The 114,164-nt window shown below is 71.1% G+C and carries 104 protein-coding genes, 6 tRNA genes and 1 other RNA gene (2 of these 111 cut by a window edge); 72 read left to right on the top strand and 39 right to left on the bottom strand.

Annotated elements, in window-relative coordinates; all coding sequences use genetic code 11:
• The 6 genes from ASD90_RS17950 to ASD90_RS17925 all read left to right on the top strand — a co-directional run.
• A protein-coding gene (locus ASD90_RS17950; protein WP_056759519.1) for a hypothetical protein crosses the window boundary here: on the top strand, window positions 1–13 show its final stretch. The gene continues 479 nt to the left of window position 1, outside the view; 13 of the gene's 492 nt are visible here — the last part of the coding sequence; its start codon lies off the left edge, out of view; its stop codon occupies window positions 11–13.
• Window positions 14–196: 183 nt separating this feature from the next.
• Entirely contained in the window at window positions 197–1,087 is an 891-nt protein-coding gene (gene ftsE / locus ASD90_RS17945) for a cell division ATP-binding protein FtsE (protein WP_056759517.1), read from the top strand.
• A 24-nt stretch (window positions 1,088–1,111) separates the two neighbouring features.
• Window positions 1,112–2,017 (top strand): permease-like cell division protein FtsX, encoded by a 906-nt coding sequence (ftsX, locus tag ASD90_RS17940; RefSeq protein ID WP_056759516.1) that lies wholly within the window; start codon window positions 1,112–1,114, stop codon window positions 2,015–2,017.
• A gap of 147 nt (window positions 2,018–2,164) precedes the next feature.
• Window positions 2,165–3,667: a peptidoglycan DD-metalloendopeptidase family protein gene (locus tag ASD90_RS17935; protein ID WP_235506763.1), complete on the top strand. Its 1,503-nt coding sequence runs from the start codon at window positions 2,165–2,167 to the stop codon at window positions 3,665–3,667.
• A 96-nt stretch (window positions 3,668–3,763) separates the two neighbouring features.
• Window positions 3,764–4,237, top strand: a complete 474-nt coding sequence (gene smpB, locus ASD90_RS17930) for an SsrA-binding protein SmpB (RefSeq protein WP_056759512.1) — start codon at window positions 3,764–3,766, stop codon at window positions 4,235–4,237.
• Between the two features lie 78 nt (window positions 4,238–4,315).
• The gene (locus ASD90_RS17925) at window positions 4,316–6,295 is read left to right on the top strand and encodes a DUF2207 domain-containing protein (RefSeq protein ID WP_056759510.1); all 1,980 of its coding nucleotides are present in this window, start codon (window positions 4,316–4,318) and stop codon (window positions 6,293–6,295) included.
• Here the strand turns inward: ASD90_RS17925 and ASD90_RS17920 are convergent.
• On the bottom strand, window positions 6,198–7,442 hold the full coding sequence (locus tag ASD90_RS17920) for an MFS transporter (RefSeq protein ID WP_235506762.1): 1,245 nt from the start codon (window positions 7,440–7,442) through the stop codon (window positions 6,198–6,200). The genes ASD90_RS17925 and ASD90_RS17920 overlap by 98 nt on opposite strands.
• A gap of 53 nt (window positions 7,443–7,495) precedes the next feature.
• Here ASD90_RS17920 and ASD90_RS17915 point away from each other — a divergent pair, with 53 nt between their 5' ends.
• The gene (locus ASD90_RS17915; RefSeq protein WP_082588826.1) at window positions 7,496–8,401 is read left to right on the top strand and encodes a winged helix-turn-helix transcriptional regulator; all 906 of its coding nucleotides are present in this window, start codon (window positions 7,496–7,498) and stop codon (window positions 8,399–8,401) included.
• On the opposite strand, the gene ASD90_RS17910 is transcribed toward ASD90_RS17915, so the two are convergent.
• On the bottom strand, window positions 8,350–8,958 hold the full coding sequence (locus ASD90_RS17910) for a hypothetical protein (protein ID WP_056759509.1): 609 nt from the start codon (window positions 8,956–8,958) through the stop codon (window positions 8,350–8,352). The two genes, ASD90_RS17915 and ASD90_RS17910, sit on opposite strands and share 52 nt — an antisense overlap.
• Before the next feature lie 59 nt (window positions 8,959–9,017).
• Window positions 9,018–12,392, bottom strand: coding sequence for a pyruvate carboxylase (locus ASD90_RS17905; protein ID WP_056759507.1), 3,375 nt, complete (start codon window positions 12,390–12,392; stop codon window positions 9,018–9,020).
• 211 nt (window positions 12,393–12,603) lie between these two features.
• Between ASD90_RS17905 and ssrA the strand changes: the two genes are divergently transcribed.
• Window positions 12,604–12,970: a transfer-messenger RNA gene (gene ssrA, locus ASD90_RS23085) on the top strand.
• 106 nt (window positions 12,971–13,076) lie between these two features.
• Here the strand turns inward: ssrA and ASD90_RS17900 are convergent.
• The 3 genes from ASD90_RS17900 to ASD90_RS17890 are packed head-to-tail and all read right to left on the bottom strand — an operon-like array spanning window position 13,077 to window position 14,604.
• Complete coding sequence (locus tag ASD90_RS17900; RefSeq protein WP_082588825.1) at window positions 13,077–13,538, bottom strand: YccF domain-containing protein; 462 nt, start codon at window positions 13,536–13,538, stop codon at window positions 13,077–13,079.
• 4 nt (window positions 13,539–13,542) lie between these two features.
• Entirely contained in the window at window positions 13,543–13,944 is a 402-nt protein-coding gene (trxA, locus tag ASD90_RS17895; RefSeq protein WP_056759505.1) for a thioredoxin, read from the bottom strand.
• A 39-nt stretch (window positions 13,945–13,983) separates the two neighbouring features.
• Complete coding sequence (locus tag ASD90_RS17890) at window positions 13,984–14,604, bottom strand: SIMPL domain-containing protein (protein WP_056759503.1); 621 nt, start codon at window positions 14,602–14,604, stop codon at window positions 13,984–13,986.
• Window positions 14,605–14,673: 69 nt separating this feature from the next.
• Between ASD90_RS17890 and ASD90_RS17885 the strand changes: the two genes are divergently transcribed.
• The 9 genes from ASD90_RS17885 to ASD90_RS17845 all read left to right on the top strand — a co-directional run bounded on the left by ASD90_RS17885 (window position 14,674) and on the right by ASD90_RS17845 (window position 24,259).
• Entirely contained in the window at window positions 14,674–15,042 is a 369-nt protein-coding gene (locus ASD90_RS17885; protein ID WP_056759501.1) for a VanZ family protein, read from the top strand.
• Between the two features lie 236 nt (window positions 15,043–15,278).
• Entirely contained in the window at window positions 15,279–15,905 is a 627-nt protein-coding gene (locus tag ASD90_RS24410; protein WP_235506760.1) for a hypothetical protein, read from the top strand.
• Between the two features lie 97 nt (window positions 15,906–16,002).
• A complete protein-coding gene (locus ASD90_RS17875; RefSeq protein WP_235506758.1) occupies window positions 16,003–17,517 on the top strand; it encodes a DEAD/DEAH box helicase in 1,515 nt (504 codons plus the stop codon).
• 28 nt (window positions 17,518–17,545) lie between these two features.
• Entirely contained in the window at window positions 17,546–18,106 is a 561-nt protein-coding gene (locus ASD90_RS17870) for a YqgE/AlgH family protein (RefSeq protein ID WP_056759654.1), read from the top strand.
• A gap of 49 nt (window positions 18,107–18,155) precedes the next feature.
• Complete coding sequence (locus ASD90_RS17865) at window positions 18,156–18,959, top strand: glutamate racemase (RefSeq protein ID WP_056759652.1); 804 nt, start codon at window positions 18,156–18,158, stop codon at window positions 18,957–18,959.
• Entirely contained in the window at window positions 18,956–19,276 is a 321-nt protein-coding gene (locus tag ASD90_RS17860; RefSeq protein ID WP_056759497.1) for a DUF3039 domain-containing protein, read from the top strand. The genes ASD90_RS17865 and ASD90_RS17860 overlap by 4 nt, the downstream gene beginning before the upstream one ends.
• 142 nt (window positions 19,277–19,418) lie before the next feature.
• Window positions 19,419–20,384, top strand: coding sequence for a zinc metalloprotease (locus ASD90_RS17855; RefSeq protein ID WP_056759495.1), 966 nt, complete (start codon window positions 19,419–19,421; stop codon window positions 20,382–20,384).
• A gap of 126 nt (window positions 20,385–20,510) precedes the next feature.
• Entirely contained in the window at window positions 20,511–22,271 is a 1,761-nt protein-coding gene (locus ASD90_RS17850; protein ID WP_056759494.1) for a DEAD/DEAH box helicase, read from the top strand.
• A gap of 137 nt (window positions 22,272–22,408) precedes the next feature.
• A complete protein-coding gene (locus ASD90_RS17845) occupies window positions 22,409–24,259 on the top strand; it encodes a bifunctional UDP-sugar hydrolase/5'-nucleotidase (RefSeq protein WP_056759650.1) in 1,851 nt (616 codons plus the stop codon).
• Window positions 24,260–24,628: 369 nt separating this feature from the next.
• Here the strand turns inward: ASD90_RS17845 and ASD90_RS17840 are convergent, their stop codons facing one another.
• Window positions 24,629–25,939, bottom strand: a complete 1,311-nt coding sequence (locus ASD90_RS17840) for an alpha-amylase family glycosyl hydrolase (RefSeq protein WP_056759492.1) — start codon at window positions 25,937–25,939, stop codon at window positions 24,629–24,631.
• Window positions 25,940–26,024: 85 nt separating this feature from the next.
• Window positions 26,025–26,534, bottom strand: a complete 510-nt coding sequence (locus ASD90_RS17835) for an Lrp/AsnC family transcriptional regulator (protein WP_056759490.1) — start codon at window positions 26,532–26,534, stop codon at window positions 26,025–26,027.
• 107 nt (window positions 26,535–26,641) lie between these two features.
• Here ASD90_RS17835 and hppD point away from each other — a divergent pair, with 107 nt between their 5' ends.
• The 3 genes from hppD (at window position 26,642) to ASD90_RS17820 (ending at window position 30,571) form a co-directional block, all read left to right on the top strand.
• Window positions 26,642–27,874, top strand: coding sequence for a 4-hydroxyphenylpyruvate dioxygenase (gene hppD, locus ASD90_RS17830; RefSeq protein WP_082588824.1), 1,233 nt, complete (start codon window positions 26,642–26,644; stop codon window positions 27,872–27,874).
• Window positions 27,875–27,997: 123 nt separating this feature from the next.
• Window positions 27,998–28,831 (top strand): RDD family protein, encoded by an 834-nt coding sequence (locus ASD90_RS17825; protein ID WP_056759486.1) that lies wholly within the window; start codon window positions 27,998–28,000, stop codon window positions 28,829–28,831.
• A gap of 177 nt (window positions 28,832–29,008) precedes the next feature.
• Window positions 29,009–30,571: a DHA2 family efflux MFS transporter permease subunit gene (locus ASD90_RS17820; RefSeq protein WP_056759484.1), complete on the top strand. Its 1,563-nt coding sequence runs from the start codon at window positions 29,009–29,011 to the stop codon at window positions 30,569–30,571.
• 36 nt (window positions 30,572–30,607) lie between these two features.
• On the opposite strand, the gene fahA is transcribed toward ASD90_RS17820, so the two are convergent.
• Entirely contained in the window at window positions 30,608–31,864 is a 1,257-nt protein-coding gene (fahA, locus tag ASD90_RS17815; RefSeq protein WP_056759482.1) for a fumarylacetoacetase, read from the bottom strand.
• Complete coding sequence (locus ASD90_RS17810) at window positions 31,861–32,715, bottom strand: hypothetical protein (protein WP_056759480.1); 855 nt, start codon at window positions 32,713–32,715, stop codon at window positions 31,861–31,863. The genes fahA and ASD90_RS17810 overlap by 4 nt, the downstream gene beginning before the upstream one ends.
• An 82-nt stretch (window positions 32,716–32,797) precedes the next feature.
• On the opposite strand from ASD90_RS17810, the gene ASD90_RS17805 reads away from it, so the two are divergent.
• Both ASD90_RS17805 and ASD90_RS17800 read left to right on the top strand, forming a co-directional pair.
• Window positions 32,798–34,072: a homogentisate 1,2-dioxygenase gene (locus ASD90_RS17805; RefSeq protein ID WP_056759478.1), complete on the top strand. Its 1,275-nt coding sequence runs from the start codon at window positions 32,798–32,800 to the stop codon at window positions 34,070–34,072.
• Between the two features lie 4 nt (window positions 34,073–34,076).
• Window positions 34,077–34,748 carry an IclR family transcriptional regulator gene (locus ASD90_RS17800; protein WP_056759476.1) on the top strand — a complete coding sequence of 224 codons (672 nt, stop codon included), beginning with the start codon at window positions 34,077–34,079 and terminating at the stop codon, window positions 34,746–34,748.
• A gap of 66 nt (window positions 34,749–34,814) precedes the next feature.
• On the opposite strand, the gene ASD90_RS17795 is transcribed toward ASD90_RS17800, so the two are convergent.
• Window positions 34,815–35,429, bottom strand: coding sequence for an isochorismatase family protein (locus ASD90_RS17795; RefSeq protein WP_056759474.1), 615 nt, complete (start codon window positions 35,427–35,429; stop codon window positions 34,815–34,817).
• 3 nt (window positions 35,430–35,432) lie between these two features.
• Window positions 35,433–36,746 (bottom strand): nicotinate phosphoribosyltransferase, encoded by a 1,314-nt coding sequence (locus ASD90_RS17790; protein ID WP_056759472.1) that lies wholly within the window; start codon window positions 36,744–36,746, stop codon window positions 35,433–35,435.
• Between the two features lie 72 nt (window positions 36,747–36,818).
• Here ASD90_RS17790 and clpS point away from each other — a divergent pair, with 72 nt between their 5' ends.
• From clpS to ASD90_RS17755, 7 genes are all read left to right on the top strand, one after another.
• The gene (gene clpS / locus ASD90_RS17785) at window positions 36,819–37,124 is read left to right on the top strand and encodes an ATP-dependent Clp protease adapter ClpS (RefSeq protein ID WP_056759470.1); all 306 of its coding nucleotides are present in this window, start codon (window positions 36,819–36,821) and stop codon (window positions 37,122–37,124) included.
• Window positions 37,124–37,855: a DUF2017 domain-containing protein gene (locus ASD90_RS17780; RefSeq protein WP_056759468.1), complete on the top strand. Its 732-nt coding sequence runs from the start codon at window positions 37,124–37,126 to the stop codon at window positions 37,853–37,855. The genes clpS and ASD90_RS17780 overlap by 1 nt, the downstream gene beginning before the upstream one ends.
• Before the next feature lie 56 nt (window positions 37,856–37,911).
• A complete protein-coding gene (locus ASD90_RS17775; RefSeq protein WP_056759466.1) occupies window positions 37,912–38,679 on the top strand; it encodes an MBL fold metallo-hydrolase in 768 nt (255 codons plus the stop codon).
• A 121-nt stretch (window positions 38,680–38,800) separates the two neighbouring features.
• Window positions 38,801–39,670, top strand: a complete 870-nt coding sequence (locus ASD90_RS17770) for an aldo/keto reductase (protein WP_200958651.1) — start codon at window positions 38,801–38,803, stop codon at window positions 39,668–39,670.
• A 115-nt stretch (window positions 39,671–39,785) separates the two neighbouring features.
• Window positions 39,786–40,526, top strand: a complete 741-nt coding sequence (gene rph / locus ASD90_RS17765; RefSeq protein ID WP_056759647.1) for a ribonuclease PH — start codon at window positions 39,786–39,788, stop codon at window positions 40,524–40,526.
• On the top strand, window positions 40,523–41,143 hold the full coding sequence (gene rdgB, locus ASD90_RS17760; protein WP_056759464.1) for an RdgB/HAM1 family non-canonical purine NTP pyrophosphatase: 621 nt from the start codon (window positions 40,523–40,525) through the stop codon (window positions 41,141–41,143). Before rph ends, rdgB begins: the two co-directional genes overlap by 4 nt.
• The gene (locus tag ASD90_RS17755; RefSeq protein ID WP_056759462.1) at window positions 41,140–42,705 is read left to right on the top strand and encodes a molybdopterin-dependent oxidoreductase; all 1,566 of its coding nucleotides are present in this window, start codon (window positions 41,140–41,142) and stop codon (window positions 42,703–42,705) included. Before rdgB ends, ASD90_RS17755 begins: the two co-directional genes overlap by 4 nt.
• Here the strand turns inward: ASD90_RS17755 and ASD90_RS17750 are convergent.
• The gene (locus ASD90_RS17750) at window positions 42,692–43,117 is read right to left on the bottom strand and encodes a RidA family protein (protein WP_056759460.1); all 426 of its coding nucleotides are present in this window, start codon (window positions 43,115–43,117) and stop codon (window positions 42,692–42,694) included. The two genes, ASD90_RS17755 and ASD90_RS17750, sit on opposite strands and share 14 nt — an antisense overlap.
• Window positions 43,114–43,338 (bottom strand): hypothetical protein, encoded by a 225-nt coding sequence (locus ASD90_RS17745; protein WP_056759458.1) that lies wholly within the window; start codon window positions 43,336–43,338, stop codon window positions 43,114–43,116. The genes ASD90_RS17750 and ASD90_RS17745 overlap by 4 nt, the downstream gene beginning before the upstream one ends.
• Before the next feature lie 98 nt (window positions 43,339–43,436).
• Between ASD90_RS17745 and ASD90_RS17740 the strand changes: the two genes are divergently transcribed.
• The 4 genes from ASD90_RS17740 (at window position 43,437) to ASD90_RS17725 (ending at window position 44,708) form a co-directional block, all read left to right on the top strand.
• Window positions 43,437–43,520: transfer RNA gene (locus tag ASD90_RS17740), tRNA-Leu, on the top strand.
• Window positions 43,521–43,564: 44 nt separating this feature from the next.
• Complete coding sequence (gene bcp / locus ASD90_RS17735) at window positions 43,565–44,059, top strand: thioredoxin-dependent thiol peroxidase (RefSeq protein WP_369793624.1); 495 nt, start codon at window positions 43,565–43,567, stop codon at window positions 44,057–44,059.
• 29 nt (window positions 44,060–44,088) lie between these two features.
• Complete coding sequence (locus ASD90_RS17730; RefSeq protein ID WP_056759456.1) at window positions 44,089–44,340, top strand: DUF3618 domain-containing protein; 252 nt, start codon at window positions 44,089–44,091, stop codon at window positions 44,338–44,340.
• A gap of 74 nt (window positions 44,341–44,414) precedes the next feature.
• Window positions 44,415–44,708: a co-chaperone GroES gene (locus ASD90_RS17725; protein WP_056759644.1), complete on the top strand. Its 294-nt coding sequence runs from the start codon at window positions 44,415–44,417 to the stop codon at window positions 44,706–44,708.
• Window positions 44,709–44,724: 16 nt separating this feature from the next.
• Here the strand turns inward: ASD90_RS17725 and ASD90_RS17720 are convergent, their stop codons facing one another.
• Complete coding sequence (locus ASD90_RS17720) at window positions 44,725–45,528, bottom strand: hypothetical protein (protein ID WP_056759454.1); 804 nt, start codon at window positions 45,526–45,528, stop codon at window positions 44,725–44,727.
• Window positions 45,529–46,120: 592 nt separating this feature from the next.
• Between ASD90_RS17720 and ASD90_RS17715 the strand changes: the two genes are divergently transcribed.
• Window positions 46,121–46,660, top strand: a complete 540-nt coding sequence (locus tag ASD90_RS17715) for a gluconokinase (RefSeq protein ID WP_056759452.1) — start codon at window positions 46,121–46,123, stop codon at window positions 46,658–46,660.
• The gene (locus ASD90_RS17710; RefSeq protein WP_235506755.1) at window positions 46,660–48,267 is read left to right on the top strand and encodes a GntP family permease; all 1,608 of its coding nucleotides are present in this window, start codon (window positions 46,660–46,662) and stop codon (window positions 48,265–48,267) included. The genes ASD90_RS17715 and ASD90_RS17710 overlap by 1 nt, the downstream gene beginning before the upstream one ends.
• 1,564 nt (window positions 48,268–49,831) lie before the next feature.
• On the opposite strand, the gene ASD90_RS23080 is transcribed toward ASD90_RS17710, so the two are convergent.
• Window positions 49,832–50,095, bottom strand: a complete 264-nt coding sequence (locus ASD90_RS23080; protein WP_200958650.1) for a DUF6582 domain-containing protein — start codon at window positions 50,093–50,095, stop codon at window positions 49,832–49,834.
• 450 nt (window positions 50,096–50,545) lie between these two features.
• Here ASD90_RS23080 and ASD90_RS17695 point away from each other — a divergent pair, with 450 nt between their 5' ends.
• The 4 genes from ASD90_RS17695 (at window position 50,546) to ASD90_RS17680 (ending at window position 55,422) form a co-directional block, all read left to right on the top strand.
• Window positions 50,546–51,358: a hypothetical protein gene (locus tag ASD90_RS17695; RefSeq protein WP_056759446.1), complete on the top strand. Its 813-nt coding sequence runs from the start codon at window positions 50,546–50,548 to the stop codon at window positions 51,356–51,358.
• Window positions 51,358–51,831: a phage holin family protein gene (locus ASD90_RS17690; RefSeq protein WP_056759445.1), complete on the top strand. Its 474-nt coding sequence runs from the start codon at window positions 51,358–51,360 to the stop codon at window positions 51,829–51,831. Before ASD90_RS17695 ends, ASD90_RS17690 begins: the two co-directional genes overlap by 1 nt.
• Window positions 51,832–51,848: 17 nt before the next feature.
• Entirely contained in the window at window positions 51,849–52,466 is a 618-nt protein-coding gene (locus ASD90_RS17685; protein WP_235506753.1) for a DUF3618 domain-containing protein, read from the top strand.
• Window positions 52,467–53,796: 1,330 nt separating this feature from the next.
• Window positions 53,797–55,422: a sialidase family protein gene (locus tag ASD90_RS17680; protein WP_056759441.1), complete on the top strand. Its 1,626-nt coding sequence runs from the start codon at window positions 53,797–53,799 to the stop codon at window positions 55,420–55,422.
• A gap of 447 nt (window positions 55,423–55,869) precedes the next feature.
• Here the strand turns inward: ASD90_RS17680 and ASD90_RS17675 are convergent.
• Window positions 55,870–55,945: transfer RNA gene (locus tag ASD90_RS17675), tRNA-Lys, on the bottom strand.
• A gap of 440 nt (window positions 55,946–56,385) precedes the next feature.
• On the opposite strand from ASD90_RS17675, the gene ASD90_RS17670 reads away from it, so the two are divergent.
• Window positions 56,386–56,805 (top strand): DUF5994 family protein, encoded by a 420-nt coding sequence (locus tag ASD90_RS17670; protein ID WP_056759439.1) that lies wholly within the window; start codon window positions 56,386–56,388, stop codon window positions 56,803–56,805.
• A gap of 34 nt (window positions 56,806–56,839) precedes the next feature.
• Here ASD90_RS17670 and ASD90_RS17665 read toward each other — a convergent pair whose 3' ends face one another.
• The 4 genes from ASD90_RS17665 to orn all read right to left on the bottom strand — a co-directional run bounded on the left by ASD90_RS17665 (window position 56,840) and on the right by orn (window position 59,736).
• Window positions 56,840–58,012 carry a glutamate--cysteine ligase gene (locus ASD90_RS17665; protein WP_056759437.1) on the bottom strand — a complete coding sequence of 391 codons (1,173 nt, stop codon included), beginning with the start codon at window positions 58,010–58,012 and terminating at the stop codon, window positions 56,840–56,842.
• A gap of 499 nt (window positions 58,013–58,511) precedes the next feature.
• Window positions 58,512–58,727: a three-helix bundle dimerization domain-containing protein gene (locus ASD90_RS17660; protein WP_056759435.1), complete on the bottom strand. Its 216-nt coding sequence runs from the start codon at window positions 58,725–58,727 to the stop codon at window positions 58,512–58,514.
• Window positions 58,728–58,901: 174 nt separating this feature from the next.
• A tRNA-His gene (locus tag ASD90_RS17655) sits at window positions 58,902–58,977 on the bottom strand.
• Between the two features lie 135 nt (window positions 58,978–59,112).
• Window positions 59,113–59,736: an oligoribonuclease gene (orn, locus tag ASD90_RS17650; protein WP_200958649.1), complete on the bottom strand. Its 624-nt coding sequence runs from the start codon at window positions 59,734–59,736 to the stop codon at window positions 59,113–59,115.
• A gap of 69 nt (window positions 59,737–59,805) precedes the next feature.
• Between orn and ASD90_RS17645 the strand changes: the two genes are divergently transcribed.
• The 7 genes from ASD90_RS17645 to ettA all read left to right on the top strand — a co-directional run bounded on the left by ASD90_RS17645 (window position 59,806) and on the right by ettA (window position 69,160).
• Entirely contained in the window at window positions 59,806–60,996 is a 1,191-nt protein-coding gene (locus tag ASD90_RS17645; protein ID WP_235506750.1) for a PrsW family intramembrane metalloprotease, read from the top strand.
• A gap of 56 nt (window positions 60,997–61,052) precedes the next feature.
• Window positions 61,053–61,125 (top strand) — tRNA-Arg (locus ASD90_RS17640).
• 184 nt (window positions 61,126–61,309) lie between these two features.
• Window positions 61,310–63,019, top strand: coding sequence for a SulP family inorganic anion transporter (locus tag ASD90_RS17635; protein WP_056759430.1), 1,710 nt, complete (start codon window positions 61,310–61,312; stop codon window positions 63,017–63,019).
• 236 nt (window positions 63,020–63,255) lie between these two features.
• Window positions 63,256–64,947: a dynamin family protein gene (locus tag ASD90_RS17630; protein WP_056759428.1), complete on the top strand. Its 1,692-nt coding sequence runs from the start codon at window positions 63,256–63,258 to the stop codon at window positions 64,945–64,947.
• Entirely contained in the window at window positions 64,944–66,650 is a 1,707-nt protein-coding gene (locus ASD90_RS17625) for a GTPase (RefSeq protein ID WP_056759427.1), read from the top strand. The genes ASD90_RS17630 and ASD90_RS17625 overlap by 4 nt, the downstream gene beginning before the upstream one ends.
• Before the next feature lie 149 nt (window positions 66,651–66,799).
• Complete coding sequence (locus tag ASD90_RS17620; RefSeq protein WP_056759425.1) at window positions 66,800–67,408, top strand: single-stranded DNA-binding protein; 609 nt, start codon at window positions 66,800–66,802, stop codon at window positions 67,406–67,408.
• Between the two features lie 69 nt (window positions 67,409–67,477).
• Window positions 67,478–69,160: an energy-dependent translational throttle protein EttA gene (gene ettA / locus ASD90_RS17615; protein ID WP_056759423.1), complete on the top strand. Its 1,683-nt coding sequence runs from the start codon at window positions 67,478–67,480 to the stop codon at window positions 69,158–69,160.
• A gap of 61 nt (window positions 69,161–69,221) precedes the next feature.
• On the opposite strand, the gene ASD90_RS17610 is transcribed toward ettA, so the two are convergent.
• Window positions 69,222–70,265 carry a magnesium transporter CorA family protein gene (locus ASD90_RS17610; RefSeq protein ID WP_056759422.1) on the bottom strand — a complete coding sequence of 348 codons (1,044 nt, stop codon included), beginning with the start codon at window positions 70,263–70,265 and terminating at the stop codon, window positions 69,222–69,224.
• A 35-nt stretch (window positions 70,266–70,300) separates the two neighbouring features.
• Complete coding sequence (locus ASD90_RS17605) at window positions 70,301–71,746, bottom strand: PLP-dependent aminotransferase family protein (protein WP_056759420.1); 1,446 nt, start codon at window positions 71,744–71,746, stop codon at window positions 70,301–70,303.
• A 61-nt stretch (window positions 71,747–71,807) separates the two neighbouring features.
• Here ASD90_RS17605 and ASD90_RS17600 point away from each other — a divergent pair, with 61 nt between their 5' ends.
• On the top strand, window positions 71,808–72,539 hold the full coding sequence (locus tag ASD90_RS17600) for a YitT family protein (RefSeq protein ID WP_056759640.1): 732 nt from the start codon (window positions 71,808–71,810) through the stop codon (window positions 72,537–72,539).
• Window positions 72,540–72,542: 3 nt separating this feature from the next.
• Here the strand turns inward: ASD90_RS17600 and ASD90_RS17595 are convergent, their stop codons facing one another.
• A complete protein-coding gene (locus ASD90_RS17595; RefSeq protein ID WP_235506748.1) occupies window positions 72,543–73,055 on the bottom strand; it encodes a 2'-5' RNA ligase family protein in 513 nt (170 codons plus the stop codon).
• Between the two features lie 50 nt (window positions 73,056–73,105).
• Entirely contained in the window at window positions 73,106–73,732 is a 627-nt protein-coding gene (locus tag ASD90_RS17590) for a TetR/AcrR family transcriptional regulator (protein WP_056759418.1), read from the bottom strand.
• A gap of 98 nt (window positions 73,733–73,830) precedes the next feature.
• Here ASD90_RS17590 and ASD90_RS17585 point away from each other — a divergent pair, with 98 nt between their 5' ends.
• The 10 genes from ASD90_RS17585 to treZ all read left to right on the top strand — a co-directional run bounded on the left by ASD90_RS17585 (window position 73,831) and on the right by treZ (window position 87,717).
• The gene (locus tag ASD90_RS17585; protein ID WP_056759416.1) at window positions 73,831–74,976 is read left to right on the top strand and encodes an acyl-CoA dehydrogenase family protein; all 1,146 of its coding nucleotides are present in this window, start codon (window positions 73,831–73,833) and stop codon (window positions 74,974–74,976) included.
• Complete coding sequence (locus tag ASD90_RS17580) at window positions 74,976–75,752, top strand: SDR family oxidoreductase (protein WP_056759414.1); 777 nt, start codon at window positions 74,976–74,978, stop codon at window positions 75,750–75,752. Before ASD90_RS17585 ends, ASD90_RS17580 begins: the two co-directional genes overlap by 1 nt.
• 203 nt (window positions 75,753–75,955) lie before the next feature.
• Window positions 75,956–77,020 (top strand): iron-siderophore ABC transporter substrate-binding protein, encoded by a 1,065-nt coding sequence (locus ASD90_RS17575; RefSeq protein WP_082588846.1) that lies wholly within the window; start codon window positions 75,956–75,958, stop codon window positions 77,018–77,020.
• Entirely contained in the window at window positions 77,020–78,144 is a 1,125-nt protein-coding gene (locus tag ASD90_RS17570) for an iron ABC transporter permease (protein ID WP_235506746.1), read from the top strand. The genes ASD90_RS17575 and ASD90_RS17570 overlap by 1 nt, the downstream gene beginning before the upstream one ends.
• A complete protein-coding gene (locus ASD90_RS17565; RefSeq protein ID WP_056759410.1) occupies window positions 78,141–79,235 on the top strand; it encodes an iron chelate uptake ABC transporter family permease subunit in 1,095 nt (364 codons plus the stop codon). Before ASD90_RS17570 ends, ASD90_RS17565 begins: the two co-directional genes overlap by 4 nt.
• A gap of 1 nt (window position 79,236) precedes the next feature.
• The gene (locus ASD90_RS17560) at window positions 79,237–80,091 is read left to right on the top strand and encodes an ABC transporter ATP-binding protein (protein ID WP_056759408.1); all 855 of its coding nucleotides are present in this window, start codon (window positions 79,237–79,239) and stop codon (window positions 80,089–80,091) included.
• Window positions 80,088–81,119 (top strand): siderophore-interacting protein, encoded by a 1,032-nt coding sequence (locus ASD90_RS17555; RefSeq protein WP_056759406.1) that lies wholly within the window; start codon window positions 80,088–80,090, stop codon window positions 81,117–81,119. The genes ASD90_RS17560 and ASD90_RS17555 overlap by 4 nt, the downstream gene beginning before the upstream one ends.
• Window positions 81,120–81,299: 180 nt before the next feature.
• Complete coding sequence (glgX, locus tag ASD90_RS17550; RefSeq protein WP_056759405.1) at window positions 81,300–83,471, top strand: glycogen debranching protein GlgX; 2,172 nt, start codon at window positions 81,300–81,302, stop codon at window positions 83,469–83,471.
• A complete protein-coding gene (gene treY, locus ASD90_RS17545; protein WP_056759403.1) occupies window positions 83,468–85,897 on the top strand; it encodes a malto-oligosyltrehalose synthase in 2,430 nt (809 codons plus the stop codon). Before glgX ends, treY begins: the two co-directional genes overlap by 4 nt.
• Window positions 85,894–87,717 carry a malto-oligosyltrehalose trehalohydrolase gene (gene treZ / locus ASD90_RS17540; RefSeq protein WP_056759401.1) on the top strand — a complete coding sequence of 608 codons (1,824 nt, stop codon included), beginning with the start codon at window positions 85,894–85,896 and terminating at the stop codon, window positions 87,715–87,717. Before treY ends, treZ begins: the two co-directional genes overlap by 4 nt.
• Window positions 87,718–87,797: 80 nt before the next feature.
• Here treZ and ASD90_RS17535 read toward each other — a convergent pair whose 3' ends face one another.
• Both ASD90_RS17535 and ASD90_RS17530 read right to left on the bottom strand, forming a co-directional pair.
• Window positions 87,798–88,766: an acyl-CoA thioesterase II gene (locus ASD90_RS17535; protein ID WP_082588823.1), complete on the bottom strand. Its 969-nt coding sequence runs from the start codon at window positions 88,764–88,766 to the stop codon at window positions 87,798–87,800.
• A 52-nt stretch (window positions 88,767–88,818) separates the two neighbouring features.
• Window positions 88,819–90,972 carry a RecQ family ATP-dependent DNA helicase gene (locus ASD90_RS17530; RefSeq protein ID WP_200958648.1) on the bottom strand — a complete coding sequence of 718 codons (2,154 nt, stop codon included), beginning with the start codon at window positions 90,970–90,972 and terminating at the stop codon, window positions 88,819–88,821.
• Window positions 90,973–91,095: 123 nt separating this feature from the next.
• On the opposite strand from ASD90_RS17530, the gene ASD90_RS17525 reads away from it, so the two are divergent.
• A complete protein-coding gene (locus tag ASD90_RS17525) occupies window positions 91,096–91,611 on the top strand; it encodes a thioesterase family protein (RefSeq protein ID WP_056759395.1) in 516 nt (171 codons plus the stop codon).
• Entirely contained in the window at window positions 91,608–92,246 is a 639-nt protein-coding gene (locus ASD90_RS17520; RefSeq protein ID WP_056759393.1) for a hypothetical protein, read from the top strand. Before ASD90_RS17525 ends, ASD90_RS17520 begins: the two co-directional genes overlap by 4 nt.
• 66 nt (window positions 92,247–92,312) lie before the next feature.
• Here the strand turns inward: ASD90_RS17520 and ASD90_RS17515 are convergent, their stop codons facing one another.
• The 5 genes from ASD90_RS17515 to ASD90_RS17495 all read right to left on the bottom strand — a co-directional run bounded on the left by ASD90_RS17515 (window position 92,313) and on the right by ASD90_RS17495 (window position 98,844).
• Window positions 92,313–93,104 (bottom strand): glycerophosphodiester phosphodiesterase, encoded by a 792-nt coding sequence (locus ASD90_RS17515; protein WP_056759391.1) that lies wholly within the window; start codon window positions 93,102–93,104, stop codon window positions 92,313–92,315.
• Between the two features lie 133 nt (window positions 93,105–93,237).
• Complete coding sequence (locus tag ASD90_RS17510) at window positions 93,238–93,756, bottom strand: DUF2247 family protein (RefSeq protein ID WP_056759390.1); 519 nt, start codon at window positions 93,754–93,756, stop codon at window positions 93,238–93,240.
• Window positions 93,753–96,503, bottom strand: coding sequence for a hypothetical protein (locus tag ASD90_RS17505; RefSeq protein WP_162260218.1), 2,751 nt, complete (start codon window positions 96,501–96,503; stop codon window positions 93,753–93,755). The genes ASD90_RS17510 and ASD90_RS17505 overlap by 4 nt, the downstream gene beginning before the upstream one ends.
• A gap of 47 nt (window positions 96,504–96,550) precedes the next feature.
• A complete protein-coding gene (locus ASD90_RS17500) occupies window positions 96,551–96,904 on the bottom strand; it encodes a hypothetical protein (protein WP_056759386.1) in 354 nt (117 codons plus the stop codon).
• 131 nt (window positions 96,905–97,035) lie between these two features.
• Entirely contained in the window at window positions 97,036–98,844 is a 1,809-nt protein-coding gene (locus ASD90_RS17495; RefSeq protein WP_082588822.1) for an alpha-amylase family glycosyl hydrolase, read from the bottom strand.
• 120 nt (window positions 98,845–98,964) lie between these two features.
• Between ASD90_RS17495 and ASD90_RS17490 the strand changes: the two genes are divergently transcribed.
• The gene (locus ASD90_RS17490) at window positions 98,965–99,819 is read left to right on the top strand and encodes an LLM class flavin-dependent oxidoreductase (RefSeq protein WP_056759385.1); all 855 of its coding nucleotides are present in this window, start codon (window positions 98,965–98,967) and stop codon (window positions 99,817–99,819) included.
• A 57-nt stretch (window positions 99,820–99,876) separates the two neighbouring features.
• Here the strand turns inward: ASD90_RS17490 and ASD90_RS17485 are convergent, their stop codons facing one another.
• Window positions 99,877–100,374, bottom strand: coding sequence for a MarR family winged helix-turn-helix transcriptional regulator (locus ASD90_RS17485; protein WP_056759383.1), 498 nt, complete (start codon window positions 100,372–100,374; stop codon window positions 99,877–99,879).
• Between the two features lie 55 nt (window positions 100,375–100,429).
• Between ASD90_RS17485 and ASD90_RS17480 the strand changes: the two genes are divergently transcribed.
• On the top strand, window positions 100,430–101,641 hold the full coding sequence (locus ASD90_RS17480; RefSeq protein ID WP_056759380.1) for an NAD(P)/FAD-dependent oxidoreductase: 1,212 nt from the start codon (window positions 100,430–100,432) through the stop codon (window positions 101,639–101,641).
• Window positions 101,638–102,045, top strand: coding sequence for an NUDIX domain-containing protein (locus ASD90_RS17475; protein WP_056759378.1), 408 nt, complete (start codon window positions 101,638–101,640; stop codon window positions 102,043–102,045). Before ASD90_RS17480 ends, ASD90_RS17475 begins: the two co-directional genes overlap by 4 nt.
• A 55-nt stretch (window positions 102,046–102,100) precedes the next feature.
• Here ASD90_RS17475 and ASD90_RS17470 read toward each other — a convergent pair whose 3' ends face one another.
• The 4 genes from ASD90_RS17470 to pepN all read right to left on the bottom strand — a co-directional run bounded on the left by ASD90_RS17470 (window position 102,101) and on the right by pepN (window position 107,015).
• The gene (locus ASD90_RS17470) at window positions 102,101–102,721 is read right to left on the bottom strand and encodes a hypothetical protein (RefSeq protein ID WP_056759376.1); all 621 of its coding nucleotides are present in this window, start codon (window positions 102,719–102,721) and stop codon (window positions 102,101–102,103) included.
• A 138-nt stretch (window positions 102,722–102,859) separates the two neighbouring features.
• Window positions 102,860–103,246: a globin gene (locus ASD90_RS17465; RefSeq protein ID WP_056759374.1), complete on the bottom strand. Its 387-nt coding sequence runs from the start codon at window positions 103,244–103,246 to the stop codon at window positions 102,860–102,862.
• 58 nt (window positions 103,247–103,304) lie between these two features.
• Window positions 103,305–104,228, bottom strand: coding sequence for a mechanosensitive ion channel family protein (locus ASD90_RS17460; RefSeq protein WP_235506744.1), 924 nt, complete (start codon window positions 104,226–104,228; stop codon window positions 103,305–103,307).
• Between the two features lie 213 nt (window positions 104,229–104,441).
• Window positions 104,442–107,015 (bottom strand): aminopeptidase N, encoded by a 2,574-nt coding sequence (pepN, locus tag ASD90_RS17455; RefSeq protein WP_056759632.1) that lies wholly within the window; start codon window positions 107,013–107,015, stop codon window positions 104,442–104,444.
• A 138-nt stretch (window positions 107,016–107,153) separates the two neighbouring features.
• Here pepN and ASD90_RS17450 point away from each other — a divergent pair, with 138 nt between their 5' ends.
• The 4 genes from ASD90_RS17450 (at window position 107,154) to trmB (ending at window position 110,264) form a co-directional block, all read left to right on the top strand.
• Window positions 107,154–107,789, top strand: coding sequence for a DsbA family protein (locus ASD90_RS17450; protein WP_056759631.1), 636 nt, complete (start codon window positions 107,154–107,156; stop codon window positions 107,787–107,789).
• Between the two features lie 32 nt (window positions 107,790–107,821).
• A complete protein-coding gene (locus ASD90_RS17445) occupies window positions 107,822–108,304 on the top strand; it encodes a ribose-5-phosphate isomerase (protein WP_056759372.1) in 483 nt (160 codons plus the stop codon).
• Between the two features lie 99 nt (window positions 108,305–108,403).
• Window positions 108,404–109,465, top strand: a complete 1,062-nt coding sequence (locus ASD90_RS17440) for a PP2C family protein-serine/threonine phosphatase (RefSeq protein ID WP_235506741.1) — start codon at window positions 108,404–108,406, stop codon at window positions 109,463–109,465.
• A 58-nt stretch (window positions 109,466–109,523) separates the two neighbouring features.
• Entirely contained in the window at window positions 109,524–110,264 is a 741-nt protein-coding gene (trmB, locus tag ASD90_RS17435; protein WP_082588820.1) for a tRNA (guanosine(46)-N7)-methyltransferase TrmB, read from the top strand.
• A gap of 92 nt (window positions 110,265–110,356) precedes the next feature.
• Here trmB and ASD90_RS17430 read toward each other — a convergent pair.
• Window positions 110,357–110,430: transfer RNA gene (locus ASD90_RS17430), tRNA-Pro, on the bottom strand.
• A 134-nt stretch (window positions 110,431–110,564) separates the two neighbouring features.
• On the opposite strand from ASD90_RS17430, the gene ASD90_RS17425 reads away from it, so the two are divergent.
• Window positions 110,565–110,638: transfer RNA gene (locus ASD90_RS17425), tRNA-Gly, on the top strand.
• A 44-nt stretch (window positions 110,639–110,682) separates the two neighbouring features.
• The gene (locus tag ASD90_RS17420) at window positions 110,683–110,979 is read left to right on the top strand and encodes a DUF2087 domain-containing protein (RefSeq protein WP_056759367.1); all 297 of its coding nucleotides are present in this window, start codon (window positions 110,683–110,685) and stop codon (window positions 110,977–110,979) included.
• A 68-nt stretch (window positions 110,980–111,047) separates the two neighbouring features.
• On the opposite strand, the gene ASD90_RS17415 is transcribed toward ASD90_RS17420, so the two are convergent.
• Entirely contained in the window at window positions 111,048–111,563 is a 516-nt protein-coding gene (locus ASD90_RS17415; protein ID WP_056759365.1) for a hypothetical protein, read from the bottom strand.
• Between the two features lie 140 nt (window positions 111,564–111,703).
• Between ASD90_RS17415 and tig the strand changes: the two genes are divergently transcribed.
• From tig to ASD90_RS17400, 3 genes are all read left to right on the top strand, one after another.
• Window positions 111,704–113,038, top strand: coding sequence for a trigger factor (gene tig, locus ASD90_RS17410; RefSeq protein WP_056759629.1), 1,335 nt, complete (start codon window positions 111,704–111,706; stop codon window positions 113,036–113,038).
• A 151-nt stretch (window positions 113,039–113,189) separates the two neighbouring features.
• Complete coding sequence (locus tag ASD90_RS17405; protein WP_056759363.1) at window positions 113,190–113,531, top strand: hypothetical protein; 342 nt, start codon at window positions 113,190–113,192, stop codon at window positions 113,529–113,531.
• 267 nt (window positions 113,532–113,798) lie between these two features.
• Window positions 113,799–114,164 carry the 5' portion of an ATP-dependent Clp protease proteolytic subunit gene (locus tag ASD90_RS17400; RefSeq protein WP_056759627.1) on the top strand. Its footprint extends 237 nt past the window's final position, so the window shows 366 of its 603 coding nt (coding positions 1–366); the start codon lies at window positions 113,799–113,801; its stop codon lies beyond the right edge, outside the window.

The raw sequence follows: 114,164 nt of genomic DNA, 5'->3' as shown, positions 1-114,164 counted from the left end.
GCTCGCCTGCTGAGGCGCCCGACCGACCCGGCGGCCCGCCACGCCGGGCCCGGCCGTTTTCCGGGGGTTTCGCCCGTCGGCCCGTAGCCTCGGATGCGGCCCGGTGCACGCTGGCGTATGCCGTCACGCACCACCCGGCCCAGCCGCTGTCCCGCTGATGCCCAGCTGATGTCCAGTACGAGTCGAGGCCCGACGCATGATCCTCTTCGAGAACGTCACGAAGACCTACCCGCGCACGACTCGTCCGGCGCTCGACGACGTCAGCCTCGAGATCCCGCGCGGTGAGTTCGCCTTCGTCGTCGGCACGTCCGGATCGGGCAAGTCGACGATGATGCAGCTCGTCATGAAGGAGCAGGACGTCACCCGCGGGCGCGTCCTCGTCGCGGGACGCGACCTCGACCGCCTGCCGGAGCGCAAGGTCCCGGCCCTGCGGCGCGAGATCGGCTGCGTCTTCCAGGACTTCCGCCTGCTGCCCAACAAGACGGTCTTCCAGAACGTCGCCTACGCCCTCCAGGTGCTCGGCAGCAGCCGGGCCCGCATCCGCCAGACCGTGCCCGAGACGCTCGAGCTCGTCGGCCTCGCCGGCATGGAGAAGCGCCTGCCGCACCAGCTCTCCGGCGGGGAGCAGCAGCGCGTCGCCATCGCCCGCGCCTTCGTCAACCGCCCGCCGATCCTGCTCGCCGACGAGCCCACCGGCAACCTCGACCCCGACACGAGCCTGGGCATCGTCCAGCTGCTCGACCGCATCAACCGCACCGGCACGACCGTCGTCATGGCCACCCACGACACGGTCACCGTCGACGCGATGCGCAAGCGCGTCATCCGCCTCGACCGGGGCGTCCTCGTCAGCGACATGGAGGCGGGCGACTACACGACCGGTTCGATCCCGCGCATCCGGCTCGAGGAGGAGGCCGAGGCCCCGCGCCGCGCGGACGAGCCCGAGGCGTCCGACGGCTACGACGACGGGGACCCCACGGCATACGACGAGCCCGATGGGCTCCCGCCCATCGGGCGCGACGCCGACGAGCCACGCAGCAGGGGCGGGATCTTTCGCCGGCACAAGGCCGTCCAGACGAGCGACCGCTGAGCGCGAGACGGAGCGAGACACGACATGCGATTCCAGTTCCTCCTCGGCGAGATCGGCAACGGCCTCCGGCGCAACCTCTCGATGGCCGTCTCGGTCGTCATCGTCACGATGATCTCGATGTACCTCCTCGGCCTCGGCCTCATGGGCCAGCGGCAGGTCGACACCATGAAGGACTACTGGTACGACCGCGTCCAGGTCACGGTCATGCTCTGCGCCGAGAAGACGCGGTTCACCAACTGCGCGGGTGAGGCGACGACCGACGCACAGCGGACCGCGATCAAGGCCGAGCTCGAGGCCCTCAAGCCGACGGTCAAGGAGGTCTACTACGAGTCGCGCGACGAGGCGTACGACCGGTTCAAGCAGACGTACAAGAACTCGCCGCTCGCCCGGGCGGGGGAGTCCTACTTCGCCGACTCCTACCGGGTGAACCTCAACGACGCCGGCAAGTTCGACGTCGTCGCGAGCTCGATCAAGGGCATGCCCGGTGTCGCCGACGTCCAGGACCAGAAGAAGCTGCTCGAGAAGTTCTTCACCTTCATGAACACCGTGTCGTGGGCGGCGATCGCCCTGTCCTCGCTCATGGTGCTCGCGGCCGTCATGCTCATCTCGACGACGATCCGCCAGACCGCCTTCAGCCGTCGGCGCGAGACCGGCATCATGCGTCTGGTCGGCGCCTCGAACTTCACGATCAGATTCCCGTTCGTCATGGAGACCGTCCTGTCGAGCGTGCTCGGGGCGGTGCTGGCGATGGGCATGCTGTGGGCCACGGTCCGCTACGGCGTCGTCGGCTTCCTCAGCCAGACCCTGACCGACACCGCCTTCATCGGGGTCGCGGACGTCTACTACGTCGCGCCCTTCGTCATCGTCGGCGTCATCGTGCTCTCGAGCCTCACGTCCTGGGTGACGCTCCGCCGCTACCTGCGCGTCTGACGCCCGCCGCTGCTCCACGATCTCCCGGATCCGCACCCGGGGGAGGGGTCGGTGCCGCATGCTGTCCCAGGCGGGCATACACCCCTGATCGTGACGAAGTCTCCCCATCGCGAGTGACCTGTGGTACCAATGGAACATATGTGGCTCATGAGGCGTTCTGAGAGGAGCGGGCCCGCGGCCAGGCTGACGGCCGCCGGGCTCGTCGTCGTGTGCTCCGTCTCCGTGGGATCGGCGCTCGTCGCCCGCGCCGACTCGGTCTCCGACCAGAAGAAACGCAACGACCGGAAGATCGCCGCGCTCGGCCAGCAGCTCGAGGGCACCAACGCCTCGCTCGCCCGCGCCTACGTCAACCTCCAGCGCACCAACGCCGCGCTCCCGATCGCCCAGCAGCGCGTCGCCTCCGCCCAGACGGCCCAGGTGCGAGCCCAGGCCGCGCAGGTGGCGGCCGAGGCCACCGAGGCCCGGGCCATCGCCGCCGAGGCCAAGGCCCGCGCGCACAACGAGGCCGTCGCCCAGAAGCTCGCCGTGGCCCAGGCCAACGAGCAGCGCGCCAAGGAGCAGCTGGCCAAGAGCTCCACCGACCTCGTCACCAGCCAGGACGCCCTCGACTCGTACGCCGCCGAGGTCTTCCAGGGCTCCGGCCAGGAGTCCCAGCTCGGCATGGTCTTCGGCTCGACGTCGCCCGAGGACTTCGCCAACCGGCTCGTCATGGCCGACACCGCGAGCGCCGTCGCCAGCGACACCATCGACAAGCTCGCCGCGATGACGGCCGACAACACCTCGACCCGCTCCTACCTCACGTCGGTGCGGGGCGAGATCGCCGAGCTGAAGCGTCAGGCCGAGGCCGCGCTGCGGGGCGCGGAGGCGGCCGCCGCGGCCGCCACCCAGGCCAAGAACCAGGCGATCATCGCCAAGAACAACGCCATCACGGCCACCCAGAACGCCGCGGCGGCCAAGACGCAGCTCGACCAGCTGAAGTCCAAGCAGTCGTCCTTCGCCGCCGACCTCGCGGTCCAGAAGAAGAGCGAGGCCTCTGACCTCGCCGCGGCGCGCGCCGAGTCGGCCCGCCTGCAGGCCGTCCTCGTCGAGCGTGCCCGGCAGGCCCGCATCGCCGAGCAGAAGCGCCTCGCCAAGCTGCGCGCCGAGCGCGCCGCCAAGATCCGTGCCGAGCGGGCCAAGGCAGCCGCGGCCAAGAAGCGCGGCCAGGTCTACGTCCCCAAGACCCCGCCGCCCGTGCAGGGCGACTCGACCCCGTCCAACTACCTCAGCTACCCCGCCGTCGGCCCGACGACGTCCGGCTTCGGCATGCGGTGGCACCCGGTGCTCCAGAAGTGGATGCTCCACGACGGTCTCGACTGGGGCATCCCGTGCGGCACGCCCGTGTATGCCGCGGCGCCGGGTGACGTCATCCGCGCCGGCTGGCGCGCGAGCGGGTGGGGCAACCAGATCCTCATCGACCACGGCATCCACCGGGGCGTCGACCTCGTCACGAGCTACAACCACCTGTCGAGCATCGTGAAGTTCGGCGGCAGCGTGAGGCGAGGCCAGCTCATCGGCTACTCGGGCACGACGGGCTACTCGACGGGCTGCCACCTGCACTTCGGCACCTACGAGGACGGCACGCCCGTCAACCCCCGCAAGTGGCTCTGACCGACGCCCGCCGACAAAACCGACTCTGAGTCGAGTCTGCCTTCGGGGTAGCGTTGGTGCGCTGACCACACACCACGAAGGCGGAAGGACGGCCCGGTGCCCAAGGAGAAGGGGCGGTCGCTCATCGCGAGCAACCGCAAGGCCCGACACGACTACCTCATCGACGACACCTTCGAGGCGGGCATCGTCCTCTCCGGCACCGAGGTGAAGGCGCTACGGATGGGGCGCGCGTCCCTCGTCGACGGCTTCGCCATGTTCACCGGCGACGAGCTCTACCTCGAGAACGTCCACATCCCCGAGTACCTCAACGGCACGTGGAACAACCACGCCCCGCGTCGCAAGCGCAAGCTGCTCCTGCACCGTGCCGAGCTCGCGAAGATCGCGCACAAGACCCGCGAGAGCGGGCGCACCATCGTGCCGCTGTCCCTCTACTTCAAGGACGGCCGCGCCAAGGTCGAGATCGCGATCGCGACCGGCAAGAAGGAGTACGACAAGCGCCACGCCCTGCGCGAGCGCCAGGACAACCGTGAGGCCGATCGCGCCATGAGCGCGGCCAACCGTCGCCGCTGACCCTCCAGCCGGAACCGCGGGCGTCGATGCCGCGTCCGGTGTCAGGATGCAAGGGACCAACGACGTGGAGGGATCCCGATGGCTGGATCGACCGGACCGACCCGATCGAGCGTGACGCGCGCCCGGCGACTCGCCGTGCTGGGGCTGCTCCTCGCGGCCGCCCTGCTCCTGCTCACCCCGGCGGGGAGCGCGCAGGCCGCCGGTGACGAGGGCATGGACTCCTTCGTCGCGGTCTACGACCTGCAGCCCGACGGCAGCATGAAGGTCACCGAGACGATCACGTGGCGCTTCCCGAGCGGTGAGCAGCGGCACGGCATCTTCCGCAACATCGTCGTGCGGATGGGCTGGAACGACGAGGAGAACCGCTACCGCTACTTCGACCTCACAGACGTCGCCGTGTCGAGCCCGACCGGTGCGCCGGACGAGTTCCGCGTCAGCGACAACGGTGCGTCCGAGGAGATCCGGATCGGCTCGGCGGACCAGCTCACGAGCGGGACGCAGGTCTACACGGTCAGCTACACGCTGCACGACGTGCTCAACCCGATCACGGCCGACGGCAAGCCGGCCCCGGACTCGAGCCAGGCCGCCACCGTCGAGCTCTACTACAACGTCTTCGGGACCAACGAGACGACGGCGCGTGACCGGGTGTCAATCACCGTCAACGCCCCGACGGGTTCGACCCAGGTCGCCTGCTACCAGGGCGTCAGCCGGTCCGACACGCCGTGCCAGGCCACCTCGGGCGACCCGGCCCGTTTCTCGGCCGCCGGCCTGACGTCGGGCGACGCCATGTCGGTGCTCGCCTCCTACCCTGCCTCGGCCTTCGGCGACGTGCGCGCCGACGTCCGTGAGGGCGACTCCGGTGCGTCGATCGGCTCCGACGCCGCGCCGGCCGCAAACGCGGCGGCCTGGGCCGGCGCCGTCGGCGCCCCGGTGCTGGCCCTGGCCGTCATGGGTGCGCTCGTCTGGACGCGTGGTCGCGACGAGCGCTACGCCGACCTCACTCCGGGCCTCTCACCGGCGTACGGCACCGGCGCCACGGGCGACGGCACCCCGGCCGCCGCCACCGTGCGTGGCGGGTCGTCGACCGTCGCCGTCCAGTTCCAGCCGCCGAAGGGCGTGCAGCCGGGGATGGTCGGGACGATCATCGACGAGACCGCGAACCCGATCGACGTCTCGGCCACGGTCATCGACCTCGCGGTGCGCGGCTTCATCCGCATCGAGGAGAGCGACGGCGGGGGCGGCGTGTTCAGCCGCACCGACTGGACGCTCACCCGGCTCGCGCCGCCGGCCGACGAGCGGCTGCTGCCCTACGAGCGCCAGCTGCTCGACGGGATCTTCTCCAGCCGGGGTGACGCCGTGCGCCTCTCGGAGCTGAAGAACACCTTCGCGAGCACCCTCAAGCGCATCCAGAGCGGGATGTACGAGGAGGTCGTGACGCGTGGGTGGTTCCGCTCCTCGCCCCAGACCCAGCGCGGCGCCTGGCAGGGGCTCGGCCTCGTCATCGCCGTGCTCGGCGGCCTCATGCTCTTCTACGGCCGGCCGGCGATCAGCGCGATCCTCGGTGGCAGCTTCGGCGGCGGGGTCGCCCTGGGTGTCGGGCTCGTCGTGGCCGGCATCATCGTCTGGGTCCTCGGCGGGCGGATGGCCGCCAAGACCGCCGAGGGCTCCGCGGTGCTCGCCCAGTCGCTCGGCTTCAAGGAGTACCTCACGACCGCCGAGGCCGGGCAGATCGAGTTCGACGAGGCCTCCAACATCTTCAGCCGCTACCTGCCGTATGCCGTGGTCTTCGGTGTCGCGGACCGGTGGGCCCGCACCTTCGCCGACGTCGCGAAGGCGGCCGAGGCCGCGAACCGGCCGCTCGTGATGCCGACGTGGTACGTCTGGAGCGGCAACGCCTTCCCTGACTTCACGAGCATCGCGGACGGCGTCGACTCCTTCTCGACGACGTCGACGGGCACGTTCACCTCGACACCCGGCTCGTCGGGATCGTCCGGGTTCTCCGGCGGGGGTGGCTTCTCCGGTGGCGGTGGCGGCGGGTCCTCGTCCGGCTCCTGGTAGACGGAGCCGGACGCGCCGACGCGAGGGCGAGCAGGGCGCCCACGCCGGCCACGACGCCACAGAGCGGCCACAGCAGGCCGGGGGCTGCGGCATACACGATCCCGCCCAGCGGCGCCGACAGCATGGCCCCGCTCGTCGCGGCGCCCGTGTAGAGGCCTTGGTACTGACCGACGAGATGGGAGGGCGCGGCGTCGAGGACGTGGGCGGTGGCCGTCGTCTTGTAGAGGACCTCGCCGGCGGTGAGCACCACCATCGCGACGACGGCCGCGACCGCGACGCCCAGCCAGGTCAGTCCGAAGATGACGAACCCCACTGCCACGAGGGCGTATCCGGTCGCGATGATGGGAATCGCGGGGCGGTCCCGGAGCCGGATCGCCACGGGGATCTCGAGGGCGAGGATGAGCGCCGACCCGATCGCCACCAGGAGCGTGTAGAGCGCGAGCGGCTGGCCGTGTTCGCGCAGGTACAGGGGGAGGGTCGAGTAGAGCTGTCGGTAGACGAGGTCGACGAGCACGACACCGGGCAGGAGCAGCAGGAGCGACCGGTCGGCCCGGACGGCCCGCCAGAGCCCGGCCGGTGCGTCGGGCTCGCGGGCGACCGGGGCCTCGTCGGGCAGGAAGCGCGACGTGACGTGGCGCAGCACGAGGGTGAGGCCGCCGTCCACCACGAAGAGCGTGTCGTAGCCGTGCGTGGCGAGCAGGGCGCCGACGGGAGGCCCGATGACGAAGCCGGCGTTCGAGGCGGCTCGGCTGACGGCGACGGACGACCGGCGCGACCCGGCCGGGACGGCGAGCGCCGCGAGGGCGCCCTGCCCGAGGGATGCGACGGCGCCGAGGTAATCGGTCACGGGCATCGTCACGGCGAGCAGCCAGACGGGCTGCCACGGGATGAGGGCGGTGAGGACGCCGACGACGCTCGCCGCGAGGAGCAGGACGCGGCGGTGTCCGTAGCGGTCACCGAACCGTCCTCCTGTGAGGTTGCCGAGCAGTGCGCCCACGCCGTTCGAGCCGGCGACGACACCCGCCGGCACGACGCCCAACCCGCGGGGGCCGGTGAGGAAGAGCATGAGGAAGGCGCTGGCGGAGCTGACGAGCCGCCCGGCGGCCAGCACCCAGACGACGCGGGGGAGGTCTCTCAGGTCGCGCACCCCGACATCAGACCATAGTCAGTCTCTTTTGGGAACGCGGTTAGGATGACGACATGACGAGGCGACACGCGAGCCCTGCAGACCTGTGCGGCATCGCCCATGCCGTCGGCGTGCTGGGTGACCCGTGGAGCCTTCTCGTCCTGCGCGACGTCGCGGGTGGTCGCACCCGCTTCGAGCAGCTCGTCGCCGAGACGGGCATCTCGCGGAAGGTCCTCACCCAACGCCTCGAGGCCCTCGTCGCCGACGGCGTGCTCGAGCGGCGTGCCTACTCCGAGCGACCTCCCCGGCACGAGTACGTCCTCACGGACCTCGGCCGCGGTGCGCTCCCGGTGCTCGGCGCCCTGCAGGAGTTCGGCGACACGTGGTTGCTCGGTGACGGGCAGCCTGACGCCGGCGCTCCGGCGGACTCCAACGAGGCGGCCCGCGTCGGCGCCCTGGTCGGAGAGAAGGTCCCGCGACTGCACGCGCTCGACCCCGTCTCCGACGAGCCGCTCACCGTCGTCTACTGCTACCCGGGCAACGCCTTCCCGGGTGCAGCGGAGATCCCCGGCGGCATCGGCTGCACGCTGGAGTCCTGCACCTACCGCGACCGGCTCGCAGAGTTCGCCGACCTCGGCGCCTCCGTCGTCGGGGTCTCGACACAGCGCCCCGGCGAGCAGGCCGCGTTCGCGGCGGCGAACGGCATACGCTTCCCGCTGCTCTCCGACGCCGACCTCGAGCTGACGACGGCGCTGCGCCTGCCGACCTTCCGGGCCGGTGGCACGACGAGGCTCAAACGGCAGACGCTCGTCGTCGACCGCGACCGCACGGTGCGCGCCACGCTCTTCCCGATCCCCGACGTCACGGGCTCGGTCGAGGAGGCGCTGCGGCTCGTCCGCGAGATCGCCGGGCGGCCCGACGGGTTCGGTCAGGACGACTGGCCCACCCGACGCAACGTGCCGCTCCTGCCGCCGTCGTAGCCCGTGCGGTACGCGAGGACGTCGTCCCCGAGGATGAAGTAGTCACCGCCGTGGCGCAGCTCGCAGGACGGTGAGCTGTCAGGCGAGTAGGAGCCCGTCGCGAAGTCGAACTGCGGACCGTCGCTGATGCCGACGAGCGTGATGTCGGCGACGCAGGGGAGCAGGTCGGTCGTCAGGGTGCCGCAGCGACGCCCCTCGGCACAGTCGGCGGTGACGACGAGGGTCATCGTCAGCTGCTGGGAGCCGTACCGGGCGGGCCCGGACCAGGTGCCCGTGAGCCGGTCGATCAGCGCCGACCTCGGTGCCGGGACCGGCGAGGGTGCCGGCGTGACCAGCGCGCCCTGTCCTGACGCGGACGGCGACCCGAGGACCGACGACGCACCGACTGCGGCCTGGGGCGTCGACGGTGGGAGGAAGTGGGTCACGAGCGTCGCGGCCGCCGTGATGCCTGCGGCCCCGAGCGCCGTGACGGCCGCCCAGCCGGTGGGGCTGAGACCGCGACGACCCCCGCCGCCGGGAACACCCGGCGGCTCGGTCAGCCCTGTCTCACCACTCATGCCGCACCAGCTCTGACGGCCCCGAGACCTCCAGCCTAGCGGCGGGTGGCCCCCGGCCGTCAGCCGATGACGACGAGCAGGTCGCCACCCTCGACCTGCTGGTGGGCGCCGATGGCCACCCGCGAGACGGTGCCACCGGCGGGGCTCGTGATGTTGGCCTCCATCTTCATGGCCTCGATCGTCGCGACGACCCCGCCGGCCTCGACGGTGTCGCCCTCGGCCACGGCGAGGGTGACGACGCCGGCGAAGGGGGCCGCGACCTGGCCCTTGGCTCCGGGGTCGGCCTTCTCGGCGGACTTGACGTCGGCCTCGACCGAGCGGTCGCGCACGGTGATCGGGCGGAACTGGCCGTTGAGGGTGCACATGACGGTGCGCATGCCCTTGGAGTCGGCCTCACCGATGGACTGGACGCCGAGGATGAGGCGCTTGCCCGGCTCGATCTCGACCTCGTACTCCTCACCCGCCTCGAGACCGTGGAGGAACTCGACCGTCCCCAGCACCGACAGGTCGCCGTAGGACTCGCGCGAGGTCTCGAACTCCTTCGTCGGCCCCGGGAAGAGCAGCTGGTTGAGGGTGCGTCGGGGGGCCGTGCCGAGATCGGACTCCTGCTCGGCCGTCAGCTCGGTCAGCCGCGGCTTCGACTGGCGGCCGGCCAGTGCCTTCGTGCGGAACGGCTCGGGCCACCCGCCGGGCGGGTCGCCGAGCTCACCGTTGAGGAAGCCGATGACCGAGTCGGGGATGTCGTAGCGCTGCGGGTCGTCCTCGAAGTCCTTCGGGTCGGCGCCGGCACCGACGAGCGCCAGGGCGAGGTCTCCGACGACCTTGGAGCTCGGCGTCACCTTGACGACGTTGCCGAGGATCCGGTTCGCCGCGGCATACATGTCCTCGATGGCCTCGAAGCGGTCGCCGAGACCGAGAGCGATCGCCTGCTGGCGCAGGTTGCTCAGCTGCCCACCGGGGATCTCGTGGAAGTAGACCCGACCCGTGGGGGAGTCGAGGCCCGACTCGAAGGGGCGGTAGAGGTGGCGCACGGCCTCCCAGTAGGGCTCGAGGGCGAAGACGTTCTCGATGTCGAGGCCGGTGGGCCGGTCGGTGTCGTCGGTCGCAGCGACGAGGGCCGAGAGGGAGGGCTGGCTCGTCGTGCCCGCCATCGTCGCGGTCGCCGCGTCGACGGCGTCGACCCCGGCGTCGATGGCCGCGAGCAGCGTGCCGATCTGTCCGCCTGCCGTGTCGTGGGTGTGCAGGTGCACCGGGAGGTCGAAGCGCTCCCGCAGGGCCCGGACGAGCCGCGACGCGGCGGGGGCCCGCAGCAGCCCCGCCATGTCCTTGATGGCGAGGACGTGGGCACCCGTGTCGACGATCTGCTCGGCGAGGCGGAGGTAGTAGTCGAGGGTGTAGAGCCTCTCGCCCGGCGACATGAGGTTGCCCGTGTAGCAGAGCGCCACCTCGGCGACCGCGGTCCCGGTCTCGAGCACGGCCTCGACGGCAGGGCGCATCTGCGACACGTCGTTGAGCGAGTCGAAGATGCGGAAGACGTCGAGCCCCGTCGACGCGGCCTCGCGCACGAAGGCGTCGGTGACCGCGGTCGGATAGGGGGTGTAGCCGACGGTGTTGCGGCCGCGCAGCAGCATCTGGAGCGGGATGTTGGGCATCGCCTCGCGCAGCGCGGCCAGGCGCTCCCACGGGTCCTCGGCGAGGAAGCGGAGGGCGACGTCGTAGGTCGCGCCGCCCCAGGCCTCCATCGAGAGCAGCTGCGGCGTCAGGTGCGAGACGTGCTTCGCGACATGGAGCAGGTCGCGGGTGCGCATGCGGGTCGCGAGGAGCGACTGGTGCGCGTCGCGGAAGGTCGTGTCGGTGACGGCGACGTCGTTCGCCTCGCGCAGCGCTCTCGCGAAGGCGGCCGGACCGTCGGCGACGAGACGGTCTCGGGCACCTGGCGGCAGGGGCGCATCCGGGAGCGGGGGGAGCTTGGTGCGTGGGCGGATCCGCGTGGTCACCGGCCCGTTGGGCTGGTTGACGGTGACGTCGGCGAGGTAGCTGAGCAGCTTCGTCGCGCGGTCGGCGCTGATGCGCGCCGAGAGCAGCTCGGGTCGCTCGTCGATGAACGAGGTCGTCGCGAGGCCCTCCTGGAAGACCGGGTCGCCGAGCACCGCCTCGAGGAAGGGGATGTTGGTCGAGACGCCGCGGATGCGGAACTCCGCGAGCGCGCGCTGGGCCCGACGGACGGCGATCGGGAAGGTCATGCCGCGGCACGTGAGCTTGACGAGCATCGAGTCGAAGTGAGCGCTGATCTCGGCGCCGACGAAGACGGTGCCACCGTCGAGCCGCACGCCGCTGCCGCCGGCCGAGCGGTAGACCGTGATGGTGCCGGCATCGGGACGGAACCCGTTGGCGGGGTCCTCGGTCGTGATCCGGCACTGCATCGCGAAGCCCTTGGTCCGGATGTCGTCCTGGCGCAGGCCCATCGACGCGAAGGTGTCGCCTGCCGCGATCTGCATCTGCATGACGACGAGGTCGATGTCCGTGACCTCCTCGGTCACGGTGTGCTCGACCTGGATGCGCGGGTTCATCTCGATGAAGACGTAGCGGCCGTCCTCACCGAGGAGGAACTCGACGGTGCCGGCGTTGACGTAGCCGATCGAGCGGGCGAACTCGACGGCGTCGGCGCACATGCTCTCGCGGGTGGCCGCGTCGAGGTTGGGCGCCGGGGCGATCTCGACGACTTTCTGGTGGCGTCGCTGGAGCGAGCAGTCGCGCTCGTAGAGGTGGACGACCTCACCCGTGCTGTCGGCGAGCACCTGGACCTCGATGTGCCGCGGGTTGACCACGGCCTCCTCGAGGTAGAGGGTCGGGTCGCCGAACGCCGACTCGGCCTCGCGCTGGGCGGCCTCGAGCGCGTCCCGCAGGCCCTCGCGCGCCTCGACGCGGCGCATGCCACGGCCACCGCCACCGCTCACCGCCTTGACGAAGACCGGGAAGCCGATGTCCTCGGCCGCGGACGCGAGGGTGTCGAGGTCGGTGCCGGGCTCGGAGCCGCGCAGCGTCGGCAGGCCGGCGTCGCGCGCGGCCGCGATGGCGCGGGCCTTGTTGCCGGTGAGGTGGAGCACCGAGGCGGGTGGGCCGATGAAGGTGATGCCGGCCGCGTCGCACGCCTCGGCGAGGAGGGGGTTCTCGGAGAGGAAGCCGTAGCCGGGGTAGATCGCGTCGGCACCGGCCTCGACGGCCTGGGCCACGATGGCCTCGTGGTCGAGGTAGGCCCGGACCGGGTGGCCCTCCTCGCCGATCTGGTAGGCCTCGTCGGCCTTGAGCCGGTGCTCGCTCTTGCGGTCCTCGTAGGGGAAGACGGCGACCGTGCGGGCGCCGAGCTCGGTCGCGGCCCGGAAGGCTCGGACGGCGATCTCGCCTCGGTTGGCGACGAGAACCTTGCGGAACATCGGACCTCCAGGGTGCGGGGGCGACTCGTGTGGTCCGCGTCGACCACGTCGGCAGCCTAGTGGCGGGCTCGTCACGCCAGAGCGGGGTGTTCCCATCCGAGACGGGAATGGCTTGGACCGCCAGAACGTTCCTCCTGCATACTGTGGACTCCACCTCGGTGGAGAGCAGGGCAGCTTGACAAGTCAACAGCGTGACGTGGACACCCCTCATGGGGGTGATCGGTTTCGACGGTGGTCGACATATCAGGGGAAGCGGGTCGAGGATGCAGGGTTATCTCGTAAACGCTCCTTGCAAAACAATAGGTGCCAATTCCAAGCGCACCGACTTCGCCCTCGCCGCCTGAGCGAGCCTCGAAGTCTGTCAGCCTGAGCTAGTTTCCGACTCAGTGCCTGGCATCAGCTAGGAAACTTGCTGCGCAGTCATGTTGGGGGGCTGCGCGGGACTCTTACTCAACTGGGCCTGTCAGGGGACGTGTGCGTGCGAGCCCTGGGGCCGAGAAAAGCCATAGCGCACTGCACCCGGAGAAGCCCTGGTTTCTCGTCATCGGACGCGGGTTCAATTCCCGCCACCTCCACCACTCACGTGGTGGCCACGTCACGCTGTCGCTGTCAGCACGAAGAGGGCGCCCCGTTCGCGGGGCGCCCTCTTCGCGTATGCCGTGTGCGGTGCAGTCCCGCGGTCCGTCAGCGCAGGCGCAGGTCCTCGTTGCCGGGGGCACCGCCGGTGCGTCCCGGACCGATGAGGTCGGGCCCGAACGCGGAGTACGACCCGCCCTCGACGGGGACGATCCGCTTGCCGAGCGGGAAGAGCGAGACCGGGATCAGCTTGAGGTTGCCGAGGGCCAGCGGGATCCCGACGATCGTCACCGCCTGGGCGATGGCCGTCGTTACGTGCCCGAGCGCGAGCCACCAGCCGAAGAAGATGACCCAGAGGACGTTGCCCAGCGTCGAGGCGGCCCCGGCGGCCGGGTGGTCCACGACGGTGCGGCCGAACGGCCACAGCGCGAACCACCCGATGCGGAACGCGGCCAGCCCCAACGGGATGCCGATGATCGTCACGCACGCGACGACCCCGGCCAGCAGGTACAGCAGCCAGAGCCAGAAGCCGCCGAAGACGACCCAGACGACGTTGAGGAGAAGCCGCAAGGACTCAGGCCTGCCCGGACGCGTCGGTCGCGGCGGCGCCGGCAGCCTCGGCCGCCATCTGCTCCTTGATCGGGGCCATGTCGAGGTTCTTGACCTGCTCGATGACGTCCTGGAGCGCCGACTGCGGCAGTGCGCCGGGCTGGGCGAAGACGAGCACGCCCTCCTTGAAGGCCATCAGGGTCGGGATCGAGGTGATGTTGGCCGCCGACGCCAGCGACTGCTCGGCCTCCGTGTCGACCTTGCCGAACACGATGCCCTCGTTGTCACCGGCCTGTGAGGCGGCGTCGTAGACCGGGGCGAACTGTCGACACGGGCCGCACCAGGACGCCCAGAAGTCGACCAGGACGATGTCGTTGTCGAGAACGGTCTTCTCGAAGGACTGCGCGGTCAGGTCAGTGGTAGCCATGTCTCTCCCAACGGATCGTGTGCGGCAGGTATTCCGCCCTCAGCGCAGTTCCCAGGTGACCGTGACGGAGGCCCCGAGGTCGAGGTCACCGCCCTCGACGGGCATCCCTCCGGCGTCCATCGACGCGGCCATGAGCTTCATCTCGCGGCGCTGGACCGGAATCGCACCCGCCTCGGCCACGCCGAGGACCGCACCGAGCTGCGCGCCGGAGAGGACGGCATACTGCTCCGCCTTGTCGCGGGCGTCGGCGAACGCGGCGTCGCGAGCCCGGCGCAGCCCGTCGCTGCGGTCGGACACGTCGAGGCGCACCTGGTCGACGAGCAGCGCGTTGCCGACGGCGGACGCCGCGGCCTCGAGGATCTCGCCCACCGACTCGAGGCGGCGGACCGTCACGGCCAGGCGCTGCTGCGCCTGGAACCCGACCGCCGTGCCGGTGTTGTCCCAGCGCTGGTTGACCCCCGCGTCGAGCGTGCGGATGTCGGCATCGGCGACGCCGTGGTCGCGCACGACGGCCCCGACCTTCGTGATGCCCTCGGCCGCGCCGGCAAGGGCCGCCGCGACGTCACCGGCGTCGTGCCCGACGCGCAGGTCGAGCCGCACGACGTCGGGGGAGACCGAGGCCCGACCGCTGCCGTTGACGGTGACCGTGCGCTTGCCCATGGGCGTCCTCTCGTCGCGGCCCGGGGAGGGGTTCTGGGCCCTCTCGCAACCTACCTAGACTGCCGTCCCATGACGAGCCTCCCGCGACGGTCCGCCCCTGCCTCGCGCCACGTCGTGGGTCTGGCCGTCGCCGCGGTCGTGGTGCAGCTGCTCGTCCTCTACTGGCCGGTCGTCACCGTCGAGGGGCCCGTGAGCTGGACCGACAAGGTCGTCCACCTGCTCGTCTTCGCCGTGCCGACGTATGCCGTGGGGCGGGCTCTCGGGTCGGTGCGCACCGCCGTCGTGGTCTTCGCGATCCACGCCCCGCTGAGCGAGCTCGTCCAGCACTTCCTGCTCCCGGGACGCTCGGGCGACGCGTGGGACGCGGTGGTCGACCTCGTCGGCGTCGCGGTCGGGGCGACCGTGCTCGTGGTCCGGGGCCGGCTGCGTCGCTGGTAGACTCAGGAAATCCGACTCCGAGGTCTCCTCGGATCACGACGGAAGAGATGGCGCCGGGGATGCCCGGCGGGCAGGCTCGTCCGACGGGGTGACACCCCTACCGGAAGACCGCGCAGACGGCGCGGCCCGGCACCGACGCGGAGCGGATCCGAAAACCGGACGGCACAGATGCCGGGCACCGGTACACATGGGGCGCAGACAATGCTGCGCCTGAGGCTCGTCTGCATGGTCGTGGTGTGACTCACGGCTCGAGGCGAAGTCTGCATCGAGTCAAGAGAGTTGAATACGCAATGCCCAAGCACACCTCCTCCGGCGCGCCCAAGAAGGCCCGCTGGTCCACCGAGAAGAAGTCCGGCGCGACCAAGAAGCCACACCGCGGACAGGGTGGACCGAAGTCGTCCTCCTTCTCCGGTCCCAAGACCTCCCGCCCGGCCTCGTCGGGCTCCTCGCACGTCGGCGGCCGCGAGTGGCGCGCCCCGCGGACCGCCGTGACGACCGTGGCGGCGACCGTGGTGGCTACCAGCGTCGTGACGACCGCGGCGACCGTGGTTTCCAGCGTCGTGAGGACCGTCCGTCCTTCGACCGTCGCGATGACCGTGGCGGCGACCGTGGYGGSTACCAGCGTCGTGACGAGCGTCCGTCCTTCGACCGCCGTGACGACCGTGGTGGCTACCAGCGTCGTGACGACCGCGGCGACCGTGGTTTCCAGAGTCGTGAGGACCGTCCGTCCTTCGACCGCCGTGACGACCGTGGCGGCGACCGTGGTTTCCAGCGTCGTGACGAGCGTCCCTCCTTCGACCGCCGTGACGACCGTGGCGGCGACACGACCGTGGCGGCGACCGTGGTGGCTACCAGCGTCGTGACGACCGCGGCGACCGTGGTTTCCAGCGTCGTGAGGACCGTCCGTCCTTCGACCGCCGCGACAACCGGGGCGGCGACCGCTTCGCCGACCGCGCTCCCGTGAGCTTCGAGGACGCCGAGGCCGAGCGCATGGACGCCGACAGCTGGACCAAGTCGACGCGCGCCGACGTGTCCGACGGTCCCGTCGACGTCGCCGCCGACAACGGTTTCGCAGCCCTCGGCCTGCCCGAGCGGATCGTCGAGCGCCTGGCCCGCGAGGGCATCACCTCGCCGTTCCCCATCCAGACCGCGACGATCCCAGACGCGCTGGCCGGCAAGGACGTCCTCGGCCGTGGCCAGACCGGCTCGGGCAAGACGCTCGCCTTCGGCCTGCCCCTCATCGCCCGGCTCGTCGAGGCGGACCTGCCTCGTCGCCCGCGCAAGCCGCACGCCCTGATCCTCACGCCGACCCGCGAGCTCGCGATGCAGATCTCCGACGCGCTCGAGCCGCTCGTGCACGTCGCCGGCCTGCGCCACAAGCTCGTGGCCGGTGGCCTCAGCTACACGACGCAGATCAACGCCCTCAACAAGGGCGTCGACATCCTCATCGCGACGCCGGGCCGCCTCAACGACCTGCTCGAGCGGGGTGCCATCGAGATGGACGACATCGCGATCACCGTCCTCGACGAGGCCGACCACATGGCCGAGATGGGCTTCATGGCCGAGATCACGACGAGCCTCGACAAGATCCCGTCCGACGGCCAGCGCCTCCTCTTCTCGGCGACGCTCGACCGCGGCATCGACACCCTCGTCGAGAAGTACCTCACCGACCCGGTGACGCACTCGACGAACGACGCGACCGCGTCCGTCGAGGGCATGGACCACCACGTCCTGCTCATCGACCCGCAGCACAAGAAGGTCATCACGGCCGAGGTCGCCAACCGCGAGGGCCGCACCGTCGTGTTCTGCCGCACCAAGCTCGGCGCCGACCGCATCGCGCTCCAGCTGCGTGAGCAGGGCGTCATGGCGGCCGCGCTCCACGGCGGCCTCAACCAGGGCCAGCGCAACCGCGTGCTCGGCGCGTTCCGTGACGGCACCCTCCCGGTGCTCGTCGCCACCGACGTCGCCGCCCGTGGCATCCACGTCGACGACGTCTCGGTCGTCCTGCAGGTCGACCCGCCGGCCGACCACAAGGACTACCTCCACCGCTCCGGCCGCACGGCCCGCGCCGGCGACAAGGGCACCGTCGTGACCCTCGCGCTGCCGCACCAGCGCCGCACCATGGAGCGACAGCTCAAGGACGCCGGCCTCGAGATCTCGCCCGTCCGGGCCACGCCCGGCGACGCGATCATCGCGGCGACCGGTGCGACGACCCCCAGCGGCGTCGCGATCGCCGAGGACGACTTCCAGCGCCTCATCGCCGGTCCGAAGCAGCACCGTCGTGGGCCTGCCGGCCCGCGCGGTCCGCGTCAGGGCCAGCGCGGCGGCTTCCGCCCGCAGCACGGTGGCGGTCGTGACGACCGTCGTGACGACCGCCGTGACGACCGCCGTGGCCGTCGCAACGACCGTGGCGACGGTCTCGTCTCCCGCTGGGGCGACGACGAGCGCGGCGGTCACCGGGGCGCCCGCTTCTGAGCAGTCGCCGGTGTGGAAGGCTGGGCCCGTGAGCTCGACCTTCCACACCGGCCGCCTCCTCGTGGCGACGCCGTCCGTCGGGGGTGACGTGTTCCATCGGTCCGTCATCCTCATGCTGCACCACGACGACGGCGGCGCCCAGGGCGTCGTGCTCAACAAGCCGCTGTCGGCCGAGGTGGACTCGGTGCTGCCGGGCTGGCAGCGCGTCGTGACGGCCCCGCACGTGCTCTTCCAGGGCGGGCCGGTGTCGACGTCGTCGGCGCTCGGACTCGTCACGGTGCCGGGCGACGAGCCCGAGCCGCTCGGGGTCAAGCGCCTCTTCGGCTCGATCGGGCTGGTCGACCTCGACGTGCCGACGCCCGTCGTGGCGGCCGAGCTGGCGGGCCTGCGCATCTTCGCCGGCTACTCCGGCTGGGAGTCCGGCCAGCTCGAGAACGAGGTGCTGCGCGGCGACTGGTACGTCGTCGACGCAGAGGTGCGTGACGCGTTCACGCCCCGGCCGGACGGGCTGTGGCGCGAGGTGCTGCGGCGTCAGCGCGACACCCTCGCGTACGTCGCGAACTTCCCCGACGACCCGTCGATGAACTGACGTGGCCGTGACGGAGCCCGTGCGGCCCGAGACCGAGGACCATCCCGAGATGCCGAGGTCGACCAGGCGAGTTGCCTTCGTCGACAGCGGGCTCGGGCTCCTCGGGTATGCCGACGCGCTCCACGCGTTGCGCCCCGACCTCGGCCTCGTGCTGTCGCTCGACCCCGACAACATGCCGTACGGCCCGCGCACGCCCGAGGAGGTCCAGCGCCTGATCCTCGCGTCGGCGCGGGCCACCCTGCCGCACGAGCCCGACGCGATCGTCGTCGCGTGCAACACCGCCTCGGTGCACGGGCTCGGCGCCCTCCGGGCCGAGCTCGAGCCGGCCGTCCCCGTCATCGGCACGGTCCCGGCGATCCGGCCGGCGGCCGCTGCCGGCGGCCCCGTCGCCGTGTGGGCCACCGCGGCCACGACGTCGAGCGACTATCTCCGCGGACTCGTCGACGCCTTCGCCGCCGACGTCGAGACGTATGCGGTCGCGGCGCTCGGTCTCGCGGAGGCCATCGAGTCCGGCGACCCCCTGGCCGTCGACGAGTGCATCGCGTATGCCGCGTCCCAGACCCCCGCGGGCGTGCGCTCGCTCGTGCTCGGCTGCACGCACTACGGCCTCGTCGCCGACCGGATCGTCGCGGCCCTCGGCCAGGGCGTGACCATCCACGACTCACCGGTCGCCGTCGCCCGTCAGACGTTGCGCCGCATCGGTCTCGAGCCGGCGGCCGACGCGACCGAGGCGGGTGTCGAGGCGGTGCTCCTCAGCGGCCGACCCGGCGCGCTGCCGGCGTCGTGGGGGGCCTACCCGGCGGGGGAGCGGCTCCTTCGGGGTGCGGCAGGGCGGCATACACTCTCGTCATGAGCACGATGCCTCCCGACCCGTTCGAGCCCGAGCCGCTGCGGGGCACCAGCACGGCCACGATCGAGCGCGAGGAGGTCCGCGAGGAGCTCCAGGAGCCGGGCGACCACGAGCGCTTCTCGCACTACGTGCGCAAGGAGAAGATCCTCGAGAGCGCACTGTCGGGCGAGCCCGTCGTGGCCCTCTGCGGCAAGATCTGGGTCCCGGGCCGTGACCCGCAGAAGTTCCCGGTGTGCCCGGTGTGCAAGGAGATCTACGAAGGACTGCGAGACCCCCAGGACGGCGGCGACGGCGACCAGGGCGGCGGCGGACAGTCCTGACCGGCTCGTCCGGAGGTGCCTGACCTCGGGCTTTCCTTACGGGTTCTTTACTCGCCCCGGCGGCGCCACTGACTGTCGCGTACCTACAGTCGCTGGGATCGACGCCCGATCGGGCGTCGGGCCGGACGAGAAAGGTCACCTCATGAAGCTTCGCTCCCTGATGCTCGCGGCACCGCTCGCGCTCGCCGCGGCATCTCTCGTCGCGCCGGCGCACGCCGCGCCCGTGATCGACGGCCACGGCAGCGCCGCGTGCCTCGACCCCGAGACCGTCGGCGCGGTCGGAGCCCGTGGCAGCCACGGCACGGCGAAGGACCCGCACGAGCTGTCCGACGCCCAGGTGCGCGCCAACGAGGCGGCCCTCACGAAGGCCCTCGCGGCCAAGGGGCTGACCCGCGACTCGTCGGGCAAGGTCGTCCAGCAGGGGCAGAAGGGCAATCCCGGCACGGGCATGTTCGCGGCGACGAACGTGAAGGTCTACTGGCACACGATCACCAACGGCACCCAGGGCTCCGTGAGCGCCAGCGCGATCAACAGTCAGATCAGCGTCCTCAACAGCGCCTACTCCGGCACTGGTCTCAGCTTCACCCTCGCCGGCTCCGACTCGACGAGCAACGCGTCCTGGTACACCGTGACGCCGGGCTCCACGGCCGAGCGCAACATGAAGAGCGCTCTGCGCAAGGGCACGATGGCCGACCTCAACCTCTACTCGGCCAACATCGGCCAGGGCCTGCTCGGCTGGGCGACCTTCCCCAGGAGCAGCTACGACGTCATGGACGGCGTCGTCGTCCTCACGGCCTCACTGCCCGGCGGCAGCGCCACCAACTACAACAAGGGCGACACCGCCACCCACGAGGTGGGGCACTGGGTCGGGCTCTACCACACCTTCCAGGGCGGCTGTAAGGGCAACGGCGACTACGTGGCCGACACGCCCGCCGAGGCCAGTCCCGCCTACCAGTGCCCGACCGGCCGCGACACGTGCACGAGCCCCGGTCTCGACCCGATCAAGAACTTCATGGACTACACGTACGACGCCTGCATGAACACCTTCACGACCGGCCAGGTCTCGCGCATGCAGGCGCAGTGGACGGCCTACCGCGCCGGCAGCTGACCGCACCCGCCCTGGGCGCGCTCGGACGCGAAAGCGACTGAGCGGCATACCATCCAGACCGAGGCCCCGCCGGCAAGGCGGGGCCTCGGCATGTCGTCCCCGGGGATTCGTTACGGTGGCCTCTCTATGAGTTCAGGGGCCGCCTTCCACCTCCCACCCGCCTTTCCCGAGCGGGCTGCGTGGGGTACCGCCAGCAAGCTGCGCGCGTGGCAGCAGGAGGCGCTCGACCTCTACCTCGAGAAGGCGCCGCGCGACTTCCTCGCGGTCGCGACGCCGGGTGCCGGCAAGACGACGTACGCCCTGCGCGTGGCCACCGAGCTGCTGAGCGCGGGCATCGTGCACCGGGTCACCGTCGTGGCCCCCACGGAGCACCTCAAGACCCAGTGGGCCGACGCCGCAGCCCGGGTCGGCATCAGCCTCGACCCCAGGTTCAGCAACAGCATCGGCCGGCACAGCGACGACTACCACGGGGTCGCCGTGACCTACGCACAGGTCGCGTCCCGCCCGTCGCTGCACCGCGAGCTGACGACGTCGCGGTCGACCCTCGTCATCCTCGACGAGGTGCACCACGGTGGTGACGCGAAGAGCTGGGGCGACGGCATCCGCGAGGCGTTCGAGCCCGCGACCCGCCGGCTGTCGCTGACCGGCACGCCCTTCCGCTCCGACACCTCGCCGATCCCGTTCGTCACCTACGAGCTCGACGCCGAGGGCACGCTCGTCAGCTCGAGCGACTACACGTACGGTTACGCCGAGGCGCTGCGCGACGGCGTCGTGCGCCCCGTCCTCTTCATGGCCTACGGCGGCAGCATGCGCTGGCGCACCAAGGCCGGCGACGAGCTCGAGGCCCGCCTCGGCGAGCCCATGACGAAGGACTTCGTCGCGCACGCGTGGCGCACGGCCCTCGACCCCAAGGGCGAGTGGATCCCCGCCGTCCTCGCCGCCGCCGACCGCCGCCTCACCGAGGTTCGTCGTCACGTCGAGGATGCCGGTGGTCTCGTCATCGCCTCCAGCCAGACCCAGGCGAGGGCGTATGCCGCCATCCTCCGCTCGCTGACCGGCGAGGCCCCGACGGTCGTCCTCTCCGACGACCTCGGCGCCAGCAAGCGCATCGAGGACTTCGGCGCGAGCGACGAACGCTGGATGGTGGCCGTCCGCATGGTGTCCGAGGGCGTCGACGTGCCGCGCCTCGCGGTCGGCGTCTACGCCACGTCGACCTCGACGCCGCTCTTCTTCGCCCAGGCCGTCGGCCGCTTCGTGCGTGCCCGCAGGCGCGGCGAGACCGCATCGGTGTTCCTGCCGTCGGTGCCGGTCGTCCTCGACCACGCGTCGCGCCTCGAGGAGCAGCGCGACCACGCGCTCGACCGCAAGCCCGACCCCGACGACATCGGCCAGATGTGGGCCGAGGAGCAGAGCCTGCTCGACGAGGCCAACCGCGCGGACAAGGCGAGCGGGGCCCTCGACGAGGGCGCCTTCGAGGCGCTGGAGTCCGACGCGCACTTCGACCACGTGCTCTTCGACAAGCAGCAGTGGGGCATGCACGCCCAGGTCGGGTCGGAGGACGAGGAGGAGTACCTCGGCCTGCCCGGCCTGCTCGAGCCCGACCAGGTCTCGGCACTGCTCCGTGAGCGACAGAGCCGGCAGGTCAAGAAGGCGCCGCAGGGGGCCTCGGCCCCGATGCCGGTGGCCGCGCACCGGGCCCTCGCGGCGCAGCGCAAGGAGCTCAACAAGCTCGTCGCGACCTACGCCCGCCAGAAGGGGCTACCCCACGCCAACGTCCACATGGACCTGCGCCGGGTGTGCGGCGGTCCCGATCTCGCCGCCGCCTCCTCCGATCAGGTGTCCGAGCGCATCGACAAGATCCGGCTCTGGCTCGTCGGCCGACGCTGAGGGTTCACGAAACCGACCACCGCTGTCGGCCGCTGGGTGGATGGTGTCCGGCTATGGTCGTGCCCTGCGCCTCGGGGGCGAGCCGCGCACCGTGCACCGGGACTGCTCCGATCGAGCACCTGACAGCGAAGGACGACATGAGCACCGACCACACCCCTGACCTTCTCGGACCCTCGACCACCCGTCGCCAGCTGCTGGCCCTCGCCGCCGTCGGTGGTGCCGGCCTGGCCGCCATGGGCTCGGCCGAGCCCGCCACCGCCGCTCCGGCAGCGCCCGGTCCGGGCACCGACGGCGAGGTCGTCCGACTGACCGTCCTCGGCACGACCGACCTGCACGGCAACGTCTACAACTGGGACTACTTCAAGAACGTCGAGTACACCGACGGCAAGGCCAACGACATCGGCGTCGCCAAGGCGTCGTCGATCATCAAGGCGATCCGTGCCGAGGTCGGCGCCGAGCGCACGCTGACGATCGACGCGGGCGACACGATCCAGGGCACACCGCTCGCGTACTACTACGCCAAGATCGACCCGATCACGGGCGGCTCGACCCACCCGATGGCGGCCGCGATGAACCAGGTCGGCTACGACGCCGCCGCGCTCGGCAACCACGAGTACAACTATGGCCTCGAGACCCTGCGGGCCTTCGAGAAGCAGCTCGACTTCCCGCTGCTCTCGGCCAACTCGGTCGACTGGAACACCGGCGCTCCCGTCTTCAAGCCGTGGGTCATCAAGACCGTCAAGCTGCCCGACACGAAGGCGATCAAGATCGGCATCCTCGGCCTCGTCACGCCCGGCGTCGCGATCTGGGACAAGGCCAACGTCGAGGGCAAGGTGAGGTTCCCCGGCATCATCGAGCAGGCAAAGGTCATGGTGCCCCGGCTGAAGGCCGCCGGCGCCGACGTCGTCATCGTCGCCTGCCACTCCGGCGACAACGGCAAGTCCTCGTGGGGCGACGCGCTGCCCTACGTCGAGAACGCCAGCGCGCTCCTCGCCGAGCAGGTCCCCGGCATCGACGCGGTCCTCGTGGGCCACGCCCACCTCGAGATCCCGCAGCGCTACGTCACCAACGCGCAGACCGGCAAGCAGGTGCTGCTGTCCGAGCCGTACTACTGGGGCATGCGTGTGACCCGGATGTCGATCGACGTGCAGAAGGTGCGCGGCCAGTGGCAGGTCGTCCACTCCGAGGCGACGCTCTACAACTCCAACGTCGCCCCCGAGGACCCGGCCGTCACGGGGGCCGTGGCCGCCGCGCACCAGAAGGTGCTCACCTACGTCAACGGCGTCATCGGCACGTGCACGCAGGCCATGTCGGCCGCGACCTCGCGCTACGAGGACACCGCCGCGATCGACTTCATCAACTACGTCCAGGCCGACGCGGTCAAGAAGGCGCTCGTCGGCACGCCCGAGGCATCGCTCCCGGTCCTGTCGATCGCCGCACCGTTCAACAAGCTCGCCGCGATCCCGGCGGGCAACGTGACGATCCGCGACGTCGCCGGTCTCTACATCTACGACAACACGCTCCTCGGCATCGTCCTCTCCGGCGCGCAGGTCAAGGCGTACCTCGAGAAGAGCGCCGAGTACTTCAAGCCGTGCACGACGACCGGCCCGGTCGCGGCCGACACGATCACGAACGCCAACGCGACGCCCGACTACAACTACGACGTCATGGGCGGGCTCGACGCCGACCTCACGTACGACATCGACCTCGCCAAGGCGGTGGGCTCGCGCATCGTGGACCTCGCGTACGCCGGCAGCCCGGTCGCGTCGGACGCGCGCTTCGTCGTGGCGATCAACAACTACCGCCAGTCCGGCGGTGGCAACTTCCCGGGCGTCGTGACGGCCCCGGTCGTCTACAACCGGCAGATCGAGATCCGCCAGCTGCTCATCGACTGGGCCACCGCCAACAAGGTCATCGACCCGACGGCCTTCGCGAGCATCGACTGGAGGCTCGTCAGCAACGGCAGCCCGATCGCCGTCACGCCCTGACGGCTCCGGCGCCAGGACGTGCCTCTCGACCACGGTCGGGGGGCACGTCCGCGTCTGCGCACCGGGGGCGCCCCGCCGCTGGGAGGGCAGCGGGACGGCCCCGCCCCGGCCGACCGGTTGGTGGGACGTCGGCAGAGAGAGGCGTACCCGCCGGGACAGGGGAGCACCGACGGGTACGCACCTCCATCCTCGCGGATCGAGGGCCACTTCGTGAACGGTTTCGACGCGATCGCGTCATGATCTGCGACCTCGACCGTCTACCAGGTGACGGGACACGACCCCTGTGCCGTCTGGGGGCCTCGGGTTGCTCGTGGAGGGGTGCCCGGGGCCCCGCCCGTCGGCCGCGTCAGCGCCGCGCCCGCCGCCGCGTCAGGCGCCGACGAGCACCTGGTAGCCCCACGCCGGCAGGGTGTACGGCTGGCCCTTCTCGAGCTCGAGCGTCTCGCCGGTGAAGGCGTCCCGCCAGGCGCCGACCTGGGGGCCGTCCCCGAGGGTCACGGTGCGGTCCTCGTCGCTGAAGTTGAAGGCGCCGAAGACCCGGTCGTCGCCAGCCGCCCGCACGAAGCTCAGGACCGACGCCTCGGCGGAGTTCGGCACCCGGACCATGCGCCCGCCCGCGGCGCCGTTCCACAGGGCGGGGTGCGCCTTCTTCAGGGCGAAGAGCTGCCGGTAGAGCTCGCCCTGCTCGTCCTCGCGCCACTCGATCTCGTCCTTGTCGAAGAAGACGAGACGCTTGTCGCTGCCTGCCTCCTGACCGTTGTAGACGAGGGGCATGCCCTCGCTGACGACGGACAGCACGATCGAGGGCAGGAGCGCCTCGCCGAACTGCTCGTACTCGGTGCCCTCCCACGCGTTCTTGTCGTGGTTGCTGACGAAGAGCATCCGGTAGGCGTCGCGCTGGTAGAAGCGGTCGTTCCACGCGTAGTAGACCTTGAGCGCCTCGACGTCGGCCTTGCCGTGCGCGATCTTGTGGAGCGTCTCGTTCCAGCTCCAGCCGTACGTCATGTCGAAGGCACGCACGTGCAGGTCGCGTGACTCCCACTCGGCGAGCATGAAGACCGGCTTGATCTCGTCGAGCTCGCGGCGCACGTTGTCCCAGAAGTCCACCGGAACGAATCCCGCCACGTCGCAACGGAACCCGTCGACGTCGACGTCGCGCACCCAGAACTTCATGGCGTCGGTCATGTAGCGGCGCAGCTCGGGGTTGTCGTAGTCGAGGTCGATGATGTCGTCCCAGTCCCACCACGGCGTCGGCCGGAAGTCACCCTTCCAGTCGCGCGCGTACCAGTCGGGGTGCTCCTCCACGAGGGGGTTGTCCCAGGCGGTGTGGTTGGCGACCCAGTCGAGGATGACGCGCAGGCCGAGGCCGTGGGCGGTGTCGACGAAGTGGCGCAGGTCCTCGAGCGTGCCGAACTCCGGGTTGACGCCGAGGTAGTCCTTGACGGCGTACGGGCTGCCGAGCACGCCCTTGCGGTTCTGCTCGCCGATCGGGTGGACCGGCATGAGCCACACGATGTCGATGCCCAGGTCACGGATCCGTGGCAGGTGCGCCTCTGCCGCCCGGAAGGTGCCCTCGGGCGTGAAGTGGCGCTGGTTGATCTGGTAGATCGTGGCGCTGCGGCTCCACTCGGGGTGGGTGAGCTCGACGTCGGGCCGGGGGGCGTACGAGTTGGCGGTCACGAGTGGCTCCTGCTCCGGGTGGGTGAGATGCGGTGTGCTGCGAGGGCCGTGCGGGGAACGTGCGGGGTCGTGCGAGGGTCGCACGTCAGGACGACTCGTCGAGCAGGTGCTCGACGAGCGGGACCGTGCGGTGGTCGAGGCGGGTGGCGAGCGAGATGACGGTCGAGGCCCGCGTGACGTGGGCGTCGTCGACGACGCGGTCGATGACCCGTTGCAGGTCGGCGTTGTCGCGCCCGACGATCCGGATGAGCACGTCACCCGAGCCGGTGATGGTGTGCGCCTCGAGCACCTCCGGGATCGCGGCGAGGTGCTCGACGACGGGGGAGTGCCCACCGCGGCCCTGGCGGATCTCGAGGGTGCAGAAGGCGGTCACGGGGTAGCCGAGCGCGGCCGGGTCGACGTCGGGGGCCATGGAGCGGAGGACGCCGGTGCGCTGGAGCCGGTCGAGCCGGGCCTGTACCGTGCCGCGCGCGACGCCGAGCCGGCGGGACGCGCCGAGCACCCCGACACCCGGCTCGGTGAGCAGCAGGAGCAGGATGCGGCAGTCGAGCGCGTCGACCGCAGCGCGCGCCGACGGATCGGCAGGAGAGGTCATGGACAGAGTGTCCAGCACCACACGGCATACGGGCAACACTTTGTGCATGCTGCCTAGCCGTGATGGGCCCTGTTGCACACCGAGGCGCGCTCGGTCACTCTCGCTCCATGACCGACACGATGCCCTCCGCGGCCGCCGACCTCACCGACCAGGAGCGCGAGGCCGACCTCGACCTCGAGCAGCTCAAGCAGCTCGTCGGTCTCGTCGAGTACGACGAGAACACCGACGTCTTCCCCGTCACCGGATGGGACGCGATCGTCTTCGTCGCGGGCAACGCGACCCAGAGCGCGCACTACTACCAGAGCGCCTGGGGCATGGAGCTCGTCGCCTACTCGGGGCCCGAGAACGGCAACCGCGACCACAAGGCCTTCGTCCTCAAGAGCGGCTCCATCCGCTTCGTCATCAAGGGTGCCGTCGACCCCGACAGCCCGCTCGCCGACCACCACCGCCGTCACGGCGACGGTGTCGTCGACATCGCCCTCGAGGTGCCTGACGTCGACAAGTGCGTCGCCCAGGCCGTCAAGGCCGGCGCGACCGTCCTCGAGCAGCCCACGTACCACACCGACGAGCACGGCACGGTGCGCACGGCCGCCATCGCGACCTATGGCGAGACCCGCCACACCCTCGTGCAGCGCCAGGTGAGCGGCCAGACGTATTCCGGCCCGTACCTTCCCGGCTACGTCCCGACCGCGTCGTCGATCGTCCGGCGCGAGGGCCAGCCGAAGCGCCTCTTCCAGGCCCTGGACCACATCGTCGGCAACGTCGAGCTCGGGCACATGGACGAGTGGGTCGCCTTCTACAACCGCGTCATGGGCTTCGTGAACATGGCCGAGTTCATCGGCGACGACATCGCCACCGACTACTCGGCCCTGATGAGCAAGGTCGTCGCCAACGGCAACCACCGCGTGAAGTTCCCGCTCAACGAGCCGGCCATCGCCAAGAAGAAGAGCCAGATCGACGAGTACCTCGAGTTCTACCGCGGCGCCGGTGCCCAGCACCTCGCCGTCGCGACCAACGACATCCTCGCCTCGGTCGACGCCCTGCGCGCCAACGGGGTCGAGTTCCTCGACACCCCCGACAGCTACTACGAGGACGCCGAGCTGCGCGAGCGCATCGGCAACGTCCGCGTGCCCATCGAGGAGCTGCAGAAGCGCAAGATCCTCGTCGACCGCGACGAGGACGGCTACCTCCTCCAGATCTTCACCAAGCCGCTCGGCGACCGCCCGACGGTCTTCTTCGAGCTCATCGAGCGGCACGGCTCGCTCGGCTTCGGCAAGGGCAACTTCAAGGCGCTCTTCGAGGCCATCGAGCGCGAGCAGGACAAGCGCGGCAACCTCTGAGGTGACCCTCGGCCCCGGCCTCGTCCCCGCCGTCAGGCGGGAACGGGCCGGGGCCGAGGCGCGTGTGGCACCAGTCGGGGCGGCGCCGGTCTGGGAACGCGGATCCCGTGGCACAGTTGGGGCATGAGCCAGCAGCCTTCCGGGTGGTACGACGACCCCAGCAACACCGACATGCTCCGCTACTGGGACGGCGTGTCGTGGACCAACCACACCGCTCCGAAGAAGTCGCCGACCATCGGTCAGAGCACCATCGGCCTGCCGCACCAGAGCCCGCAGGGCCAGCAGGGGAAGGTCCCCGACCGCACCGGCGCGCCGACGCCGACGACGCCGATGCCGCAGGGCAGCGGGTGGCAGACCCAGTCCCAGGCGCCGCAGCAGCAGGCCCCGCAGGGCTACTACCAGCAGGCGCCGGCCAACACGCAGTGGATGCACAACATCCGCACCACGGCTGACGGGGTGCCGCTGGCCCCCTGGGGCAAGCGCTTCGCGGCGTGGGTCATCGACGGTCTCATCCTCGCGGTCGTCGGCGGGATCATCGCGTGGGCCGCGACACCGCGCCTGTCGGAGCTGTTCTCCGAAATGATGACGGCGGCCCAGGCCGGCAACCAGGCGCGCCTCGTCGAGATCCAGAACGAGCTCACGGGACCGGCGGTGCAGTTCTCGCTCTTCCTGTGGCTCATGGCGACGGCATACTGCCTCGTCTTCTGGACCACGATCGCCCAGACGCCGGGCAAGATGGCGCTCGGCATCAGCGTCCGTCGGGCCGCCGAGCCGGGGCCGCTGCCGCTCGGCACCGCCGTGCTGCGACGTCTCGTCCCGCTGGCCGGGCAGTTCGTGCCGTTCCTCTCCCTGCTCGACGGGCTCTGGCCGCTGTGGGACGACAAGCGGCAGGCGCTGCACGACAAGGTCGCGAGCACGCAGGTGGTCGAGGGCAAGCAGCCGCGCAAGCAGGGCTGACCCGGGCTGGCCCGGGCTGGCCCGGTCCGGACGGACGCGGGGCGTCGGCCCGGCCGGCGGCGTAACTCCCTTGCGCCGCTGTCGGTGGTCGGCGCGACAATGGACGCTGTGCGCGGGCCGGCCCCGCACCCTCGGCGCCGACGCCGCCGACGCACCCTCGTCCGAACCGGAGTCATCGTGTCTGCTCCCAGCGCCACCACCCAGCCCAGCTACCCCGACAAGATCGACGGGCCGGTCCTCAAGATCGCCGGCGTGGTCGTGCTCGGTGCGATCATGTCGATCCTCGACATCACCGTCGTCAACATCGCGCTACCGACGTTCCAGGTTGTCTTCGCCGAGAGCCCTGAGAACCCCCTGCCGTACTCCACGGTCGCGTGGACGGTGACGGCCTACACTCTTGCGCTCGCGACGGTCATCCCGCTCACGGGCTGGGCCGCCGACCGCTTCGGCACGAAGCGGCTCTACGTCCTCGCCGTCGTGCTGTTCACGGCCGGTTCGGCCCTGTGTGCCACGGCCGGGTCGATCGAGTTCCTCATCGGCTTCCGGGTGCTCCAGGGCCTCGGCGGCGGGATGCTCATGCCGCTCGGCATGACGATCATGACCCGTGCCGCCGGACCGGCGCGGATGGGTCGCCTCATGGCGATCCTGGGCGTGCCGATGCTGCTCGGCCCGATCTTCGGTCCCATCCTCGGCGGCTGGCTCATCGAGGTCGCGAGCTGGCACTGGATCTTCCTCATCAACGTCCCGATCGGCATCGTGGCCGTGCTGTACGCCCTGTGGGCGCTGCCGTCCGACGCCCCCGAGCCCTCCGAGTCCTTCGACCTCGTCGGCATGCTGCTCATGTCGCCCGGGCTCGCCCTCTTCCTCTACGGCATCAGCTCGATCCCGGGTGAGGGGACCTTCATCTCGAAGAAGGTCCTCGTCCCGCTCTGCATCGGGCTGTCCATGCTCGTCGCCTTCGTCTTCTACAGCTTCCGGCCCCAGCACCCGCTGCTCGACCTGCGGCTCTTCCGCAACCGCCGCCTCAGCGTCGCGACGATCACGATGTTCCTCTTCGCGGCGGCCTTCTTCGGTGGCCTGCTCCTCGTGCCGACCTACCTGCAGCAGGTCCGCGGTCTCGACACCCTGCACGCCGCCTTCCTCATGGTCCCGCAGGGTGTCGGCGCGATGGTGACGATGCCGATCGCGGGTGCCCTGTCCGACCGCATCCCGGTGGGCCGCATCGTGCCGTTCGGGCTGCTGGCGATCACTGCCGGCATGTTCGCCCTGACACAGGTGGGCACCGACACGCCCTACTGGGGCTTCATGGTCCCGGTGCTCTTCGTCATGGGCCTGGGCATGGGCGGCACGATGATGCCGCTCATGACCTCCGCGCTCAAGACGCTGCAGAGCCACCAGGTGGCGCGCGGCTCGACGCTGCTCAACATCACCCAGCAGATCGCGAGCTCGGTCGGTGTCGCCGTCATCTCGGTGGTGTTCACCAACTACCTCAGCGCCTCGGCGCTGGCCGGGCCGGCCATCGCGGCCCTCCACGACCCGACCCTCGTCGACGACGTCGGCGGACCGGCCGCCGTCCAGCAGGGCCTGGCCGAGGCCGCCGACGCCTTCGGGGCCACCTTCCTCGTCGCCGCAGTCCTCCTGGCCCTGACGCTGATCCCGGCCTCGTTCCTGCCGCGCAAGCACGAGGAGTCGCACTTCCTCGACGACCAGCCCGAGGCGGCGCCGGTCATCATGCACTGAACCCGGGCACGCGACGGCGTCGGCCGTCGCGGCTCCTCAGCGTGCGGGACGGATGGTGCCGGTGACCTCGCCGAGACCGATGCGCGCACCATCGGGGCCCGGGGCCCATGCCGTCATGGTGACGGTGTCGCCGTCCTCGAGGAAGCCGCGCGTCGAGCCGTCGGCGAGCGTCAGCGGTTCGGTGCCGTTCCAGGTCAGCTCGAGCAGGCTGCCGCGGGTGTCGCGGTCGGGGCCGCTGATCGTCCCCGAGCCGAAGAGGTCGCCGTCCCGGATCGAGGCGCCGTTGACGGTGAGGTGCGCGAGCATCTGGGCCGGCGACCAGTACATCCCGGCGTGCTCGGGGCGCGAGACGACCGTGCCGTTGAGGCTCACCTCCACGTGCACGTCGAGACCGAAAGCATCGCCGCGCAGGTACGGCAGCACCTCCGGATCCGACTGTCCCGGAAGGGGAACGCGGGCTGCACCAAGAGCGTCGAGCGGCGTGACCCAGGCCGAGACCGATGTGGCGAAGGACTTCCCGAGGAACGGGCCCAGGGGGACGTACTCCCAGGCCTGGAGGTCGCGGGCGCTCCAGTCGTTGAGGATGACGACGCCGAAGAGATGGTCGGGTGCCTCGTCGACCGAGACGCGTGACCCGAGCGCGGTGCCGCCGCCGACGACGTAGCCGAGCTCGGCCTCGATGTCGAGGCGGATGCTCGGGCCGAAGACGGGGACCGGGTCGTTCGGGCCCTTGCGCTGGCCCGTGGGCCGGACGACGTCGGTCCCCGACACGACGACGGTGCCCGAGCGTCCGTGGTAGCCGATGGGTAGGTGCTTCCAGTTGGGCGGGAGGGCGGCGTTGTCGGGTCGGAAGATCTGGCCCACGTTGCTCGCGTGGTCCTCGCTCGCATAGAAGTCGACGTAGTCGGCGACCTCGATCGGCAGGTGCAGGGCGACGTCGCCGAGGGCGTGGAGGTGTGGTGAGACGCCGTCGCGGTGCACGTCGTCACGCAGGATCTCGGTGAGCCACTCGCGAGCAGCGGTCCACGCCGGGCGACCGAGTGCCAGGAAGGCGTTGAGGCTCGGGGTCTGCCACGCGGCCGCGAGATCGGGTCCGTCACCGACGAGTCCGGCGTCGCGTCCGATCGCCGCGACGGCGCCGGCGTCGAGCACGAGGTCACCGATGCGCACGCCGACGCGCCGTACGGGGTCGTCGGCCGTGCTGAAGACGCCGTAGGGGAGGGTGTCGATGCCGAAGGGGTGGTCGGCGGGGACGTCGAGCCAGGTGCTCGGCTGGGTGGGCGTCACGGTCATGACTCCTTCACGTGGACGAGTCCGAGCGCGCGGAGCTCGGTCAGGGGGTCGAGCACGCCGCAGCAGCCGAAGGCGGTGAAGCTCTCGCGGACGCGCTCGGCGTCGTCGGTGGGCAGGCTCGAGAGCGCGGTGACGACCACCTCGGTGTCCTGGCGGGCTAGCTCCCCGGCCAGCTCGTGGGCCTCGGCGCCGTTCAGGGCTTCGTGCGTCGCGAGGAGCACGTTGAGCAGCCCGTGCATCGGCTCGCCGCCGTGGGTGCCGCGGACCGCGTGGTGCAGCCCGCCGGTCAGCTTGAACGGGAGGCCGTGCAGCACGACGGCGTCGAGGAAGCCACCGAGCGCCCGCTCGTCGGGCCAGGGCCAGGTCGGTGTCGCCCCGGTGCGGAACTTCGCCGTCACGTCGTGCTCCTCGTCGACGGCCGCCGCGATGTCGTCGAGCCCGCGAGCCTGCTCCTCGCCGAGGCCGAGCTCGACGACGACCGGGACCTCGGCGACGAGGAGCTGTCGCCAGTCCGGCGACCAGCCGAGCTCGGCCGCCGTGACGAGCACTCTGTCGTCGTCCCGCAGCGACGCGAGGGCGTCGACGAGAGGCTGCACGGGGCTGCCGGGACGCACGACGAGGCTGACCTCGAGCGGTTGACCGGCCGTGCGGGGGTCTGCCGCCGCGAGGGTCGCGAGATCGCCCGCCGACGCTGCCGGCACGAGGAGCGGCCCGATGTGGGCGGCATACGGCCCGGTGCGTCGGTCGAGGTGCTCGCGGACGGCCACGTCCAGCGGCGCGAGTCCGGGCGGGAAGACCGCGGCGTCGTCGACGAGGCGGTCGAAGAGCGGCGCGAACGGCGTCCTTGACATGACCGGGAGCGTACTCCACTGTTGCAATAGCGATACACCAGCGTCCGTTCACCGGACGCGCTCGACGGAGAGGCTCTCGCCCATGGCGCACTACCAGGCGATCGGAAGCATTCCGCCCAAGCGGCACACCCAGCACCGCCGCCCCGGCCGTGGTGCGACGCCGGGCGAGCTCTACTACGAGGAGCTCATGGGTGAGGAGGGCTTCAGCTCCGACAGCTCGCTGCTCTACCACCGCAACATCCCCTCGACGACGATCGGGGCGGCCGTCTGGGAGGTGCCCGACCAGTCGACGACCCCGAACCACCCGCTGACACCGCGGCACCTCAAGCTCCACGACCTCTTCGACGCCAAGGCGATCCGCGGCACCGACGTCGTCACGGGGCGGCGGCTCGTCCTCGGCAACGGCGACGTGCGCATCTCGTATGCCGTCGCCGGCGCTCCCAGCCCGTGGTACCGCAACGGCATCGGCGACGAGTGCGTCTACGTCGAGCGTGGCCGCGCCCGCGTCGAGACCGTCTTCGGTGCCTTCGAGGTGGGCGAGGGCGACTACGTCGTCATCCCGAGGGCCACGACCCACCGCTGGATCCCGAAGCGGTCGACGAAGGACCCGCTCCGCGCCTACTGCATCGAGGCCAACAGCCACATCGCCCCGCCGAAGCGCTACCTCAGCAAGTACGGCCAGCTCCTCGAGCACGCCCCCTACTGCGAGCGCGACCTACGCCAGCCCGACGGCCCGCTCCTCGCCGAGGACGTCGGCGCGAGCCCCGACGAGCAGACCGAGGTCTACATCAAGCACCGGGGCAACGGCCCGGGCGGTGTCGTCGGGACGATCCACACGCTGCCGTTCCACCCGCTCGACGTCGTCGGCTGGGACGGGTGCCTCTACCCCTACGTCTTCAACGTGCGCGACTTCGAGCCGATCACCGGGCGCATCCACCAGCCGCCGCCGGTGCACCAGGTCTTCGAGGGCTGGAACTTCGTCATCTGCAACTTCGTGCCGCGCAAGGTCGACTACCACCCGCTCGCGATCCCCGTGCCCTACTACCACTCGAACGTCGACAGCGACGAGATCATGTTCTACGTCGACGGCGACTACGAGGCGCGCAAGGGCTCCGGCATCGGCAAGGGCTCGATCTCGGTGCACCCGGGCGGACACCCGCACGGCCCGCAGCCGGGTGCGACCGAGGGCTCGATCGGCGTCGAGAGCTTCGACGAGCTCGCCGTCATGGTCGACACGTTCCGTCCGCTCGAGCTGGGCGAGGGCGGCCTGGCGGTCGACGACGGGCTCTACGCGATGTCGTGGTCGAAGGGGGCCGGCCGGCCGACGCCACCCGGCGGCGCCCACTCCGAGGGCTGACCGCGTGCCCGGACCCGACGCCCCGCGGGGTGAGTCCTCGCAGACGCTCGACCGCGGGATCCGCGTGCTCGAGGCGCTGGCCGGAGGTGGTGAGTCGGCCGGTCTGACGATCACCGAGCTCGCGACACGGCTCGGCGTCGGCAGGCCCGTCGTCTACCGCCTCGTCACGACGCTCGAGGAGCACCACCTCGTCTCGCGCGCGGCCGACGGGCGCGTGCGGCTCGCGCTCGGCATCAGCCGGCTCGCCTCTGCGGTGACGCCCGTCGTGCGCAGCGAGGCGCGGCCCGTGCTGCGGGAGCTCGCCGACGCCGTGGGTGCCACGGCGCACCTGACGATCGCTGAGGGTGACGAGGCCCTGGCCCTCGTCGTCGTCGAGCCCTCGTGGACCGACGTCCACGTCGCCTACCGCTCCGGCGCGCGGCACGGCCTCCACCAGGGAGCGGCAGGACGGGCGATCCTCGCAGGGCGTGCGGGGGAGAGCGGCGTCGTCGGCACCGACGGCGAGCTCCAGGCCGGTGCGCACGGGCTGGCCCTCTCGCTCTCGACCCGCGCCGATCCTGCGCCCGGCGGCGTCGAGGCCTCGGTCGGCGTCGTCTCCCTCGAGCCGCTCGACGTGCGCACGGTGGGTCGGCGGCTCGAGCACGCGGCCAGGGCCCTGCGCGCCGTCCTCCGCTGACCCCTCCCCCCTCCCGGGTGGGGAGGGAGCGTGGGGTGGTGGGGCCGCGTGACGCTGGGGAGGAGGTCAGGCGCCGACCCTGGGGGCGCCGAGAAGGTGGATGCCGGCCTCCTCCATCTCGCCGAGCGCTGCATCGGTGGTCGCGCGCGCGACCCCGGCCGTGAGGTCGAGCAGGACGGTCGTCCCGAACCCCTCGCGCCGGGCGTCGAGAGCCGTCGCGCGCACGCAGTGGTCCGTCGCGATGCCGACGACGTCGACTTGGGCGATGTCACGCTCCTTGAGCCAGGTGGCGAGCGCCACGCCCTCGTCATCGGTGGAGCAGCCCTCGAACCCGCTGTAGGCGGCGGCGTGCTCGCCCTTGTGGAAGACCGCCTCGATGTCGTCGAGGGCCCCGACGAGGTGGGGGTGGAAGTCGGCGCCGTCGCTGTCGGCGACACAGTGGACCGGCCACGAGTCGACGAAGTCCGGCGAGCTCGAGAAGTGGTCACCCGGGTCGACGTGCCAGTCGGCCGTCGCGACGACGTGGTCGTAGTCGGCGACGTGGGCGTTGACGTGGTCGCCGATCATCCGGGCGACGTCGGCGCCGCCGGCGACGGCGAGGGACCCTCCCTCGCAGAAGTCGTTCTGGACGTCGACGATGATGAGCGCCCGTCCGCCCTCGACCTGCGTGGATCCGGCCATGGCTCAGTCCTTCTCGTAGATGGTGGGGATCACGGGCTCGCCCCGCGAGAGCTGCGCTGCGGCCCTGGGAAGCTCGGCACGCGACGCCGCATGCCGCTCACGTGCCTCGTGGATGTCCTGGTGGTCGACGACCTCGCCCGCGCGGACGAGGTCGATCATGAGTGGCCGGTCGTTGCCGTCGTCGAGCGGGCGCTCGCCGATGCCGATGACCTCGGCCTGCGCCACGCCGGACTCGTTGAGCCTGCGCATCGCCCACTTCCGTCCACCGACCGACGTCTTGTCCTTGCTCTTCTTGGCGACACCCTGCATCCGGGCCGACTCGTCCTCGCGCTGGACCAGCTTGTAGACCATGGACGCCGTCGGTGCGCCCGATCCGGTCACGAGCGCCGTGCCGACGCCGTAGCCGCTCACCGGGCCGGCCGCGAGCCCGGCGATGGCGTACTCGTCGAGGTCCGAGGTGACGATGATCCGGGTGTCGGTGTTGCCGGCGGCGTCGAGCTGGGCGCGCACCTCGGTCGCCTGGATGAGCAGGTCGCCGGAGTCGAGCCGGACCGCTCCGAGCTCGGGTCCGGCGATCTCCATGGCGAGGGCCACCGCTGTCCTGACGTCGTAGGTGTCGACGAGGAGGGTCGTACCCTTGCCGAGCGACTCGACCTGGGCGGTGAAGGCCTCCTTCTCGGAGTCGTAGAGGAGGGTGAACGCGTGGGCGGCGGTCCCCGTCGTCGGCACCCCGTAGCGGCGGCCCGCCTCGAGGTTGCTCGTCGCGTCGAACCCCGCGATGTACGCGGCCCGCGCGGCTGCGACGGCCGACGCCTCGTGCGTGCGGCGTGAGCCCATCTCGATGCAGGGCCTGCCGATGGCGGCGGTCGTCATCCGCGAGGCCGCGGAGGCGATCGCCGTGTCGTGGTTGAGGATCGACAGGACGAGCGTCTCGAGGATCACGCCCTCGGCGAACGTCGACTCGACGACGAGCACCGGGGACTGCGGGAAGTAGCACTCACCCTCGGCGTAGCCGCTGACGTCACCGGAGAAGCGGTAGCCCTCGAGCCAGTCGACAGTGGCCCGGTCCACGACCTTCTGGTCGGAGAGGAAGCGCAGCTCGTCCTCGCCGAAGCGGAACTGCTCGAGCGCCTCGAGCACGCGGCCCGTGCCGGCGATGACGCCGTACCGGCGCCCGTCGGGCAGCCGGCGGGCGAACGCCTCGAAGACGCAGCGCCGGTGCGCCTCGCCCGAGGCGAGGGCGGCCTGGAGCATCGTCAGCTCGTAGTGGTCGGTCAGCAGCGCCGTGCTCGCGGCGCCAGGGCTCGTCGGGCTCACGGCTCCAGCCTAGGTGTCACCGGCCCCCGGGGACCGTCTGCCCCACGGGCCCCGTGGACCTAGGGTGGCCCTGTGACCGCAGCCACGCTCTCCCTCGCTCCCGTCGAGCAGGAGGTGACCTCGACCGACGAGGTCGTCGCGCCCGACGTGCCCTGGGTGACGATCGTCTGGAACGACCCCGTCAATCTCATGACGTACGTGACATGGGTCTTCGAGACGTACTTCGGCTACGCCCGGCCCAAGGCCGAGAAGCTGATGATGGACGTCCACGTCAAGGGCCGCGCGGTCGTCTCCAACGGGCCGCGTGAGTCGATGGAGCGCGACGCGGAGGCCCTGCAGGGCTACGGCCTCTGGGCCACGTTCGAGAAGGACAGCTGATGGCCCGGGCGTTCCTGCGCGAGCAGGACTGCTACGTCGGCCTCCTCGAGTCCACCGAGCGCACCGTGCTCCACGGCCTCATGCAGCAGACCCGCCTGCTGCTCTCGCCCGAGATCGAGCCGACCGGGGACGCCTTCGACGACCTCGTGGCGTCGATGGGCGTGTCGCTGAGTGCCGCGGACCAGCGCGCCGACGACGCCGACGATGCGGAAGGCACTGCGGCAGAGGCGGACTCGGCATCGCTCGCGGACCGCGACCCGGCCCTGGACCGGCTCCTGCCGACCGCCCACCGCGGTGACGACCAGATCGCCGCCGAGTTCCGCCGCCTGACGGAGGAGGGCCTGCGCCAGCGCAAGAGCGGCAACCTCGACGTCGCGCTCGCCTGCATCGACGAGGCTGTCGGCAACCGCGTCGTGCTGGACGAGTCCCAGGCGCCGGCCTTCCTCATGGCACTCACCGACGTCCGTCTCCTGCTCGGCGAGCGGATGGGCATGCGCACGGAGGAGGACGCCGAGGCGCTGCACGCCGCGATGGACGACATCGACGACGACGACCCGCTCGGGTACGCCATGGCCTGGTACGACTTCCTCACCTGGCTGCAGGAGACCCTGACCCAGGCGCTCATGGGCACCGACCTGCGCGAGGTCGTGGCGGCATACGACGACGATCTCGACGACGATCTCGACGACACCCCGGACGACGACGGTCCTCCGCCCGGCGGCAGGGTGTGACGCATCCGACGCCGCGTCGCCCGGCCGGCGTCGGCGCCTGCACCTAGGCTCGTCACGTGGACGTCACGATCGTCGGGTGCTCGGGATCCTTCGCCGGTCCACGCTCGCCCGCATCGTCCTACCTCGTCCGCGCGGAGCACGAGGGCCGCACGTGGAGCATCGTGCTCGACCTCGGCAACGGCGCGCTCGGTGCGCTCCAGCGACACATCAAGCCGTATGCCGTGGACGCGGTCCTGCTGAGCCACCTGCACGTCGACCACTGCATCGACATGTGCGGCCTCTACGTCATGATGCGCTACCTCCCCGGGGGCCCGGGTCGCGCGACGATGCCCGTCTGGGGACCGCAGGGCACCGGGGTGCACCTCGCCCGCGCCTACGGCGGCGGCGAGGACGAGGACGTCCTCGGCGTCTTCGACTTCCACGACCTGCGCCACCGCGAGCCCGTGACGGTCGGACCGTTCACCATCACCCCGGTCCGGGTCAACCACCCCGTCGAGGCCTACGGCTTCCGCGTCGAGGCCGACGGTCGCGTGCTCGCCTACACCGGTGACACCGACACCTGCGACCAGCTCGACGAGCTCCTGACGGGCGCCGACCTGGCGCTCACCGACTCGGCCTTCGTCGAAGGGCGCGACACCGTGCCCGACATCCACCTCTCCGGCCGTCGCGCGGCCGAGGCGGCCGTCCGGGCCGGGGGGGTGCGGCGCCTCATGTTGACCCACATCCCGGCGTGGAACGACCCCGAGGTGTGTCGCCGGGAGGCCGCCGCGGTGTGGCCGGGCTGTGTCGAGCTCGCCGAGCCGGATGCCACCTACCGCCTCTGACGGTCCGCACGGCAGGTGGTCGGTCCGCGAACGCGGGTATGGACCGTGACGGTACGGTTCGCGCCCGGCAGTCGCCGGACCGCGGGCCGACGACCGGAACGACCGAACCAAGGAGGCACCGTTGCAGCAGCGAACCATCGGATCGAGGAAGGTCAGCGCGATCGGGCTCGGGGGCATGCCGATGTCGATCGAGGGTCGGCCCGACGAGGACCGTTCGATCCGGACCATCCACGCCGCGCTCGACGCCGGCGTGACGCTCATCGACACGGCCGACGCCTACCACCGCGACGCCGGCGAGGTGGGTCACAACGAGTCGCTCATCGCCAAGGCCCTGTCGTCGTGGTCGGGCCGGCCGTCGGACGTGCTCGTCGCGACCAAGGGCGGCCACCTGCGCCCCGGCGACGGCTCCTGGACCCAGGACGGCCGACCCGAGCACCTCAAGGAGGCGGCCAAGGCCTCGCTCCAGCGGCTCGGCGGTGACGCCATCGGGCTCTACCAGTTCCACCGCCCCGACCCCGACGTGCCCTACGCGGAGTCCGTCGGTGCGCTCGTCGACCTGCTCGACGAGGGCGTCATCGAGATGGCCGGCATCTCCAACGCCGACCCTGCCCAGATCCGCGAGGCGCGAGAGGTGCTCGGTGGCCGGCTCGTGTCGGTGCAGAACCAGTTCTCGCCGGCCTTCCGCAGCAGTCGGCCCGAGCTCGACCTGTGCGCGGAGCTCGGCATCGCCTTCCTGCCGTGGAGCCCGCTCGGCGGCATCAGCAGGGCGGGCGACCTGGGCAGCCGACACGACGCGTTCGCGGAGGTGGCGAAGCGCCACGACGTGAGCCCCCAGAGAGTGGCGCTCGCCTGGGAGCTCGCCCTCGCCCCGACCGTCGTGCCCATCCCGGGCGCCTCGCGTCCTGAGAGCATCGAGGACTCGGTGCAGGCCGCCGACCTCGAGCTGTCGGCCGACGAGGTCGAGCGGCTCTCGGCCGAGACCCTCGACTGACGAGCCCACCGCACGTCGCCGGGACGGGTCCTTACGGTTCTCGAACGAGCCGTCGGGGCCCGTCCCCGCACCCGCGGTTGGGGCCTAGCGTGGAGTCATGGCTAGCCTCGTGGGCATGACTGACCGACATGACGGCCGTGCCCCCGACGAGACCCGCGAGGTGCGGATCACCCGCAACTGGCTCGACCACGCAGAGGGCAGCGTCCTCGTCGAGTTCGGGCGCACCCGCGTGCTCTGCGCCGCGTCCTTCACCGAGGGCGTGCCACGCTGGCTCAAGGGCAAGGGCACCGGCTGGGTCACCGCCGAGTACGCCATGCTGCCCCGCGCCACCAACACCCGTTCCGACCGCGAGAGCGTCAAGGGCCGCATCGGCGGCCGCACCCACGAGATCAGCCGCCTCATCGGCCGCAGCCTGCGCGCCGTCATCGACACCAAGGCTCTCGGGGAGAACACCATCGTCCTCGACTGCGACGTGCTCCAGGCCGACGGCGGCACCCGCACCGCCGCGATCACCGGGGCGTTCGTCGCCCTGACCGACGCGATCGAGCACGCCCGCGCCCAGGGCCTCATCGGCACGAAGGCCCAGCCGCTGACCGGCTCGGTGGCCGCCGTCTCCGTCGGCATCGTCGAGGGCCGTGCGGTCCTCGACCTCGACTACCCCGAGGACTCGACGGCCGAGACCGACATGAACGTCGTCATGACCGGCGACGGCCGCTTCATCGAGGTCCAGGGCACCGCCGAGGGCGCGCCCTTCGACCGCGACCTGCTCGGCCAGCTGCTCGACCTCGCCACGAAGGGCTGCGCCGACCTCACCGACCGCCAGCAGGCCGCGCTGGCCGAGGGGGTCGCCTCGTGACGCAGGTCGTCCTCGCCACCCGCAACGCGCACAAGGTCGAGGAGCTGCGCGAGATCCTCGCCGACGTCAGCGCCGACCTTGGCCTCGAGATCGTGGGGCTCGACGGCTTCCCCGACGCGCCGGACGTCGTCGAGGACGGCGTGACCTTCGAGCAGAACGCCATCCTCAAGGCCGCGTCCGCGGCCCACGTGACGGGCCTGCCCGCACTGGCCGACGACTCGGGTCTCGCCGTCGACGTGCTCGGTGGGTCACCCGGCATCTTCAGCGCCCGGTGGTCCGGCGGCGGCGGTGACCGCGCCAACCTCGAGCTGCTCCTCGCGCAGCTCGGCGACGTCCGCGACGAGCACCGCGCCGCGGCGTTCGTCTGCGCGGCCGCGCTCGTGCTGCCCGACGGACGCTCCGCGGCGGAGCTCGGTCGCTTCCCCGGCACCGTCGGCCGCGAGCCCCGAGGGACCAACGGCTTCGGCTACGACCCGATCTTCCTGCCATCCGACCAGCCGGACGGCAACGAACGCACACTGGCGGAGTACGACGCCGACGAGAAGAACCACGTCTCGCACCGGGCGCTCGCCTTCCGTGCACTCGTGCCACATCTGAAGGAGCACCTGAGGCCATGACCACGACCAGCCCGGCCACCCGTCCCGAGACCGCCCCACAGCAGCCGGCCCGTCCGCTCTGGTGGGGAGCCGTCGACGGGCTGGTGGCCGGGCTGCTCACGGTCGGGCTCGCGACGCTCGCCGCCGCGCTGCTCACGGCCGTCGGGGGGTCGTCGGGGCAACCCGCGCCGATCGCGGCGGTGAGCGGGGCGTTCATCGACCGGACCCCGCCGTGGCTCAAGGACTTCGCCATCTCGACCTTCGGCACCAACGACAAGCGGGCGCTGCTCGTCGGCACCGTCGTCGTCCTCGCCATCGCCTGCGCCGCCGTCGGGATGCTCGCCAGCCGTCATCTCGTCGCTGGACTCGTCGTCTTCGCCGTCGTGGGCGTCATCGGCGCGGCCGCCGTGCTGACCCGGCCCGGTGCGGGCCCCGCGGACGTCCTGCCGACGATCCTCGGCACTGCCGCCGGCATCTGGTACCTCAGCCGCGCCGCGGCCCCGTCGGCGAGCGCGGCCGGCGCTGCCGACCCCGGGCGACGCTGGCTCATCGGGGGAGCGGTCGGTGCCGTCACGGCGTTCGCCGGCAGCTACCTCGGCGGTGACTCCGCGGCGGCCACCGTGTCGCGCGACGCCCTCAAGAGCACGCCCGTCAAGGGCACCAAGCTCGCGATCCCCGCCGGCGCCGACCTCGAGGTGCCGGGCCTCACCCCCTACATCGTCCCGAACGCCGACTTCTACCGCATCGACACGGCGATCGTCGTGCCGCGGATCGACGCCAACGACTGGAAGCTCAAGGTCACCGGGATGGTCGACCGCGAGATCGAGATCGACTGGAAGACGTTGCAGGGCAAGGAGATGCAGGAGGCGCTCGTCACCCTGACGTGCGTCTCCAACGAGGTCGGTGGGGACCTCATCGGCAACGCCGTGTGGACCGGATGGCCCGTGCGTGAGCTGCTCGCGATGGCAGGTCCCAAGGCGGGTGCCGACATGGTGCTGCAGACGAGCATCGACGGCTTCACGGCGTCGACCCCGCTCGGCGCGCTCACCGACGACCGCAACGCCCTGCTCGCCATCCGGATGAACGGCGAGCCGCTGCCGTTCGAGCACGGGTTCCCGGTGCGCGTCGTCGTGCCCGGCCTCTACGGCTTCGTCTCGGCCACCAAGTGGGTCACCGAGCTCAAGGTGACGACGTATGCCGCCGACGTGGCCTACTGGACGCCGCGTGGCTGGTCGGCGACCGGCCCGATCAAGACGGCCTCGCGCATCGACGTCCCCAAGGCGGGTGCCGTCGTCAAGGCCGGCGCCGTCGCCGTCGCGGGGGTCGCGTGGGCGCAGCACACCGGCATCTCCAAGGTCGAGGTCCAGGTCGACCAGCAGCCCTGGACCGCGGCGCGCCTGGCCGTCGACGCGAGCATCGACACGTGGCGCCAGTGGGTCTACCATTGGGAGGCGACGCCGGGCAGCCACGAGGTGCGCGTGCGCGCCTACGACGCCAAGGGGCAGGTGCAGTCGCCCTACGAGGCGCCGCCTGCTCCCGACGGCGCCACCGGTATCCACGTGGTCACCGTCAGGGTGGAGTGACGCCCGTCGGGCTCGTCGCGTCGTCGTCTCCGGAGCCGACGACGGCCTCGGCCTCGATCTCGACGAGCAGGTCGGGGTCGATGAGCGCGGTGACCTGGACCATGGTCGAGGCCGGTCGCACCTCCGCGAAGACCTCGCCGTGGGCCCGACCGACCGCCTCCCAGTCGCGGATGTCGGTGACGAACATCCGGGTGCGCACGACGTCCGCGGGCGAGGCGCCACAGGCCGTCAGGGCCTCGACGACGATCTCGAGAGCAACCCGGGCCTGCGTGTAGGCGTCACCGGGCGCGACGACCCGTCCGTCGCGGATCGCGGTGGTCCCGGCGACGTGGACGGAGTCACCGACCCGAACAGCTCGCGAGTAGCCGACGACACCCTCCCAGGCGCTGCCCGTGCCGATGTTCCGCCTCATGACCGCAGGCTAGTCCTGACCTGCGAGGGCGTGGACGTGCTCGTCAGCGACGCCGACGGCAGGAGGAACCAGTGCCGTGCCACGCAGACGACCCGAGCGTGCTCGACGGGGCCGTCGGTGCCCTCGAGCACCGCCCGCTCGGTCACCTCGGCGAGCGCGCCGCACTCGGGGCACGTCGTCGTGTCCAGCGCCGCGCCGGCGTTCGCGTTCGTGATGTCCATGGGTTCCCTCCTCGTCCGCGTGCCATGGGAGACGGAGGGCCGGACGGTGGCTCCTGATACGCGGTCGCGGCCAACTACAGTGGGGGCCGCACCCGCGAGCGGACGTGGTGGAACTGGTAGACACGCAGGATTTAGGTTCCTGTGCCCTAGGTGTGCGGGTTCGAGTCCCGCCGTCCGCACCAACCAGACCCGCGTCGTGCCCGGAACGGGTACGAGCCCGGCAGACATGACGACGAAGGAGCAGATCGTGACCGCACGACTCGAGCCCGGCGAGCAGGCCCCGGCCTTCAGCCTCACCGACGACACCGGCCAGACCGTCAGCCTCGCGGACTTCGCCGGCCGCAAGGTCATCGTCTACTTCTACCCGGCGGCCATGACGCCGGGGTGCACCAAGCAGGCCTGCGACTTCAGCGAGTCGCTCGACTCGCTGAAGAAGGACGGCTACGAGGTCGTCGGCATCTCGAAGGACAAGCCGGCGACGCTCGCGAAGTTCCGGGAGCGAGACCACCTCACCATCCCGCTGCTCAGCGACGAGGACCTCGCGGTGCACACGGCATACGGCGCCTGGGGTGAGAAGAAGCTCTACGGCAAGACCGTCGACGGGGTCATCCGGTCGACGTTCGTCGTCGACGAGGAGGGCAAGGTCGCCCACGCGTTCTACAACGTCAAGGCGACCGGCCACGTGGCCAAGCTCCGTCGCGACCTCGGCATCGCCGACTAGAGTCGCATCGTCCCCCGAAAGGAAGCCAGATGAGCGAGACCGTACGCATCGAGCAGGACATCCAGGCCGCCCGCGCGCGCCTCGAGGGCACCGTCAACGAGCTGGCCTACCGCGCCCAGCCGCAGGTCATCGCCCAACGCCAGGTGCAGGGGCTCAGGCTGCGCCTCGCCGCCGCCACGCACACCGAGGACGGTGACCTGCGCATCGAGCGGATCGGTGCCGTCGTCGCGGCAGCGGTCGTCGTCGTGGTCGCCATCGGCCTGCTCCGCCGCCGGCGCTGAGCCGGTCCGCCGAACGCCTCACACCCGTGGCCAAGAAGGATGCCGCCGCCGCGGCGGCCCGACTGCCCGTCCGGATGCTGCACGACCGCGTCCTCGTCTCCCTCGAGAGCGAGGGGGAGCGGCGCTCCGGCGGTGGCATCCTCATCCCCGCCACGGCGTCGGTGGGCAAGCGGCTCGCCTGGGCCGAGGTGGTGGCGACGGGCGCCAACGTGCGGCAGGTCGAGCTGGGCGACCGCGTCCTCTTCGACCCGGAGGACCGCGGCGAGGTCGAGCTGCACGGCAAGGACTACGTCCTGCTGCGAGAGCGCGACATCCACGCCGTGGCCGCCCGGCGCGTCGACGACGGCCAGACCGGCCTCTACCTCTGAGGGGTCTCTCCTCGGGTCAGTCGGGACGCAGCCCGAGCTTGCGCAGCAGGCCCGGGCCCGGCCAGACGGGCTTGCTCGGCAGCGGCCACTTCTTCGGGTCCTTCCGGTTGAGCATCACGTACTTGTCGAAGCAGACCTGCTGCGCCACCGGCCCGTAGAGGTCGGCGGACTCGGTCATCCACGCCTTCTGGTGGGAGGCGCGGTAGTCGGCCGGCATCGAGTCCCACAGCGCCTTGTTGAAACGGCGGACCGAGGGGTTGCGCTTGCCCGGCCGGATGGCCTCGTCATCGACGCCGTCCACCACCATTGTGGTCAGACCCTCTCCACCGAGCCCGGGGATCATCGTGCCGGCGAAGTCCGCCGACCACCCGCGATAGGTGATGCCCCACGCCTTGGTGATCTCGTCGATGCCGACGTCGCCGACCTTGCCCTTGGCGGGCCAGTCGGTCGAGCGCACCCGACCTCCGCCGACGGACAGGGCGATGTGGCCGTGCTTGCCGCCAGCCCAGTAGACGGGGGCGCCGGCCGGGGCGTCGGTGCCGCCGCGTCGTCTCGCGGCCCGCGCCCACGCCGCGTTGGCGTCGGCGAGGCCGAACCGGTGCGGGGCTGCGATGCAGTTCCACACGAAGTTGCAGCACATGCCCACGGGCAGGTAGGTCGTGAAGGCCCGCGCCTTGCCGACGCTCGCGCCCGGTCCGCGGACCGTCACGCCACGGTCGCCCCCACCGGGGGGCGGGGGTTCGTCGGTCCACGGGAGGTCGGGTGTCACCTCGCGCTCGCCCTGGTCGCCTCGGTCCAGCTCGTCGTCCCAGCCGCTCATCGCATCTCCCCTCGGGCCGGCGACGCGGTCACCCGCGTCACGGGGTGGTACGTCCCATGGTCCAAGGGAGGCGCGGCGCTGTCAGCCTGATACGCGAATCCGGACGGGTGTGCCGTCCGGTTCGCCCAGGCGGCGCTCGGCGGGCAAGGCCACACCGCGCAGTGCCGGAACGGTGGAAGTGGACGGATCGCGACTCCCCCTTCGACGACAACCTCGGAGGTCCTGGCGAGAGGTGAGCGAGTCTCTACAACGCGCCGGCCGATGGCTCCGACCGGCGCACGCACCAATGAGGCCGGTGGCGACACGCCATACCTTCTCGGCTCGTCGTGGCCGCCGGGGGTGGATCGCCATCGGCGACCGTGCCGGCCAACACAGGTGACAGGAAATCCCTTTACGGGGCGCGCCCTGCTGGACACTGACAGGGTGCGACGGAATCCGCCGGGGCCACTCGTGGCGCTGGCTGCCATCAGTCTTGGTGTGGAGACGCAGCCCCACAAGTTGAGATCCCCGCTTCGAATGGTCGCCGCCGCACCTGCGTAAATGCCTGCTGCCCAAAGACCTCCGGAAGGCGACGGCGCGCTACGTTCGGAGAATGCTGGACAGCCAAAGCGGTCCCGACCCGGACGTGGTCGTCGTCATGGGAGTGTCCGGGAGCGGGAAGTCGACGGTCGCGAAAGGCCTGTCGACTGTCCTTGGGTGGGAGTTCGCCGAGGGTGACGCCTTTCACCCCGAGGCCAACGTCGCGAAGATGCGCAGCGGCACGCCGCTCACGGACGAGGACCGTTGGCCGTGGCTCGAGGCGATCGGGGCGTGGATCTCGCGCAAGGAGAGCCGCGGTGAGTCGGCGGTCGTGACGTGTTCGGCGTTGCGCCGTGTCTACCGCGACCTGCTCCGCGAAGGCAGACCGCACGTCCGGTTCCTGCACGTGACGGCTGAGTCCGATGTCATCCGCGACCGGATGGAGCACCGTCCGGGCCACTACATGCCACCGTCCCTGCTGCCCAGCCAGCTGGCCACGCTCGAGCCGCTCGGAGCCGACGAGCCCGGCGTGACCATCAGCAACGAGGGGAGCGCCGCTCAGGTCCTGGACCGGGCGCTTGCTGCCCTCGGCCACCGTAAGGAGCACGCCTGATGTCTCTGATCGCACTTCCCGCCGTCCTGTCCACGGCCGTTCCTGGCGGACTGCCGGCCGCCGATGCACCCCCGGTGTATGCCGGGAACGCGCAGCTGGTCGCGGCGTGCATCCTCGGCATCCTTGCCGTCGTCGTGCTCATCACGTGGGCCAAGGTCCACCCGTTCCTGTCACTGATGCTCGGCTCTGCGGTTCTCGGAGCGGTGGCGACGATGCCGCCCGGCGAAACGGTCAAGAGCTTTGTGGCCGGGTTCGGCACGACGGCCGGGGCAGTGGGCATCCTCATCGCGCTGGGGGCGATGATCGGCAAGCTGCTCGAGGACTCCGGCGGCGCCAACCGGATCGTCGGGACGATGGTCGGACGCGTCGGGCCAGGTCGCCTGCCGTGGGTGATGGCAGCCATCGCTGCCATTCTCGGGTTGCCGTTGTTCTTCGAGGTGGGCGTGGTGCTGCTCGTCCCGGTGGTCGTCCTCGTGGCCCAACGGACGGGGTTGTCGTTGATGAAGGTCGGCATCCCTGCGCTCGCAGGGCTCTCGGTGCTGCACGGGTTGGTGCCGCCGCACCCCGGCCCGCTGACCGCGATCGGTCTGCTCAGCGCGGACCTCGGGCGCACGTTGATCTTCGGCATCATCATCGCGATACCGACCGTCGTGGTGGCCGGACCCCTGCTCGCGCGTTTCGTCGACCAGTGGGTGCCCAAGTCCGCGGATGACCTGGTGCTGTTGGGCTCGGCGTCCGGCGGCACGGCGACGGTGACCCGTCCGGCGGTGCCCGCCGGTGCTCGTGCCACGGGCCGCGAGGACGCGGTCGGGGGGCCCCCCGGCGACGACGGCCGTGCTGAGCCGGCTGGCGCTCGGACCGGCGATACCGGTGAGGGTGCCGGGGCCGACCGCGGGCTGGCCTCCTTCGAGGAGCCCTTGGCGCCCGGACGCAAGCGGGTAGGCTTCGCGACGGCCATCATCGGCATCACCCTGCCGGTTGTCCTGATGCTCGTCGACGCGATCACCAAGCTGCTCGTCACCGACGAGGAGACGGGGGTCCGCACGACCATGGACTTCATCGGGACCCCGATCGTCGCCCTGCTCATCGCGGTGCTCTACTGCTACATCGCCCTGGGGCTCGGGTCGGGCTTGAACAAGAGCCAGGTCAGCGACTCGGTCGGGTCCGCGCTGCCGGCCATCGCGAGCATCATCCTCATTGTCGCCGCCGGTGGCGGGTTCAAGCAGACGCTGATCGACGCCGGGGTCGGCAACGTCATCAAGGACTGGGCAGAGGGCGTCAGCATCTCGGTGCTGCTGCTCGGATGGCTCGTCGCTGTGCTCATCCGACTGGGTACGGGGTCGGCCACGGTCGCCACCATCACCGCGGCCGGCATCGTCGCGCCGCTGGCGCCCACCCTCTCGGCCAACCACCTCGCGCTGCTCGTCCTTGCGATCGGCTGCGGCTCGCTGTTCTTCTCGCACGTCAACGACGCGGGGTTCTGGCTCGTCAAGGAGTACTTCGGTCTGACCGTGGGCGAGACGATCAAGTCGTGGTCCGTGATGGAGACCGTCATCTCGGTGTTCGGCTTTGCCCTCGTGATGGTGGCCAGCGTCATCGTCACCTGACGGAAGGATGTGCCGCCAGCCGGCGGATGCTCGTCCTGCGACCGAGTGACAGGCATGAGTCCATCCGTGGTCAGTGTCTTCCTGATGGTCTTGGTCGTCGGGGCCGCCCGCCTGTGGGTGCTCGAGGATTCCCGGACCCGGATCGAGCGGGATCGACCCGTCGTCGCGACCTGGGCGGCCTCACGGTTGACCGGCCGGAAGTTTGGGCGGCCCTGTGCCTCTTGGCGCTGGTGCTGTTCTTGCCGCTCTACCTCGTGGCCCGAAGGTCCGAGTAGCCAGACGTGGCGCTGGTGTGCCCGGTTATCGGCGGGTCTGGTTGACATGTCAAGTGTTCGTGAGGCCAGTAGCACCTACCCCCGCGCGGCCCGATCGTCATGCGCGAGCTGGTGTCACATAGTTCCGGCTTGTACTCGATGGCTGTGCGTCGTACGACGAAGGCCCTCTGACCGGCACGCCACAGTCCCTCGCCGCGGTGCAGGTCCGGGAGCTGGGCGCGTTCGGCGGTCGACAGACCGAGCTCGAGTGCGTGCTCGGCGGGTTCCGCGACCGCAGCAACGTTCGTCGCCCGCCGACCAGACCGGACGGGCGCGTCCATCGCTGACGATGGACGTCTACCTGGGCCGGGGCCACGGGGCGGAGCGGCAGCCGCGGCGCTCAAAGGGGCCACACGTCTGACCCTCCCGAGTAACAGCTGGGGGACAGCAGAAGAGCCCGGCCGCAACGGCCGGGCTCTTGACGTGCGTATCTGGTGCGCCGTCAGGGACTCGAACCCCGAACCCAGTCGGTTCGGCGCCCTTTGCGCTTCGCATCGCGTCGACGTCTCTCCACGCCTCTGACCTGAAGGTATGCCGTCCCAACGTTCTCAGTCTGTCTCGTGGCCACCGCTTGGTTCCCGTCCAAAACGTCGGCGCGGCCACCGGCCCAACCATGCATCCTGTTCCGCACTGCTGGATCGGCACTGGTAGCAGGCTCCTCGACCGCGGATTGATGGTCACCGCCCAGCTGTAACGCCCGAAGCGACGTCCACTCGCTGATCTGTGGTCCTTGGTTGAGAGTCGTGTGTGGTGCATCGACCAGGACGTCATGATGTGGCCGTCAGGCGACACCATCGGCATAGAGCTGTCGTGGGATTGGGCCATGAAGAGGGGCATTCGAATGGCTGCGCAATTACCCGACGTTGAACGTCAGTGGGCGGCTCAGAAGCGCGACTTCGTTGCTGACCGACACGTCGAGCTAGCCGGCGAGCGGGACGCGGCCGGCGACATGAGAGACATGACCGCCAGCCTTGGAGGTCAACCTGTCGTGACCATCTGGAGGGTCGGGCACCCAGATCAGGATGCCCTTTCGACAGCCTGACGCAGGGCACGGCAACGACGGTTCCACCCGTTCGCGCGTCGCCCAGAACACGCCTGGGGCCGAACAGGCGGCGTCATGACGCACCGTGCGCAACGCATCGCTCCTACGAGCGGATCGCGGAAATGGGTGTGGTGTCGTTGAGGACGGACGAGAGAAGTCGAGTCGGCGGAGCCGATCCGCTCCGACGAGAGTCGCCGAGCCAGGTGCTTCAGTCGTCCTTCTTCAGGCTCGGGTACTTCTTCTCCACGGCCGCACGGACCTTCTTCTGTTCGGCGGCGGAGCCATGCTGTGCGACGCGCGCCAAGGCATTCCGCGCATGCTCAAGGTCGGGGATCGGGTACTTCTCCTGCTCCGGCAACGCGAAGGATGACTTCTTCAGGTTCTTACGGTTCTCGCCGCTACTCAGGTCTTTCGTCATGCAGATGACCCCTTTGCTCAGCAGGGACAGCGCGTGGATGCTGCTGCTTGTCACGTACCCAGACAGAGGTGAAGGCGACACCTTCGCGAACGAGGCCAAGGCTGAACGCCACGATCCCCGGGGCAGCGATGTCCGTCAGGTCGTCCTGCAAGGCTGAGTCGCCGTACTGGCCGAGTCCCTCGAGGGCTTGCCGCGTCTCCGGGACCGGTTCCATGCTCTTGAAGTACCCATCGGGCTCGCCTGCCCGAACCCCGAGGTGAACCCAGGGTGAGTCGGTGAGCGTCGTGGGAGGCGCCCATCGCGTGCGGAGTGGCCTGAGAGGACAGCCGGAGGGGACGGACCCGGGGGGCGTACAACATACCCGCTCCAGCAGATCCCAATCTTTTTGGCCGAATCGGCCTGAGTTGCAAAGGGTTTGGGTATTCCTTCAGTGCAACAACCGCGCGATGTGGAGGCTCGAGAAGCTGGCCGGTCCCGTCGTGCGGCCACCGAAGGGAAGAACCCATGACCGAACGACCGTATGACACGGCCACGCCCGTCGACGTCGCCGGAACCTCCACCTACGCCTCTGGTGCCGACCTCGGCACCAGCGGCGACCTGACGCCCCAGCACGCCGACGACAGCACGACCGCGGTCGTCGGAGACGAGGCGAAGTCCGTGGTCTCCGACACAGCCCAGAGCGGTCGTCACGTGGCCGAGACCGCTGCCGGCGGCGTCAAGGACGTCACGTCCGAGGTCACCACGCAGCTGCGCCAGCTCTTCGACCAGGTCCGCTCCGAGCTCGACGGCCAAGCGTCGTCCCAGGGTGAGCGCGCAGCCGGCGGACTCCGCTCGATCGCCGACGAGCTCAAGCAGATGGCGTCGAGCACCGACAAGCAGGGCATTGCCGGAGAGCTGGCGCAGCAGGCCTCCGACCGTGCTCACTCCGCCGCGGACTGGCTGTCCGACCGACAGCCCGGCGACATGGTCGACGAGCTGCGCTCGTTCGCCCGACGTCGTCCCGGCACCTTCCTCCTCGGCGCCGCAGTGCTGGGCGTGCTCGGCGGACGGATGACTCGCGGGCTGACCGGTGAGTCGGGCTCCGCAGGTGCCACGGGCTCAGGCTCGGCCACCGGCGGGGGCAACGGTCGCCCCGGATCCGGTACGCACGCGTCGGTTCCCACCCCCACCGCAGCGATGGGTACCCCGTCCGATGACGCCGCCCCGTATGCCGTCGGGATCCGCGACAGCGAGACCCACGCCGTCACGCCGTCAGTCGGCTCGACAGCCGCCGTCCAGGCCGACCCGGGCACCGAGGGCTATGGCGGGGTCCGCTGATGAGCACGTGGCCCGACGCGGCCCACGGGCCTGAGGCGACGGCATACGCCGAGGTGCCCCCAGTCGGCGAAGGAGCCCACGACAAGGCAGAGCGCGCGTCGCTCGGTGAGCTCGTCGGCGACATCAGCGCGGGCCTCTCGACCTTGCTGCGTCAGGAAGTCGAGCTCGCCAAGGCGGAGGCTCGCGAGTCGGCGACACGGGCCGGTAAGGCCGCCGGACAGTTCGGCGCCGCGGCGCTCGCCGCGTGGATGACGCTCCTGTTCCTCTCCCTCGCCGTATGGGAGTGGCTCTCCAGCGCCATGGAGAGCCGAGGGTGGGCTGCCATCGTCGTCATGGCCGTCTGGGGGATCGTCGCCGCGATCTTCGCGATGGTCGGCCGACGGACAACCAGACAGATCCAGGGAATGCCGCGCACGACGGAGACCGCCAAGCGGGTCCCCGATGCGCTGATGGGAAACGAGGAAGCGCGATGACCATGAACGACCCGACCGTGAACACATCGACCACCACGACGACGAACGACCCGGACGCGATCCGCGCGGACATCGAGCGGACCCGCGAGGGGTTGAGCCGTGACGTCAACGCCCTCGGCGAGTCGGTGAGCCCCAGCCACCTGGCGCACCGCCAGGCGGACAAGGTCAAGGACCAGGCAGCATCGGTCCGCGACCGGGTCATGGGCACGGCGTCCGACGCCGGTGACAAGACCTCGCAGATCGCCCACGGGGCCGGTGACTCTGCCGCCCAGGCGAGCGACTCGCTCAAGCGCCGGGCGCGCGGAAACCCGCTGGCGGCTGGGATGATCGCGCTCGGGGCCGGATGGCTCCTCGGCTCGCTCCTGCCCGCGTCGGAGAAGGAGCGGGAACTCTCGCAGGACGTCAAGGACCGCGCGGCTCCCGTCATCGACGAGGTGCAGAACGTGGCCAAGACCGTGGCGAGCGAGTCCGCCGACCACCTGAAGGAGCCGGCCCAGGAGGCTGCGGAAGCGGTCAGGGAGTCCGCTCGTAGCGCGGCTGCCGACGTCAAGCAGGATGGTCAGCAGGCGGTCGATGAGGTGCGCGGCAGCGCGTCCGACGCCGCCGACACGGTCCGGTACCGGTCCCAGGACTGACTCGTAGGTGTGGAGCTCGAAGGGCCGGCGGGAGTGCTCGCCGGCCCTTCGGTCGTCCCCGGGCCACGACGCGAGGCGCGAGCCTGACTCAGGCGGATGCCCCCACCATCGCGAGCAGCCGTTCACCGACGACCGCGAGCGTGCGGCGCTGAAGGCGGCTCACGGCCATGAGCGTGGGGTGGAGGACGTCGGCGACCTCTGCGTCAGCTCCTGTGTGAAGCGCAAGTGAGTCATCTGCTTCGCGAAAGGACGTGGCTCAGGCGCTCGACCGGCCCAAGACGCCGGTCGAGCTCATCGAGTCGAGCAGGATTCGACTAGAGCCGCAGCACGCAGCGGCGATGGCGCACCTCTGCCGCGTATCGAAGGCTGCCAAGAACGACATCGTGCTGCTCGCTTAGGAGGCGCCCAAGCGGGTTGACGCGGACGCCTTGGCCTGGATCACGTCGGTCCTTCCGAAAGACCAACGCTACGATCCTCGACGAGGCAGGTTTGAGGGCCACCCAGGTCGCCGACCAGCTCGGCCATGCCCGGCCGTCTTTGACCATAGACGTCTAGATGGGCCGAGGTGCCAAGGGCGGGGCGGCCGCCGCTGAACTGCAGGGCGCCGTCGGCACGGACACGTCTGATCAAAGTGGGGGGTTTCGTGGACAACAGAAGAGCCCGGCCGCAAGGGCCGGGCTCTTGACCTGCATATCTGGTGCGCCGCCAGGGACTCGAACCCCGAACCCAGTGAGTTTCGGCGCCTCTTGCGCGTCCCATCGCGTCGACGCCTCTTCGCGCCTCTGACCTGCAGGGATGCGATCCCGACGTGCTCGCTCTGTCTCGTCGCCACCGCTTGGTTCCCGTCCAAAAGTGGCTGGTTTCGCGTCTCCCTAGCTAGGAGGTGTCCGGACACTTCCCGGACCTGTCGTACGACCGTATTCCTGTGCCCCAGCCGCCTCTGACTCTTCGAGGACCGCTCTAATGTTCTGTGACGCAGGAGCACGGAGAATGACGACTGGTGATGGATCCGGCGGGACGTTGCGTTGGTCTCGCAGGCGGAGCGTGACCGGCTGCTGGCTGCATTCTTGCGGTCGGGCGTAGTCTGAAGTTTTGTCACGGCACAGGCCTACCCCGGGGCGAACCCGTTGTTTGCCCGGACCTGGCCGCGCGTAAGGAGTCCGCTATGCGCCTCTTGCGACGCTGTCTGGTTTTCACCGCTGCACTCGGACTGGGTGCCCTGGGAGCCCTAGGGGCCTCAGCGGCGCAGCCCGCACCTACGGTCGACGCTCTCGTGAGCGTGGGGAGCCCCTCGTCGAACCATCCCCAGAACGCGTCCAACGAGCCGTCCTTGGCGGTCAGCGCGGCCCGGCCGGACGTGCTGGCCGCCGGCTCCAACGACCTGGTGGACATGCAGCCGTGCTCACGCCAGGCGTCCACCGACCATGCCGCGTGCTCGTTCCCGCTCGGCACGTTCAACCTGGGCGTCGGCCTGTCTGCGGTGCATTTCTCGTTCGACCGCGGCCACAGCTGGATTCAGCCGACGTACTCGGGGCTGACGGCGGCGGACTGCAGTCCGGTCCAGGAACCGTGCGTCCCGCACGTCGGGCCGATCCACACCGTTCCCAACTACTACGAGAACGGCTTGCGCTCGCGAAGCGACACCGGGGTGTCCTTCGGGCCGGCCCCAGGTGCTGACGGCTTCTCCTGGGCCAACGGCGACCGGCTCTACTTCTCCAGTCTCGCCACGAATCTCACCGACACCGTGATGCGCGCTGGGAACTCCGGCCAGAACGGCTTCACCGCGGTCACCGTCTCACACATCGACAACGTGACTGCGGACCGGGTCGGGAACCAGGCCAACTGGTCGCGGCCGTACTTCGCCGCGCCCCAGGCGGCGTTCAGCTCGGGCTTGGACAAGGAGCAGATCTGGGCGGACAACGCCGAGTCCAGCCCGTTCTTCGGCAACGTGTACGTCTGCTACTCCGATTTCCACAGTCTGAGCGGAGGCAACTCCTTCCCGCTCAAGCCGATGGTCTCGACCTCCCGCGACGGCGGGGTGAGCTGGAAACAACACCAGGTTGCGCCTGCGGTCGCCAATGCCAAGCAGGGCGCGTACGACGGGTGCACGGTGCGGACCGACAGCCACGGTGTCGTGTATGCCTTCTTCACGCACTTCGGCGGCACCAGCCTGGCCGGCTTCCACGCGGTGATCACGTCCCTCGACGGCGGCCAGACCTGGCGTCAGCCGAAGGACGTGGTCGCGATCACCGATCCGTGCTTCCACACCGACCCGGTGACCGGTCGTTGCATCGTGGATGGCGTCGCGGGCGCACGCACCGACCTCGCCGCGATGCCGAGCGTGGACATTGCCAACGGGGCCCCGACGGGCGCGGATGCCACGAACGAGATCGTCGACTCCTGGGTCGACGGAGCGCTCGGCCCTGACCACGAGAAGGTCATGCTCGCGTACTCGACCAACGGCGCAGCCTCGTTCAGCCCGCCGACCGCGATCTCCCCCGCCGGAGACATCCCCACGTATGCCGCACCCGCCATCAGCCCGGACGGCACTCGGGTCTACGTGGTGTCCCAGGCGTTCACGCAGCCATTCCAGGCGACCACGGCCGATCCCCGGCCCGAGCACGGCGTGCTGCAGGCTGCCGCGATCGGAGCGGGCGGCGCCCCCGGCGCCTGGGTCACGGAGTACTCCGGCCCGCTCGGCGATGCACGCGGTACCTCGCAGGGCAGGATCCTCTACAACGAGTTCCTCGGCGACTACGTGTACGCCATCGCCACGCGCACCTATGGTGCCGGAGTCTGGACCGACACCCGCCGCGCCATGGACTGCCCTGCGCTCGACACCTGGCGCCAGCAGTCGTCGGACGCTGCACAGGTGACGCTTCCGGCACCGTGGCCCTTGGGCGACTGCCCGGCAAGTTTCGGCAACAACGACATCTTCAGCGCCACAACCGGATGAGGTGGCCGGCCCGTACTCGCGCACCGCAGCCGGGTGGACCACCAGCGTCGCTGGGCTGGAAGTCCATCAGGCCGCGCTCTCGGGTTACGGAACTCAACTCCGCCTTGCGCTCTGGGCCGACGAGCTGCGTAGTGCGCTTCGCGACGCCACAGTCACAGCGATCTAGGACTGGTGCGCTCATTGAGGGCCAGGTCCAGTGATGCGTGATGGCACCCCAGGCGGCCAGTCAAGACGTGTGGGGCGGGCTTGGGGGTTAGAAGATCACCAAGCCGTTCTGGCATCGCGGGAAAGGACGCTCGTTCGGTCCGTGCCGAGGTGCCAAGAGCGGGGCGGCCGCCGCGGCACTCGAAGGAGCCCTCACCTCCGACCCTCCCGAGTCAAAAGTGGCCGGTTTCGTGGACAGCAGAAGAGCCCGGCCGCAACGGCCGGGCTCTTGACCTGCATATCTGGTGCGCCGCCAGGGACTCGAACCCCGAACCCAGTGATTAAGAGTCACTTGCTCTGCCAATTGAGCTAGCGGCGCAACGAGGGGAAACGTTAGCAGCCGTCCCGGGCCGGGACAAAATCGGTCGGCGCCGGGCATCTCGCGGCCCGAGGTCGTGCGCCGGCCGGGCCCGGGCGTCCCCGTGCTGCGGGCGGATTCGCGCGCCTACGGGGTCGCGCTCGCCGTCGAGATGAGCGACAGCGCGAGGCTGACGACGATGACGCCGATGATGACGCCGACGGTGATCCGCTGGGCCTTCTTGTTCCCCATGAGCATGTCCCCCATTGTGCGGCATGCCGCGGAGGCGGCTTCAGGGCATCACCAGCGGCGTACGGTGGACATGAGACAGGGTCACCCCGTCAGGGTCGCCCTCGTCGGCAGCAAAGGACCCGACCCTTGCGCGGCGTCGGTCCTCCATGGCAGGAAGTGACGAGCGAGCCGCGGCCACCCCATCCCGTCACGCTCCCCGAGGAGCCACCGTGAACGCCCTGCCCCAGTCCTTGCTCCTCCCCGCTGCCGTCGACGGCGAGATGCCCGCGAACGGTCTCCCGAGTCGCCTGTCCCTGTCGGACCATCCGGGGGTGAACGCATCCGACGGCGGCTGGTGGCCCCGGTCGACCGATCTCCGCGTCGAAGTGCCGCTCCTCGACGTCGCTGTTCACGACCGGACCAACGCGCGCATCGCACGGTTCGGCTACGAGCGAACGGGGTGGGCGGAGGCGCCACGAAGGGTGGGCAGCCCGATCGGCATCACGCACCTCGGCTGGTTCGAGCACAGCCGCTTCCCCGACCACGTCCTGCTGTCGCTGAGCAACTACGGCAGGCTCGTGCTCACGGTCGTCCCACCGGACACCGAGGAAGAGACGGCACGCACCGCGCTGGCGACCGCCCGCGACTAGGGCCGTCGGGCGGCGCGCCCGTCGACGCCGGACGTCACCGGCCGTCAGACACGAGCATCGCCCTCACGGCGGCGCGGAGGTCCCCGCTGCCGTCGCCCGTGACGGCGGCACGCATCCGCTGGTAGCCGGCGCCGTCGCGCAGGATGTCCTCGATGCCTGCGAGCTCCCTCGTGCACGCGAGTCGCCGCGCCGTGGGCTGGAGCTGCTCGAGCAGGTCGTGGATGTCGTCGACGACGTGGACCTCCGTGTTGTCGGCGTCGCGGATGATGATGGCCTCGAGCCCGTAGCGGGCCGCGCGCCACTTGTTCTCCTGCACGTGCCACGGCGGCAGGGGGCGAGCGAGGACACCTTCGTCGAGCTCGTGCTCGAGGTGCGCGACGAGGCAGTGGATGAGCGCGGCGACGGCGGCCACGTCCTGCGGGCGTGAGAAGCCGTCACAGGCCCGGACCTCGATGGTGCCCAGGCGCAGCGACGGCCTGACGTCCCAGCGCAGCTCGCTCGCATCGGCGATGACCCCGGTGGTGAAGACGTCGTGGAGGTACGTGCGGTACTGCGCCCACGTCTCGAACTGGAAGGGCAGGCCCGCCGTGGGGAGCTGTTGGAACAGCATCGTGCGGTTGCTCGCGTAGCCGGTGTCGGCTCCGGAGCCGTAGGGCGACGATGCGGACAGGGCCGTGAGGTGCGGGTGGTAGGTCAGCAGGGCGTTGACGAGCGGCCAGACCTTGGCGGCGGACCTGACCCCCACGTGGACGTGGACGCCGAAGATCACCATCTGTCGGCCCCACCACTGGGTGCGGTCGATGAGGGTCGCGTAACGCTGACCCTCGGTGACCTGCTGGTCCTCCCACCGGGCGAAGGGGTGCGCGCCACCGCCGTAGAGCAGGACGTCCAGCTCGGTGGCGGCCCGCTGCACGCGCCCGAGGCCGTCGGCGAGGTCCGCAGCCGCCTGCTCCGCATTCGCGCAGACGCCCGTGACGATCTCGACCGTGTTGCGCAGCAGCTCCTGCGTCACGGTCGAACGAGACTTCGTCTGCCGGGCATGACCGGTGTCCTCGGGCCCGTTGGCCAGGCCGAGCAGCTCGACGGCACGCGAGGTGAGGTCGAGGGTGGTCGGGTCGAGCAGCCCGAGCTCCCACTCGACGCCCAGGGTCTGACCTGCGGACGGCGAGAACCGCGCGTCCACGGCCCGCTGGCTCTGGTCGGTCATGGGTTACCTCGGGGGTCGTCGGGACGCGACCGCAGGGCAGCGCTGCGTGCTGCGGGCCGGTGTGAAACGGCTGTCCCGAGCCTAGCCGCGCCCGCCCCACGCCGACCAAGGACCGACACGGGCCCGCGGCCTCTTGCTCGCGCCGCGGGCGCGGCGCACCAACACGGTGGTTGATGGTGGCTCGACGGCCCTGTCGAGGCCGCGATCGACGAGGCCCGGCTGACCATGCCAGCCTGACGCAGGGCTCGTCCGTCTCCCGTCCGGTTGATGGGTGGGGCCCCAGGCACCCCTCCATGAGCAGACCCGGGGCCCCGCGACGACGGCAGCTTGGGGGTCAACCCGTCGTCACCATGTAGACGCTCGAGGAGCCGGTTCATGACGCGCTTTCGGCGGCGTGGCGCCCGGACTGCGTCCAACCGGTGGGGCAAGGTCCGTGCCGCGCGCCCGTCGATGCCCCCTGTCTCGGCGGGCGCGCCCACGTCGCCGAGGACGGCGGGCCCTACCGTCCTTCGAGCGCATCCGTGGGTTCGTGGTCGGCGATGGCCGCGAGACGATCGCGGGCGTTGTGCTCCACGAGCAGCGGGACGAAGGTTCGGATCCCGCCCGTCAGCTCCGAGTGCGCCAGCCGGACAGCGGCTTCGACGACAGCGACGTCAAGCATCGGAAAGCGTTCAGCGAGGCGCGCCTCGACCGCGTGAATCTCGTGGGCTTCCATCCGGCGATCCATGGATACGGGGCTCCTCTTGCAACACGACATCTCAACGGAAGAGCAACACCTGATGAGACACCCGGAGAACACCGGATGACAAGGCCCAGTCGGTACGCACGGGCCCGCGCCCTGAATGTGTGACAAAAAGAGCCGCCCCGCACTCTCGTGCGGGGCGGCGTCTGGGGTGAGTGACGGGACTTGAACCCGCGGCCACCTGGACCACAACCAGGTGCTCTACCAGCTGAGCTACACCCACCATGCACAACACGAGCCGGGCCCGAAGGCTCGGCGCCGTGTCACGGCGTCGACAATGCTACAGGCTCTCGTGAGGTGCTGATGACCACCCCGCCCGGCGGCATACGCCATCGCCCGAAGGGCCACGAGCGAGTGCTCAGTGCTCGATGACGTGAGGTGAAGCGAGCGCCTTCGCGGTGGCGCTGTCGGGACCGGGCTGCGGCACGAAGACCGCCGCGCGGTAGTAGCGCAGCTCGGCGATCGACTCGCGGATGTCGGCGAGGGCGCGGTGGCCGCCGGACTTCTTCGGGGCGTTGAAGTAGACGCGGGGATACCACCGGCGCGAGAGCTCCTTGATGGAGCTGACGTCGATGATCCGGTAGTGGAGGTAGGACTCGAGCACCGGCATGTCGCGCGAGAGGAACCCGCGGTCGGTGGCCACGGTGTTGCCGCCGAGCGGCGCCTTGCGGGGCTCGGGGACGAAGGTGCGGACGTAGTCGAGCACGATGTGCTCGGCCTCCTTCAGGGTCACCCCCGAGTCGAGCTCGGTGATGAGGCCCGAGCTCGTGTGCATGTCGCGGACGAAGTCGTCCATCTGCTCGAGGGCCTCGTCCGGCGGCTTGACGACGACGTCGATGCCGTCGCCGAGCTGGTTGAGCTCGAAGTCCGTGACGAGAGCGGCGACCTCCACGAGGGCGTCGGACTTCAGGGACAGGCCCGTCATCTCGCAGTCGATCCAGATGATCCGGTCGGCGATGGCTCGGTGGTTGGTGTCGCTCACCGGTCCACCATAGAGGCTGAGGAGGACGACCCCGGGTGCACGGGCCCAGCGCTGCACTAGCCTGCCCTCATGACCTCAGGGGACGTGACGACACAGGGGGAGGGCGCGAGCCCGGGCGGTCCGGCGCAGCAATGGAGTCCGGTGCGCAACCCGACCCGGAGACCGATGCTGCGCACGGCCCTCACCATCGGCGTCGCGGCGTCCGCCTTCCTCGTCTGCCTGCTCATCCTGCTCGGCATCCTCGACGAGCGGCTCACGACCCAGACGCTCATCACGTCCGCGCTCATGGCGATCATCCCTCTGCTCGTCATCGTGCCGACCTTCCTGTGGCTCGACCGCTACGAGGCCGAGCCGGCGCGCTACATCGTCTTCGCGTTCCTCTGGGGTGCGCTCGTGGCGGTCGTGGGTGCCTTCTTCCTCAACACCTTCGGGCTCAAGCTGCTCGTCGAGGCGCGGTGGACCGACCCGCTCGAGACGGGCGCCGTCTACCTCGCGCCGATCACCGAGGAGACCCTCAAGGGCCTGGGCATCCTGCTCATCTACCTGCTCCGGCGCCGTGAGTTCGACGGCATCATCGACGGCATCGTCTACGGCGGGCTCATCGGTGCGGGTTTCGCGTTCAGCGAGAACATCCTCTACCTCGGGCAGGCCTACAACGAGTACGGCGGCGAGGGCCTCACGTCGACGTTCCTCGTCCGTGGACTCATGGGCCCGTTCGGGCACCCGCTCTTCACGGCCCTGACCGGCATCGGCATCGGCATCGCCGTCACCGCCCGACGACCGGCGGTGCGCGTCGTCGCGATCCTCACCGGCTGGTTCTGCGCCATGCTGCTCCACGGGCTCTGGAACCTCACGGCGCTCGCCGGGATGGACGGTTTCTTCGCCGCCTACGTGACCTACCAGGTGCCGCTGTTCCTCGCCTTCGTCGGCTTCCTCTTCTGGCTCCGACGCCGGGAGGGCCGCCTCATGGGGCGCTACCTCTCGCCGTATGCCGACGCAGGCTGGCTCACGCACGCCGAGGTCACGATGCTCTCGAATCTGCAGCTGCGCCGGGCGGCGCGGGCGTGGGCGCGGCAGAACGGCGGGCGTCCTGCGAAGCAGTCGATGGACGCCTTCCAGGACAGCGCGAGCGACCTGGCCCTGTTGCGGTCGCGGCTCGTCCACGGCACCGCCGAGGAAGGCGCGTCGGAGCGCGAGATGGTGCTCCTCGAGGCGATCACGGCGCACCGTCGCGACTTCGTCGGCTCGCCCGTGACCTGAGCGGGCGGGACGGCCCGGGGTGCCTATCATTGGACGGCGCCCGGATCGGGCGACCGGCCCCTGTAGCTCAGCGGATAGAGCAAGAGCCTTCTAATCTCTTGGTCGCAGGTTCGAGTCCTGCCGGGGGCACTCGATCGACCGCGGACCCGGCCGCGGCGGAGCAGGTCTCGGCCGCAAGGACTCGGCGCCGCCCCGGCCCGAATCCGTGACGCCGCCGCCCCCGGCTGCGATCATGAGTCGGTCAGCCGGCACGCGATGGAGCGCACCCACCAACGGGTCGCTCTCGCGGCCTGACGGGAGGGATGACGCTCTCATGGCAGGTCGCACCACGGGAACGAGCCGGATCCCCATCCTCGGCTGGCTGCGGTCGTACGACCGCAGCTGGTTGCGTGGCGACCTGATCGCGGGGATCACCGTCCTCGCGCTCGTCGTCCCGAAGAACCTCGGGTACGCCGGCATCGCCGGCATCCCCGTGCAGAACGGCCTCTACGCGGCGGCAGCCGGTGCGATCCTCTACGCGATCTTCGGCACCAGTCGGCAGATCTCGGTGGGGCCGAGCTCGGGGCTGGCGGCGGTCGCCGCGAGTGCCGTCCTCGCCGCCGGCATCGCCGACGAGAAGGCGGTCGCGTCGTTCGTCGCCGGCATCACCCTCGCCTCGGGCGTGCTCTACCTGCTCGTCGCGGTGCTGAAGATGGGCTGGATCGCGCAGTTCCTCTCCCGTGCGGTCGTCACCGGCTTCCTCTTCGGTGCAGCGGTCGACGTCGTCATCGGTGAGCTCCCGAAGCTGACCGGCACGAAGGTGTCCGGGAGCAACCCCCTCCAGGAGCTGTGGTCCTGGCTGACGACACTCGGGGACGTGCACGGCACGACCGTCGTGGTCGGGCTGGTCTCGCTCGCAGTCGTGTTCGGTCTGCGCGTCGTCGCCCCCAAGGTCCCGGGAGCCCTCGTGCTGGTGGTCGGCGGACTGCTCGCCTCGTGGCTGCTCGGCCTGGGCGACCGAGGCGTGGCGCTCGTCGGAGAGGTGCCGCGAGGGCTTCCCGCCTTCGTCGTGCCAGACATGGCGCTGATGTGGGACCACGTCGGCGTCGGGGCCGTCGCCGCCTTCGCCCTCGTGCTGATCGGCTTCTCACAGACCGCTGGCGACGCCCGCGCCTTCGCCGCCAAGCACCGATACCAGATCGACATCGACCAGGAGTCGGTGGCGCAGGGCTTCGCGAACGCCGGGTCCGGCCTCCTGCAGGGAATGCCCGTCTCCACGAGTCTTTCGGCGAGCTCGCTCAACGACCACTCCGGTGCCAGGTCGGGGCTTGCCTCGCTCACCACCGGGTTCAGCGTCCTGCTGACCCTGCTTCTCCTGGCACCGCTCTTCTCCGACCTGCCCAAGCCGGTGCTGGCCGCGATCATCATCGAGGCCGTCGTCATGGGGATGATGGACCTCCCGGAGATGAGGCGGCTTTTCCGCGTCAAACGGTTCGACTTCGGGGTGGCCGTCGCGGCCCTGCTCGGCGCGCTCGTCTTCGGCGTGCTGGCGGGGGTCATCATCGGCGTCGCGCTCTCGATCTTCTGGCTCATCAAGGTCTCCACGCGACCGCACATCCCGACGCTCGCGCGCGAGCCGGGCACAGACGTCTACCGTGACCTTGCGGACCACCCTGACGGCGAGGTGGTCCCCGGCATCGTGGTGATCCGGATGGACGGCGGGCTGTTCTTCGCGACGTCCGACGCCCTCGAGGACCGTGTCCGGGAGGTCATCCACGAGGACCCGGCGGTCAAGGGCATCGTCCTGGACTGCGGCGGCATCGACTACGTCGACTCCCAGGGGTCCGCCAAGATGGCCGACGTGCTCGACCTGGCCGAGGACTCCGGCGTCGTCCTGCGACTGGCCAGGCTCAAGGCGGCCGTACGCGCGACGCTCGAGCTCGACGGCGTCATGGAGCGCCTCGGCGCCGACCACGTGCACGGCAACGTCGCGCGGGCCGTCGAGGCCGAGCGCCGGGCAAGGGCCGCCAGCCCGGACGCGTGACGGGCACACGCGCGGCGAGCCGCCCGCACGCATGGCGGCCGGAGGGCCGCGCGCGCGCCGCATGACGGCCGGCGGGCCGCGTGCCGGGCCGGACGACCGTGTCCGGTGGGCGGATGCGGGCACCGCGTGGCATCGTCAGGTCACGACTCGGGGTATGTCGTGGGGGCGCGCCGCCTTTCAGTTTGGTTGTGCCCACTGCGACACGGAAGGATACGGGCGTGGCAGGTGATTCAGGGGTGGGCAATGCCCGTCTCCTCGCGAGCGTTCAGGCACTTCGGTCTGCCGTCGCCGACGCCTCCCTGCCCCTCGACCTGCCCACCGCGCCGGCCGCACGGCTCGTGCGCAGTCGCCTGCTCGACCAGCTCGACGACTACGTCATCCCGCGGCTGACGTCGCTCGACGCCCCGATGCTCGCCGTCGTCGGCGGCTCGACCGGTGCCGGCAAGTCGACTCTCGTCAACTCGGTCGTCGGGCGCGAGGTCACCCTGCCCGGTGTCCTGCGGCCGACCACCCGCTCGCCGGTGCTGATCCACCACCCCTCCGACGCGGCCTGGTTCTCCGGGCCGCGCATCCTGCCAACCCTGGCCCGCATCACCGGGCGCCACTCGTCGTCCGACGGCCCGGGCGCGGTGCGGCTGGTCTCGACGGACGAGGTCGCAGCCGGTCTGGCCCTGCTCGACGCCCCCGACATCGACAGCGTCGTCGAGGCCAACCGCGACCTCGCGACCCAGCTGCTCGCCGCCGCCGACCTCTGGGTCTTCGTCACGACGGCCGCCCGCTACGCCGACGCCGTCCCGTGGGAGCTGCTGCGCGAGGCCTCGGAGCGGGGCACCGCTGTCGCCGTCGTCCTCGACCGCGTGCCCACCGTGGCCGTCGACGACATCCGCACGCACTTCGCGTCGATGCTGCGCGAGCAGGGTCTCGACCAGGCACCGATCTTCACGGTCGTCGAGTCGGAGCTCGTCGACGGGCTGCTGCCCGCCGACCAGACCGCACGGCTGCGGGGTTGGCTCGCGGCGCTCGCCGGCGACGCCCAGGCTCGTGCCGACGTCGTCCGTCAGACCCTCCACGGTGCGCTTGTCTCCCTCGACACGCGCACCCAGGGGCTCATCGCGGCATCCGAGCAGCAGACCGCGGCCGGCCGCGCCCTCGTCGACGCTGCAGCAGCGGCCTATGCCGACGCGAAGACCCAGGTCCACGAGGGGATGCTCGACGGCACGCTGCTGCGCGGCGAGGTGCTGGCGCGCTGGCAGGAGTTCGTCGGCACCGGTGAGTTCTTCCGGCAGGTCGAGTCGACCGTGTCCCGGGTGCGCGACCGCTTCACCTCCTTCCTCAAGGGCGAACCGGCCCGCGCCGACCACCTCGGCGAGGCGCTCCAGTCCGGCGTCGAGTCGCTCGTCGTCAACCGGGCCGAGCTGGCTGCGAGCGCGATCGCGCGCGCCTGGCGCACGCTGCCCGGCGGCGACCAGCTGCTGACCGCCGACCCGGGCCTCGCGCGCTCGGGCACGGACGTCGACACCCGGACCCAGCGCCTCGTGCGCGACTGGCAGGGTGACATCCTCCAGATGGTCCGCGACGAGGGTCGCGATCGTCGCACGACCGCCCGGATCATGGCCTACGGCGTCAACGGCCTCGGGGTGGTCCTCATGCTCGTGACGTTCGCGAGCACGGCGGGCATCACCGGTGCCGAGGTGGGCATCGCCGGCGGCACCGCCGTCGTCGGCCAGAAGCTCCTCGAGGCCGTCTTCGGCGACCAGGCCGTCCGCGAGCTCGCACGCAAGGCCCGCGAGCAGCTGGCCGCTCGCGTCGACGAGCTGTATGCCGCCGAGCTCGCCCGCTACGAAGGAGCTGTCACGACGTTGCAGGTCGACACCGACCAGACCGAGCGCCTCACCGCGGCCGCCGCGGCCGTCGAGGACGCGCGATGAGCCCGATCAGGCCGGGTCGCGCCAAGGTGGCGACGGTCTCGGCGGCCGAGCTGGGCACCCGGACGACGGAGCTGTCGATGGCGCTCGTGTCGGGCGCCGACGAGCTCGACCCCTCGGGGGTCGAGGTCGCACGACGGGTCGTCGACAAGGCCGTCGAGCGCTCCGGCATCGCCGGGGACCACACGGTCGTGGCGCTCGCGGGAGCCACCGGCAGCGGCAAGTCCTCCCTCTTCAACGCCCTCGTCGGCGGCGACGTCGCCGCCATCGGCGCGCGGCGGCCGACGACGTCACGTCCGACGGCCGGCCTCTGGGGCGACGCCGACGCGTCCGAGCTGCTCGACTGGCTGGGGGTGGCCGCGCGTCACGTCGTCGACACGGCACCCGGCGCGGGGGAGGGGCCGGTCGACGACTCGCGCGCCGTCCAGGTCGTGGGTTCGCTCGACGGACTGGTGCTCCTCGACCTTCCGGACTTCGACTCCCGTGAGCTCGAGCACCGACGGGAGGCCGAACGGGTGCTCGAGCTCGTCGATGTCTTCGTCTGGGTGACCGACCCGCAGAAGTACGCCGACGCGCGACTGCACGACGAGTTCGTCACCCTGATGTCGCACCACGACGCCGTCACGCTGGGAGTGCTCAACCAGTCCGACCGGCTCACGGCCGAGGGCGTCAAGACCCTGACGCAGGACCTCGCGAGGCTCCTCGTCGCCGACGGCGTCGCCGACGCGAAGGTCATCGCGACGTCCACGGTGACCGGTCAGGGCATCGCCGACCTCAGGCAGCGACTGGCGAATGCCGTTGCGGGACATGCGGCGTCGCGTCAGCGCCTCAAGGCGGACGTCATCGGTGCCGCGACGGGGCTGCGTCCCGGCGTCGCCGACACCGAGGCCGACGTGGGCCGCGTGCCGCGCGAGGCGCTGGATGCGTCGTTGGCGCGCGCGGCGGGTGTCCCCATCGTCCTCGACGCGGTCGCGCGCGACTACCGCCGCGAGGCGTTCGCGCACACCGGCTGGCTCTTCGCCCGCTGGACCAAGGGTTTCGCGGCGGATCCGCTCCGCCGCCTCCGCCTCGACCGGACCGGTGGTCGACCTCCGATCCCGGTCGAGATCGACGGTGCCGACGTGCGCGCCGTGCTCGGCCGCTCGTCCATCCCGGCGCCCACCGTGTCGACGGCGTCGGCCGTCGACCTCGCCACGCGCAGCTTCGTGCGCGACGCGTCCGAGGGGCTGCCGGTGCGCTGGACCCAGGCCGTCGAGGACGCCGTCGTCGGCGGCGACGGGACACTGAGCGACTCGCTCGACCGCGCCGTCATCGGCACGTCCCTGCGAGCGCGCCGCCCTGTCTGGTGGTTCGTCGTCAACATCCTCCAGTGGGTGCTGGGTCTCGTCGCCCTCGCGGGGCTCGTCTGGTATGCCGTGCTCTGGGTCTTCGCGCTGCTGCAGCCCCCGCGTCCCGAGACGCCCGCCGTCGGCATCCTGCCGCTGCCGCTCGTCATGCTCGTCGTCGGGGTGCTGGTCGGGATCGGGCTGGGCATCCTGTCGCGATGGTGGGCGCGCGTCGGTGCCCGGCACCGACGGACCGTCGTCGGCAAGCGGCTGACCGAGTCGGTCGCCGCGGTGGCCGACGAGCACATCCTCATCCCCGTCGACGAGGTCCTCCTGCGTCACCGCGAGACACGCGAGCACCTCGAGGCCGCTGCCGGCTGACGAGCCGGTGAGGACGCCGTCCACATCCCCTCGGGTGACGGCACCCCTGTCCACAGTCGGGGCCGGACGTCTGTCGGCGCGGCTCGGCTGGTCCGAAGGTGGGTTCCAGGCGGCGCGAGGCCGCCCCTGGAAACCTCCGAGGAGCACCGATGAACGAGACCCGCATCACCGTGCACGGCAACGTCGTGAGCGAGCCCGTCGAGCGACAGGGACGCAACGGCAGCATCTTCACGACCTTCCGCATCGCCACGACGCCGTACCGCCGCACCGGCGACGGTCGCTTCGTCGACGGCGACACGAGCTTCTACAGCGTCATCGCCTTCAACGCGCTCGCCGCCAACGCCGCCTCGGCGCTGCGCAAGGGCCACCCTGTCATCGTGGAGGGCAACCTCGCGATCAAGCAGTACGTCGGCAACGACGGGCAGCCGCGGACCTCTCCCGAGATCGACGCCGACCACGTCGGCCACGACCTGTCGTGGGGTCGCGCCAGCTTCGAGCGCATCAGCCGCGCGGCCGCGCTCGGCCAGGACCGCACTGCGGACCCGGACGTCCAGGCGTCGGTGCGCGCGCTGACCGAGGGCGGTTCGGTTGACCCCGATGGGCGCCCGGCCCACGTCGACGCGGACGGGGTCGTCGACGACGACTTCGACCTCGGAGGGCAGTCGGCGGCGGGTGGGCGTGACGACGGCGACGGGGTGCTCGCGACGGGTGACCCCGAGACCGACGACTACGAGGTCGTCGAGCAGCTCACGGCCTGAAAGGACCGGCGGTCCGCGAGCGCGGACACCGATTCGGTGCCGCGCTCGCTGACAGATAGCCTTCTGCGCATGGCCGAGTACATCTACACCATGACCCGTGCGCGCAAGGCACACAACGAGAAGGTCATCCTCGATGACGTCTCGATGTCCTTCTACCCCGGCGCGAAGATCGGCATGGTCGGCCCCAACGGCGCCGGCAAGTCGACGATCCTCAAGATCATGGCCGGACTCGACCAGCCGAGCAACGGCGAGGCGCGGCTGGCGCCCGGCGCGACCGTCGGCATCCTGCTCCAGGAGCCCCCGCTCAACGAGGACAAGACCGTCCTGGGCAACGTCGAGGAGGGCGCCGGCGAGATCAAGGCGAAGCTCGACCGCTACAACGAGATCTCGGCCGAGATGGCCGACCCCGACGCCGACTACGACGCGCTGCTCACCGAGATGGGCAAGCTGCAGGAGGACATCGACCACGCCGACGCATGGGACCTCGACAGCCAGCTCGAGCAGGCCATGGACGCGCTGCGCTGCCCGCCGCCGGACTCGCCCGTCACCAACCTCTCCGGTGGAGAGCGTCGACGCGTCGCCCTGTGCAAGCTGCTCCTGCAGAAGCCCGACCTGCTGCTGCTCGACGAGCCCACCAACCACCTCGACGCCGAGTCGGTCCTCTGGCTCGAGCAGCACCTCGAGTCCTACCCTGGCGCCGTCATCGCGGTCACCCACGACCGCTACTTCCTCGACAACGTCGCGCAGTGGATCGCCGAGGTCGACCGCGGCCGTCTCTACCCCTACGAGGGCAACTACTCGACCTACCTCGAGAAGAAGTCCGAGCGCCTGACGATCCAGGGCAAGAAGGACGCCAAGCTGGCCAAGCGGCTCAAGACCGAGCTCGAGTGGGTCCGCAGCAACGCCAAGGGCCGTCAGGTCAAGAGCAAGGCTCGTCTCGCGCGCTACGAGGAGATGGCGGCAGAGGCCGAGCGCACCCGCAAGCTCGACTTCGAGGAGCTCCAGATCCCGCCGGGCCCGCGCCTGGGCTCGACGGTCATCGAGGTCAAGAACCTCAAGAAGGGGTTCGGCGACCGCGTCCTCATCGACAACCTGTCGTTCTCGCTGCCCCGCAACGGCATCGTGGGCGTCATCGGCCCCAACGGTGTCGGCAAGTCGACGCTCTTCAAGACGATCGTCGGCTTCGAGGAGCCCGACGGCGGCGAGGTCAAGATCGGCGAGACGGTCAAGATCTCCTACGTCGACCAGGGCCGCGAAGGCCTCGACCCCAAGAAGAACCTCTGGGAGATCGTGTCCGACGGCCTCGACCACATGAAGGTCGGCAACGTCGAGATCCCGTCGCGGGCCTACGTCTCCCAGTTCGGCTTCAAGGGCCCCGACCAGCAGAAGCTGTCGGGCGTCCTCTCCGGTGGCGAGCGCAACCGACTCAACCTCGCCCTCACGCTCAAGCAGGGCGGCAACCTGCTGCTCCTCGACGAGCCGACCAACGACCTCGACGTCGAGACCCTGGGCTCGCTCGAGAACGCGCTCCTCGAGTTCTCCGGCTGCGCCGTCGTGATCACTCACGACCGGTGGTTCCTCGACCGGGTCGCGACGCACATCCTCGCCTACGAGGGCACCGAGGATAACCCCGCGAACTGGTACTGGTTCGAGGGCAACTTCGACTCCTACGAGGCCAACAAGGTCGAGCGTCTCGGCCCGGAGGCCGCGCGCCCGCACCGCGTCACGTACCGCAAGCTGACGCGCGACTGACCCGTCCTGAGGCCAGCGCCGACGGGAGGACCGGGATGCACGGCATCCCGGTCCTCCTTCGTCAGATCCAGTTCTTGCGCCGGAAGACGCCGTAGAGGGTGACCGCCACGCCGGCGATGACGGCCGCGCTGAACAGCACGCCCCACGGACGCCCGAAGCCGGGGTAGGGCACGTTCTGGCCGAACCACCCGGTGACCGCCGTCGGGACGGCGATGATCGCGGCCCATCCGGTGAGCTTCTTCATCACGGTGTTGAGCCGGGCGTCCTGCAGCGAGAGGTTGGTCTCGAAGATCGTCGTCACCATGTCTCGCAGGGACTCCGTCCACTCGGCGGCGCGCAGGACGTGGTCGTAGAGGTCGTCGTAGAAGCCGTCGAGCTCGGTGTGCCGCTGGTCGAGCTCGCCGCGGTGCCGGAGCACGGCGTTGACGACGTCCCGCATCGGGAGCACGACCCGTCGCAGCTCGACGAGCTCCTTGCGCAGCCGGTAGGTGCGCACCTGCACGGCGTGCATTCGGCCCCGCTCGTCGAAGAGGAGGTCCTCGAGCTGCTCGATGGCGTCGTCGAGCTGCTGAATCGCCTCGAAGTGCCCGTCGACCACGGTGTCGAGCAGCCCGTGCACGAGCGCCCCCACGCCGAGCTGGAGCAGCTGGGGGTCGTCGTTCCACCGGTCGAGGACCTGCTGCATGTCGTAGTCGTCACGTCCACGGACGGTGATGATGCCGCCGGGGAGGACGAAGGCCGAGATCCGGGTCGTGCGCAGGCGGGACTCGCGTCCCGGGGCGTCGAGGTCCTCGACGGCTCCTGCCGTGTCGCCGCCGCCCTCCAGCCGGGTCGCGTAGACGGTGAGGAAGGTGTGCTTGGCGTGCCGGGTCGCCTTGGGTCGCTCACCGGCGGAGACCGCGTCCTCGACGGCGTGCGGGTCGAGCCCCAGCTCCTGAGCCAGGGCGCGGAGACCGGCATGGTCCGGCTCGCAGAGGTCGACCCAGATCAGAGAGCCCTCGCGTCCCAGGAGCTCGGACACGTCCTCGAGGGGGAAGCCCTCGTCGACGACCTTGCCGTGCTCCCACCGGCAGGAGGTGATGCGCCCGGCTCCCGTGTTGTCCACGCGCCCAGTCTCGCAGGCCCGTGGCCTTTGACCCGTCAGGCGATGAGCGGGGTGACCTCGCGGGTCGTCGGACGTTCGCCGAGTGCGAGCTGCCACGCGCTCGCGAGGCGGCGGCCGACCTCGTCGGCCTCGTCGGGCGCGACGCAGAAGGGGACCCGGACCCAGCGGGCGAAGCCGCCCTCGACCCCGAACTGACCACCCCGGGCCAGCCGCACCCCGGCCGTCTCGGCGACGCGGGCGAGCTCGTCGCCGCGGGCCTCGGGCAGCTCGCACCAGAGGTTGAGCCCGCCGGTCGGCACCTCGAACCTCCAGTCGGGCACGTGCCGCCGAAGGGCTGCGACGAGGGCGTCGCGTCGGGACCGCGCCTCCCGACGTCGCTCGCCCAGGAGCGCCTCTCCCTGGTGGAGCAGGTCGGTGACGACGAGCTGCTCGAGGATCGCCGTGCCGAGGTCGAGGCTGTGCCGGGCCTCGATGACGGCCTCGGCTCCACCCTCGGGAGCCCGCACCCAGCCGACCCGCAGTCCGCCCCACCACGTCTTGCCGGCGCTGCCGAGGGTGTGGGTCTGCCGGGACGAGGCGGCGAACGGCGCCGGCCGCCGCACTCCCGCGTTCTCGTCGAGGCCGAGCTCGACGAACGTCTCGTCGACGACGGGGACGACGTTCGCACGCGACAGCACCGCACCCAGGGCGTGTCGGGTCGCGGTGTCCATGACGAGCCCGGTCGGGTTCTGGTGGTCGGGGATGAGGTATGCCGCCCGGGCGCCGCTCTGACGCAGGCCGACCTCGATCGCGTCGACGTCCCACCCCGAGGCCGTCAGCTGGGCGGCCACCGCGCGGTACGCCGAACGCCGCACTCCCACGATGGCGTTCGGGTAGGTGGGGCTCTCGACGAGGACACGGTCGCCGATCTCGAGCTGTGAGCGCAGGACGGCCGACAGGCCGCCGTGCGCGCCCGAGGTGATGACGACCTGTTCCGGTGAGGTCGACAGGCCTCGCGCTTCGAACCAGGCGGCGACGGCGGCCCTGGTCTCGGGGAGCCCGCGCGGGTCGTAGCCGGCGGTCGCGAGGAAGCGCGGGAGCTCGACGACGGCCCGCTCGTAGGCCGCGGTGACCCCGGCCGCGGCCGGCAGGGCGGCATACGTGAGGTCGATGACGTCGGGTGGGACGTCGGTGGGGATGAGGCCGGCCTGGGACAGGGCCAGCCCGGACGGCCCGGTCGGAAGGCAGACGACGCTGCCCGAGCCGCGGCGGGTCGCCACGAACCCCTCGTCGCGCAGGGCGTCGAGGGCGGTCCCCACGGTGGTCCGGCTCAGGCCGAGCTCGGTGGTGAGGGCGCGCTCGCTCGGCAGTCGGGTGCCCACGAGCAGCCGCCCGTCCGAGACGAGGCGGCGGATGCCGTCGGCAAGGCCCCGGTAGGCGGGTCGGGGGAGCGGATCGGACCCGATAAGCAGGGCCAGTGAGCGAGCCGAGATGGTGCGCATCGGTCCACTGTCCCACGATTGGCCCTTAAAAGGCAGTCCACCACCGCCCAGGATGGAGCACATGAGACGTCATGTCGCGCTCGCCAACCTCACCCCGCGCCAGCAGCTGCGCGCCGGCCGTCTGCCGCGCCGCCTGGTCCAGCTCCTCGGCGGGCTCGTGCTCTACGGCGTCTCCATGGCGATGATGATCCGCTCGACGCTGGGTCTCGACCCCTGGGACGTCTTCCATGCCGGCATCGCCACCCACGTGCCGTTGACGTTCGGTCAGGTGACGATCGTCGTCGGTGCCCTCGTGTTGCTGCTCTGGGTGCCGCTGCGGCAGTGGCCCGGACTCGGCACCGTGGCCAACGTCGTCGTCATCGGGCTGGCGGCCGACGCCGGGCTCGCGCTCATCGGATCTCCCGAGGCGTTGTGGGCGCGCGTGCTGCTGCTCGGCTCCGGCATCGTGCTCAACGGCATCGCAGGCGGCCTCTACATCGGCAGCCAGCTCGGCCCGGGGCCGCGTGACGGCCTCATGACGGGTTTCGCGCGGCGCTCGGGACTGTCGATCCGGCTCGTCCGCACGAGCATCGAGCTCGTCGTGCTGTTGGTGGGCTGGCTGCTCGGCGGCCCCGTCGGGCTCGGCACCGTGCTGTATGCCGTCTCCATCGGCCCGCTCGTCCAGTTCTTCCTGCCCCGCCTGACCGTCGACCTCGGCCTGGACGACCACGTCGAGGCGTCGCCGTCGGACGTCACCGAGGAGGGTGTCGCGGTCGTGACGCCGACCTCGGCGCTGGGATCGACGACGAGCTGACCGTCAGCCGCCGAGCTGCCACGAGCGGAGCACCCGGCAGGCGCCCGGCTCGTACCATGCGAGGTCGATCCGCTCGGCCCGGCACCGGGCCGGGACGTAGGGACCCACGTGCCGGCGGGTCGACTCCTCGCTGACGTCCTCGGACGCGGCGTCGAGCGTCAGGTGCGGGACGACGTCACCGAAGCGGCCGGCATACGGCGGGCACTGCGGAAAGGCCGCCCAGAGCGTCTCCGTGAGCGCGGCGAACGGGGCGGACGGCTCGGGGAGGAGGTGCACGATCCCGTTGGGGAACGTGTCGACGACATCGAGCGTGAAGTCGAACGGCCTGGTGGCGGCAGCGATCTCGGCGACGGCGTCGAGCACCGCGTCCGTGAGCGACGCCCCGTCGAGGAAGGGTGCGAGGGCCGTGACGTGGGCGTGGACGAAGTCCGGGTCGGACGAGACGTAGTCGATGTCGTAGTGCCGCGCACGGGCCACCACGAACGGCTCGAGGGCGGGCACCGGCACCTGGAGCACGGAGTGTCCGCTCGCGGGCGCCGCGCTCCCGTCCGAGCACGGTGGGGGCGTCAGTGCCCGGCTCCGACGAGGCGCAGGGCGAGGGCGGCGTTGGTCGAGCCGATCTCCCCGGGGGTCCGGCGGATCGTCGGGGAGTACCACCGGGCCACGTCGACGACGATCGAGAGCAGGGCGAGCGCGGTGTCGGCGCTGTCGTCGACCGAGAAGGTGCCGTCGGCGACGCCGCGGTCGAGGACGTCGCGCATGAGGGAGTCCATCTCCTTGCGCAGGCCGAGCACCTCGGCGTGGTGCTCGGGCGTCAGGTGGTGGTGCTCGTACTGCACGACGCGGGCCACCTGGTACTGCTCGACGTGCCACTCCGTGAAGCGCGCCATGACGGTGACGAGCTGCTCGGCGGGGGTCGGCCCGTCGGCGATGGCCGAGCGCATCAGCCGCAGGGCCGACTCGTGACCGCTGCGGCTCAGGGCGAAGAGGAGCTCCTCCTTGGACCCGAAGTGGACGTAGACACCGGCCGGCGAGAGGCCCGCTCCGGAGGCGATGTCACGGGTCGTCGTGGCGTGGAAGCCCTTGTCGGCGAACGCGTGGGCCGCCGCCTGCAGCAGCCGCTCGACGGTCGAGGCGTCCGGGTCGGACGTCCGGGAGCCGGCGGACGGCGAGGTCGTGGTGGGCTGCGGCACGTTGACAGCATGCCGCAGGGGAGGGAAACTAAGCAAGCGCTTAGTTACCGACGGGTACCGGCGCGTCGCACCCGTGAGCACGCCCGATGGAGGACGCAATGCCCCGCAACATCTATGACGAGGACCACGAGGCGATGCGCGCGTCGGCGCGGGAGTTCGTCGCCCGCACGCTCGCGCCCCGCGCCGACGAGATGATCGAGGGCAAGTCGATCCCACGCGACATCTGGCTCGAGGCCGGCAAGCAGGGCTTCTTCGGCCTCGACATCCCCGAGGAGTTCGGCGGCGCCGGCGTCGACGACTACCGCTTCAACGCCGTCGTCGCCGAGGAGATGTCGCGCTTCAACGCCGCGACGAGCTCGTGCTTCGGCATCCACTCCGACGTGTGCCCGCCCTACATCGTCGACCTCGGCACCGAGGAGCAGAAGCAGCGCTGGCTGCCCGGCATGGCCAGTGGCCAGCTCATCTGTGCCATCGCGATGACCGAGCCCTCCGGTGGCTCCGACCTCGCCGCGCTCAAGACGACCGCCGTCCGTGACGGTGACACGTGGATCCTCAACGGCTCCAAGACCTTCATCACCAACGGCTACCAGGCCGACCTCGTCATCGTGGCGGCCCGCACCGACCCGTCCAAGGGCGCCAAGGGCATCACGCTGCTCATGGTCGAGCGTGGCATGGAGGGTTTCCAGAACGGTCGCAAGCTCGACAAGGTCGGCATGGACGAGTCCGACACGGCCGAGCTCTTCTTCGAGAACGTCCGCGTCCCCGACGAGAACCGCCTCGGCGAGGAGGGCATGGGCTTCATCGCGATGATGCAGCGCCTCCCGCAGGAGCGCGTCGGTGCGGCGGTCTCCAACGTCGCCCACGCCAAGGCGATCCTCGAGGAGACGATCCAGTACGCCAAGGACCGCAAGGCCTTCGGTCAGCCCATCGGTGCCTTCCAGCACAACAAGTTCCTCATGGCCGAGCTCGTGACGAAGATCGAGGTCGCCGAGGCCTACGTCGACGACTGCGTCGCCGCCCACGCGCAGGGCACGCTGTCCGCCGTCGACGCCGCCAAGGCGAAGTGGTGGAGCTCGCAGGTCCAGAACGACGTGCTCGACCACTGCGTCCAGCTCCACGGCGGCTACGGCTTCATGAACGAGTACCGCGTGGCCCGCGCCTGGCGCGACGCCCGCGTCACGAAGATCTGGGCCGGCTCCAACGAGATCATGAAGGAGCTCATCGGCCGGGACCTCGGCTTCTGATGGCGGCCGACGCACGCGGCGGGCGCCACGAGGGCGCCGTCGCGATCATCACGGGTGCCAGCCGCGGGATCGGGCTCGGCATCGCCGAGCGCCTCGTGGCCGAGGGGGCCAAAGTGGTCATCACGGCTCGCAGGCCCGAGGCGCTGGCGGAGGCCGTCGAGCAGCTCGGGGGGCCGGAGCACGCCGTCGGCATCGCGGGCAACGCTGCCGACGAGGCACACCAGGACGAGGTCATCGCTGCGGCGCGCGAGACGTTCGGCGGCCTGCACCTGCTCGTCAACAACACGGGCATCAACCCCGTCTACGGGCCGATGCTCGACACCGGTCTCGACATCGCGCGCAAGGTGCTCGACGTCAACGTCGTGGCTGCCTTCTCGTGGATCAAGAAGGCGGTCGCGGCGGGGCTCGGCGACGAGGCCCACCCCGGGTCGGTCGTCAACCTCGCCTCCGTCGCCGGCCAGGGCGCGAGCGGTGTCATCGGCTGGTACGGCGTGTCCAAGGCGGCCCTCATCCACCTGACGACGGAGCTCGGCTACGAGCTCGGTCCCGACGTGCGCGTCAACGCGGTCGCCCCGGCGGTCGTCAAGACGAAGTTCGCCGAGGCGCTCTACGAGGGCCGCGAGGAGAAGGTCGTCCGCGCGTACCCGATGAAGCGTCTCGGCCTGCCCGAGGACGTCGCGGGGGCCGTCAGCTTCCTGCTGAGCAGCGACGCGTCGTGGGTCACCGGCCAGACCCTGACCATCGACGGCGGCGTCACCCTGGGCGGCGCGCTCTAGGAGATCCGTTCTGCCGCAACGGGATCCGCGGATCTCGTATGCCGTCCGGCCCCGTGTGCGAGCACGGGGCCGGACGCATGTCGGGCCGGGGTTTGACACGAGTTAGGTGAGGCTTACTAAGGTAAGCCTCACCTAATGCCGTCTCGGGGGAGTGTCCGACAGAGGTGGCGTGGGACCCGTCCCCGACAGAGAGACCCGTCATCGTGTCGCGCCTTCGCACCGCCCTCCTCGCCGCCGTCGCCGCGGCCCTCGTCCTCACCGGTTGCACCACCGGACCGACCGGTGTCAGCGCCGGCCAGAGCCCCACCGGCACGCCAGCGGACGGTGCGGCCTCCACGGGAGCCGACCCGGCGGCATACCCCGTCACCCTCCGGGACGCCTTCGGGGAGGCCACCATCACGAAGGAGCCGACGCGCGTCGTGACGCTGGGCTGGTCCGACGCCGACCACGTCGCGGCCCTGGGCGTCGCGCCCGTGGGGGCCCCGAAGGTGACCTGGGGTGGCAACGCCAACCTCTCGACCGACTGGTTCGACGAGCAGCTCGCGACCTTCGGCGGCGCCCAGCCCACCCGCTTCGACGACGCCGACGGCAACCCCGTCGAGGAGATCGCCAGGCTGCAGCCCGACCTCATCCTCGCCACGAACTCCGGCATCACCAAGGACGAGTACGACAAGCTGAGCAGGCTGGCTCCCGTCGTCGCCTACCCGGAGGTCGCCTACGGGACGGCCTGGCAGGACTCGCTCGAGACCATCGGCAAGGCACTCGGGCGCTCGAAGCAGGCTGCCGCCGCAGAGGCGAGGACCGTCGCCACGCTCGACGCCGCCAAGGCGAGGTACCCGCAGCTCGCGGGCAAGACCTTCATCTACGGCTACGTCGCCCCGACCGACCTGTCGCAGATCGGCTTCTACACGCCGAGCGACCTGCGTCCGCAGATGCTCACCGAGCTCGGCATGAAGAACGCACCGTTCGTCGAGGAGAGGGCCAAGGGCTCCAAGGAGTTCTACCTGACCGTCAGCGCCGAGCAGGCCTCGACGCTGGACGCGGACGTCTTCCTCACCTACATCACGGAGGACCCCGAGGTGGGAGTCATGACGAAGGACCCGCTCGTCGGACAGGTGCCCGCGATCAAGGCCGGGGCCCTCGTCGCGACGAAGGACCAGAAGGTCGGCCTGACGATGAGCTCGCCGACGCCGCTGTCGATCCCGTACATGACCGAGCTCTTCGTGCCGCTCGTCGCGGCGGCGGCCGCCAAGGCCGACGCCTCCTGATGAGCTCCACGCAGACCGCCGACCGGGAGTGTCGGACGGCCTCGGCCGAGGCGACCCTCCTGGCGGTCGAGTCGATCCTCGTGGGCGGGGGCCGCGGGGCTCGGCACGGGGGAGCCGGGGGAGCCGGGGGTTCGCGCCACCGCACCCCCGCGCTCGCCGCCCTCCTGCCCGTGCTGCTGGTCGCGGCCGTCGTCGCGTCGATCGTGCTGGGTTCCAAGGCGATTCCGCTCGGCGACGTGCTGCAGGTGCTCACAGGGCACGGCGACACGGTCGCCGACCGCGGCATCGTCGAGGCCCGGGTCGCGCGCACGGTCGTGGGCGTCCTCGTCGGCGCGGCCCTCGCCGTCGCGGGCGCCGCGATGCAGGGGCTGACCCGCAACCCGCTCGCGGACCCCGGCCTGCTCGGCGTCAACGCCGGCGCCGGCCTGGCCGTCGTCGTCGCGATCGCGGTCTTCGGCGTCGGCTCGCTCAGCGGCTACGTCTGGTGGGCCATGGTGGGCGCGGGCCTCGCGGCCGTCCTCGTCCACGCGCTCGCGGGCCTCGGCGGAAGCGTGACGCCCCTGCGCCTCACGCTCGCCGGCGCCGCCGTCACGGCGGGGCTCGCCAGCTGGTCGTCCGGGCTGCTCGTCTCGAGCCGGCAGTCGTTCGACGCCTTCCGCTTCTGGCAGGTCGGCACGATCGGGGGGCGAGGTCTCGACCTCGTCGTCACCGTGCTGCCGTTCTTCGCCGTCGGTCTCGTCGTCGTGCCCCTCGCGGTCCGGCAGCTGAACGCCCTCGCCCTCGGCGACGACCTGGCGCGTGGTCTCGGCGAGAACGTCCTGCTCGCCCGGGCCACCGTCGCCCTGGGAGTCGCCGTGCTCTGTGGTGCGTCCACGGCACTCGCCGGGCCGATCGGCTTCCTCGGGCTCGTCGTGCCGCACGTCGCCCGTTTCGTCGTCGGCCCCGACCATCGGCGGATCATCCCGGCGTGCCTCGTCGCCGGGCCGACGCTTCTGCTCGCCGCCGACACCCTCGGACGGCTCGTCGCGCAGCCGAGCGAGGTCCAGGCCGGCATCATGACCGCCGTCCTCGGCGTGCCCTTCTTCGTCCTGCTCGTGCGCCGCGGACGGATGGCGAGCCTGTGACCGTCGACTGGCTCACGCGCACCGCCGCTCACGCCGATGCCCGCGCGGCGGCGGCGGGTCCGGCCGACCTCGCCCGCGTCGTACGAGCCCGCCGTCGTCCCGCGCGTCGGGTGCACCTCGCCATCGCGGCCCTCGCGGTCGCTGCGGTCGCCGCCGTCCTCGTGCGCGTGCTCCTCGGGGACTACGTCGTCGCGCTCGCCGACCTGCTGCCGATCCTCCGGGGCGAGACGCTGCCGGACGCTCCGGGCGCCTCCTTCATCGTCATGGAGGCCAAGCTGCCGCGGGCGCTCGTCGGGCTGCTCGCGGGGGCGGCCTTCGGGGCCGCGGGTGCCATGTTCCAGACGACCTTGCGCAACCCGCTCGCGAGCCCTGACATCATCGGCATCAGCCTCGGCGCCTCGGCGGCGGCCGTCGTCGCGCTCACCTTCCTCGACGCGCAGGGGATCTGGCTGCCGGCGGCAGCGCTCGTCGGTGCGCTGGCCGTGAGCCTGCTCATGTACGCCGTGGGCCGGGGGACCGCGCTCGCCGGCCAGCGCATGGTGCTCGTCGGCATCGGTGTCGCCGCGCTGCTGTCGAGCGTCATCCAGTTCGTCATGACGCGGACCTCGGTCCAGGACGCGCAGGCGGCCCTCGTGTGGCTCACCGGCAGCCTGGCTCGTGCCACGTGGCCGGTCATCGGGCTGCTCACGGTCTCCCTCCTCGTCCTCGCCCCGCTGCTCGCAGTCTGCTCCCGGTGGATGCGGCTCGCCGAGCTCGGTGACGACCTGTCGACGACGCTCGGGGCGCCCGCCGGCCGGGCACGTCTCGGGCTCGTCGTCGCCGTCGCGCTCGCGGCCGTCGCGACGAGCGCGACGGGACCGATCGCGTTCGTCGCGTTCCTCGCCGGACCCCTGGCCCGGCGGCTCTGCGGTGGCCGGGCCTCCCTGTGGGCGGCCGCCCTCGTCGGCGCCGTCGTCGTCGTGCTGGCCGACTTCGCCGGCGACTACCTCATCCCCGACGTCAACCTCCCCGTCGGCGTCGTGACCGGCGCCGTCGGTGCCCCACTCATGCTCGCGGTCATCATCACCGCGGGACGAGCCGGAAAGGCCTGACATGACCTCCGCGACCCTCCGCCCGGCCAGCGTGGCAGCGGCGCCCGCCCTCCGCGTACGCGGCCTGACCCTCTCCTACGACGGACGCCGCGTCGTCGACGGACTCGACCTCGACGTGCCGGCGGGTGAGGTCACGGTCGTCGTGGGCCCCAACGGCTGCGGCAAGTCGACCGTCCTGCGGGGCCTGGCCCGGCTGCTGCGGCCGAGCGCCGGCTCCGTGCGCCTCGGCGTCGACGGCAGCGACGACGACGTGTGGTCGCTGCGGCCCAAGGAGTTCGCCCGCCGCGTCGCGCTCCTGCCGCAGAGCCCACCGCTGCCCGAGGGCATCACCGTCGTCGACCTCGTCGGTCGGGGACGGCACCCCCACCACACCGTGATGAGGCGCTGGTCGGCCGCCGACGACGAGGCCGTCGTCCGGGCGATGCGCGCGACCGGCACGCTGGAGCTCGCCGAGCGCCACGTCGAGGAGCTCTCCGGCGGCCAGCGCCAACGCGTGTGGATCGCCCTCACCCTCGCCCAGGAGACCGGCGTCGTCCTCCTCGACGAGCCGACGACCTACCTCGACGTCGCCCACCAGATCGACGTGCTCGACCTCCTGCGTGACCTCAACCGCAGGCAGGGGACCACCGTCGTCATGGTGCTGCACGACCTCAACCTCGCGGCCCGGTACGCCGACCACGTCGTCGCCCTGCGCGACGGCCGGCTCGTCGGCAGCGGAGCTCCGGGTGACCTCGTCGACGAGGAGTTCGTGGCCCGGGTCTTCGGCCTCGGCAGCCGTGTCATCGTCGACCCCGTGACCGGCTCGCCGCTCGTCGTGCCCGCCTCCACCCACCAGCAGAGCGGACCCTCCTCGTGACCACGACCACCGTCAACCCGGTCCTGCTCCTCACCGCCGTCGTGCGCGGGGTCGAGCGGCTGAGCCCCTCGTTCGTCCGGATCAGGTTCGGCGGCAAGGGATTCGAGCACCTCGGGCCCGAGGGGCCGACGCTCGACCAGCGCGTCAAGCTCATCATCCCCTCACGCGGGCGGCCGGCTCCGAGCGCGCTCCTCGAGCCGGAGGGTTGGTATGCCGCGTGGCTCGCCCTGCCCGAGGCCGACCGCGGGCACCTGCGCACCTACACCGCCCGCGCGGTCGAGGGGGAGGGCGACGACCGCCAGCTCGTCGTCGACTTCGTGCTGCACGGCCACGGGGCGCACGACGCCGGCGTCGGCCCCGTCGGCCCCGTCGGCCCCGTCGGCCCCGTCGGCCCCGTCGGCCCCGTCGGGCCCGCGGGCACGTGGGCGATGGGTGCCTCGGTCGGCGACGAGATCGGGCTGCTCGCCCCTCGGAGAGGTCACGAGCGCGGCTTCGGCGGCATCGAGTTCGACCCGGGGGCCGCGCGGCGGCTCGTCCTCGTCGCCGACGAGACGGCGCTGCCCGCCCTGGCGTCCATCGTCGAGTCCCTGCCGCCCGGTACACGGGGCCTGGCCGTCGTCGAGGTGCCCGGCGCGACTGACTTCCTCGACGTCGGCTTCCCACACGGGATCGAGCGTCACTGGGTCGCGCGAGGCGACCGTCCCCGGGGCGAGCAGACCCTCGGTGTGCTCCGCCGGTGCCTCCGTCTCGACACCGACAGCCGCGACGCCGCCGACCTCAGGTCCCCGGGGATGGCCGCCGACCTCGACGACGACGTCTGGGAGACGCCGGCCTTCAGCTCGTCCGGCGACGACGTGGCCGCCCCGGATGCGGCCCGCGGCCCCGTCGGCTCCGACGACACGTACGCCTGGGTCGCGGGCGACTCCGACACGGTCAAGGCGTGCCGCCGCCTGCTCGTCGGCGAGGCCGGCATGGCCCGTCCGCAGGTCGCCTTCATGGGGTACTGGAAGCAGGGACGCGCCGGCTGAGCAGCGCCTTCTCCAGCCTGCCCGCACGGCGCGTCGTCGCGCGGCGCGCCACGCGGCACACGGCCGGTTGCGCTCGACGGGCCTCGGCAGGGGAGAATGCGCTGTGCGGCCACCGTCGTCCGCAGGTCGCCACGCCGTGGCGCCGCGGCCCTGCCGCGACCGAACGACGGAAGAAGGTCCATGGAGATCTGGCCGGGCAAGCCCTACCCACTCGGAGCGACGTACGACGGCTCGGGGGTCAACTTCGCCGTCTTCTCCGAGGTCGCCGAGCGCATCGAGCTCTGCCTCCTCGACGACGACCTGAGCGAGACGCGGCTCGACCTGCCCGAGACGGACGGCTTCGTGTGGCACGGCTACGTGCCCTACGTGCAGCCCGGACAGCGCTACGGCTTCCGCGTCCACGGGCCCTACGACCCTGCCAGCGGTCACCGCTGCAACCCGAGCAAGTTCCTGCTCGACCCCTACGCCAAGGCCATCGAGGGGCAGGCCGAGAACGACCAGTCGCTCTACTCGTACACCTTCGGTGACGCCAAGGCCGCGACGACGAGGAAGATCAACACCGACGACAACGTGCGCCACACGATGCACTCGATCGTCATCAACCCGTTCTTCGACTGGGGCGACGACCGCCCGCCGCGCCACGAGTACCACGAGAGCATCATCTACGAGGCTCACGTCAAGGGCCTCACGATGCTGCACCCGGAGATCCCCGAGGAGATCCGCGGCACGTACGCCGGCATCTCGCACCCGGCGATGATCAAGCACCTGAGCGACCTGGGCATCACCGCCATCGAGCTCATGCCCGTGCACCAGTTCGTCCAGGACGCGCCGCTCGTCGACCGCGGCCTGTCGAACTACTGGGGCTACAACACCATCGGGTTTCTCGCCCCGCACAACGAGTACGCCGCCGGCGGGCAGCGCGGTCAGCAGGTGCTGGAGTTCAAGGCCATGGTGAAGGCGCTCCACGCCGCGGACATCGAGGTCATCCTCGACGTCGTCTACAACCACACGGCCGAGGGCAACCACATGGGCCCGACGCTGGCGTTCCGTGGGCTCGACAACAACAGCTACTACCGCCTCGTCAGCGACGACCTCAGCCACTACTACGACACGACCGGCACCGGCAACAGCCTCCTCATGCGCAGCCCCCACGTGCTGCAGCTCATCATGGACTCGCTGCGCTACTGGGTCACCGAGATGCACGTCGACGGTTTCCGTTTCGACCTCGCCGCGACCCTGGCCCGCCAGTTCCACGAGGTCGACAAGCTGTCGGCCTTCTTCGACCTCATCCAGCAGGACCCGGTCGTCAGCCAGGTCAAGCTCATCGCCGAGCCGTGGGACGTCGGCGAGGGCGGCTACCAGGTGGGCAACTTCCCGCCGCTGTGGACCGAGTGGAACGGCAAGTTCCGCGACACGGTGCGCGACTTCTGGCGCGGCGATGGCGGCGCGCTCGGCGAGTTCGCCTCGCGCTTCACGGGATCCAGCGACCTCTACGAGCACTCCGGCCGCAAGCCGATCGCCTCGATCAACTTCGTGACCGCCCATGACGGCTTCACGCTGCGCGACCTCGTCTCCTACAACGACAAGCACAACGAGGCCAACGGCGAGGGCAACAACGACGGCGAGAGCCACAACCGGTCGTGGAACTGCGGCGTCGAGGGTCCGACGAGCGACCCGGAGATCCGCGACCTGCGGCTGCGTCAGCAGCGCAACTTCCTCACCACCCTGCTCTTCTCGCAGGGCGTGCCGATGATGCTGCACGGCGACGAGCTCGGGCGCACACAGGGCGGCAACAACAACGGCTACTGCCAGGACAACGACATCTCCTGGATCCAGTGGGTCCTCGACGAGGACGACCAGAAGCTGCTCGTCTTCACCCAGTCCCTCGTGAAGCTGCGCCGCGAGCACCCGGTGTTCCGACGCCGGAGGTTCTTCGCCGGCAACGCCGACCACGGCGGCGAGAGCGAGCTCGGTGACATCGCCTGGTTCACGCCCGAGGCGCAGCACATGGACGAAGAAGCGTGGAGCAACGGTCTGGCCAAGTCGCTCATGGTCTTCCTCAACGGCTCCGCGATCCCCGAGCCCGACCCGCGAGGGCAGCAGATCCTCGACGACTCCTTCCTCGTGATGTTCAACGCGCACCACGAGCCGCTGACCTTCACGCTCCCCGACGAGGAGTACGGCGCGGAGTGGATCCCCGTGATCGACACGGCGCTGCACGAGGTCGAGGCGAACCACCTCGACGCGACGTGGCAGATCCAGGTCCAGCCCCGCAGCATCGTCGTGCTGAGGTGCCCCCGCGTGATCGTCTCGCCGATCATCCCCGGCGTCACCGAGGAGGCCACCGCGTGAGGTATGCCAGCGCACCCGTCTCGACCCACCGGCTCCAGCTCGAGCCGGACTTCACCCTCGACGACGCGGTCGCGCAGGTGAAACACCTTGCGACACTGGGGATCACGCACGTCTACCTGTCGCCGATCCTGCAGGCCACGGTCGGCTCCAAGCACGGCTACGACGTCACCGACCACACGTCGGTGGCGGCAGGGCTCGGCGGCGGCGCCGGTTTCGCCCGGCTCGTCGAGGCAGCCCACGAGGCAGGGCTCGGCGTCGTCGTCGACGTCGTGCCCAACCACATGACGGTCCCGACGCCGCTCTCGCTCAACCGCCCACTGTGGTCGGTGCTCCGCGAGGGCCGGCAGTCGGCATACGCCACGTGGTTCGACGTCGACTGGGACGCCCAGGACGGTCGCATCCTCATGCCGGTGCTGGGGGCGCCGCTCGACGAGGTGCTCGCGTCGGGGGAGATCTCCGTCGGGGAGCACGAGGGCGAGCCGGTGGTGCAGTACTACGACCACGTCTTCCCGCTCGCTCCCGGTTCCGACGTGGCTGCGCCGCTGGGTGACGTGCTCGCCGCCCAGCACTACCGCCTCGCGTCGTGGACGGTCGGCGACTCCGAGCTCAACTACCGGCGCTTCTTCGACGTCACGTCCCTCATCGCGGTGCGCGTCGAGGAGCCCGAGGTCTTCGACGCGACGCACGCCCTGCTCGTCGACGGCATCCGGTCGGGCGCGATCGACGGCCTGCGCATCGACCATCCCGACGGCCTCGCCGACCCGGAGGGCTACCTCGGGCGGCTCGGCGACGCGACCCGGGACGTCTGGGTCGTCGTCGAGAAGATCCTCGAGGGCGACGAGCAGCTGCCGCACACGTGGCGGACGGCCGGGACGACCGGCTACGACGCACTGCTGCGCATCGGCGGGCTCTTCGTCGACCCTGCCGGGGTGGAGCCGCTCGACGACCTCTCGACCGAGCTGCTCGGCGAGCGCCAGGACCTCGAGGCGATCGTCACGGAGTCCAAGCGCTGGGTCGTGCAGGTCATGCTCGCCACCGAGGTGAGCCGTCTGATGCGCCTCGTGGCCCGGGCGCGCCCGGACCTCGACGAGGCCGCAGCGCGCGAGGTGCTCGAGGCGATGCTCGTCGGCATGGACCGCTACCGCGTCTACGTCCGGCCGGGACAACCCCGGCAGGGACTCCAGGCCGAGCCGCTCGAGCTGGCCGTCGTCGAGGGCGCCGGCGCTCGGTACGACTCGCTCGACCGCGCCTGCGTCGAGGGTCTCGTCGACCTCGCCCTGGGCGAGGGAGATGTTCGAGACGAGTCGGCGCGCGACGAGTTCGTCGTGCGGTTCCAGCAGACGTGCGGGCCGGCCATGGCCAAGGCGATCGAGGACACGGCGTACTACCGCTACGTGCGCCTCGTCGGGCTCAACGAGGTCGGCGGGGACCCGACGCGGGTCGGCCTGCCGACCGCCGACTTCCACCGGTTCGCCCAGAACCTGCTGGGGGAGTGGCCGCAGTCGATGACGACGCTCTCGACCCACGACACCAAGCGTGCCGAGGACGTGCGCGCGCGCCTCTACGTGCTGGCCGAGCGGCCGGATGCGTGGGCGGCGTGGGTGCGGACGGCCCGCGAGCTGGCGACACCGGCCCGTGCCGACGGGCTCGACGCGCTGACCGAGTACTTCCTCTGGCAGACCCTCGTCGGTGCCTGGCCGATCAGCGAGGAGCGGCTGCAGGCTTACGCGCTCAAGGCGATTCGCGAGTCCAAGCTCTTCACACGGTGGACCGACCCGGACGAGGCGTACGAGTCGGCCGTCGAGCGGTTCGTGTCGGGTGTCGTGACGACGCCCGGGATCGTCGCGCACGTCGAGACGTGGGTCGATGCGACCGGGCGCGAAACGCGCGCCAACGTGCTGGGTCAGAAGCTCGTGCAGCTGACGATGCCGGGCGTGCCCGACGTCTACCAGGGCACCGACCTCGTGGACCTGTCGCTCGTCGACCCCGACAACCGAAGGCTCGTCGACTACGAGGAGCGCCGCGACCGACTCGCCCGCCTCGACGGTGGAGCCGCCCCCGCGGACCTTGACGACGAGAAGCTGCTCGTCACGACGGCTGCCCTGCGCACCCGTCGCGAGTGGCCCGAGTGCTTCACCGGTGAGGACGCGACCTACGTCCCCGTCGCGACGACCTCCGGGCACGCCGTCGCCTTCGGGCGCGGCACGGGCGACGGGCTCGAGGTCGTCACCGTCGTCACGCGTCTTGCGGGTCGGCTCGCCGACGCCGGCGGCTTCGGTGACGCCACCCTCGACCTGCCGGCAGGGCGCTGGTCCGACGTCGTCTCGGCGCGCACCTTCGACGGTGGTTCCACGCGCCTCGGAGACCTCGTCGGCGACGAGGGCCTGCCCGTCGCGCTGCTCGTGCGGGTAGGGGACGAGTCATGACCTCCGACCCGCTCCGCGTGTGGGCGCCTTCCGCGTCCCGGGTCGACGTCGTCGTCGCCCGGGTGGACGGGTCGGGCGCCGAGCCGACGTCAGCGGCGCAACGGCACGCCATGACCGCCGCCGACGGGGGCTGGTGGTCCTGGGCCCGGCCGGACGACGTCACCCTCGACTACTCCTTCAGCCTCGACGGGGGAGATCTGCGGCCTGACCCGCGGAGCGCCTGGCTGCCGCACGGCGTCAACGCCGCGAGCCGCACCTTCGACGCGTCGGCCCATGCCTGGGCCGATCGGGACTGGCGCGGCACCCGCGACGGGCGCGGGGTGCTCGGCGGAGTCGTATACGAGCTGCACATCGGCACGTTCACGCCGGAGGGCACCTTCGACGCGGCGATCGCCCACCTCGGGCACCTCGTCGAGCTGGGCGTCGACGTCGTCGAGGTCATGCCGGTCGCGGCCTTCGGCGGCACGCACGGCTGGGGCTACGACGGCGTCGCGCCGTATGCCGTCCAGCAGGCCTACGGCGGTCCCGCCGCCTTCCAGCGTTTCGTCGACGCGTGCCACGCGCGCGGTCTCGGGGTCTGCCTCGACGTCGTCTACAACCACCTCGGCCCCACGGGCAACTACCTCGCCGAGTTCGGGCCGTACTTCACCGACACCCACACGACGCCGTGGGGACCGGCCGTCAACCTCGACGCCGAGGGCAGCCACGAGGTGCGCCGCTGGGTCATCGACAACGCTCTGCGGTGGTTCTGCGACTTCCACGTCGATGCCCTCCGGCTCGACGCCGTCCACGAGCTGCGCGACGAGTCGGAGCGCCACGTCCTCGCCCAGCTGTCCGACGAGACCGCTTCTCTCGCAGAGCAGCTCGGGCGCCCCCTCGACCTCATCGCCGAGAGCGACCTCAACGACGCCGTCATGGTGACACCCACCGCTGAGGGTGGCCGGGGCATGACGGCCCAGTGGGACGATGACATCCACCACGCCCTCCACGTCGCGCTCACGGGGGAGACCCAGGGCTACTACGCCGACTTCGCCGGTGGCACCGAGGCGTGGCCCGAGGGCGGTCCCATCTCCGTGCTCGCCAAGACCCTCACCGACGCCTTCCTCCACGACGGCCGCGTGTCGACCTTCCGGGGTGAGGTCTGGGGAGCGCGGGTCGATCCCGAGGTCCGCTCGGGTCACGAGTTCCTCGCCTACCTCCAGACCCACGACCAGGTCGGCAACCGAGCCACCGGTGACCGCATCAGCGACCAGGTCTCGCCCGGGCAGCAGGCGATCGGGGCCGCGCTCTACCTGCTCTCGCCGTTCACGGCGATGGTCTTCATGGGGGAGGAGTGGCGCGCGAGCACGCCGTTCGCCTTCTTCACCTCGTTCGAGGACGAGTGGCTGGCCGACGCCGTGCGCAACGGTCGCCGCGGCGAGTTCGCCGCCCACGGGTGGGACGAGGCCGACGTGCCCGACCCGCAGGACCCCGCCACGCGGGCGCGCAGCGTCCTCGACTGGAGCGAGCCGAGCGCACCGGGGCACAACGAGATGCTGCACTTCTACCGCGAGCTCATCAAGGTCCGCCGCACGCAGCCCGATGTGGCCTCCGGTGACCTGCGCACCACGTCGGTGACGTTCGACGAGCACGCACGGTGGATCGTCCTGTCGCGTGGCTCCGTCCACGTCGTCGCCAACCTGGCCGGTCGCTCGGGCGTCGTCCCCTTCGCGGGCGAGGTCGAGCACGTCCTCGCGTCGTGGGGACGGTCGCCGATCGTCGACTCGCACGGCGTCAGCCTCGACGGCCACGACGTCGCCGTGCTGCGCACCACCCCCTGACCCCGCCCACTCGAGTGTTACCGACCGCTCACTCGAGTGTCCGGTCGGGCGGACGACAGGGTCGGGGCTGAGCCAGGGTGTCAGGACTCCTTGACGCGGACCATGCCCTCCTGGGCGGTCGTCGCGACGAGGGTGCCGTCCTGGCTGAAGATCTCGCCGATGGACAGGCCACGGCCGCTCACGGCGGACGGTGACTGCTGCGCGTAGAGCAGCCAGTCGTCGACCCGGACGTCGCGGTGGAACCACATCGAGTGGTCGAGGCTCGCGACGCGTAGGCGACGGTCGCTCCACACCAGGCCGTGCCGGCGCAGCACCGGCTCGAGGAGCGAGTAGTCGCTCGAGTAGGCGAGCACGGCCGCGTGGAGCAGCGGGTCGTCGGGCAGCCGCTCGACGGCGCGCATCCACACGTGGTTGGTCGCAACCTGCTCGGGACCGGCGTCGACGAACATGTTGCTCTCGACGGGCCGCAGCTCGATCGGACGGGACTCGGCGATGTGCCGGGCCCCGGGGTGGTCGACGCCGCGGAACGCCTCGGCGAGCGACGTCAGCCCGTCTGGTCCGGCCACCTGGGGCATGGGGTTCTGGTGGTCGAGCCCCCCGGCTCGCTCCTGGAAGGAGCAGACCATCGACATGATCGGTGCGCCCTTCTGCACGGCGTGCACGCGCCGGGTGGAGAAGGAGTTGCCGTCGCGCATCTCCTCGACCGCGAAGCGGATCGGCAGCGTGTCGTCGCCGGGTCGCATGAAGTAGCCGTGGAGCGAGTGGATGGGGCGGGGTCCGTCGCCGTCGTTGACGTCACGGACGGTGGTGCCGGCGGCCATCACGCACTGGGCGAGGACCTGGCCGCCGAAGACGCGTCCGTGGGGCATCTTCTGGCTGCGGCCCTCGAAGACGCGCGCGGACGTCGCACCGATCGACTCGGCGGCGTCCCGGCCGCGGACGTCGGTGACCGCGATCTGGGCGGTCCCGACGTCGCGGAGGGTCAGCACCTCGAGGAGGTCCTCCATGGGGGGCAGCGGGCGCGGCTCGGCGGGGGCGTCAGCAGTCACAGGACGACCCTAGTGGCCGCAGCGGAGCGACCGCTGCGGCCGGGGACGTGGGTCACGCCTCCAGGGCGAGCACCATCGGCAGGACGGCGGGGGCGCCGGCCTCGCGCAGCAGCCCCGCACAGACGGTGAGCGTCCACCGGGAGTCGCTGACGTCATCGACGAGCAGCACCGGACCCGGGATGCCGCTGAGTGCGGCCGCGAGCTCGGGTCCCACTGCCAACCGACCCCAGACGTTGGCGAGCCGGAAGGCGCTGTTGCCGCCGGACTCTCCGACGGGACCGCCCTCGACGATGTCGAGAGCGCCGAGATACGGAAGGCGCCCCAGCTGGCCGAGGCCTGCCGCCAGCGAGCCGACGAGCTGCGGTCGTCGTCGCGACGGGATCGAGACGATGGCCGCCGGACGCTCCTGCCAGCCCCACCCGGCGAGCACGTCGACGCAGGCGCGGACGACCTCGGCGGGGACCTCCCGGTCCTCGCCGCGGAGCAGCTCGCGCAACCGCTGGCCCCACCCGAGGTCGCTGAGACGGGCGACGGCGCGGCCTTCCTGCATCGACACCGAGGGCGCGATCTTGCCCTTGAGCGGGACGCCGAGACGCTCCATGCCGGGAGGCCACTGCGCGCGGGACTCGAGCACCACACCCGGTCGTTCGAGGCGTGACCGGGCCGTGTTGACGGCGGCCTCGGGGATCGTCGTGTCGAACCACGGCTCGACACACCGGTCGCACCGGCCGCACGCCTCCGCGGAGTCGTCGTCGAGGGTCTCCTGCAGGAACGCCATGCGGCAGCGGTCGGTGCGTTCGTAGTCGACCATGAGCTGCTGCTCGCGCTCGCGCGCCTCGGTGACGCGGCCGTAGCGCTCGGCGTCGTAGGTCCACGGCTCGCCCGTGGCGGTCCAGCCGCCGGGCACGCGGTGGACGGCGCCGTCGACGTCGAGCACCTTGAGGAGCAGCTCGAGACGGGTGCGACGCACGTCGACGATGGACTCGAGCGCGACCGTCGACAGCGCCTTGGGTGACTCGGACAGGGCCCGCACGACGGCGTCTGCCTGGTCCTGCTTGGGCATGGACGCGGAGGCGAAGTAGCGCCAGATGTCCTTGTCCTCGGGGCCCGGCATGAGCAGGACGTCGGCACGCTCGGTGGCACGGCCCGCGCGACCGACCTGCTGGTAGTAGGCAACCGGTGACGACGGAGCACCGAGGTGCAGCACGAAGCCGAGGTCGGGCTTGTCGAAGCCCATGCCGAGCGCCGAGGTGGCGACGAGGGCCTTGACCTCGTTGTCGCGCAGTGCCTCCTCGAGGCGGATGCGTTCGCTGGGCTCGGTGCGCCCCGTGTAGGCAGCCACCTGGTGACCGGCCTCGCGCAGCGCCACCGCGACGTCCTCGGCGGCGGCGACCGTCAGGGCGTAGACGATGCCCGACCCTTGCAGGTCGCCGAGGTGGGCGATGAGCCAGGCAAGCCGTTGCTCGGGCGCCGCGAGCGGCAGCACCCCGAGGCGCAGCGACGCCCGGGCCAGCGGGCCGCGCAGGGTGAGCACGTCGCGGCCACCCGCGCCGAGCTGCTCGACGACGTCGGTGACGACGCGCGCGTTGGCGGTCGCGGTCGTCGCCAGGACGGGGGTGCGCTCGGGCAGCGTCGTGAGCAGGTCTCGGATCCGGCGGTAGTCAGGTCGGAAGTCGTGCCCCCAGTCGCTGATGCAGTGGGCCTCGTCGACGACGAGCAACCCGCAGGTCTCGGCGAGGGCGGGGAGCTGCTCGTCACGGAAGCGGGGGTTGTTCAGCCGCTCGGGGCTGACGAGCAGGACGTCCACCTCGCCGCGCGCGAGGGCGCCGGACACGGCGCCCCACTCGTCGGCGTTCGTCGAGTTGAGGGTGACGGCCTTGATCCCGGCACGCTCGGCCGCGGCGATCTGGTCGCGCATCAGGGCGAGGAGGGGGCTGACGATGACGGTGGGCCCGGCCCCCTCGGCCCGGCGCAGCGCGGTCGCGACGAAGTAGACGGCGGACTTGCCCCAACCGGTGCGCTGGACGACGAGCACGCGCCGCCGCCCGGCCACGAGCTCGTTGACCGCCTCGAGCTGGCCGTCGCGGAAGTCGACGTCGTCACGGCCGACGAGGCGGCGGAGCGCGGTCGTCGCCCGCTCGCGCAGGGCCGGGTCGACGTCGGCGACGAGCGGTGCGGTGGGAGCCGAGGTGGGGGGTGACGTCATGGCACCCAACCTACGTGCCGCCACCGACCGGGCCGACCGGCATACCCGGGCTGTGGACGACCCGCCGGTCCACGGAGGGGATGTGGACGAAGCGCCGACCCACCGGGCTGGAAGGATGGGGCCATGACGGAGACGACCGAGCCGAGCGGCACCCCGCGCGAGGACCGACCGCCGGGGACCCCATACGCCGCGCAGGTGTCGTTGCGCTGGTCCGACATGGACGCGTACGCGCACATCAACAACGTCCAGTTCCTGCGCCTGCTCGAGGACGCACGCGTCATCGCCTTCCGCGACTGGTTCGACGGCGGTGGGGCGGGCGACAAGACGATGCTCGACGAGGGTGTGCTCGTGTCCCGACACGAGATCGAGTACCGCCGCCCGCTCGGTTTCCGGCACGCCCCGGTCGAGATCCAGATGTGGGTCTCCCGGGTGGGCGGGGCCGGCTTCGACGTGGCCTACATCGTCACCGACCCCGACGGAGTCGGGGACGGCGAGCGGCCCGTCTATGCCGTCGCCGAGACCGAGCTCGCGCTCTACGACTTCGCCAGCGAGTCGCCGCGGCGCATGCGCCCCGACGAGCGCGCGTCGGTGCAGGTGCATGTCGGCGGGCCGGCGCCGTTCCGGAGGCGACGCCGGTGACCGGCACGCCTCGGATCGACTTCGGCGACCCGCGGGGACTCGCCGACCTCGGCACCTACCTCGCGCGCGCGAGCCGCGCCAACCCCGACGGCGCCGTGCGGCTGCAGGTGCTGGGCAACCTCCTCGTCACCACGGTCGCCGTGATCGAGGGCACCGGACTGATGGGCGACGGCACCGTGCTGGGCATGCGCGTGGTCACCATCGCGCCGTCCGACGTCGTCGACACCACCGTGTCCTTCGCGTCGGTCAGCGACCGTCTCGCCCGCGACGGGGGAGGCGCCGTGCTCAGCGTCCCGCCGACGACCGTCCGTGCGCCGTGGAGCGGGCTGACGCCGCCTCGCGACGGGTGGGAGCCGGTCGGTCAGCTCGACGCTGAGGTCATCGACTCCATTGCGCGGCAAGGCATCTCGCAGGTCGCCGAAGGCACTCCCGAGAAGGCCGGTGGTCATGCGGTCGAGTCACTGAGGAGGCGCACGTGGGGTGCGATGAGCGACACCGTGCCCCCCATCGCCGCCGGTCTCGCGTTCGGCGCCCACGTGCTGGGCTTCACCACGGCCGGGGAGCCGGCGTCGATCGCGGCGCACGGCCGGTGGACGCGTCTCAGCACGTTGCGAGGTCACGTACTTGTCCGCTGACCTGATGGCGTATGCCGTCCGCCGCTCTGTGCGACCCGGCCCGCCCCGCGCGTGGCGCGTCGGTCGTCAGGTCCGCCCGGTCCACTGGCCGCGCTCGACGAGGACGTCCTTGAGCACGTCGATACGGTCGCTGACGAGCCCGTCGACGCCGAGGTCGAGCAGCCGCCGCATCATGCCGGGGTCGTCGATGGTCCAGACGTGGACCTGCTTGCCGTAGCGGTGTGCCGTGTCGACGAGGCGCCGGGTGACCACGGGCACCGACCGTCCGCGCACCGGGATCGACGGCGGTACCTGGAAGACGTCCGCGGGTGTGCGGAAGATCGCCGTGAGCGCACCGGGCCCGAAGCGCGCCAACGCCGTGCCGACCTGTGCGGCTGCGGTCGCGACGGAGCCGTGCGAGAGACGCCGGAAGTGGGAGATGTTGCGCTGCGAGAACGAGCCGACACAGACCTGGTCGTGCAGACCGCGCTCCTCGATGATCCGCCAGAGCGGCTCGGCCGTGCCCGGGGCCTTCAGGTCGATGTTGAGGTTGATGTCGGGCCAGGCGTCGAGGACGTCGGTGAGCAGCGGGACGTGTCCGCCGTCCCCGACCTCCGCGTGCGACACCTCCGACCAGGGAAGGTCGCGGATGCGTCCCCGGGCGTTGCTGACCCGGTCGAGCCGGGTGTCGTGGAAGGCGACGAGCAGGCCGTCGCGGGTGACGTGGACGTCGGTCTCGAGGTGCGTGTAGCCGAGGTCGACGGCGTTGCCGAAGGCGGTCATGGTGTTCTCGAGCCCGACGTTGGGTGCGTAGAGGGCCCCGCCCCGGTGGGCCAGCGCCACGGGTGTTCGTTCGAGGAAGGCCCGCGTCGTCACCATGTCGCTGAGGGTATCCGTCGGTTCTCTGCCGCACACGTGCCCGCCTGACTTCGAGTGGACACCCTTCAGGACATGCGGTCGCGTCCACCGTTGTCGCCGCGACGACGGGACTCGGCGGATATGTCGCGAGTCGTCATGCGTCTGACGCTTCGGCGCGCCGGGCATAGGTCATGGATCTCTCGTCGAGGTAGGCCCGCCAGCGTCGTTGGATCGCGTCTGGGCCGGACCGTTGCCCTTCCGGTGCTGGGAGAAACGGAACGAAACCCTCGATCTCTTCTGGATAGCCGAACTCCGCGTAGATGGCCTCGAGGTCCGCCAGCGGGTCCTTTGACACCCCCCGTCGGTCGTAGGCCTGGGCGAGCACGAGGAAGAGCCAGACGAGGGACGGGTCCGGGTCGGCAGGCGCGGCCATGGTGTCGATCTGGCCGAGCAGGTCCGGGACTCGATCGAGCTCGTCAGAGAGAAGGAGCGCCAGTTCCCCGATGGCTGTGGCCTCCGAGTGGCCACGCCTGAAGGCGTCCTCGGCAAGCTCGACGACCGTTGCCTCGTCGAGATAGCCCAATCTGTACCCACGAGCGAGCTCGCTGGGTAGGAGGTGCACACGGCTGGTGATGAACTCGGCCGACATTCTGTTGGTGTCTTCGCTGCTCATGGCTTGATGGGCACCCCGGTGATCCTGCCGTCGCGGACGAACAGCTGATGTGTGATGCGGTCCTGCTCGAGGATCCACTCGAATCGACCCGCGACGCCGTTCACGCTACCCGGCATCTGCACGAGCGTGCGGCTGACCCCATCACCGCCGACGAGCATGAAGACCGTCGCCTTCTCGGCCACGTCTTCGACGACCCACGAGCCGGATCGGTGCAGCGGGTCACTCTTGAGTGCGGACCCACTCGGCTGCGCGCGACGAATCCGCTCTTCCGCTTCGGCGGGAGTTGATGGTCGCGCGAGGTGGGAGTCCTTCGCAGGGGTGACGTGCGCTCGGTTCGTAAGGACTGTGCGCGGCTTGAGGCGATCCATGGCGGACGCTGAGCCACGGCGGGCGTCGTCCTTGAACGCGGCGTCGGCCGCGGCCCGGATCTCGGCGTCCCGGGCGGCTCGTAACTGGGCGGCCGTCGGGAGCAGAGGAGCGCGCCGAGCCCCGAGCGCGATCGTGGGGAGCACGTCCGTGCACTTCCCGGTGATCGCCTCGATGCGCGCGGCCAGCCGTCCCCGGTGGAGGTCGTCGAGCTCGGTCTGGGACAGCTCCACGTCAGAGCGGACGAGCGCGATGAGGAGGTCGTCGGTGGGGGTGCGCATCGTCCCGCCGTCGACGTAGGTGTGCACGGTCGACGCCAGGCCGGTCACGCCGCCGCGACGGATCTCGGCGACGACGTGTCCGGCCTCGGCCAGGCCTCGCCACGCGGAGCGGTTCAGCTCGTCCTGGCGTCGGGCGACCGCCACGAGCGCTGCGGATGCCGACTGGTCGAGGAACCCCAGCCTCGCGACGTCGCGCCGGACATCGTCACCGGACGCAGCCGACCGCCGGGCCACGTCGAGCTCGCGGTCGACGAGCCGGTCGTACGCGGCGCCGGCGTCCTTGGCACGCAGCCCCGTCCCGGTGTCGACCGCCAAGGCGCCCACGACGCCTGTCAGCTCCTGACCGTCGAGCCACGGCTGCATCCCGTCCGAGGTGGGGCGGACGTAACCGACCGGCCGTGCTGCCGGGACCGACGTCGTGAGAGCGACGTCGACGTTCTCGCGCATGGCCGACACCCAGTCGGCGACGAGGTCCTCGACCGGCGACGTGGACGTCGTGTAGATCCGGGTCGTCGACGCCTCGAGCATCGCGTACGCGCTCGTGCGGGAGAGCTCGAGCATGACCCGCGCACGGATCTCCGCCGAACCCTGATCAGCACTCGTGGCGATGCTCCGCAGCAACGTCGCGAGATCCTCGTCGGTCGCCAGGCGGAGGTCGGGATTGCTCTCGATCCCATTGGCCTCGAACGTGACCCAGCGGCGCACGAGGTGCTCACCCAGGGTCAGACGGTCGCCTCGTGAGTTCGACAAGGCTCCGCCGGCGACCAGCGACCCGGGGAGCGGCTCGGCGAGCAGGGCTGCCTGCTCGGCGGGGTCGTCGCCGACGTGCTCGAGCAGCACGTGGACGGCGTCCCCGGTGCGCGGGGCATCGTCGAACCACGACGCGAACGCGTCGGTGCCGTCGGGACGCAGGGTCGTCCCGTGCCGCAGGTCCGCGTCGGCATCGCGGGTCTCGGCGATCTCGGACGTCGCGGCCGCAGCGGCGGCACGACGTGCGAACCGGGCCGGCAGCCGACGGTCGTCGCCGGCCGCCCCCGCGCCCGAGAGCAGCTGGCCCAGCAGCCAGGCCCCGGTCGCCCGGCCTCCGCTGCCGGGGTCGACGCGCACCGTGTCGACGACGGCGACGAGGTCGTCCGCGAGGAGTGCAGCGCCGGACGCCAGTCGGGCGCGGGTCCGTGGATCGGTGCCAATGGGGGCGCCGTGGCTCGTCGCCGTGATGACGATCGACCCGAAGGCGCTGAGGACCTCCCGCAGCGTGTCGACGTGTGCACCCGATGCGCTCCGCGTCACCCCGGTGGCCAGGAGCAGCCGGGCGAGTCCGTCGGTTCCCATCTCCGACAGCAGCGCCTGCGCGTAGACCGGGTCGTCGGCGCGTGCGCGGACCCGGCTCGCGAGCTGCGCAGCGGTGCCGTCCGTCAGACGCGGCGACGCAGAGCCACCGTCCGCTACGAGCCGGCGCACGAGGAGGCTGTCCGCAAGGGCGGCGTCACGCGACACCCGTGTCGAGACGACCCCGTCGGCGAACCACAGGCCGCCGGTGACCGCCGAGCGCACACGCTCGCTGCTCGCCGCTGCCCCCGACGGGAAGGTCGCGTCGGTGGCGCCCGCCACGAGCGCCGCGCATCGGCGACCCGCCGCCCGCAGGTCGTCGAGGACGCCGGCGTACGCCCGGCTCAGCCGAGCGCGTCCGACCGCCAGGTCGGAGCGGGCTCGCTCCGAGCCGAGCAGGCCGAGGGCTCCCGTCGGATCGGGGAGGGCGTCGAGGCGCAGGAGGGCGAGCGCGTGATCGGCGTCGAGCGCGTCCCACCGTCGCTGTAACGAGCGCACCTGCGCTACCGCGAGATCGAACGCGGCGGCATACGTCAGCAGCGAGCGTGAGGCGACGCAGAGGCCGTCGACGACGCGTCGCGCCCGGGCGCCGAGCTCGGCCGCCTCCGTGCCTGCCGCAACGGCGGCGTCCCCGGTCCAGACTGCTCCCAGCCGAGGGGCCAGGGTCCCGCGCACGGTGGTCGTGGACCGGGCCCGTGCAGCGGCCCGGTCGAGAGACCGGGCGGCCGCACGCAGGGCGGTGACGTCACCCGTCGGAAGGGGGAGCGCCACGTCCCCCGGCACCGTCGGCGACGCGTACCCCGCGTCGTGCAACCGGCTCACGGCACCGCCACATCGACCGGATCACCCTGGCCCAGCGGGGCGCTCGCGGCCACGCCCGCGAACCCCGCCGTGACGAACAGCTCGACGGCCCGTGCTTCCGCCGCCGACTCGTCGATGCGGTCACCGAGGGCACCGGCAGCGTCCGCAACGGCGTCGAGCGCGTGAGCGTGGACGACACGGAACCGCTCGAGCGCGACCCTCAGGCCGTCACCCTCGCACCCCACGGCTGCCATCGCACCTGCCGTGGCCGCGGCGACGACCGATGCGCACGCGCGCAGCTCCGCCGGCTCGTGCGCCAGCGCCAGCCGCTCACGGCTCATCCCGTGGGTGTCGATGGCGTAGCGCGTCATGGCCCGACGGTAGGCAAACCGGACACGACGCCTCGGGCGTCATCCACAGGCCTGGGTATGCCGTGAGGCCCCCGTCCAGCAGGACGGGGGCCTCACGTGCGGGGCGGGTCGAGGACCCGCTCGTCAGGACATCAGGACCAGCGGGCCCAGACGGTGGTGTCGGTCGGGACGAGACCGTCCGCGAGCGGCCCGGAGGCCACGATGACCTCGGCGCCCTCGGGCAGCGCGACGGCGTCGGCGCCGAGGTTCGCGACGACGACGACCCGGTCACGCCGGGACGAGCCGTTGGTCAGCGCGACGACGTCGCCGGCATACCCCTCGACCCACGTGAGCGAGCCGGTCCCGAGGGACAGCTCGCGACGCGCGGCGAGGAGCGAGCGGTAGAGCTCGAGGGTCGAGCCCGCCACGCCCTCCTGACGGTCGACGGCGTAGTCGGCGTAGACGTCGGGCTGCGGCAGCCACGTGCTGGCGCTCGGGCCGAAGCCGAGCGACGGGCCCGTCGCCGTCCACGGGATCGGGACGCGGCAGCCGTCGCGGCCGGTCTCGGCGCCGTGGGTGCGCGCGAAGGTCGGGTCCTGGCGGAACTCGGCTGGCATGTCGGTCGAGTCGGGCAGGCCGAGCTCCTCGCCCTGGTAGATGTACGCGCCGCCGGGCAGCGCGAGCATCAGCGCGGTCGCGGCCCGTGCCCGACGCAGACCGAGTGCGCGGTCGGGCTGCGGGTCGGTCGCCGAGATGCCGTTCATCCGCGGGGTGCCGGGCGCGAAGCCGAGGCGCGACGCGTGGCGCACGACGTCGTGGTTGGACAGCACCCACGTGGACGGCGCGCCCACCGAGTCGGCGGCGTGCAGCGACGAGGTGATGACGGTGCGCAGGTCCTCGGCCGTCCACGACGCCGTGAGGAAGTCGAAGTTGAACGCCTGGTGCATCTCGTCCGGGCGAACGTAGGCGACGGCGCGCTCCTGCGGCTCGACCCACGCCTCGGCGCAGAGGATGCGGTCGGGGGCGCCGTAGGACTCGAGGATCTGGCGCCAGGCGCGGTAGATCTCGTGGACGCCGTCCTGGTCCCACATCGGGCTGCGCTTCGTGTGGTCGATCCGCGGCGCCTCCTCGACGAGCGGGTGCTCGTGCAGGCCCTCGGGGCCGTGCTCGTGCTCGGAGTGCCCGAGCATCGTCGTGCGCTCCTCCTCGGTGTCGGGCAGGCCCTGCTCCTTGATGAGTCCGTGGGCGACGTCGACGCGGAAGCCGTCGACGCCACGGTCGAGCCAGAAGCGCAGGATCGACTCGAACTCGGCGCGCACCTCGGGGTGCTCCCAGTTGAAGTCGGGCTGCTTCGTGTCGAAGATGTGGAGATACCACTGGCCGGGCTTGCCGTCGGCCTCGGTGACCCGCGTCCACGCGGCTCCGCCGAAGACGGACTCCCAGTTGTTCGGGGGCAGCTCGCCGTGCTCGCCGCGGCCCTCGCGGAACATGTAGCGCTCGCGCTCGGCCGAGCCGGGACCGGCGGCGAGGGCGGCCTGGAACCACTCGTGCTCGTCGGACGAGTGGTTCGGCACCATGTCGACGATGACCTTGAGGTCGAGCTCGTGGGCGCGCGCGATCATCGCGTCGGCGTCGCGGAGCGAACCGAAGATGGGGTCGATGTCGCGGTAGTCGGCGACGTCGTAGCCCGCGTCGGCCTGCGGCGAGGTGTAGAAGGGTGAGAGCCAGATGGCGTCGACGCCGAGCGCGCGCAGGTGGGGCAGCCGCGACGTGATGCCGGGGAGGTCACCGATGCCGTCGCCGTCGCTGTCGGCCCACGAGCGCGGGTAGATCTGGTAGATCACCGCTTGGCGCCACCAGGCGCTGTCCGGGCGGTCCGCGGCATGCACCGGGGTCGGGTCCTCGCGGACCTCCGTGAGGTGCCCGGGGTGGTTCAGGGTCTGGGTTGCTGATCGCGTCACGGGCCACCATCGTTCCGCATCAGGCCGAAAACTCAAAGAAAGTTCTGCAACTTCTTGCAACGCGTCGCCAGCGCCTGGCCTGTCACGGCCCCTGTCACCGCCCCTTGGTAGGAACGGAGCATGAAGAGCGGCTTCGTCGTCCCGTACGCCACCGAGCGCGAGTTCGCCGCTCTGGCCCGCCTCGGCGAGGATCGCGGGTGGGACGCCGTGCTCGGCTGGGAGGCGCTCTACGGCGTCGACGCGTGGGTGCAGCTGGGCGCGGCAGCCATGGTCACCGAGCGCATCCGGCTCGGCACGCTGCTCACCCCCGCGTCACGCCACCGACCGTGGGACCTCGCCTCCCGCGTCGGGTCCGTCGACCGGATCAGCGGCGGCCGGGCGTTCCTGTCGGTGGGCCTCGGCGCCCTCCACCCCGGGTGGACGGCCTTCGAGGCCGACGAGGGCCGTGCCGTGCGTGCCCGCAAGCTCGACGAGAGCCTGGCGATCTTCGCCGGTCTGCTCGGCGACGCCGCGACCTTCACGTATGCCGGCGAGCACTACAGCGCCGGCCCCAACGACTTCATGCTCCCGCCGCCCACGCCGCAGCGCCCCCACCCCCCGGTCTGGGTCGTCGGCGCGCCGACTCCGGGTGGTGGACGCCAGCGCTCCCTCGAGCGGGCGGCCCGCTGGCAGGGCCTCATCCCCGCGATCCACCCACCCGACGGGCGGCCGAAGACCGTCGAGGCCTTCGCCGCCGTCGTCGAGCCGGTGCGCCGGCTCCGTGAGGAGGCGGGCTTGCCGTGGGAGGGCTACGACGTCGTCATCGAGGCCGACTCGTGGGGCTCGTTCACTGCGCTCGAGCCCGCCGAGCCGGCGGCGTGGGAGCAGGCAGGGGCCACATGGTGGGTCGAGAGCTGGTGGGATCTCGAGCCGGGAGCCGATGGTCTGGCGGAGGTCCGTCGGCGCGTCGAGGCGGGCCCGCCCACGACCCGCTGAACCGCGTGGGGGTCCGGCGCCCGCCGGATGGCGTATGCCGTGTGCCCGGCCACGGGGTCAGGGCTGGCTGGGTGCTCGCTGCGAGAGCAACGCGCGGTGCTCGTCGGTCAGCTCGGTGATCCGGCGCAGGTAGTCGGTCATGAACCGGAGCTGCTCGGTGCTCAGCTCGTCGAGCATCGGCTGCCCGGCACGGACGAGCGGACCGTAGGCCTCCCACGTCTGGGCCTGGCCGAGCTCGGTCATCTCGACGAGGACCGTGCGTCGGTCGGTCTCCGAGCGCGTCCGGCGCACGAGCCCGCGCTTGGCGAGGCGGTCGATGAGGGCCGTCGTCGCCGCCGGTCGCAGTCCGGTAGCGGTGCTGAGCTGGCCGGCCGACTTCGGCCCGTCGACGAGCCAGTCGAGGCAGCGCAGGTCGGCGGCCCCGAGCCCGAGCCGGCGTCCGACGGTGTCGTCGAAGGCCTGGACGGAGCGCTGGTACTGCTGCATCGCGTCGCCGAGCGCGTGGACCAGCGGCTCCCGGTCGGCGGGCCGGGAGGGTTGACGGGAGGCCGACATGAGGCTTACCTTTCGAATCTCGAAACATTCGAATCTCGTAAGGAAGGCTACCAAGATGAAGGCTCTCGTCGTGGGAGGCGGCGTCGCCGGTCCGGCCACAGCCCTCGCCCTGCACCAGGTGGGCATCGAGGCGACGGTCCTGGAGGCATGGCCGCGCTCGGACGGGGAGGCCGGCTCGTGGTTCACGCTCGCCCCCAACGGACTGCACGCGCTGGACCTGCTCGGGGCCCGACACCTCGCGACCGGGATCGGCTTCCCGAGCGAGCGCAACGTCATGGCCGGTGCCACCGGTCGCGTCCTCGGCTCGATGAGCCTCGGTGTCCCGCTCGAGGACGGCACCGTCGCCGTGACCATGAAGCGCTCCCGCCTCGCGGCAGCCCTGCTGGGCGAGGCCGAACGGCGTGGGATCGAGGTGTGTCACGCGAGTCGCGTCACGGAGGTGGCCAGCAGCTCCGACGGGGTCACCGTGACCCTCGCGGACGGCTCGACGGTCCGGGGCGACCTGCTGGTCGGCGCAGACGGCGTCCGTTCGATGGTTCGGCAGGCCATCGACCCACACGCGGCTCCGGCCCGCTACGTCGGGCTGACGAACTTCGGCGGCATCACCGAGCGCACCCCGCTCGCCGCGACGCTCCCCGCCCGCCAGTGGCACTTCGTCTTCGGGTCGCGCGCCTTCTTCGGGGCCCACCCGACCCCCGACGGCGACGTCGTGTGGTTCGTCAACGTGCCCGGGCCCGCGATCACCCGGGCCGAACGTGCGGCCCGAACCCCCGAGCAGTGGCAGGACCGGCTCGTCGAGCTGCTCGCCGACGACGCGGGACCGGCCGCCGACCTCGTGCGCACCGGGCGACTCGAGCTCTGGGCCGACAACACCCACGACCTGCCCCGGGTCGCGCGCTGGCACCGCGACCGCATGGTCATCGTCGGTGACGCGGCGCACGCGCCGTCGCCGAGCTCCGGGCAGGGGGCGTCCCTCGCCCTCGAGGACGCCGTGGTCCTCGCCACGTGCCTGCGCGACGCGGGCACGGTCGAGGAGGCCCTGACGGCATACGACACCGCTCGGCGCGACCGTGTCGAGCGCATCGTCGCGGCGGGAGCACGGAGCAGCAGCTCGAAGATCCCGGGTCGCACCGGTCGCGCCGTCCGCGACGCGATGATGCGACTCGTCTTCCGCTTCGTCGTCACCGAGCGTTCGAGCGCATGGATCACCGGGCACCGGCTCCGCTGGGACCCGGAGGCGGCGCCGGCACTACCGTCGGGGTCATGACGACCTTTGTCACCGCAGCGTTCTGCCTCGTCCGGGACCGGCAGCTGCTGACCGTCCGCAAGGCCGGCTCGACCCGGTTCATGCTGCCGGGCGGGAAGATCGACCCGGGGGAGTCCGCTCGCGAGGCGGCCGTCCGAGAGGTCATGGAGGAGGTCGGCCTCGACGTCACCGGCGTCGGGGAGCCGCTGGGCCGGTTCCACGACGTGGCGGCCAACGAGCCGGACTCGTGGGTCGACGCGACGGTCTACGTCACGCACCTGCGTCCCGAGGACGCTCCGGCTCCGCTCGCCGAGATCGCCGAGCAGCGGTGGCTCGGTCTCGACGGGGATCTGCCCGCGGACCTCGCGCCCCTGCTGCGCAACCACGTCGTGCCCTCGCTGCGGGCCCACCTCGCCACAGCCTGAGGGGCGCCACCCGGGATCCGGGTGACGCCCCTCGACGCGGGAGCCGATCGTGTCGTCAGTGCGGCCCGCCGGGTCCGCCGTCCATGTCGATGACGCCGGCCTGGGCCGCCTTCTTGACCGCGTCGGCCTCGGCCTGCGTCAGCGTGCCGTCCTTGACGGCCTGGGCGAGGCGGTCGTCGAACGCCTTCTGCTCGTCGGCCTCGTGCGCAGCACGCAGGTCGGCGAAGGCCGCCTTGACCTTGGCCGCGTCGATGCCCAGCTCGCTCGCGAGCTTGGTCGCCAGCTCGTCCTGCATCGTCGCGGGGTCGGGCTTCGTCGCCGTGCCCTGGCCGCGAGCGGGGCTGGACTTGAGGTCCTGACGCACGGCCTTGAGTGCGTCCTCGAGCTTGGCCTGGCTGACGCCGAGCTTCGTCGCGAGCGCCGCGAGGTCCACGCCCTTGCCCATGCCGGGCCCCATGCCGCCGTGGCGGCCACCAGGGCCCCAGCCGCGGCCCGTGCCGGGCGCGGAGTCGGTCGTGCCCTTGTTGGGGTCGCCCTGGGTCGAGGTCGCCGTCGGGGTGGGGGTAGTCGTCGAGGTCGTGTCGTCGGCCCGAGCCACCTGCGTGACGCCGAGGCCGATCACGGCCACGGCCGCGCCCACCGCTGCGATGCTCGCCTTCTTGTTGATCGACACCATGCCGCATCCTCCGTCGTGTCGTCGGGCGCGCGCGTCCGACCGTGGAACCGCCTGCCTCCAGAGAACACCAGGCGCGAGGCCGCCGACCCGTGAATGCGCTGTGAGTTGCTGTGAGTCGTGGAGTCGGCGGGGCTGAGGTCAGAAGGTGCCGTCCGGCCCCGGCGCGTTGACGAGGGAGTATGCCGCCCGCGTGAGGTAGTCGCGCAGCCGGTCGTCGTTCTCGGGGGAGAGCTCGAGGGTGTCGACGGCGTTCATCATGTGCAGCAGCCAGCGGTCGCGCATGTCGGGCGTCACGGCATACGGCATGTGCCGCATCCGCAGCCGCGGGTGGCCGCGCTGCTCGGAGTAGGTCGTCGGCCCGCCCCAGTACTGCTCGAAGAACATCCGCAGGCGTTCCTGCGCCGGTCCGAGGTCCTCCTCGGGGTAGAGGGCGCGCAGCGGCTCGTCCTCGGCGACGCCGCGGTAGAACTCGCGCACGAGCTTGGCGAAGGTCTCGTGGCCGCCGAAGTCGTCGTAGTACGTCACGTGGGCCAGTCTCCCAGAGCGGTGGCCGTGGTCGCGGCCGGGCTCCGGCGGCGGTTGGTCACTGCGGGGCGGCCCCGCCGTAGGGCGGCATGACGGGCATGGGGCTGCGCACGCCGGCGCGGTCGAAGGCCGTCTTGACCCGCTCGCGCATCTCGCGCTGCACGCCGAACTGCTCGTTGGCGATCGTCTTGGCGATGATGCGGATCGTGATGACGCCCCCCGCGATCGACTCGACACCGACGACGTTGGGCTCCTCCAGGAGGATGTCCTTGAAGTCGTCGTCGTCGTCCATGGTGCCGACGACGTCGCGGATCACCGTGATCGCCTTCTCGACGTCCTGGTCGTAGGCGATCGGGACGTCGACGATCGCCGTCGACCACCCCTGGGTCTTGTTGCCGATGCGCACGATCTCGCCGTTGCGGACGTACCACGTCATGCCACCCGCGTCGCGCAGCTGAGTGACGCGCAGCGACACGTTCTCGACCGTGCCGACGACCTCACCGGTGTCGATGACGTCACCCACGCCGTACTGGTCCTCGACGATCATGAAGACGCCCGACAGGAAGTCCTTGACGAGACTCTGGGCACCGAACGCCAGGGCCACGCCGCCGACGCTGGCCGAGGCGAGCATCGGCCCGAGCGGGATGCCGACGAGCGACATCACCGTAAGCGCGGTGATCCCGTAGACGATGAACGTCGTGATGCTCTTGAGCAGGGCTCCGACGGTCTCGGTGCGCTGCACGTGGCGGGCGTTGGCGACGCCCACCGCCTGCAGCGCCCGCCCGGCGCCGGGGATCCTCGCGAGGTGCTCTGCGCGCCGGGACGTCGCCGTCGCGACGACCCGGTCGATGAGCCGGTGCAGCACCCAGCGCGCGACGAGACCGAGGACGACGGTCGTCAGGATCAGCAACGGTGCACCGGCGAGCCAGTCGCCGACCCCGGCCCACGTCAGGGTCGACAGGTCGGGCATGGAAAGCGTCATGGCTGGGTCCTGGGCGGGTGGCGGGCTGGGTGTCGGGGTGGAGCTGAACGGGGTCAGGTTCGTGAAGGCGTCGATCACAGGAGTCTCAGTCAGGGGTCTCGGTCAGGGGGGCTCGGTCAGGTGTCGGTCAGGTCGGTCAGGCGGGTTCTCGGAGTCGGGCTCGGCGGAGCCCGGGTGCGGGGCGGCCCGTCCGGGCGGCCCCGCACCACGGGCTCAGCCGCGTCGGTCGCGCTCCTGCGCCACGAGGGCGCGCGCGATGGTGTCGCGGTTCTCGGCCACGGTGCGCACCAGACCCGGCGCTGCGTCGGGGTTGGCGGCGAGCCACGCGTCCGAGGCGTCCTTGAGCTGCTGGCTCGCGACCGAGAACGGGTAGAAGCCACCGACGACGCGCTCGCCGATGGCGACGCTCCGCTCGGCCCACGCGTCGACGAGCATCGCGTGGTACTTCTCGACGTACGGCTCGAGCAGCGACAGGTCGCTGCTGCGGCGGAAGCCGGCACTGACCGCCTCGACCATCTGGTTGGACAGGTCGTTGCGCTCGACGGCCTTGGCCCAGGCGTCGGCCTTGGCCTCGGCGGTCGGGCGCGCGGCGAGGGCCTCGGCGGCCCGCTCCTTGCCCGTGGCGGTCGGGTCGCGGTCGAGCTCGGTCTCGATCTCGATCTCGTCGGCCGCGCCCAGTGCTGCGAGGGCCTTGAGGAAGGTCCACCGCAGCTCGGTGTCCGTCGTGAGACCCGGCAGCGACTCGGCACCCGTCAGCAGGGCGCGCAGCCTCACCTCGTCGGCCGGGTCGGACGTCGAGCCCGCCCACGCCTCGACGAGCTGGAACTGGGCGTCGCTGCCGGCCTCGGCGGTCTCGGCGAGCGAGCGCAGGGACGACGACAGGAGGGCCGACACCTCGGAGCGGTGCTCCGGAGCGGTGTAGAGACGGGCCGCCGTCGACATCTGGCCGAGCAGGACACGCAGCAGCGTCGAGTCCGTCTCGCCCGGCATCGACTCGAGGACGAAGCGCACGAAGTCACGCGCCGGCATCTCGCCGTCGCGCGTCATGTCCCACGTGGCGCCGAGCACGAGCGAGCGCGGCAGCGAGTCGGTGAACCCGCGGGGGAGGGACAGGGCCGTCGCGAGCGAGCGCTCGTCGAGGCGGATCTTGCCGTAGGCGAGGTCGTCGTCGTTGAGCAGCAGCAGGTCGGGCTGCTCCTGGCCGACGAGCTCGGCCAGGTCGGTGCGCTCGCCGGTGATGTCGACCTCGTCGTAGCCGATGCGCTCGAGCACGTCGCCGTCGACGCCCGGCCGGACGGCATACCGCCCCACGCCGATGCGGTGCGGGCGGAGCGTCGGGTACTCCTCGGTCGCCGTCTGCGTGATCGCGAACGAGCTGTAGCGACCGTCGGCGTCGACCTCGAAGACGGGGCGCAGCGTGTTGACGCCGGCCGTCTCGAGCCAGAGCTTGCTCCACTCGCTCAGCTCGCGGCCGGACGCCTTCTCGAGCTCGCCGAGCAGGTCGGCCAGGGTCGTGTTGCCCCAGGCGTGCTTGCGGAAGTACTCGCGCAGCGCGGCGACGAACGGCTCACGACCGACGTACGCGACGAGTTGCTTGAGCACCGACGCGCCCTTGGCGTACGTGATGCCGTCGAAGTTGACCTCGACGTCTTCGAGGTGGCGCATGTCGGCGGCGATCGGGTGCGTCGAGGAGAGCTGGTCCTGGGTGTAGGCCCAGGCCTTCTCCGACGTGCCGAAGGTCGTCCAGGCGCTCGTCCACTCGGTGGCCTCGGCCTGGCACGTCGTCGACGCCCACTCGGCGAACGACTCGTTGAGCCAGAGGTCGTCCCACCACTTCATCGTCACGAGGTTGCCGAACCACATGTGGGCCAGCTCGTGCAGGATCGTCAGGGCCCGGCGCTCGATCTTCGCCTCGGACACCTTGGACCGGAAGATGTAGACCTCGACGAAGGTCACCGCGCCGGCGTTCTCCATCGCGCCCATGTTGTACTCGGGCGTGAAGATCTGGTCGTACTTCTCGAACGGGTAGGCCTGGTCGAACTCCTCCTCGAAGAACGCAAAGCCCTTCTTGGTGCAGTCGAAGATGTTGTCGGCGTCGAGGTACTGCGTCAGCGACTTGCGGCAGAAGACACCGAGCGGCACGACACCCTTGCGGGTCTGCACCTCGTCACGGACCTCGTCGTAGGGGCCGGCGATGAGCGCCGTGATGTACGACGAGATGCGCTGCGTCGGCTCGAACGACCACGTCGCGCGCTCGACTCCGTCGGCCACGCCGGCGGCCTGAGGGGCGGGCGTCGGGGAGTTGCTGATGACCTTCCAGTGTGCGGGCGCCGTCACCGTGAAGCGGAAGGCCGCCTTGAGCTCGGGCTGCTCGAACACGGCATACATGCGCCGGGAGTCCGGGACCTCGAACTGCGTGTAGAGGTAGACCTCGTTGTCGACCGGGTCGACGAAGCGGTGCAGGCCTTCGCCGGTGTTGGTGTAGCGGCCGGTGGCGTCGACGGTCAGCTCGTTCTCGGCGGCCAGGCCCTCCAGCGCGATGCGCGAGTCCGCGAAGACCTCGGCGGGGTCGAGGTCGACGCCGTTGAGGGTGACCGTCTCGACCGAGTCGGCGATGAGGTCGATGAACGAGTCGGCGCCGGGCTCGGAGCAGGCGAACCTGACCGTGGTGACGGTGTGGAAGTTCTCCGGACCCGTCGTCAGGTCGAGACGGACGTCGTAGGAGTCGACGCGCAGGATGCTGGCGCGGCTCGCCGCCTCGTCGCGGGTCAGGTTCTTGCCGGGCACGGAGGGACCTCCTGGGAAGGGTGCTGGGGCACGACGCAGCGTCGGTCGGACGGCGTCGTCGCGGGCCATCCTCGCACGGAACCCGGGGCCGTCCACCACCGCAATCGGCGTGCAGGTGGCAGTGCCATGATGGGCCGCATGGCCGATGCGAAGGACAGCCCGAAGACGAGCCGTGACGCCGTCGAGATGTGGTTCGACCCGATCTGCCCGTGGGCGTGGATGACGTCGCGCTGGCTCATGGAGGTCGAGACGCTGCGGGACATCGAGGTGACCTGGTCGGTCATGAGCCTCGCCGTCCTCAATGAGCACCGGCACGACCTCGACGCCGCCTACCGGGCGCGCATGGACGAGGCGTGGGCCCCGGTGCGGGTCATCATCGCTGCCGCCGAGGCGCACGGCGACTCCGTCATCAAGCCGCTCTACGACGCCATGGGCACCCGCATCCACCTGCGGAAGATGAACGACTTCGACCAGGTGATCGGCGAGTCGCTCGAGGAGGTCGGTCTGCCCGCGGACCTCGCCAAGGAGGCGCACCACAAGAAGTACGACGCCGCCCTGCACCGCAGCCACAAGCGCGGCATCAGCCTCGTCGGCACCGACGTCGGCACGCCGATCATCGCCGTCGACGGCGTCGCCTTCTTCGGTCCCGTCGTGACGCCCGCCCCCAAGGGCGAGGACGCCGCCCGGCTCTGGGACGGTTGCGTGCTCGTGGCGAGCACGCCCGGGTTCTTCGAGCTCAAGCGCACCCGCACGCTCGGCCCCATCTTCAGCTGACACCCACCACCCTGCCCCACCCAAGGACGGACATGCGCATCCACATCGGCGGCGACCACGCGGCATACGAGCTCCACCAGTCCCTGATCACGCACCTGCGCGACGGTGGCCACGAGGTCGTCGACCACGGCCCCTTCGGCTACGACGCCCAGGACGACTACCCCGTCTTCGTGCTGCGCGCCGTCGAGGCCGTCGCGGCCGACCCGGGCTCGCTCGGTGTCGTGCTCGGCGGGTCGGGCAACGGGGAGCAGATCGCAGCCAACAAGGTCACCGGCATCCGGGCCGCGCTCGCGTACAACGTCGAGCTGGCGAGCCTCGCCCGCGAGCACAACAACGCGCAGGTCGTCTCCATCGGCGCCCGGTTCACGCCCGACGACGTCGCCAAGGAGATCGTCGACACCTTCGTGGCGACGAACTTCACCGATGAGGCGCGCCACAGCCGCCGTCTGGGTATGGTTTCCGCGTACGAGGACACGGGGGACTTGCCGGCTTTGCCGGACTCGGACGCGCGCTGACGTCGCGACGTCCGCCGTCCCCCTTCATCGCCGCAAGGGAGGCACGTGGCCCACAACGAGAGCTCGGTCTCTCGACGCCCGCGCTACGCTGCCGGACCGATGCGACGACTCCGACTCCTGGGCCCTTGGCTCAGCCGCGCGCCCTGGGCGGTCGTCACGGGCTTCCTCGCGCTCGGCATCCTCGCCTCGGCCGCGGTCTTCGTGTGGCCGACCGTGGTCCCGTGGGGCGTCTACGGCCTCATCGTCGTCGCTGCGGGACTGTTCCTCGAGCCGCGCTACCTCCTCGTCGTCTACATGGGGCTCATCCTCGCCATGGCGATCCTCGGGGCCTATCTCGGCCCCATCAAGTCGACGACGACGGGCGCGCAGATCGTCACCGTCGTCACGATGCTCCTCATGATCTGGCTCTCCCACGCGCGCGCCCAGGTCGGCGTCGTCGGCGTGAGTGGCGAGTCGATGCTCGTCGACATGCGCGACCGGCTCCGGGCCCAGGGCGAGCTGCCGCCCCTGCCGCCGCAGTGGGGAGCCGAGGTCGCCCTCGAGTCGGCCTACGGCGACAGCTTCGCCGGCGACTTCGTCGTCGCCAGCCGCTCCACCGACGGCCGCACTCTCGAGATCGCGCTCGTCGACGTCTCGGGAAAGGGCCGCGAAGCGGGCGCCAGGTCACTGCTGCTCTCCGGCGCCCTCGGTGGGCTGCTCGGCGAGATGAGCGAGGGCGGGTTCCTCGCCTCCGCCAACAACCACCTGCTGCGGCTGCGGTGGGCCGAGGGCTTCGCGACCGCCGTGCACGTGGCCGTCGACCTCGAGAGCGGCAACTTCACCATCGGGTACGCCGGTCACCCCGCCGCTGCGCAGTTCGCGGCCGGGTCGGGCCGGTGGCGGATGCTCGCCGGTGGCCGCGGGCCGCTGCTCGGCGTCATCGACCACGCCGAGTACCCCCGTGAGAACGGCACCCTCCGGCGCGGAGACGCGCTCGTGCTCTACAGCGACGGCGTCATCGAGGCACGCGACAAGGCCCTCGTCGACGGCATCGACCGCATGCTCGGGCGCGCCGAGTCGTTCATCCGCACCGGCTTCGAGGGTCTGGCCCAGCGGCTCTGCGACCAGGCCGCGGCCGGCCTCGGCGACGACCGTGCCGTCGTCACGATCTGGCGCACCTGACCCGACCGGGCACAGGTGACGGAACTCGGGTGCCCGCCGCCCTCACTACGATGCCTGCGTGAGCGAGCACCCCACCGAAGCGACCATGCCCGAGGCCGGCCCCGACCGGCGCAAGGAGCACGTCGTGCCCGACCTGCCACCGGGCGTCACCCCCGCCCGGGTGCGCACGTTCGTGCGCCGGGGGCGGCTGTCGTCCCTGACGAAGGAACGTGTCGAGCGCCTCGCGCCCGCCCGCTCCGTGCCCGACGGCCCCTTCGACGCCGCTGCAGCCTTCGGGCGCACGGCCCCCGTCGTCCTCGAGATCGGCTGCGGCCACGGCCACGCCGCCATCGCGTATGCCGCCGCGTTCCCCGAGTGCGACATCCTCGCCATGGACGTCCACACCCCCGGGCTCGCCCGGATGCTCGCCGACGCCGACGAGGCCGGCGTGCCGAACCTGCGCGTCGAGATCGGCGACGCCGTGCTCTTCCTCGAGGAGCGGGTCGCCGACGCCACGTTCGACGCCGTCCACCTCTTCTTCCCCGACCCGTGGCGCAAGCAGAAGCACACGAAGCGGCGCTTCGTCAGCCCGGCCAACCTCGACCTGCTCGCCCGCGTCCTCAAGCCCGGCGGCCACGTCCTCATCGCCACCGACCAGGACTTCTACGCCGAGCACGCCCTCGCCGAGGTCGCGGCGCACCCGGGGTTCGAGGCGCACCGCGTCGACCGGCCGCAGTGGCGGCCACGAGACGGCTTCGAGGCCAAGGGAATTGCGGCTGGGCGCACGATCAACGAGCTCCGGCTGGACCTGCTGCCCTAGCAGCACGCCGGGAGCGGCGGAGGCTGTGGAGTCTTCTCGGCGCCTGGTGCCGGATGATCTCCACGACCTTCGGACCGCAGTGCCTTCCTGCCCTCGGGTGACAGGATTTGAACCTGCGGCCCTTGCGTCCCAAACGCAATGCGCTACCAAGCTGCGCCACACCCCGTGGCGTCGGAATCGTAGCCGACAAGTGGCCGGCGAACCGACCGGTTCCCACGCCGCGCGGGCGGGTCGATTTCAGCGGACCGGGCGGGAACCAGTAGGCTGACGCCTCGGATCGCCGGCACGACCGGCGCCCCTGCGGGCGTAGCTCAATGGTAGAGCCTCAGTCTTCCAAACTGATCACGCGAGTTCGATTCTCGTCGCCCGCTCCAAAACCGCTTGGCGTCACGACGCCGCACTTCCTAGCGTGGGTCGCATGTTCCGCCCCGACCTGCAGGACGCCCTGCGTGACCGCGACGCCGTCCTCCGCTCGTTCCTCGCGCCCGACGGCACGCTGACGAGCATCCCGACCAAGATCCGCAAACGCCTCGTCGTGCTCGACCTGCTCTCGCAGGAGTTCGAGCCGGGGGAGCGCTACGACGAGACCGAGGTCAACAACCGGCTCCGCGCCTTCCACCCCGACGTCGCGGCCCTGCGCCGCTACCTCGTCGAGGAGGGCTTCCTCGACCGGGCCGACGGGCTCTACTGGCGCAGCGGCGGCACCGTCGGCTGACGACACCCGCCACGGGACGACAGGATCGTCGCCCGTCGGGCCCACACGGCATACGCCGTCGGTGGTGCTCAGCGGAAGCCGAGCGCCTCGCTCAGCCAGCTCTCGGCGCCGTCGGCCTCCAGGCCCTCCTCGACGGCGGCGGCCGTGCGTGCCGACGGCCAGCCGTGGACCCAGAAAAGCGCGAGCCCGCCCGGGAGCGCGATGAGCAGCGTCAGCCAGGTGTGGGGCGTGAAGACGAAGGAGCAGGCGAACGCCACGAGCACCGGCGCCTCGGCCAGCGCGGTCCGCAGGGTCGTCGTCGACGTGAAGTAGCGCAGGCTCGTGGTCTCGGCGTTCTCCCGCGGCAGGCCGTGCGGGAGGGCGGGGACGGCATATCCGACGTAGCGGATGAGCGTGGCCGAGCCGACGAGCGTGGCGAGGACGATGCCAACGGCCCAGGCCGACGGGAGTGGCGCGGAGGGGTCCACGAGGATCCGCACGGCGCTCAGCATGAGGGCTCCCATGCCGACCGCGACCGACACCATCTTGATCGGGCGCAGGGCCGCGTTCTCTGGGGACGCGAACGGGCCGGGAGGGGTGCTCATGGCCCCCGAGCATAGGCGTGCGGCGCCCGCGGACGATCCGCGCATTTAGCCATCGGGCGCGTGCCCTATAGCATGGTGCGCTGGCCCGTCCGTTCACCGTCGACGACCACGTCGGCACCACCCCAATGGAGTACCCCGCAGTGAAGAGTGCGCTCGAGACCCTCAGCCCGACCCGGGTCAAGATGACCGTCGAGGTCCCGTTCGAGGAGCTCAAGCCGAGCCTCGACGCGGCCATCAAGCACATCGGTGAGCACATCCAGGTGCCCGGCTTCCGCAAGGGCAAGGTGCCGGCCCGCATCATCGAGCAGCGCGTCGGCCGCGCGGCCGTCCTCGAGGAGGCCGTCAACAACGCCCTCCCGACGTTCTACGGCCAGGCCCTCGAGGAGAACGAGGTCCGCCCGCTCGGCCAGCCCGAGATCACCGACCTCCAGGTCCCCGCGACCGACGGCGAGGACTTCGTCTTCACCGCCGAGGTCGACAAGCGCCCCGAGATCGAGCTGCCCGACTTCAGCGACATCGAGCTGACCGTCGACGAGGCCAAGGTCGAGGACGAGGCCGTCGAACAGCGCCTCACCGACCTCCGCGCCCGCTTCGGCACGCTCAAGGGCGTCGACCGCGCGGTCCAGGACGGCGACTTCGTCTCCATCGACCTGTCCGCCGAGATCGACGGAGACGAGATCGACTCCGTCACCGGTGTGTCCTACGAGGTCGGCAGCAAGAACATGCTCGAGGGCCTCGACGAGGCGCTCGTGGGCATGACGGCCGACGAGACCAAGAACTTCACCGCCCCCCTCGCCGGTGGCGACCAGGAGGGCCGGGACGCCAGCTGCACCGTGACCGTCACCGCGGTCAAGGAGCGCGAGCTGCCCGAGCTTGACGACGAGTTCGCCCAGCTGGCCTCCGAGTTCGACACGCTCGACGAGCTCAAGGCCGACCTCACGGCCAAGGCCGAGATCGACGCCAAGTTCGCCCAGGGTGTCGCCGCCCGCGACCAGCTCCTCGAGGCCATCCTCGACAAGGTCGAGGTGCCGATCCCCGAGAGCATCGTCGAGGCCGAGGTGCACAGCCACCTCGAGGGCGAGGGTCGCCTCGAGGACGACGAGCACCGTGCCGAGGTCGGCGAGAGCACCCGCAAGGGCCTCAAGACCCAGCTCGTCCTCGACGCGATCGCCGAGAGGGAAGAGGTCCAGGTCGAGCAGCAGGAGCTCATCGAGTTCCTCGTCATGAGCTCGCAGCAGTACGGCATGGACCCCAACCAGTTCGCGCAGTCGCTCGACCAGGAGGGTCAGATCCCCGCCATGGTCGCCGAGGTCGCCCGCCGCAAGGCGCTCGCCACGGTCCTCGAGAAGGTCTCCGTCAAGGACACCGCCGGCAACGTCATCGACCTCAACGAGGCCGTCCCCGGCACCGAGGGCGACGAGGACGAGGTCGCGTCCGACGCCGACGACGCGCAGGCCGAGAAGGCCGACGCCTGACCGTCCCACACCGCTCGTAGGCCGCTGGGCCGGCTCCCGCACGGGAGCCGGCCCAGCGGCACGTCGGGGAGAGCCCCGGTTCCGGTCCCGGGCCACGGGGTACGACCAGCGGTGACCCCACGAAGCGAACCAAGCGGTGAGGAGAGCCACCATGACCGCGCACGACGAGACGGACCAGAACCCCGAGACCACCGCCGACTCCCTGGCCGGGCAGCCGGGCGGCATGGCCCAGACGCAGTCGGCGATCGGCGGCAGCGACGAGGACGACCGAGCCGGTGGTGACCCTCTGGCCAGCACGACCGGTGACGCCGGGACCGGGCAGCCCGGCACCGACGTCGACGGTGGCGTCGACCAGTCCGACGCCGACCGCGGCAACCTCGACGGCAGCACCGCGGGCGAGGACGTGCGCGAGCGCTCGCTCGACGAGTCCAAGGACTCGAGCAGCTACACCGACTCGGGCGAGGCCGGGGCCGACAACGGCCTCAGCGAGTAGTCCGCGACCAGCCGGGCACCCACCCGCACGCGCACCTGGACCCCGCCGGACGGCATACGACCGGCGGGGTCCGTGCGTGTGGTTGCGCCGCTCCGGCTCAGGTTTGTGCGCTCACGGCGAACACGACGCGGTTCGGGAAATCTGGCCGAGGGGTCGGGCGTTAGGGTCAGTGACGAGCCAGCCGGCGCCACATCCCGTGGCGAGAGGCTGGACCACTTCGACGATGGAGACACGGTGATTTCGGAGACCTCCGCCAACGGCAACGGCATGCCGGGTGGTCTGGACGACCACATCTACAACCGCCTGCTCAAGGAGCGGATCATCTTCCTCGGGTCCGACGTCCGCGACGACAACGCGAACGCCATCGCCGCGCAGCTGCTGCTGCTCTCGGCCGAGGACCCCGAGAAGGACATCTGGCTCTACATCAACAGCCCCGGCGGCTCGATCTCCGCCGGCATGGCCATCTTCGACACGATGAACTGGATCCCCAACGACGTCGCCACCGTCGCGATGGGCATGGCCGCCTCGATGGGCCAGTTCCTGCTCTCGGCCGGCACGAAGGGCAAGCGCTACGCCACGCCCCACGCCCGCGTCATGATGCACCAGCCCTCGGGCGGCATCGGCGGCACGGCC

The sequence above is a fragment of the Terrabacter sp. Root181 genome (assembly GCF_001428505.1).
GTDB lineage: Bacteria > Actinomycetota > Actinomycetes > Actinomycetales > Dermatophilaceae > Terrabacter.
This window is presented reverse-complemented; position numbering and strand designations above follow the sequence as displayed.

Excerpts from the sequence above, each read along its gene's own strand:
- ASD90_RS17585 (WP_056759416.1), top strand. The coding sequence starts at position 73,831 with ATGCCCCGCAACATCTATGACGAGGACCACGAGGCGATGCGCGCGTCG.
- ASD90_RS17420 (WP_056759367.1), top strand. The coding sequence starts at position 110,683 with ATGTTCCGCCCCGACCTGCAGGACGCCCTGCGTGACCGCGACGCCGTC.
- bcp (WP_369793624.1), top strand. The coding sequence starts at position 43,565 with ATGACGACGAAGGAGCAGATCGTGACCGCACGACTCGAGCCCGGCGAG.
- ASD90_RS17560 (WP_056759408.1), top strand. The coding sequence starts at position 79,237 with ATGACCTCCGCGACCCTCCGCCCGGCCAGCGTGGCAGCGGCGCCCGCC.
- ASD90_RS17695 (WP_056759446.1), top strand. The coding sequence starts at position 50,546 with ATGACCGAACGACCGTATGACACGGCCACGCCCGTCGACGTCGCCGGA.
- ASD90_RS17715 (WP_056759452.1), top strand. The coding sequence starts at position 46,121 with ATGCTGGACAGCCAAAGCGGTCCCGACCCGGACGTGGTCGTCGTCATG.
- ASD90_RS17795 (WP_056759474.1), bottom strand. The coding sequence starts at position 35,429 with ATGGCCGGATCCACGCAGGTCGAGGGCGGACGGGCGCTCATCATCGTC.
- ASD90_RS17660 (WP_056759435.1), bottom strand. The coding sequence starts at position 58,727 with ATGGAAGCCCACGAGATTCACGCGGTCGAGGCGCGCCTCGCTGAACGC.
- ASD90_RS17890 (WP_056759503.1), bottom strand. The coding sequence starts at position 14,604 with ATGGGCAAGCGCACGGTCACCGTCAACGGCAGCGGTCGGGCCTCGGTC.
- ASD90_RS17745 (WP_056759458.1), bottom strand. The coding sequence starts at position 43,338 with ATGGACATCACGAACGCGAACGCCGGCGCGGCGCTGGACACGACGACG.
- ASD90_RS17450 (WP_056759631.1), top strand. The coding sequence starts at position 107,154 with ATGGCCGATGCGAAGGACAGCCCGAAGACGAGCCGTGACGCCGTCGAG.
- ASD90_RS17515 (WP_056759391.1), bottom strand. The coding sequence starts at position 93,104 with ATGGTGACGACGCGGGCCTTCCTCGAACGAACACCCGTGGCGCTGGCC.
- ASD90_RS17665 (WP_056759437.1), bottom strand. The coding sequence starts at position 58,012 with ATGACCGACCAGAGCCAGCGGGCCGTGGACGCGCGGTTCTCGCCGTCC.
- ASD90_RS17845 (WP_056759650.1), top strand. The coding sequence starts at position 22,409 with ATGAGCACCGACCACACCCCTGACCTTCTCGGACCCTCGACCACCCGT.
- ASD90_RS17720 (WP_056759454.1), bottom strand. The coding sequence starts at position 45,528 with ATGAGCGGCTGGGACGACGAGCTGGACCGAGGCGACCAGGGCGAGCGC.
- ASD90_RS17490 (WP_056759385.1), top strand. The coding sequence starts at position 98,965 with ATGAAGAGCGGCTTCGTCGTCCCGTACGCCACCGAGCGCGAGTTCGCC.
- ASD90_RS17445 (WP_056759372.1), top strand. The coding sequence starts at position 107,822 with ATGCGCATCCACATCGGCGGCGACCACGCGGCATACGAGCTCCACCAG.
- ASD90_RS17625 (WP_056759427.1), top strand. The coding sequence starts at position 64,944 with ATGAGCCCGATCAGGCCGGGTCGCGCCAAGGTGGCGACGGTCTCGGCG.
- ASD90_RS17910 (WP_056759509.1), bottom strand. The coding sequence starts at position 8,958 with ATGAGTGGTGAGACAGGGCTGACCGAGCCGCCGGGTGTTCCCGGCGGC.
- rph (WP_056759647.1), top strand. The coding sequence starts at position 39,786 with ATGACTGACCGACATGACGGCCGTGCCCCCGACGAGACCCGCGAGGTG.
- ASD90_RS17440 (WP_235506741.1), top strand. The coding sequence starts at position 108,404 with ATGCGACGACTCCGACTCCTGGGCCCTTGGCTCAGCCGCGCGCCCTGG.
- ASD90_RS17470 (WP_056759376.1), bottom strand. The coding sequence starts at position 102,721 with ATGGTGTCGATCAACAAGAAGGCGAGCATCGCAGCGGTGGGCGCGGCC.
- ASD90_RS17690 (WP_056759445.1), top strand. The coding sequence starts at position 51,358 with ATGAGCACGTGGCCCGACGCGGCCCACGGGCCTGAGGCGACGGCATAC.
- ASD90_RS17865 (WP_056759652.1), top strand. The coding sequence starts at position 18,156 with ATGCCGAGGTCGACCAGGCGAGTTGCCTTCGTCGACAGCGGGCTCGGG.
- ASD90_RS17485 (WP_056759383.1), bottom strand. The coding sequence starts at position 100,374 with ATGTCGGCCTCCCGTCAACCCTCCCGGCCCGCCGACCGGGAGCCGCTG.
- ASD90_RS17415 (WP_056759365.1), bottom strand. The coding sequence starts at position 111,563 with ATGAGCACCCCTCCCGGCCCGTTCGCGTCCCCAGAGAACGCGGCCCTG.
- ASD90_RS17925 (WP_056759510.1), top strand. The coding sequence starts at position 4,316 with ATGGCTGGATCGACCGGACCGACCCGATCGAGCGTGACGCGCGCCCGG.
- ASD90_RS17860 (WP_056759497.1), top strand. The coding sequence starts at position 18,956 with ATGAGCACGATGCCTCCCGACCCGTTCGAGCCCGAGCCGCTGCGGGGC.
- ASD90_RS17500 (WP_056759386.1), bottom strand. The coding sequence starts at position 96,904 with ATGACGCGCTACGCCATCGACACCCACGGGATGAGCCGTGAGCGGCTG.
- hppD (WP_082588824.1), top strand. The coding sequence starts at position 26,642 with ATGACCGACACGATGCCCTCCGCGGCCGCCGACCTCACCGACCAGGAG.
- ASD90_RS17750 (WP_056759460.1), bottom strand. The coding sequence starts at position 43,117 with ATGAGGCGGAACATCGGCACGGGCAGCGCCTGGGAGGGTGTCGTCGGC.
- ASD90_RS17805 (WP_056759478.1), top strand. The coding sequence starts at position 32,798 with ATGGCGCACTACCAGGCGATCGGAAGCATTCCGCCCAAGCGGCACACC.
- ASD90_RS17525 (WP_056759395.1), top strand. The coding sequence starts at position 91,096 with ATGACGGAGACGACCGAGCCGAGCGGCACCCCGCGCGAGGACCGACCG.
- ASD90_RS17480 (WP_056759380.1), top strand. The coding sequence starts at position 100,430 with ATGAAGGCTCTCGTCGTGGGAGGCGGCGTCGCCGGTCCGGCCACAGCC.
- ASD90_RS17905 (WP_056759507.1), bottom strand. The coding sequence starts at position 12,392 with ATGTTCCGCAAGGTTCTCGTCGCCAACCGAGGCGAGATCGCCGTCCGA.
- ASD90_RS17475 (WP_056759378.1), top strand. The coding sequence starts at position 101,638 with ATGACGACCTTTGTCACCGCAGCGTTCTGCCTCGTCCGGGACCGGCAG.
- ASD90_RS17780 (WP_056759468.1), top strand. The coding sequence starts at position 37,124 with ATGGCCCGGGCGTTCCTGCGCGAGCAGGACTGCTACGTCGGCCTCCTC.
- ftsE (WP_056759517.1), top strand. The coding sequence starts at position 197 with ATGATCCTCTTCGAGAACGTCACGAAGACCTACCCGCGCACGACTCGT.
- ASD90_RS17570 (WP_235506746.1), top strand. The coding sequence starts at position 77,020 with ATGAGCTCCACGCAGACCGCCGACCGGGAGTGTCGGACGGCCTCGGCC.
- ASD90_RS17915 (WP_082588826.1), top strand. The coding sequence starts at position 7,496 with ATGACGAGGCGACACGCGAGCCCTGCAGACCTGTGCGGCATCGCCCAT.
- ettA (WP_056759423.1), top strand. The coding sequence starts at position 67,478 with ATGGCCGAGTACATCTACACCATGACCCGTGCGCGCAAGGCACACAAC.
- ASD90_RS17725 (WP_056759644.1), top strand. The coding sequence starts at position 44,415 with ATGCTGCACGACCGCGTCCTCGTCTCCCTCGAGAGCGAGGGGGAGCGG.
- ASD90_RS17850 (WP_056759494.1), top strand. The coding sequence starts at position 20,511 with ATGAGTTCAGGGGCCGCCTTCCACCTCCCACCCGCCTTTCCCGAGCGG.
- ftsX (WP_056759516.1), top strand. The coding sequence starts at position 1,112 with ATGCGATTCCAGTTCCTCCTCGGCGAGATCGGCAACGGCCTCCGGCGC.
- ASD90_RS17510 (WP_056759390.1), bottom strand. The coding sequence starts at position 93,756 with ATGAGCAGCGAAGACACCAACAGAATGTCGGCCGAGTTCATCACCAGC.
- ASD90_RS17645 (WP_235506750.1), top strand. The coding sequence starts at position 59,806 with ATGACCTCAGGGGACGTGACGACACAGGGGGAGGGCGCGAGCCCGGGC.
- treZ (WP_056759401.1), top strand. The coding sequence starts at position 85,894 with ATGACCTCCGACCCGCTCCGCGTGTGGGCGCCTTCCGCGTCCCGGGTC.
- ASD90_RS17755 (WP_056759462.1), top strand. The coding sequence starts at position 41,140 with ATGACCACGACCAGCCCGGCCACCCGTCCCGAGACCGCCCCACAGCAG.
- ASD90_RS17635 (WP_056759430.1), top strand. The coding sequence starts at position 61,310 with ATGGCAGGTCGCACCACGGGAACGAGCCGGATCCCCATCCTCGGCTGG.
- ASD90_RS17810 (WP_056759480.1), bottom strand. The coding sequence starts at position 32,715 with ATGTCAAGGACGCCGTTCGCGCCGCTCTTCGACCGCCTCGTCGACGAC.
- fahA (WP_056759482.1), bottom strand. The coding sequence starts at position 31,864 with ATGACCGTGACGCCCACCCAGCCGAGCACCTGGCTCGACGTCCCCGCC.
- ASD90_RS17825 (WP_056759486.1), top strand. The coding sequence starts at position 27,998 with ATGAGCCAGCAGCCTTCCGGGTGGTACGACGACCCCAGCAACACCGAC.
- ASD90_RS17855 (WP_056759495.1), top strand. The coding sequence starts at position 19,419 with ATGAAGCTTCGCTCCCTGATGCTCGCGGCACCGCTCGCGCTCGCCGCG.
- ASD90_RS17460 (WP_235506744.1), bottom strand. The coding sequence starts at position 104,228 with ATGACGCTTTCCATGCCCGACCTGTCGACCCTGACGTGGGCCGGGGTC.
- ASD90_RS17885 (WP_056759501.1), top strand. The coding sequence starts at position 14,674 with ATGACGAGCCTCCCGCGACGGTCCGCCCCTGCCTCGCGCCACGTCGTG.
- ASD90_RS17620 (WP_056759425.1), top strand. The coding sequence starts at position 66,800 with ATGAACGAGACCCGCATCACCGTGCACGGCAACGTCGTGAGCGAGCCC.
- ASD90_RS17580 (WP_056759414.1), top strand. The coding sequence starts at position 74,976 with ATGGCGGCCGACGCACGCGGCGGGCGCCACGAGGGCGCCGTCGCGATC.
- ASD90_RS17605 (WP_056759420.1), bottom strand. The coding sequence starts at position 71,746 with ATGCGCACCATCTCGGCTCGCTCACTGGCCCTGCTTATCGGGTCCGAT.
- trxA (WP_056759505.1), bottom strand. The coding sequence starts at position 13,944 with ATGGCTACCACTGACCTGACCGCGCAGTCCTTCGAGAAGACCGTTCTC.
- glgX (WP_056759405.1), top strand. The coding sequence starts at position 81,300 with ATGGAGATCTGGCCGGGCAAGCCCTACCCACTCGGAGCGACGTACGAC.
- ASD90_RS17600 (WP_056759640.1), top strand. The coding sequence starts at position 71,808 with ATGAGACGTCATGTCGCGCTCGCCAACCTCACCCCGCGCCAGCAGCTG.
- ASD90_RS17730 (WP_056759456.1), top strand. The coding sequence starts at position 44,089 with ATGAGCGAGACCGTACGCATCGAGCAGGACATCCAGGCCGCCCGCGCG.
- ASD90_RS17835 (WP_056759490.1), bottom strand. The coding sequence starts at position 26,534 with ATGACCTCTCCTGCCGATCCGTCGGCGCGCGCTGCGGTCGACGCGCTC.
- ASD90_RS17935 (WP_235506763.1), top strand. The coding sequence starts at position 2,165 with ATGAGGCGTTCTGAGAGGAGCGGGCCCGCGGCCAGGCTGACGGCCGCC.
- ASD90_RS17405 (WP_056759363.1), top strand. The coding sequence starts at position 113,190 with ATGACCGCGCACGACGAGACGGACCAGAACCCCGAGACCACCGCCGAC.
- ASD90_RS17530 (WP_200958648.1), bottom strand. The coding sequence starts at position 90,972 with ATGACGTCACCCCCCACCTCGGCTCCCACCGCACCGCTCGTCGCCGAC.
- ASD90_RS17710 (WP_235506755.1), top strand. The coding sequence starts at position 46,660 with ATGTCTCTGATCGCACTTCCCGCCGTCCTGTCCACGGCCGTTCCTGGC.